Here is a 112,452-nt window from a genome sequence, read left to right on the forward strand (position 1 = left end):
CAAAAACCGCGGAACAAGTTGGAACGTTGGATGACATATTTTGCCGGGACAGGAGGATCGGAAATGGAACAAATAGCCCAACAAGAACCAAGAATATCTGACGCGCTGGCAGCGGAAAGGTTTTTTTCGATGGATAAGGAAAAACGATACGCTTATTTTCTCGAATGGAAACAAATCATCGACGAAGAATCACGTGAAGCTATAGCGGAAGCTAGAGGCAAAGCCAAAAGTAAATTTCAAATCGCGAAGAATATGTTAGATGATGGCGCGAGCGTAGAGTTCGCAGTCCGGTATACAGGTCTTTCTCTCGAAGAAGTACAAAATCTACAAAACAAAACCGTCCCACGCGTGTAAGAAGCGTGGGTTTTAGGATCGAGTAGCGGAGGTCTCGAAGTAGCCGATTACATCCTTTGCCGCAATCAATCGCTTCCCGGCGAGGATGTTCTCAATTCGGGTATGACCGTGATCCACAAAGTGATGGAGCAGGCCAGTCCGCTCAGAATATTGGAAACGGGTTCAGCCCAAAAAACCCCATCGATCCCAAGGTCCCACAGTTTCGGTAAGATGAGGGTCAAGGGAACCACGACGATGACTTTGCGGAACAAAGAAAAGAAAATCGCCTGCCTGGACCGCCCCAAGGCCACGAAGGTGTTTTGCCCCGCGACGTGCAGCGACATCAAGAGAAAACCCCAAAAGTAAATGCGCAAAGCCGGGATTCCGGCGGCGATTAGAGCGGGATCCTCCGAAAAAAGGCGTATGAAAATCCTGGGGAAACAAAAAATAGTCAACCACGCCAACAACGTGTAGCTGATGCCCGCGAGGAAAACAAAAGCGATGGCCTTTCTTACCCTCTCGAGCGCCTTCCCTCCATAATTGAAACTTATAATGGGGATCGCGCCATTCGTCAAACCACTGATGGGCAATTGAAAAATCTCCCGTACTGAGTTGACGACAGTCATCACCCCCACGTATAGGTCGCCGCCGTAGCTTTGGGCCGTTACGTTACAAATCATTTGAACCAGGCTGGTGGTCATACCCATGATGAAATTGGAGAGTCCTAACGCCAATATTTTCTTCAGGCGGAACCAGCGAACTTTCATGTTCTTGAATCGGAGCTTGAGAGTCGCTTGGCTCCCCGTGAGAAACCCCAGCACCCATACGGTGGACAAGAACTGAGAAAGGACCGTGGCGATGGCCGCTCCGCGAATATTCATATGGAAGGTGAAAATAAAAATGGGGTCGAGGATGATGTTGGCGACAGCCCCGAAGAGCACCGTCATCATTCCGGTTTGCCCAAATCCCTGGCTATTGATGAAAGGATTCATGCCCAGCGCGATCATGACGAAGAGATTTCCCCACAGGTAAATTCGGATGTACTCACCCGCGAAAGGGAAGGTTTCGTCGCTGGCTCCCAACAGGTAAAGGACAGGCTTGTAAAAAAGTAAGCCTAGCACCGTGAGAAGAATACCCGTGTAGCACAACATGCTGAAGGATGTGCCCATGATTTTCTCCGCTTCCTCGTTGTCACCTCTACCGCGCGCCATAGCGCATAAGGGCGCGCCGCCGACGCCGAAGAAGTTGGAGAAGGAGTTCACGAATGAAATGATCGGGAAGCACAACCCTACGCCTGTAAGCGCCAATGCTCCGGTGCCTGGAATGCGCCCGATATAAATTCTGTCGACGATGTTGTAAAGCAGATGCAAGATCTGCGCGATTGTCATAGGCAATGCTACTTCTAAAATACCGCGAGAAACGCTACCCGTTGAAAAATCCGTTTGATGTGTGTTCATCACGCGATGCTCAACTTCTTACCCGCTTGGTTGATGGCTGTTTTTTTCATGATGTGAAGTTTCCGGGTTGTTGCCAAAATTATTTTTTTGTGCCTTTCAGTCTGGCAATGACGTCTTCCGTGATGTCTGTACCACCGAGATACACGGAGTCGGCTTCCAAAATAACCGTCATTTTCTTCTGAGTCATGATGGACCGAAGGGCTTTGTTGCAATCTTCCAGGATGGGAGCCATTCGCCGCTGTCTTTCTTCGCTCAACCGGGCCTGTCTTGCGATCACTGCCCGCTGTTTTCCCCCCGTGTCTTTTTCCGTGGTTAGGTTACGGTCCAGTTCCGCGAATTCCTTGATCAGATTAAGGGATTGTGTCAGCAAGCGTTTCATCTCCGGGTCTTTTTCGTCGCTCACGATACGGGCAGGGTCATCTGTAATAGGTCTGCTCAAAAACAGAAGCAACCGCGTCGTCTGATCGAATTGTGGATGCTGGAATAGAATTTTTTGTGAATTGACAATCCCCACAGTATCCGCCGCTCCAGCGGAGGTTTCCGCGAAAATCACCAGAACGGCCGCCACAAGAAACCAAATGCAATATTTTTTAAGCTTCGAATATATGTCGGGGTCCAGTTTTAAATACAATGTCACTGCGATAACCTCCTTTAAAACTTACGCTACGTGGGAGATTTTAACACAAAAGACGCTGAATACGACACAAAAATCCCCTGCCTTGTGGCAGGGGAAACGGTGAGCCTGTGATGTTTCTTTTCCTGAAATTTCTTTACCCACCTTTACCTCGTCGAAATTTTCATTTCTTGGATAGCTTGGGCAAGGCGGGCCACACCTTCTTCGATAACGTCGGGCTGACTGTAAGTATAGTTGATCCTGGCGGCATGGATGCCGGCCTTGGAGTTCACGCAGAAAGACGCTCCCGGAAGAATGGCGACCTTTTTGTCGAGAGCGCGTTTGGCTAGATCGTTGCTATTGATAGCGCCTGTATTCAGCCAGTAAAAAAATCCGCCTTCTGGTTTCACCCAAGAAACTCCCAGAGGCGCCAGATGCTTCTGAAAACTTTTCTCCATGGCGTCTCGTTTGACGCGATAATTGGAGATGATGTTGGGCAGGTGTGAGTCCAGATATCCTTTACGGCAATACTCGTGGGTAAGCACCTGAGTGATGGGACTCGAACAAAGATCTGTAGTCTGTTTGAAGATGACCATCTGGCGGATGATCTCTTTAGCACCGCTGACCCAGCCAATGCGAACTCCCGGAGATAGGATTTTGGAGAAGGATCCGGCGTAGATCGTGTTTCCCGCCTTGTCGAAGGAGAAGATTGAGGGCAGGTGCTCTCCGTCAAACCGGACGTATCCATAGGGGTCGTCCTCGAAAATGGTCAGGCCATAACGCTCCGCTATGGAGGTCAGTTCTTTGCGACGTTCCGTGGATAAGGTGGAGCCAGCAGGGTTCTGAAAGTTCACGATGGTGTAGATAAATTTGAGTTTTCTGCCCTGCTTCCTCAGTTCTTCGATCAAGGGAGGCAGTTCCGAGACCCTCATGCCCTCCTGGTCTACCCGAACGGACGCGAACTCCGCGCCGTGATTGGAGAAAGTGTTGAGAGCAGCCATGTAGGTGGGATCTTCCGTGATCACCACGTCTCCCGGATCGAGCATAGCCCAGGCAAAGAGGTCCAGCGCCTGTTGCGATCCGGTGGTCAGGAAAATTTCGTCCAGCTCCGGCTCCCGGCCCAAACGAGGGGCCGTCCACTTGGCCAGGAACTCACGCAGGGGATTGTACCCTTCTGTTGTACCGTACTGCAGCAGAAATGTTCCGTTGTTCCTGAGCTGTTCCGCTCCCTCGGCGAACTGCTCGATGGGGAAGACCTCAGGGGCGGGCATACCTCCGGCGAAAGAAATCATTCCGGGCTGGCCGATCACCTTGAGCAGCTCACGTACCGGAGACGGTCTCGATTTGCGGGCGGTTGCGCTGAAATTTTCTTTCCAGTTATTACTCACGTTGCACTCCGATCCTTTCAGCGTACTAATACCTAATCATAGCTAATAGATACGTTTCGCATAATATTTCTTCGACTATAGAGCCAAAGAAAAAGCTGAATCTCGCAAAGCCCGAAAAAATGTTCCACTATTCCACGAGCGCCGTTGTAGTCCCGATCTACAACAATACTTCTATCTTTACTTCTACCTTTACTTTTATCTTTACTTCTATCCTTACTTTTATCTTTGATAAACTTCGAGCTTCCAAACCTTCTTAATTATTCTTCTTTTCGATAGAAATATACCGCGAAATATACCATAAATATATCTCTGCATTTCGCGCAATTTTTGTATCCGTTATTTGGGACGGGATGTGTTCGGAGCTATTCTCTGGGCGCGTTCCTGGAGGTGTTGGAGGCGGCGGTCCGTGGGCGGGTGAGAGTTGAAACCGCTGGGCTCTGTCTTAAAACCGTTATCTTTGAAGCTCTTCATAGCATAATAAAGGCCCCAAGGACTGTATCCAGCTTTGACAGCCAAGTCCATGCCATAGTCGTCGGCTTCCACCTCTTGCTCACGGCTGAAGCCGCTCTCTGCCAAGTTCATGCCCACAGCTCCCGCAACTTCAGCGACGCCACCCGCCTGACCCAGGAGCGACCCCAAAATACTCCAACCCACGTTGCGCTGCACGCTTTTGTTGTAGTGACCTCTCTGAACGTGGCCTACCTCGTGGCCCAAAACTCCCGCGATTTCGTCGGCTGACTTCAAGATCTGCATCAACCCCTGGGTTACGTGAACAGAAAAATTATCCGAGGACTGGAAATTGACCCACGCGTTAGGCGCCTTGTCTTCTTCATAGGTGATCGAAATAACCTTCATGCCTGCCGCGGTGGCGACGCGGGTCCAAGCGCTTTGCACGATGTTCTTGCCGATCTCGGCGTAAAGCGATGTCGCCGAAAAAACGACGACCAGCAAAACGGCCAACGCCGGAACCGCGAACTTTTTTCTTATTTTTCTCATTGCCTTCGCCCCCTTTTACTTATATTTTTAGTACAAAGATTATTATACCGCCTATCGGTCTCGCGCCACACCGGCGTCATCGCGCCTTGTTACCTGAAGAAAAACGGGAGTTACTCGTATTGTATTGTGCTATACTTCCTTGAAATCCGCCATTTTATTTCGACAAGACGGATTTTTTTGAGAAGAGGTTGTCGTATAGGATCGGCAAGAAAGCAAGGGAATTTTATGGACATCACCAGGATTAAAAACAGAGCGTACTCACTGGCCGGGGAAATGACAAGCCTACGGCGCTATTTTCACGAAAACCCGGAGCTTTCGTGGCAGGAGTTTGAAACGAGCCGCACTATCGCCTCCAAACTTCAAGAACTAGGGTTTGAAAAACCGATAGTGGGAACCGGCGATCAGCCTGTAGGAGTCGTGGCAGACCTGGCGGGGAGTTCGGCGGGGCCCTGCGTAGCCTTGAGGGCGGAGATCGATGCCATCGCGATTATGGAGGACACGGGAGTCTCTTATAAATCTAGCAACCCAGGGGTCATGCACGCTTGCGCTCACGATGCCCACATCGCTATTTTACTTACCGTCGCGAAAATGCTTCTGGAGATGCGAGAGGAGCTTGCTGGAAAGGTGAGGTTCATTTTTCAGCCCGCGGAGGAACACGGTTACCGATCCGGGGCTCAGGCCATGATTAACGACGGCGTTCTGGAGGGAGTCTCCGCCATCGCGGGAATGCACCTATGGCCCGACGTTCCCATCGGAAAGACGCAGTGGAGGACGGGACCCGTAATGGCCTCCGTAGACGGATGGAAAGTTGTCTTCAGGGGAAAGGGTGGGCATGGGGCTGTACCTCAGGGTTCCGTCGACCCGACTCTCGCCGCGGCGGCTTTCATCTCCGCGCTCCAGACCATTGTGAGCCGGGAGATTGACCCTCTGGAAACGGCCGTCGTTAGCGTGGGAAAGCTGGCGTCCGGTTCCGCGTTCAACGTTATTCCAGACTTTGCGGAACTGGCCGGTAACGTGCGGACCTTTAACCGGACGGTACGCGACGGCGTCGAAGAACGGCTTCGACGCATCGCTGAGGGAGTCGGAATGACCTATCGCTGTAAAGCGGAAACCCGCTACGAGGACCTCTACCCCAACCCTGTAGTCAACGACGATATTTTGACACTTCTGTTTCGCGACACCGCGATGCAAGTCGTAGGGGCTGAGAACGTGGAAAGAACATCGCCGAAGATGACTTCCGAGGATTTCAGCTTTTATCAGGCAGAGATTCCGGGATGTCTCTTTTTCGTGGGTTCCGGTGGTGAGACTAAAAGAAGCACGGCGGCGCACCACTCACCTCACTTTGATGTGGACGACAACGCGTTGCCCATAGGAGCCGCTCTCACAACCTCGTTCGTCTGCGCCATGCTCGAACGCGCTTAAAAAAGAAATAAAAAAGAAATAAAGAGATTAAAAAAGAAATAAAAAGATTAAGGAGGAAATCCCGTCCATGTACAGTTTCAAAAATGACTACTCCGAAACGGCACACCCGCAGATACTGAAAGCGATTCTCGACACGAACATGGAACAAGACGAGGGGTACGGGCTGGACCGCCACTCGGAAAACGCGAGAAGTAGCATCGCGAAACGGCTGGGAAAGTTCGCCGATAAGGTGGAGATTCATTTCATCTGCGGGGGAACCCAAGCGAATTTGACGGCGATTTCCGCGTTTCTGCGGCCTCACGAGGCCGTAGTAGCCCCCGAAACCGCTCATATTTGTATCCACGAGGCGGGCGCGATTGAGGCAACCGGCCACAAAATTCTCACGACCCTGGCAGCGGACGGCAAGCTCTTGCCGGAGCGGGTGGAGGAGATTTTGGAACTACACTCGGACGAGCACATGGTCAAGCCGCGTTTGGTGAAGATCTCCAACTCCACAGAGGTGGGGCCGGTCTATAGACTAAAGGAACTGGAGAGGATCAGTGATCTGTGCCGGAAAAAAGATCTTTTACTTTACATGGACGGCGCGCGCGTGGGATCGGCTTTGGTTTCGGAGGGAAACGACGTGACGCTGGAGGATCTCTGCCGCCTGACGGACGCGTTTTACATTGGAGGAACCAAAAACGGGGCCATGATCGGCGAGGCGATAGTGCTTTCTAACGAGGAACTTAAGCGGGATTTTCGCTATAACATCAAACAAAAGGGCGGACTTTTGGCCAAGGGAAAGATCATAGGCGTTCAATTTGAGGAATTGTTCCGAGACGAGCTTTTCTTTGATCTAGCGAGACACGCCAACGTCATGGCGCAAACCATCGCGACCGCTCTGAAAAAGAAGGGTTACGAGTTTTTGACGGACTCTCCCTCCAATCAGATTTTCCCGATCCTGCCCAATGCTTTGATCGAGAAATTGCAAAAAAACTGGGCTTTTTACGTGTGGCAAAAGATGGATGGGGATCGCTCCTCCATCCGAATTGTCACGTCCTGGGCGACGACGGAGAACGCCGTGGAGAATTTCATAAAAGCGTTCTGAGATGCCCAAATTAGCAAGATGAATTAGGATATAATAAATTATTGAGATTTTGTAAACGTTTAAACTCAAGGGGTGGTGTTTTTTGGGGAGCGGTATGCAGTTTTCTACCTTGTTCCAACAAATCATCAACGGCCTTTCGTTGGGGTCGGTTTACGCGCTTATCGCGGTGGGATATTCTCTGGTCTACTCCATTCTCTCGTTTTCGAATTTCGCCCACGGCGGGTTTCTGGTGATAGGGGGCTATATTTGTTACGGCCTATTGAGCGGTTTCGAAGTGGTAACCTCCACACAACAACACATTTTCACCATGCCAGCCTTTAACATCTGGATCGCCAGCCTCAGTGCACTGGTGGGCGCGGGAGTCGTCGCCATCCTGACGGAGCGTTTCGCCTACAAGCCCATACGCGAACGCACCTCCATGACCCTTTATCTGCTGATCGCGTCTATGGGGGTAAGCATTGTCATCGAAAACATCTTCGTCATCGCGGTAGGAGGTCGCTTCCGAGCTTTGCCACCAGACAGTTTTCAGGACATTTTCGCCGTGTTGGAGAAAGTTTTGGGCTATTTGGGCATGAATCGCGTTCCGGGAAGTTCCAGCCAGCTCTTCGATCTGGGCGGAGGTGTCACGGTCAGCATGTTCGATATCCTGTCCTTGATCGTTGCTGTTTTTTTTCTTGGAGGACTACAACTCTTCTTGACACGGACGCGCTGGGGACTCTCGATTCGCGCCGCGGCCTACGACTTACGGACTGCGGGTTTGATGGGGGTCAACGTGGCCTTCCTGATCGGCATCGTCTTTTTCGTCGCGGGGATGCTTGCCGCTATCGGGGGCATTTTCCTTTCGTTCCGCTACACGCTCTATCCTCAACTAGGAGGCATCACCACCAAGGCCTTCGTCGCCGCGGTTATCGGGGGACTGGGAAGCCTGCCCGGCGCCGTGGTGGGCAGCCTGATCTTGGGACTGGCGGAGATGCTCACCGCCGGCTTTATCAGTAGCCAGATGCGGGACTTGGTCGTGTTTTCGATGCTGGTCGTCATGCTTCTGGTGAAACCTGCCGGCTTTTTTGGCAAACAGATCAACGACAAGATCTAGAAGGGGCGGGAAAACATGAAAAAAAGCCTTTTGGGCAACGCTACCTTCGTCGTTTTGGGGCTGATTTTGGCTTTCCTTCCTATTTCGGGTTACCAGGAGGGAATCGTGGTTCTACTGTGCATCAACTGCGTCGCCGCCATGGGCGTTTCGCTCTTGACCGGCTTCACGGGTATCTTCACTCTGGGGCACGCGGCCTACATGGCCCTTGGAGCCTACACCACCGCCATCATGACCGTGCGTTATCACGTTCATTGGCTACCTGCCATTGTCGCGGGGGGTGTGGTGGCCGTTTTGGTCGCCTGGTTGATCGGTATCCCGACTCTGCGCCTGACGGGAGACTACTACGCCATTGCCTCCATCGGATTGGGTGAGGCCATTCGCCTGATTCTCGAAAACTGGCAATCCTTTACGAGGGGCGCGCGCGGATTTCCTGGTATCGGTTCCTACGCCAGCCGCGGAGTGGCGGTCACCTTTTTCACCGTTTTGGGCATTCTCATGTTCAACTTGCTTTCTAGCCGCCTGGGGCGCGAGCTCAAGGCCTCCCGAGATGACCGCGTCGCGGCATCCCTGATGGGTTTCAACACACCGGCGTCCCGCATGAAGGCGCTCCTCATCTCCGCGTTCTACTGCGGCATAGCGGGCGCGCTCTTGGGCGGATACATGAACTTTATCCAGCCCTCCATGTTCGACATGATGAAGTCCACGGAGTTGACGGCAGTGGTGGTCTTTGGAGGTCTGGGTTCCATGAGTGGAACGCTTTTGGGATCCGCTATCGTGACTTTGGTGATGGAAGTTTTCCGGAACATTTCTCAATATAGAATGTTGATTTACGGTGGACTACTGGTGGTCATCATGGTGTTACGCCCGGAGGGCTTGCTAGGCAACCGGGAGATTTGGTCTTTCTTATCCTTTTTACCTGGCTTCGGGCCCAAAAGGAGAGGATGAAAGTGGATAACACGCGCGTTCTTCTCGAACTCGACGGCATCGATATGTTTTTCGGTGGCGTGCAGGCCGTGCAGAACATGAGCTTCACTATCATGGACAACGAATTGGCAGGAATCATCGGCCCCAACGGCGCGGGCAAAACCACGGTGTTCAACATTATCTCAGGCGTTTATAGTCCCACGACAGGCAGCATCTGGTTTCGGGAGCAGGACATCACCCCGCTCCGAGTCTACCAGGTCAACCGGCTGGGTATCGCTCGCACATTCCAGAACCTACGTCTTTTCGACCGGTCCTCCGCCCTCGAAAACGTTATGACGGCCACTCAGAACCGCTATCGCTACTCCTTTCGCAAAAACCTGCAAGGGCATCTATCCCCGGCTTATCGCCCAGATCCGAGCTATTACTACAGTTTTGCCGAATCTCTGTTGCATTTAGGGCGATGGGTGAAGATGGAAAAACGTATTCGCGACAAAAGCATGGAGCTACTGGACCGAGTGGGGTTGGCCGACCGGGCCCATCAAGCGGCTGGAACTCTGCCTTATGGTATGCAGAGGCGGTTGGAAATCGCCCGCGCCCTGGCGCTGGACCCCAAGCTCCTGTTGTTGGATGAGCCGGCAGCGGGAATGAACCCTGAAGAAGTCTTCGCGTTGAACGACCTCATCACCGGCATACACCGCGAGTTCAAGTTGACGACCCTGGTCATCGAGCACCACATGGACGTCATCATGGAAATCTGCCCTCATATCATCTGTATGAACTTCGGGGCCAAGATCGCGGAGGGAACGCCCGAAGAAATCCAGAACAATCCTGGGGTTTTGAGCGCGTATCTGGGCGATGAGATAGAGACGCCTGAAGAAAAGGCGGTGGACGCATGAGTGTGTTGCTGGAAGCAAAAGATTTTTATGTCAACTATGGCGCTATCAAGGCACTTCAAGGTTTTTCCCTTTCGTTGAATGACCAGGAGATCGTCTCTGTCATTGGCTCCAACGGGGCAGGCAAGTCTACGTTCATGAACGCGATCATGGGCATGGTGAAGCGGGATCGGGGCGAGGTTTTTCTGAACGGAAACAAACTACCGAACAAAAGTTTCCAGGTCGTCAGGAACGGGTTGGCTTTTGTGCCAGAGGGACGCAAGATTTTCGCGCCTTTGACCGTGCTTGAAAACCTCCAGATCGGGGCCTTCTCCAGAGCTGGGAAGGGCAACGTCAAAAAAGATATGGAGTGGGTTTTCTCCCTTTTTCCTCGTTTGGAGGAACGCGTTCAGCAACACGCGGGAACCTTGTCCGGGGGAGAACAGCAGATGTTGGCCATCGCTCGGGCGCTCATGGCCCGTCCTCGCGTATTGCTCCTGGATGAGCCCTCCCTGGGGCTTGCTCCGATCATTATCCGCGATATTTTCAATGAGCTGCGGCGCATTAACGAAGAGGGAGTCAGTATCCTCCTTGTTGAGCAGAACGCCAGGCAGGCGTTATTACTTTCTCACAGGGCTTACGTTCTACAAACGGGGCGCCTGTTGAAAGAGGGCATGTCTAAAGAACTCCTGAATGATTCGGAGATCACGGCGGCGTACCTGGGCACGAAAGGACGATAACGCAGAGGAAATTCATATCGAGGAATTAATATCGATGGAAGGAATGAAAATGGGAACGGAAACAGAAATGTCACTGGTGGAGATGACGGTGAGAGACTTTACGGGAAAATTGGAATCGGCCGCTCCCGCGCCGGGAGGCGGAAGCGCGGCGGCTCTGTCCGGGGCGTTGGGTGCCGCGTTGGTTTCAATGGTATGTAAATTGACGATGGGCAAATCGAAATACGCGGAGTACGAAATCTTCGTTCAGGGGGTTCTGGCGCGGTCGGAAAAGCTAACGAAAAAACTTTTGGACACGATTCAAACGGACTCGGATGCATTCGATTCCGTTATAACCGCTTTCGCTATGCCTAAAGAGACGGAGGAGCAGAAAATCGCTCGTAGCGTTGCCGTCCAATCTGCCTACAAGACGGCGGTCGCCTCGCCGGAAATGATGGCGGAAGATTGCTTGGCCGTTGTCGAGTTGGCTGAGTCCCTATTTGGAAAAAGCAACGCCAATGCCGTCAGCGACCTCGCTGTAGGGGCGATGCAGGCCCATGCGGGTCTCAAGGGCGCTTTGGCTAACGTGCAGATCAACCTTCCGCTCATCAAGGACACCGTTTACGTAGCCGAGAAAAGGGCTTGGATGGAGCGGGTGGCAAAAGAGTCCGCCCGACGCCTTCAAATTCTAGAAGCCGAGATAGCCCGGCAACTGGGTTTATGATCCTTGGTTTAGGCGTGGACCTATGTAGTATTCCACGCATGGAAAAAGCCGCTCGGTCTAGCTATTTCGTGAAACGCCTTTTTCGCCCCGCGGAAATTGCCTATGCCGACGGAAAAGGAAAGGATCGGGTGGCCAGTTTTGCCGCGGCTTTCGCGGCCCGTGAGGCTTTTGCCAAAGCTAGCGGCATTTCCCTGTTTACGTTGACCCTTTCTTCCCACTTCTGCTTGGAACGAAGGTCAGGCGTCCCTCATCTTGTGATTCCGTCCGACCTGGACGCCGACTTCTCCGCGGGGAAAAAGCGGGCATGGGTCTCCCTCAGCCATGAAGGAGACTATGTAGTGGCTGTTGTGGCAATCGAGGCTATGCTGTGAGTTATAGAAAAAGGCGGCGTGTCGATTGGGACGAGGAGTTGCGCAAAACTGAACATATACGTCGAAAGGGGCTTTTCACTTCCGCCCTGGGGTTCGGGGTCGCGATGATCTTTATCATGGGCGCGCACTATATGAGTCCTGGCGGAGTGGAGATCAGCCGCAAGATCATTTTCACGTTCTGTTTTGTGATCGCCATGTTTCTTCTGCGAGGGATTTTGGGACGCCGGGAACGCCTGCGTCAAGAGCGGGAGGAAAGAGAGTACGTGCTGGCGCTGAATCATCTGAGGCAGGGTCAGGACGCCGATAAAGTAAATAAAGTAGATAAAGTAGACAAAGTGAACAAAAAAGCGCTATGAACTGTTATTTTCGCACTTTTTCCGAAGAAGGCACTTTATCCTTGGGACGGGCGTTGGGACGGGCGTTGACGCCAGGAATGACGATTTTACTCTCAGGGGACTTAGGCACGGGCAAAACTGTTCTTGCTCGCGGAATAGGAGATACATTAGGGGTGAGCCGGGTGCGCAGCCCTTCTTTTACGTTGGTGAATGAGTACGTCACTCGGAAGTGTACCGTCGTACACGCCGATCTTTATCGACTAGAGCCCGGCGAGACTGCGGAATTGGGGCTCGAAGATTACCTCGACGAGGGTGGAAGTGGCAAAAAATGTTTATTATTGGTAGAGTGGCCGGAGCGGTGGGCGACACCACCGGAAGAGGATGTTTTGAGGGTCGCCATCGAGGCGGAGGACGAGACGAAACGGGGCTTTCTATTCTCCTCCCAAGGAGAAAGAGCTGACGCGGCTCTTCGTGCTTTGCGCGTCTCATTGGCGGATGACCCGATGACGGAGAAGCCACTATGATTTTGGCGGTGGATTGTAGTTTACGCTGGACAAACGTAGCTCTTTTCTCGGAGGGCAGAGTGTCCGCGTCAGAGCGTCTGAACATCGGGCGTCGCCAGGCGACGGAGCTTCCGCTGATGGTGGAGCGTCTTCTCGTCAACGCGAACTATTCTTTCGACGATATCGCTCTAGTGGCTGTAACAAACGGTCCCGGCTATTTTACGGGGATACGAGTAGGAGCCGCTTACGCGACGGGTCTGGCTTACGGTTTAGGAGTGAAAATCGTTCCGGTTTCTACGCTTTATATGTTGGCCTACCCCTTTCTAGCTTCCCGAACGGTTCTCGTCGTTGTCTATGCGGGACGGGAACGCCTCTATGCCGCTTCCTTTGGACACAGACAAAAAAACGCCCAAGAAAACGCGCTTCCAACGGGAGAATACGGAAGCGAAATTTTGGAGGCTTGGTTGTCACGTCAAGAAAAGGGATTCTCTTCCCAAGATGTTCTCATTGTGTCCGACGATCCCGAAAAAGTGTCATCGGCTTTTAGACTGCCCCAAGAAGCCCAAAAAGAAATGCGCCGCGTTCCTCCCGACGCGGCTATTGTGGCTCGAATCGCCGCTCAGGCCGCAAACCGTGGAGAATCAATTTCCCCTATGGACCTAAGAATATCCTACCACCGATCTCCCAAAACTGGCGGCGTTCTTCACTGAATCATCAATACTGAATCATCAATATCAATTTGACACACTCCCACGACTAAAGCTGTGGGAGTGTAAGATCGACAAAGACAGCCGACTGAAACCGGTCTTACGTCTTCTCCTTTAAGAGTGGTTAAGAGTGGATGCCCCCACTCTGAGAATATTTACAGCCGCCTTGATATCCCGATTGATATCCCGGTCGTGTTCCGCCCCGCACCCGCATCTCACACCCGTATCTCACATTGATAAGCCATAAAAGGAGTTTAACATGAAAGTAGACATATGGCAATAAACTAAATACAAAACAAACGCCGCCAGTGGCGGCGTTACGATTCTTGTCCAACGGCTGAAGCCGTTGACTTTCTCATCGCTTTATCGTAAGGCCATACACCCATTTTCAGCTTATAGTTTTTGCGCATATGCAAGCAATTCTTTGTCACCCGGCAATAATTCGAGTAATTCATCGATCTTTGACTTCGCTTCGGTGGTACGCGCGTTGTCAATCAAATACTTGACCAAGAGCTTTTTGTAGAACAGCCAGCCCTCCACATTCTCGCTGACGGCGCACAGATATTCGACGAGCTTGCAGTAGTTTTCAGCCTGCTCGTCCGAGATTTCTTTGAGTGACAGCAGCCATTGCGCCGCTGTCGCGTATAGTTCCTTGCGCCGTGCCGTTTGTGTCGCGACGTCGCCAAGGTGCGCACCGAGGTTCTCACGCGCCGCAAGTCTCTTTGCGTGGCCACACAGGAACATCTCGCACAGACCGTCGATTTTCTCCGATTGTGACAGTTGTGCGTTCAACAGTACGCGCAGCGTGTCGTGCAGCGCTTCCATATACACAAGCAACAGAAATTCGTCGTTGCGGGGGGAAACGGCGCCGGTCTTGGAGATGAGAAAGTCACAGGCTTGTTCGTAGAGTATATGATCAGAATGTATACGCTTTTCGTCCCAAACGTATGATACTGATTTCTCGCTTACATAATACTTGTAGAGAGATTCTTTGACAATTCCTACTTTTGAAGCAAGGCTCAAAGTATAAAACACACAGTAGGTATCGCTTCCGTATGTCAGGTTATCATTACGAACATAACCCTTTAGCGTGGTTGCTTTATATAATTTCCCCCACATGGGACGCATAAGAGCGTGATAGTTAACAAAATACTTATCATAATCCGATTGAGAGTACAGCACTAAATCGCGATTTAATGTTCTGATACCCATTGTTTCATTTGTTACGGCATTGATGAAATCACTACCCGCAGCCACAACGTCAAGATCGTTTTCAACACAGAAGCTGTGCAGTTTCTCAATATATTCAGGTTTATACTCGTCATCGCTGTCTAATGTGCAGTAGTAATCCTCATCTGTGAGGTCTAAATTGATTCTTCGGACAAATTGATTCCACAGTTTGTTTTCCTCGATGGTATGTGGCTTGCGGTTTTCATCAATGTGAAATATGCTGATAAACTTATACTGATCGGCATACTGATTTAGCAATCGTAATGTATCGTCTGTGCTGCCGTTATCTAATATGTGCCATTCAAGCTCGCCTTTATAAGTTTGGTTTACAACACTATCCACACAACGACGAATAGTTTTCGATGCATTGTAAGCCAATGTTTGAATCAGAACCTTACTCATGATAAGCCTCCTATTTAGTATTGAAACATTACTTGGTTTGTTGCACTTTTAATATAATGCGGCATTACTCGCACAAGCTGTTGTTTAATATTGTCCTCATTTTGAATTAGGGTGCGGAATCTATTCGCTATATCGTAATCATCAACCAAATCCATAACAGGCAGTACATAGTCCAAAACACCGAGGTCTTGTGCTATCCCCTGCGATTTTGAAGAATACCCAACAACCAGAGTTGGAACGCAGGACGAGTAAGCCGCGATTGATGCGTGAGTTCTCAATGTCACGCAAAAACGTGCATTACCAATAATGTGTTTGAGTTGGGACGCTGAGTAACGCTCTGTGATTATTCTCACACGGCTCTTGTCAGCGATGATCAACTGCGACATCGTTTCAATGTCGTTATCAGTCGGACAAATAACGTGTGGAACGAGCGCGATATTCATATTCGTTTCGGATAGGATAACATCCACTAATTTCTGAAAGTTCCGTATTGCAATTCCGTCAACACGTTCTTTTCGTGAAGCAAGCGGTCCAAATGTAATGCTGACATAGTTGTTAAAATCAAACGCAACAGGTACTGGCTTTAATAGGAACGCAACATCAGAAACCTTAATGACATTCTTAATTCCGAGTTTCGTAAGCGCGGCATAAGTTAGACACTCTCGCGCGGCAATAAGGTGTTTTGTGTTTAGTGCATCAAACATCTCCTTGTCAATTGTGTTCGGATCGACGGAACAACTCCAAAGTATACTTTTTGCCCCTTTTTCCAAAGCGCGATAGTGAATGTTGGCGTATCTTTTCCAATTATTATAGCAATAATTGTCACCACCGAGATGTATGCACACCGTTTCCGGTGTTATTCTATCAATAGTCGAGCGATATATATTGTCATTATTCTCGATTGAAAAATTTGTGTCTCCCTCGTATTGTATAAATGATTCATCGCGTCCGATAATTTCGTCTGCATCTATTCCAAATTCTCTGTCTTGCTCTGGATTATGCGAAGATAAGATGATATAGCAATCGTCATATCTTTCGCGCAAAACTTCGATGCCACACCGCACCAGCGCCTCGCCGCCGTGATTGTAGCAACCACCGTGACCATAAATCAAAAAGTGTTTGCTCATTTTATTGATGCCTCCTAGTGGGCGAGTATTCTCTGGTATAGTTCCCCAGCGTGGTCGTCAAGCAAATCCGATTCAAATGCGAAATCGTCACGCAACGTACAATTATTGCATTCTGAATTTAGCCCATCGGTTTTCTCTTTCAATACTCCGAGCAGCATTTCTCTTCGTTCATCGCTATTCCATATTTTAGGAAGCGTATTATTTTGTATCTTGAAACTCTTATGTGTTAATCCATTGTACAGTCTGCAAGCAGATACGGTACCGTCGGCTTTTACCGCAAATCGAAAGAATGGAGACGCGCAAATGTGAACCCGATTTTTACGGATATCATACCTGCTAAGAACTTCTTTATCTGCTTCGATAATTCCGTCATACGCAACCTCGTGAAACACGCGGACAGTTTTTTCAACGCTAATTGCGTCACATTTATCACCGAACATACTGAAAAAAGTATCTTCCGCATCGCCTACGCAACTGTCCATAATTTTGCAGGCGACAACAGCACTACCTTTGTTTTTATAAAGATAGTCTATCTGTTCTAAATATTTATCGAAATCAATGGTTGCACCGCAATTTCTCATAAAATCCTCTGACGAAAGTCCGTTGACTGAGATTTTGATGTGGCATAATCCTGAGGATAGCAAAGAGTCGGTTAGTTGATGAGTGAGAGCAATGCCGTTTGTCGTAATAGTTACGCGTTCAATCCCTGCTCTGTCTTTGAACTGCTCAATCATATATGGAAGTCGTTTATGCAGAAGCGGCTCGCCCATACCTGCAAAGCCGATTTGCTTTACTTTACCTGGAAAAGCTATCGTCTGTTTCAATAACAGATCAAACACATCGTCGTTCATATGAAGGAACTTATGACCGCTATCCGAAATCTTCTGTTTTGGCAACGAATGCAGACAATATTTGCATTGCAAATTGCAAAAGCTTGTGGGTTCAATCTCAATCACAAACGGCGTATCTAATGGTATTACCTCCCATAGCGGAACCCTGTCGCTGTTGAAAATTCGAGCAATTTGCGCCATCATTGAATACTCCTTTATGGGATTATGTTAGCTGTTCAGCAGGTTTATAACGTATGCTGTCATCACACATACCATTGCAGTATTTACAGGTTTTAAGCGGATTGCCTTTGAAAAGCAGTTCATATAGCTGATTCCGCTTATATTCTATATTCAGAGTTTCATCGGCCAGATTAACATAATCTGTGCCAAATCCTCTCTCATACAAGATCCTTGCTCTACCGCAAGGGAACAATTTGCCGTCACATATACTTGTGAAAAATCCTTGCCGAGGAACAGAACACTTCTCAAACATCCGTTTCCCGCCGAGGTCATCGTACTTCAAAGTCAAGTCACCGAAGTCTACCCACCCGCCGCAATGTAAATCGTCCGTGTAATCACGGACTTCGCTGTTTACACCGTATTGGTGCAAATAATCGGCGACTGCTTCGCTTTTGTTGGCATCAACCGGATATTTGTCAATGATTATATTAAAATCATCGTTCCATATTATTGCTGCTTGAACGAAAGAATCTCTATCTGCGGAACCCTTTAACGGCATCAGTGTACCATTCGTGATTATCCGAAGATGTCCAATTTGTTCTCTGTAAGTTTGATAAAGAAAATTCATTATATCGGGCAAATCAATCCGTAAAAAAGGTTCCCCCCCTCCTATATCGAACTTGTCGATAAAACCTACAACATCAAACAGCGCGTCGATTTGCCGTTTAATTGAGTTGAGAGTCGGGTGATACGGATTTTTGTAGTAAGGTGAATGCGCTCCGCATAGTTTGTATTTCAAATTACACCTGAGCGTAATCGGAAGGCAAAATACTTTGAGCCGGATAGCATCGTTTTTCGCTTCTGTATAATTCATGTTCAGCCCTCAATTTTAATGCTATGATTTTAAAATTGCTCAAAAAGCAAATCGGGATTAGTAAAACAGTCACGGTTCTGTTCCATTGTTTGCTCGTCCCAGTTCCACCACTGAACTCTTTCCAATATTTCGATTTGCGCTGGGGTAAAACGGTACTTTTTCACCTTGCCCGGAACTTCAACAACGACTGCATAGGAGGGAACATTTTCAAGCACAACCGCGCCACTTCCGATTATTGCGCCATTGCCGATTTCAGATACTTTCGCGGCGTTGATGACCACATTCGCGCCAATCCAAACATCGTGCCCGATAGTCAGTCGATTGCGCTGTAATGTAGGGGCATAGCGCATCTCTGCTGTGGTGATGTTGGATATATTATGATTCCAACAACAAATTGCCGACCGATTGACAGAAGAATACCGGCCGATTGAAGAAACATATTCACGCATATTGATTAGTACATCAAATGAACTCGCACCCTTGCCGATGATTAAGTCTTTATACTGCAAGTCCCTATTTGCTATGCGCGGGAGCGTTTCATAGTCAAATTCGCCGAATCCTCTGTTTTGCAAATCCTCGACAATTGAATCAATCACCTTGTAATTATGTTGAAACACAAACGGGAAGTGTTGGTCTTTGTTAATACTGTCATACGGTAAAACTTTGAACCCGGTTTGAAATTCGAAGTATTTACGATTGATATAGTCAGAGTCGACAAAAAACGCAATGTCGGGACAACACTCTGTCAAAAAACGCATATTCAAAGTGAGAAAAGTCCCAACACCGATGACGACTATTTGCTTGTGCTTTGCTCTGTTTTTGATTTCGCTACTTAATCGGAACATATTTCACCATCCATTCCTTTTCAAAATCCAGCGACCATCTGCAATCAATGAACTCTTCCTGGTGCCCGTTTAACTCGTGTCGCATTTCCGCGAGGTGCGTTTCGCAGTCCGGCAGATTGTATTTGATAATTTTTTCGACCATAGAAATTAGAAACGACCAGTCAAAATACCACCAATAAGCAGAGTTCTCCGGAAATCGCTCACACAGCCAAATTGTGCGTTCACGATAAACAGCGCGATAAGCGTCAAGGTACGCCGCCGTCACCATTCCGTGCTTCGTAGTCGCCGCCGAGTTATTGTTTTCGTGCCTGGCGACATTGTATTTCGGCAATCCGAATGACACGACTTTATTCGCGTTCGAGAGCATTTTGTACATTAGGTAGATATCATCATAAATGCCCGTTTCGGGGAACATAAGGTCCGCGAACACCGATCGCTTGAATAGCTTTGTTGGGAATCCGTTGTTATAGCGTTTGCGCCACAAAAGCTCGACAATCGCGGTTTCGGCGTTCATAACAATCGGTTCGTCCGCTACTCCGACGAGAGTACTTTGGCCGTTCTCCAACTTAGCTGCGCCACAAACCGCGACATCCGCGTCATATGTCTCTGCGAGATTCAGCAAAAACTCTAAAAAATCCGGTTCGCAGGTATCGTCGTCGTCAACGAACGTGACCCACTCGCCTCGCACCGCGTCCAGCCCCGTGTTGCGACCACTGCCGATGTTACCGCGCGCTCGGTGGATAACGCGGACGCGCTCGTCTTTTGCCGCGTACTCGTCCGCAATCGCTCCACTGCGGTCGGTGCTGCCGTTGTCCACGATGATGAACTCAAAATCGCGGAATGTCTGCGCGGATACGCTCTCAATTGCCCGCGCCACAAACGTTTCGCGGTTGTATGTGAGCATTATCACGGAAATCATATATCCCACACACTTCCCTCTGCACCGTGTACAGCACGGCGTCCCAATATTGCTGGCATATTCAATTCTTCCAGATTCACTCACCTAAACCTTTATCGTCTGTGAACTCATCCAATCGCGGCTATCAAAATGTGTACTTTTTGATAAAATCCCAGAATTGAAATTTGGACTCAAAATTTTGGAATAATTATGGTATAATACTTAGAAAAAATTTAGCTATTTTGCTGTTGCGAGCCAGTGATAGGGAGACTGTCAAAAAGTACACCTTTTGATAGTCGCGATTGGGGAAATTCACAGACGATAGATGAGTGAACATGGTGGTGTCTTATCTAAAAAAACGTATCTGAACTTACAGTGTGCGCCAATGATGATGGGTATGAATAAGGTCTGTTTTTTCAAAATGGCTTAGAGCAGATTTGAATGATTGTGGAAGAAAAAAAAGAGGGAATTTTATTATGGTAGGGCAACAGCATTTACTTTTGCTTGATGAAGAGTCAGAATTAGGTAATGAATATACAAAAATTGAATTGAAAGGAACGCTAGCGTTAGTTGGCGATCCTTACCGAGCATACGGGAATCTTCGTCACAAGCTTGAGGGCATAATCATCCATAATCATCATAGGTTTGCTGTCAATAATTGTGCCAGAACTTCTGGACATGATTGATGCAGAGGGAAGCATAATCACAGCGGACGCTATGAGCTGTTAAAAAGCAATTACGATAAAAACAACGGAGAGCAAGGCGGATTACGTGATTGGGCTGAAGGGGAATCAGAACAGCCTTCTTGAAGATGTCAAGCTCTATCGCGAGGATTCCGCGAGAGCGCGTAAGGACAATTCACCAAAGACAATTCACCGCTGAACATGAATGTTTTACGGAAAATCGCGCTGTTTTTGACTAGGAAGGCCTGCTTCAGACGCAAACAACTCGGGGCCAGAAAAAAGACGCTCAAAGCCGCTCTCAACCAGGATGTATTGTCGAAGATTCTTTCTACTCAAAAGTAAATGCTGTTACCCTGTATCTTATAGTCATTCCACTCAAAATTAGCAATAATGGTATATACAATTACGCATTGTCCCGCATTGTCCAATGTAATCAAGCGGCAAAATCAAAGCGAGGAGAGGTTTTTCCCTCTAAAATATTCCCCCCTGAAGCGGGCTCGAATCCACGTCCCCAAGCCCAAAGGCCATAAGGAGAGGCATAGCGCGCGTAGGCACCCTTCAAAAGGTTGAGGAGATCCTGAGAGACAAGAGCCCCTTCATCCACTTCACCTTCTGAACCGCTCTCCTCGAAACGCGGTTTTGCCTCTGCGGCGGTGGCTTGTGGTTCGATTTTTTGTGGTTCGGGTTGTGGTTCGGGTTGAGGTTCGGGGCTTTTGATGTTGGCTTTCTCGGTTTCCTGGGATGTGGCCTTCTCGCTTTCCGCGGCCGACAATTCCTGTCTCGCCTGGGCTGCCGTTGCGGCTGCCTGAGCCGCAACACTTAGATCTTGGCCCGATGGGTTGGCGGGCGCCAACGCGGCCCGTTGTACTTGCTCCATGTCGCGAATCGCCTGTTCGGGGTCATCGCTGGGCGGAACGTGAATAGGAACCTCTCCGCCGGTCACATAGCTCTTGCCATCGGGGCCTCGGGTATAAGAGTAACTCACGGCTCCAGCAAAACGTCCTCCCGCCGCTTGGTGAGCCGCCTCATGAGTGACAACCTCTTGCTCGATTTGTTGGAGTTCACGCACGGCTTCCTTTTCGGGGTCATCGAACGACGTTTCTTTTGTGTTGTTTGCGTTTTTCCCCGTCTCCTCGTCGAGCGGTTTGGGGTCGCCTCTCGTCTCTCCCGTTTTATCGCCAATCTTCTCGTGCTTGACACCGCCTCCAACGCGATCGACATCCCGCTCGTCGCCCTGAATCGTGACATCCGCCCCCGTAATGTAGCGGCGCCCGTCCGGCCCTATGGAATAATGGTAGGTCGTAGTGACCTTCGCGTCGGCCGCGGCCGCCTTCAAAGCCCTTTCCTGGGCGAGAACCTGCTGTTCCTGCATAGGCAAAGTATTGGACTCGACTTCTCTTTCAACGTTCAGGGCTTGTCGCGCAGGCTGAAGATAACCGCTCGACAACATGGAGGCCACATTCATGTTCAATTCTCCCCTTTCCGTAGTCTTGATCGTTTTGGAGCTGGAGCATTTTAAGCTATGCCGTGTAACTTGAGAAAATTATATCTCAACTGACCATGAATTGGCCGTGAATTGATTGCGTATCACCCTATTCACGCAATAGCGCATTTTTCGATCTGGAGGAAGCCGCGGAAAGCCCCGCGTTTTGAGACGTATGGCGAATATCCCATGGGGCCACCTCTACCATGTGGCTCTACCATGTGGCAACGCTTCCGTCCGTTCGATGTTCCGTTCCTCCGGCTAAAGAACCGTGGGGGGTTTTGACGATGATCTCGCCCCTCCCGAAAGATGTCGCGTCGGGTAACATTTGGATATCATGCCCTCTCGCCGCGAGAGAAAGAGCGATGGCGTTAGGAACACCCTGTTCCAACAGGATAGTTTTACCTTTCGTCCACTGCCAGCGGGGAGCGTCCAAGGCTTCTTGAGGGTTCATTCCGAAATCCACCATATTGGTGATCACTTGGACATGACCTTGGGGCTGCATAAACCCCCCCATCACTCCGAAAGGTCCGACGGCTTTTCCGTTCTTGCTCAGAAAACCCGGAATAATGGTGTGATAGGGCTTCTTAGAGGGTGCCAATATGTTGGAGGAAGCGGGATCCAGGCTGAAGTTGTTGCCCCGGTTATGCAGCGCGATGCCCGTGCCGGGCACGACCAACCCTGAACCAAACCCCATGTAGTTGCTCTGGATCATGGAGATCATGTTACCCTCCCCGTCCGCTGCGGCCAGGTAAACGGTGCCTCCTTTGGGAGGTGTTCCCGGCGCGGGGTCGATGGCCTCGTTCCCCATCAGCTTGCGCCGCTCGTCGGCGTAGGCTTTGGACAGAAGTTCCTCCGCCGTGTGTTTCATGAACCGAGGATCGGCCACATGATGTTGGGCGTCCACAAAGGCCAGCTTCAATGCCTCGATCATCCGGTGATACGTTTCCTCTCGTTCCCTGGAGCCTGAAAAATCATAGGCCTCCAGGATATTTAAAGCCATAAGCGCCGTGATGCCGTGCCCATTGGGAGGAATTTCCCACACGTCATAGCCCCTGTAGTTCACGCCGATGGGCTCTACCCACTGAGGCCAATATTCTGCCAAGTCACTCGCTCGCAACCATCCGTCGTATTGTTTGGAATAAGCGTCGATTTTTTCAGCTAAGAGTCCACGATAAAAGGCCTCGGCGTTTGTGTTGGCGATCAGCGCCAGGGTCTCGGCGTGTCCTTTGGAGGACCATGTTTCCCCGACCTCGGGCGCTTTGCCGTCGGGGCAGAACGTCTCGAACCAAGATCGGTATTCCTCCCCTTTGAGCTCTTTCGCGTAATCGGCCAGGGCCTTTTTCCACAATTTGCTTACGGTGGGAGAGACGGGGTATCCGTCGGCGGCGTAAGTGATCGCCGGTCTCAAGGCTTCCGTCAAAGACAGCCGCCCGAATTTTTGGGAAAGCGCCGCCCAACCGGAAGGCGCCCCCGGAACAGTAACGGAGTGCCATCCGTGCTTCGGCATCTCCTTCAACCCCGCACTGGTAAGAACCGAGGGAGTCACCGCCTTCGGGGAAAATCCGCTGGCATTCAATCCATAGAGCCGGTCTTTCACCCACACCAGAGAAAAGGAGTCTCCGCCGATACCGTTGGCCGTCGGCTCCACCACCGTCAGGCAGGCCGCGGTCGCCACCGCCGCGTCAATAGCATTGCCGCCTTTTTTGAGCATTTCCAAGCCAGCCTGAGCCGCCAGAGGTTGTCCCGTGGCCACCATCCCTCGCGAGCCGTAAACCACGGTCCGTCTCGAAGGATACAGATAACGTCCTCCATCGAAAGCCAATCCCTCGCTCATTGAGCAACACTGCTACTGAAAACCTACACAAATGTGTATGTGTAATAGTCCAGATTTTTCCTTCTTCATCCTTCCCTCTTTCGTCAAAGCTACTCAAGTTTGTACGGAAGTCCAAAGGCTTAAATTCCCGTGAATATTAAGGTCCTCGACGTGATATAGGCTGGCTTGGTCATCACCAGCGCACAGACTATTTTGTTGATATAGTCTTTTCTTACACAATCAAGTCTGTAGTAGGCTTTCTGGACTTTAATACGCTGTTTATCTAGGTTTGCAAATTTTACAGTAGCAGCTTTCACCTTCTTTCTATAATTAATTTTTCGAGAAAATTTACGTGCTCTCGTTTAAGCCCGCGTTTTAATTCCTAAATCAACACCTATTCCATCAGATAGATCAACAGGTATATACCCATACTCTTTCAGCTTTACCCAGCCTAGGGTGGGGATCTTGATTTGATGCCGCCGCGCTTCCGTGTCCTGAGTTCGGTGTATCTTCTAAATCCGCTCAGGCGCTGGATCTATTTTTGTCTTGTAAGCTAGAATCATGTTCCAGCGCCTCTCTCAAAGATTTTTTGTAGTTTCGTAACCCATATAACCTTGAGCCAAAACAATGAACTATCATCATTAAATCCTGGATCATTTCTTGCTCTGGACTCAATTCCTTGCTATCCAAAATTTTTAGCTCACAAAAATGATCTTTAATAAAGCGCTCAAACCACTCGAAACCGACTCGAAACCGAAACGTACTAGCCTATCTTTGTGAGCGATAATCAGCAGGCGTATTTGCTGTTTTTCTACAATCTCTCCCAGGCGACTCTCCCAGGCGAAATGGTGCTTATCAGTCCTTTAAAGCGAAGGGATCGTTTTCTTTGTCCTCGTTCCACACGTACTCCATTTGACGCGCCGCTTCGGCGGCCGTCGCTTTGCCGCGCAGGTCGGCGATAAACCCCAACGTCATGTCAATTCCGGCGGAAACGCCTGAAGAAGTGTAGTATTTTCCATCCGCGACCCACCGGGCGCTTTTCAGCCATCGAGTGTTTTTGCCTTGGGACGAGGCCCACTCGAAAGCGATTTTGTTCGTGGTCGCCTGGCGTCCGTCGAGCAGGCCGGTCTTTGCCAGCAACATGGAGCCGGTGCATACCGTCAAAACATACAGGGCATCTTCGCACAATTTTTTCAAAGCGGCGATGTACCTCACGTCCTCCACTAAAGACCTCGTTCCCATGCCTCCCGGAATCAACAAGACATTTTCCGCGCCCGCGGCGGGATCGGGCACGGAACCATTGGAGGCGCCACCAGAGACACTACCAGAGACACTATCAAAGACACTATCAAAGAAAGAAGCCGTGACGAAACCGATTTTTTGACTGCTGGTCACGACTCCGCCAGCGAGAGACCGGCACGATATCCGATAAAGTTCCGGAAACCTGCTGAAAACCTCGGCGGGTCCCATCGCGTCCAAGGTCTCGAAATTTTCGAAAAGCAAAATGTCGATGTTCAATGTTCGAAACCCCTTTCCACCCTATGTTTACGCTTGAATAAGCAGTTTTCGGTAGAGTTTCGCATGTTCGGACAAAAGATGATCAATACTCCAGAGAGGATCCGGCGTGGGTTTCGTCTCACAGGGCTCCTCCACCGCCAGAATCATGGCCGCGGCCAAAGCGGCCGGACGCCCCACAGAAAAAAGGGCCCCTCGCTCCGGCGTCGTCACCAAGTCCCGGATACCTCGGACGTCGGCCCCCAAGACGGGAATACCGAGACAGATCGACTCCATAACGCTACGGTTCAGCCCCTCCCGTTCGGAGGGGAGAATCGTGGATCGGGAGGAAAGCATCAAAAGAGGCACGTCCGTCCTTTGGCCCAAAAAATGCACGCGGGAACTCAACCCCAGCTTGGAGGCTAGCCTCCTCATCGCGTTTTCCAGAGGGCCTGTTCCGGCGAAAGCCAAGTGAAAATTTCCCCTGCCTGTTCCCACCAAGGCGTGAAGCGCGTCCCGATGGCGTTTTGCCGCGTTAAACTCCGCCGCCATGAGGAACAGTTCGTCACCTTTCGCGAGGTTCAAGCTCTCGTGCAATTGTTTGATGGCGGAGATCTGAATCGCGTTAGGGGAATAGGCGTTGAAATCCAAACCGACTCCGGGCAAAAGCGACAAATGTTCCGCGTCGGCGATTTTATAGCACAAAGCCGCGTTGTAGTCCTCGCGGTTGATTGTGATCGTGTGGTCGGTCCACTTGCCCGCCACTTGCTCCAGCGCGACGAACAGCGCATTCCCTGCGGGATTCCCGCCTTTATGAAAGTGGAAGCCATGGGCGGTGTAAACGACTTTCGGGCGCGGCGTGGCCGAAGGGAGCTTGTGCAACGCCAGGCGTGTTACAAAGGACGCGACCGGAGTGTGGACGTGGACAATGTCGTATTTGCCTTCCGCGACAATTTCATGTATCGTGGAGCTGGTTCCCTTGAAGTTTTTGAGACTCAAAGGGTTACGGCTGAAGGGTATTTCATGGCAATGGCTGAAAACTTTTTCACATTCTTTACACGTCGAAACATTCTTCGCCATAGCGTCCACCGTCCAGCCCATTTTCCTGAAGTGCCGCGCATAGGGCAACAAGAAGGCGCGAAGTGTCGATTCTACCGTCGTAACGATCAAGAGTTTAGGCATATCTGTGTCCTCCTTTCAGGAAACGGAGAACGCAAAACCCAAACATGTGAGGCGTCCTCCGCAAGAACGCCTTCTTTTGGCGCTTCCCGCATATAACCCATTTTATCCCAAAAGTCCCGAACTGGCTCATTTTTGGCCGTAGTCCGATACTCGCCCCGCACCATTGCCACACCCTCATCGGCCAGTGCCCGCTCCACGCCCCACAACACGGCCTCCTCCACGCCTCGTCCTATCACTCGGCAGCTCATCAGAAAAGTATCGATGATCGCGGTGGTCACGGCCTGAGAGGCATTTACGCGAGCGATCACGAGACAAATTCTGCCATAATCTCCAAAACGGTCTCGCAACCCGGCCATCCAGACGCGGACGCGATCATCGTTCAGCATGGCGGTCATGTCCGCCTCAGTGTAGCGCCGGGTCGTCAGATTGAACTGGTTTGTTTTCTGGGTCAATTGGGCGGCGCGGGAAATCTCGTTTTCCCGAAGGCGATGCAGGTCCAGCTCCATATCGAGGGACACTAGGTAGTCGTCCAGGGACAGACGCGTTTTTCGTTCTTCTTCTCTTCTGGAGTCCGCCCGGTACATCTCCGTTTTCTCTCGGTCCTCGTCACCGACGCGCAGAGCCGTGAAGTACGTTCGGGCGACCTTGGCCATGAACGTGGGCAGTTGTGACGTATCCTTCGGAAACTCTGGAACCATCACCTCTGGCAAGACCGCTTTGACGGCTTCCCGTTCCATGGGGTTGTCGTCGATGAAAACAAGAGAGTCCAAACCTAAGTTCAATTCTCGCGCAATCGCCGCGATATTGTCGGACTTGGGGCTCCAATCGACTTTGATCTTGACGAAATCCTTTTCCCTCAAAAGCATGTGGGGATGTTCTCTGAGTGGGAGCAGCGCGTCCTCCGCGTCGTTTTTGGAGGCGATGGCCAGAAGAATGCCTTGTTCGGAGAGTTCTTTGGCGATACGTTGCAGATCTCTATGCGGGGCCCCCACGCCGAAGGGAGAGAGGGAGATTCCTTCCAAGCCATCCTCGCTGATGACTCCGCCCCATAAGGTATTGTCCAGATCCAGAACGAGGCATTTTTTGCGACTCCTCCGCAGCGCGTTCTCGAAGCGCAGGATCTCCCGGACAAGAAGAAGCTCTCCTTGCCTGGAAAACGGGAGAGAAGCGAAATACCACGTTTTGGCGCTATAAAAACGTTCCCTTCCTGTTTCCGTCACGAGTTCCGAGAGATCGAGAATCGGAATGTCCATTTTTTCCAGCTCGTTTCTCCAATAGGCGGCCGCCTGGGTGGGGAAATTTTTCCCCGTCAGGAGAAGGGTGGGAGAAGAAGGGAGGTCCAGTGTGGAAACGACAAAAATTTTGTCTTTGTGCTGGTTCCGTGTTTGACAAAGGATATTCAGCGGTTCCGCAAGGGTTTCGGCGAAACGAGCGTCCACTCCGCTGGGGAAAAGCGCGGGGCCGTGCAGGAGAACGTAGATCGTTGTCACGTCATTCCCCAAAACCACGGAGGACGAGTTTAGCAACTCGGTCCGCCAGGCGTCGAAGCCGGAAGGAGTCAAGACCTTCGAGTCCTCGGCTTCTTTTTCGATCCGCAGGGCAAGACTTTCAATGGTTACGTTGGATAAAAGGGCGATAGTTTTGTTCATATTGTTATCCCTACTCTTGAGACATTAGTGTTTAGTCGCGTAAGTGAATGTTATTTGCCGTTTTTTCGCTGTGGCTAAAAGTTAATCTCTATATGAGAGATAATACGGTACACACGCCCATGGATATGTTTGCCGCACTCTTTCGCACTTTGATATATTTTTTCTTGATGTAAGGACAAAGCTGTTCTGAAGCAATTTGCTTCTAGTCAATGTCATTTCGCTTGGCATACTGACCAAAGAACTCCTTGACCTTGCTCATTTGTTCCAATCCTTTCTTTCGCGTAGTCAAGGTACGATTGCGAAATGTCTATACCGATTGATTTTCGACCATTTTCGCAAGCTACAATCATGGTAGTCCCTGTTCCGCAGAAAGGATCTAATACAATGCCCTCCGATGGGCAGGTGGTCAAAATAGGGATTCTACATAGATCTGCCGGGTAAGGAGCAAAGTGCAATTTTCTTCCTTATGTATCTTCGGGAATAATATCCCAAACATCACTGAGTTTCGCTCCGTCAGGATGATATTTGAGAAAATAAAAGCCCTTTGTTTCCAATTCTTTTGCTCGACCAGAGATTTTTGTTGAATCTGAATGAGTAGTACGCTGCTGTCCTTTTATAATCATACGAAAATCGGCGATTTCTCCATTTTTTATCTGCTCCAATATCCCATTCAACTCGGCGAACGCGGATTCTTTTTGCTCATCAGTCAAGACTGTAGATAATTCTATCTGTCGTTTGTATCTAACTCCAGTAATGCCAGTTGCTGAAATCACAGCTCCATTCCGAACCTTAGCCTTTAAGGGCGCTTTCCTTGCCATGGCAACATCGTAGTAATACTTCTTCGATTTCACGAAATGGAACAAGTTCTCATGGACATTGCGGAGCTTATCCAAAGAATTGTCGGGCGCGCCTTTGACTTTATTCCAGATTATGCTATTTCTAAGAATCCACCCTTGTTTATCGCACATCCGAATCGCTACTCTCCAAGGCAAACCTAAAAGGCTTTTACACACATAAGAATCTCCAATATTGAGCCAAAAACTACCCGTAGGCTTTAAAACTCTGTGCAATTCGCAAAAGATTGACATTAGATTGGCAATATACTCATGTGGGTCTTTTTCCAAGCCAATGCTCTCCACGTTTTCGTACTCCCGCTTACCCCAATAAGGAGGACTCGTCATAACCATATCAATACAACCATCAGGTAGTGTCTTGAGAATTTTACAGGAATCGCCACATAGAAAAAGAGGCTCTAATATATCAGAGTTGAGGTATTGCTCAAGCACTAAAATCACCTCGGTGACCATCTTATTTATAATATATAATATCCGAAATTCTGTTAAATTACCTCTATCCGCGTTTTCTTAAGAGCGTCAAAAAAATGATGAATGTCATTAAACGTTTCCCGCACAGAATCCATTTTATCCCAAAAACCTCGAATCGGTCCGTTTTTGCGCATAGGCCGATACTCGTCCCACATCGCCGCCATCCCTTCATCATTCCCCGGTCTGCCGTTTCCAGCTATAATGTCATCTAGCTCAAATGACTATCGTAAAGGGAGTGGACGAGCTGTTGAACTCGACAAGTCGAGAGGATGGCGTGAGGTGGTGGGCCTCAGGCCTACGTTTTGAGTGCGTGGGATGTGGTCGGTGTTGTCGGGGGGAACCGGGTGCCATTTTTTTCACCCCGGAGGAGGGCGAACAGATCAGAGCGAGCCTGGGGCTTCGAGAGGACGAGTTCCTGAAGACCTACGTCACGGGCAAATGGGGTAGACCCAGCTTCGTCGAGCGTCGGAATGGAGATTGTGTTTTTTACAACGCGGAGAGATCCCGCTGCGCTATCTACTCTATACGTCCCGCCCAATGCGCGCTTTTTCCTTTCTGGCCCTCCGTGTTGGAGTCCGGGGCGGAATGGCATTGGCACACGAAGAACTGCCCCGGCATGGATAGAGGACACCTCTACAACTCCGAGGAGGTTCGGGAACTTCTAAAACGCAGTCCTTTCCAGGACCTATAAATCTGCGGTACAAGCTTGACCGCAATTGAACAATTAAACAATTGAACAGTGGTAAATCCGGAATCGGGTCTTTAGGATGGACACGCGGAGAACATCGAATCCCATGTGGGTTGCATGTGGGTTGTTTGAATGTTTATGTCCATTTTTCCTGTGTCCATTCCTAAAGTTCAATTACAATGATGGCTTGAAGAGGAAGCTTTATAACGATCAAGCGGATTCGGAATTTACTGATCTAGGGAGTCTGTCGCCCTCAAGTCCATCGGTTTGCCTCAGGTCCGCCGCCACGTTCACGATCATCTGATCGTAAAGTACCTTCCAGAGCCCGGCCCCCCCGCTTTTGGCGATCTCCTCCGAGGCCATTTCGATAGAGAGATCCTCCAACTGTTTCCAGGGCTTCGCTTTCTCGGCGCCGCCGAACTTGCGGGCGTTATCCTTCGATTCCTTCCAGATCTGGGCCCACAAAATAGACTCGAACTGTTGACAGGACTCTTTGAGCTTGCGGGCCTCCGCCGTGTCGTGAACTTCCGCCGGAACATCGAAGCTTTTAGCCCTCACGTTGTATATTTGTAGTGAGTTCATGATCACATGTTGATGAGCTGGCCGTGGAGGGCGCCAGCCTCATTAATGGCCTGCAAGATCTCGATGATGTCCCGAGGAGACGCCCCGATGGAGTTGATGGCCCTCACCAAATCGCGCACCGTGGTTGTGGCCGGCAGGGCGACCAGACTCGCGCCGCTTTCGTTGGCCGCGATATTCGTCTGGTTCTCAACCGCCGTTTGCCCACCTCCCAGGGGGTTAGGCTGAACCACGTTGGGGTTTTCCGCTACGGAGACGGTAAGGTTCCCATGAGCCACGGCCACGGAGCTGATCTTAACATCCCCCCCCATGACAACGGTTCCGGTACGCTCGTTTACCGCTACCCGAGCCCCTACATCGGGCTGAACCTCCAGCTTTTCCATCTTGGCCAAAAACGCCGCAGGAGCCCCCAGGTACTGTCCCGGTAAGTCCACCGTCACCCGACCCGCGTCCGTGGGATAGGACACAGCCCCAAAGATCGAATTGATCGCGTCTGAAATCCTTTGAGCCGTGGTGAAATCAGGAACGCGCAAAAGAAGCGCCATTTGCCCACCTCCCACGTAGTCCGACGGAACATCACGCTCAACGATAGCCCCGTTGGGAATACGAGCTACCGTCGGAACGTTTTTCGTAGCCGTGGCAGCCGCACCCGATGCCGTGTACCCCCCTACCAGTAATGGACCTTGGGCTACGGCGTAAACGTTGCCGTCCGCGGCCCTCAAAGGAGCTTGGAGCAACATTCCACCTTGAAGGCTTTTGGCGTCGCCCATAGTGCTGACATTCAGGTCGATGGTCTGACCAGGGCGCACGTAGGGCGGAAGTTCCGCAGTCAGCGAGACCACGGCAACGTTTTTGCTGCGAACCGACCGTTCATCTACAGTTACCCCGTACTGTTGCAGCATATTCTTCATCATCTGCATGGCCATAGGGGACTTGTCGCCCGTCCCGGCCAGCCCCATCACGATGCCGATGCCCGAAAGTTGGTTGGAACGCACGCCCTCGATATCCACCACATCTTTGATGCGCACCTGGGGATGCACCCGGCTGAAGTCCATATCGTCAAGGTTATCAGCTCCCCACGCCGCCAAAGTCCCTAAAACGCAGGTAAAAGCCCAAAGGGAAAGAGAGAGAGAAAGTTTCGAGAAGAATGTTTTTATATTCATGTTCGTTTTTCCGTGTCTAGAAAATAGCCTGAAGAACCTGGGTGAGAACTCCCGGGTTCTGGGTCCGGCTCAAAGCGCCCTTGCCCTTGATGGCCAGCTCCGCGTTGGCGATCAAATTGCTGGGGATCTGGTTGTTGTTGTTTACGTCCTGGGGTCGGATCACACCCACCAATTGCAACTGCAACGTTTCCTCGCTCGTCCGCACGTCCCGCGTCCCTTCGATAACCAAATTCCCGTTAGGCAACATGTCCGTCACCAGGCAGGCAATCGTCGTCCTACCGTAGTGGTTGCGCTCCACAGAGCTATCCCCCTTGGCGTCGTTGGTGGAGGTAAGCCCCAACTGCCGGATGAAACCCAAAATCCCCGTTCCGTTGCTAACCGCGTTGCTGGAGCTTTTCTTGAGATCCATGACCGCTTGGTCTTTCGTGCTCGTTCGCTCGTCCACCGTAACCGTCACAATATCCCCAATCCGACTGGGGCGCTGATCCGCCACCCAGTTGACTCTGTCGTTCCAAAGCGAAACAGCCTCGGCCGGATTTACCCCCAATGCCAAAAATTCCCCAAGGGTCACCACGACTCCTACAACAACGAGACTTCTCAGGATCTTTCTGGCCCCCGACATTACCTTCAATTTTACTTGCAATGATTTCACGGTACTGTCACCGATCCTTTCAGCGTACTAATATCTACTTATAACTAGCAAACACATTTCGCATAGTATTTCTTTGACTATAAAGTCAAAGAAAAAGCTAAATCTCGCCAAGCTCATAGAAAGATTCCACGAGCACCGTTGTAGTCCCAATCTACAACAATACTTCCCTCTTTGATAAACTTTAATAAACTTTGATAAACTTCGATAAACTTCGCGCTTCCAATCTTATCGTTTGGTTGTAAACATACCTCGACGCTCCCATCCATTGCCTCAGCGTCTGTTGCGATGTCTCGATTATTTTCTGTGGGTTTCGGTAGCGGGTACTCGGATACATCAACTCGCCCGTGACCTCCTTTTGTCCGAACACTTCCGAACACTATAGATCCTGCCTTCATCCGCCCACCTCCTAAGAGTTCCAATACTCAAACCTGTTTCCTCAGTGGCTATATTATAGTATATATAGGAATGAATATTTTAATTATCTACTATATACAACCTCCACCATATCCTCCGCCACAACCACCGCGCTCACGACAATCTTGCTGGCGATGTTACGCACCCGGATAGAGTCGCCCAAAACCCCGTTTTCGAGGGCTTCTCCCTTGGCCTCCACCCTTAAACCCGCGTCGTTTGCCATAATAGTGACGGTTTTTCCTTTATTTATTATCGACACGTCGGCAACAGAGTTGAGGGGAATCGTCTCTCCCTGAGAAAGATTTTTCTTGAGAGAACGACCTAACACCTCCGACGCCCGTGAGGCGTATACCCCGGCCCGGCTCACCCGTATCTGTCGGACAACGAAATCCGACTCCCTCAAAATTTCACCCCTTTTAACGGAACGGGACAATATCAAAGCGGGTTGGGTCCAGATAAGGCGCACCGCCAGAGATCGCTCCCGCCCCGCCGCGTCTTTGAACCTTAATGTCGCGGCTGAAGCTCCGGGAACCAAAGACCCAGGAGACACCAGGCGCCCCTTAGGAAGCGAGCCTCGGTATTCCACCTGAACGTCTCCCTTCCAACCCGCCAAAGATTTGACCAGCTCTTTCAGGTCCTCCTGTCTCCGTTCCGATCCCTGTTCCTCCTGTTCTCGTTCCGAAGAGGAAGAGGAAGAGGAGGAAGAGGAAGAAGTTCCGACCTGAGGAAATTCCACCGTAATCATCGAGGGCATCTTCAACTCGATGCGCACGCCCTCCAACCCGCTAACCCTCAGAGCGTTGACCACCTGCTCCCTGGAAATAACTCCATCCTCCACCAACAAAAGCAACATTCCTATCCGCTCCGTCAGATCCTTGGGTCCTTCGAGGGTGGCGATGTCGGAAAGCACACAAGCCTGCTCCGACAACTGAAGGACGGACGGAATGGAAATCCGCAAGGTCTCCGCCGCCTGAAGAGGATCGGCGTTCCCAAAACACAAATAGAAAAACACCCATGCGAAAAAACGGCGGAAAAACTTCCGCCGTTCGATTCGCCTGCCCATCTCTATCGCTTCAAGCCGTTGGCTATTCGAAGAAGGTCGTCCGCCGTCTGGACGCCTTTGGAGTTGGCTTCGTAGGCCCTTTGGGCGACGATCATACCTACCATCTCGTCCACCACCTGAACGTTGGACATCTCCAATAAGCCTTGGCGTACCTCGGACATGCCATCCACACCTGGCGCCGCCAACACGGGAGCTCCGCTAGCGTCCGTCTCTAAGAAGAGATTACTGCCCACAGACAAGAGCCCCGCTGGGTTGATGAAGCGCGCCAACTCCAGTTGTCCCACTTCTTGGGTCGCCGTCTGCCCCGCCAGCTTCACGGAAATCATGCCGTCATTGCTGAGCATAACTTCGACCGCGTCCTCCGGAATGATAATAGCGGGCTCCAACAACAGCCCCTCATGACTCACGACCTGCCCCTCACCGTCTACCTGCCAGGCTCCAGCGCGAGTGTAACCGATGTTGCCATCCTGCATAATGACCTGAAAATACCCTTGGCTTCCCGCGACGGTCCAATCCAGTGGGTTGTCCGTTACTTGTAGGTTCCCCTCCGTCATGAAGGTGGGAGTCCCGACCACCCGGGTTCCCAAACCCACCTGAACCCCCGTGGGAATCGTGGAGTTCGGGTCCACCGGCGTACCCGGCTGACGGTCTATTTGATAAAGCAGATCTTCAAAATCCGCGCGCTTTTTCTTGTATCCCGTGGTATTGACGTTAGCCAAGTTGTGGGCTACAACATCGAGGTTCGTCTGCTGCGCGATCATACCCGACGCGCTGGACCAAAGCGATCTCAACATAATTATCAAAAACCTCCCGAAGTTCTCAAAATGGGGTCAAGGGACAAATCCCCTGCGAGTTTTTTTAGTTAAGGGACGGTGCTTCAAGACTTTTACTTGCATTGACATACTCCCACGACTAAAGTCATGGGATTGTAAAATTATTCAATTTGAATAATTTTACTGCCTGCCGTATGAGGTAATCAGCTTGCCATTTTGCTCGTCGTGGGTCATCAGGGCTTTCGAAGCGCCCTCGTAAGCGCGCTGGGCCTCGATCATCCGCACCATTTCCTCCACCACACTGACGTTGGACATCTCAACAGCCCCTGTCATGAGCCTCACGTTCTCCACACCCACTGGCCCCCCAGAGTTGTCGTTGACCGCCAGGGTATTCCGGCCCACCTGCTGAAGGTATGTGGGATTTTCAAAGGTGAATAGGGCCAACTGCCCTACTATTTCTCCATCAGCGAGAACTTGGCCATCGCTCAGAATCTGAGCTGCGGCGGCGTCTCCGATTGCAATAGGGCCTCCGTCACCCTGAACACTCATCCCATCTAAAGTGACTAGCGTCCCATCCTGCCCCACCAGAAAATTACCCTGCCGCGTGTAATAGGTGTTGCCTTGGTTGTCCTGGACGGAAAAAAAACCGGGTCCGTCGATAGCCACGTCAAAAGGCGCGTCCGTGGTGCGGACCACGCCGGGACGGATATCCATGTTGCTCTCGGAGTAAATATTGGCCAGGGCCATTCCCCCGATGCCCTGCTTGCCCTTCCAGTTCATCGTGAAAGGCGGAGCAGTCATGAGCTTAATTTCCCCGTCCTCCGAGACTTTCTCGACACGATCCATCAAAGCGCTGAACTCCGCGTTGACTGGAACTCGTCGGCGGAACCCCACCGTATCAACGTTAGCAAGGTTATTCGTCACTACGTCCAAATGTGTTTCCTGTATCAACATGGCCGAACAGGCCGAATAAAGTCCTCGATTCACGACGCGCCCCCAGTGTTTCTTAATTTAAACATTTCAATATCTCATAATTTCATATTTAAACATTTCAATATTTCATATTTAAACATTTCAATACCTGCGCTTTCGACCTCGCTTCACGTTCACCAACAGCCCGCTGCGCCCTGTGTGTTTGAGCCGGTCAATTTCGGCCATCGCTTTACCCGTTCCCAAAGCAACACATTCCATCGGGTTCTCCGCGACAAAACAGTTGATACCCGTCTGCTGGGTGATAAGTTCGGTCAACCCCTTTAGCAGGGAGCCTCCGCCCGTAAGCACGATCCCTCTATCGATAATATCGGCCGAAAGTTCGGGGGGCGTTAATTCTAAAACGTTACGAACTCCATCCACCAATGTCTGAACCATCTCCCCGATGGCCATGTTCACCGCGGAGCTGGAGACCTCAATCTGACGAGGTAGCCCCTGAACCAGGTCGCGCCCTTTGATGATCATGCGAAGGTCCTCTTCCAGGGGGATGCAGGTTCCGATCATGATCTTCAGATTTTCCGCTGTTTGCTCGCCGATGGCCAAGTTGTACTGGCGGCGCAGGTAGCGCATAATGCCCTCGTCGAACTTGTCGCCGCCGATCCGCAGGGATTTAGAGACCACCACCCCCCCTAGGGAGATGACGGCGATGTCGGTGGTTCCTCCGCCGATGTCCACCAGCATCTTGCCCCGGGCCTCCTCCACGTTGAGGTTGGCTCCAATGGCGGCAGCCATAGGCTCCTCGATCAAATAAGCCTCTTTGGCCCCTACCTCCAGGGCCGCTTCCAGCACAGCGCGTCGTTCCACGTCCGTAGCCCCCGACGGCACGCAGATCATCGCCCGGTTTTTGAAAAAGCGATCCCATCCCTTGGTCACACGCCTCATGAAGTGCTGAAGCATGGCCTCCGTCATGGAGTAGTCAGCAATGACTCCGTCCCGCAGGGGGCGCACCGAAACGATGCTTCCCGGCGTTCTGCCCACCATGTTTTTGGCCTCGTAGCCCACGGCCAGGATGTTGCCGTTGTCGAGATCCACGGCGACTACTGATGGTTCCCGCAGGACTACACCGCGTCGTTTTTCGTAAATGAGGATCGTAGCCGTACCGAGGTCTATCCCAATATCCGTTCCGAACATCCGCTACTCCTCCTAAGGGAACGCGTTCCCCGATCGGCCGACAAAAGTAAATTCATCATAGGCGGCGCGCCAGAAATAAAGCCCGCTCGCCGGAGCCGTCATCGCCGAAGCGTCACGCCCGCTCCCGCTCAAAAGCCCTTCGAGCCAGGTCGGCGGCTTCTCTCCACGTCCGACTTTATCGATATTTCCCACCATGATACGCACCATATTCATCAAAAAAGACGGCGCGCGTACCAGAATCAAAGACAGATCGCCCCTTTTTTTATAACGAACGCGGGACAATGTGCGCACGCTATTCTCCGGACACTCCCCTGTCTTGCAGAAGGCTCGGAAATCATGATCCCCCTCTAGGATCCGGCAGGCTTCCCTCACCTTTTCCGAGTCCCAACAATATTTCCGCCACCAGACCAAATTTCGGAGGTGGGGCCAACAACTCTCGTCGTGCCAGACAAAATAACGATATTCCCTCCAAAGGGCACTGTGTCTGGCGTGAAAATCCTGAGACACTTCCCGAACTCGCATTAAAGACACGTCGGATGGCAGGTAAAAATTCGCGGCCTTCATCAGCCTACAAGGATCCCAGACTTTACCTAGGTCGAAAGACACCACCTGCCCCACTGCGTGAACTCCGCTGTCCGTACGCCCCGCCCCCGTCACCTTCACCGGCTCGGAGGAAAGGTGCCCAAGGGCCTCCTCTATCACCTGCTGAACCCCCAGGGCCTTGGGCTGACGCTGCCATCCCGCGTAATTCGTTCCCACGTAAGCCACCTGCGCCGCATACCTCAAAAAAGCGCTCCTTGGATCCCCGCGGCGTGGAGAAAAGCAAAAAACGCCGCCAGAAGCACGACAAAAATTGTAGCGCCAGTGTCTGTTTTTTTCCAGATCAAGGGACGCCTTCGCGTGCGCCCCTCTCCTCCTCGGTAGCCCCGAGCCTCCATAGCCAGAGCCAGTTCCTCCGCGCGCTTGAAGATGATGACGAAGAGAGGAATGATCACGGGAAAGAAGGCTATCATTCGCCGCGCCGCGTTGCCTTGGTCCAGCTGAGCACCCCGAGAAAGCTGCGCCTTTACAATGCGGTCGGTCTCCTCCATCAAAAGAGGAATGAAACGCAGGGCGACGTTCATCATCATTGCGAACTCGTGGGCGGGAAAGCCGAATCTCTGGAAAGGCGACAGAAGGGACTCCATACCGTCTGCCAGTTCCATTGGCGCCGTGGTCAGAGGCAGCAAAACAGTGAAGATAACCAGGAGCAAAAGACGCGCGGCCGCGATAAAACCCGTCTGGAGCGCGCCCAAGACGTCGGAGGTTTCCCATAGCCCTAAGTCCCATAAACCAGCCGCCAAGTTGAAAACAAAGGAAAAAAACACCAGAAAAAAGACGGGACGGCACGACCTAAGGACCATCTTCAGTGATAACCTGGCCAACCTCGCTGCGCCCCAAAAGGCCAGCCCCCAGAAGAAAAGCGAGGGAAGGTCATCGGCGGGAAATGTAGCCGCGAGTACCACCACCAGCAACAGCAACTTTGCCCTGGGGTCGAGAGAATGCACGAAAGACTTCACAGGAACATATTGTCCCATGACAATGGACGCGAAAGCCAAGAGATCGGAACTCCTTTTATGTGCGAATGCCAAAAACTTCAAAAAAGCTTCTGACTATTTTTTACTTTTTCTTACTTTTTCTTACTCTTTATATTCGTAGCTCAAAATCTCCGCATCGCCCCAGAGTTTCTCCAGTTTGTAAAAATCGCGGCCCTTTCGGCTGAAGACATGGACAGCCACGTTGCCCGCGTCTAAAAGACACCAGTTGGAGCTGCCCACTCCCTCGACTCTCACCGCGTGTCCATCCCGCTCCAGAGCCTCCTGTGCCGCCTCAATCAAGGTCTTCATGTGCACCTCGGAGTTTCCCGTCACCAAAATAAACACGTCCGCGAGAGTTCCTATTTCTCCCAGGTCGAGGCCGACAATTTCCTGTCCCTTTTTGTCGGCCAAGGCATCACAAACATAGCCATACTCCGCAAGCGTACTCATAGGCGGTCCATTCTCCCTTTTTTCTTTTTCTCTTTTTAAATTCAAATTCAAAAACGAACACCTTCTAGACGCTTGAAGATGGTCTCCTTATCGTGTCCCAAAATGACCGAGACCATCGACGCCGTTCGATTTTTTTGCACCAGCGATTTGTTGGAGATGCCGCAGAGCCGCGCCAATGCTTCCGCCGCCTGACGATCACTTTCCGTGGCACCTTCAGGATAGACGATGTTCGAGGTGTAATAGTCAAAGTGCCGGGCGTTACCCGTGTAGACCACGTCAACCCCCAGCTTTTGGAAAATCTGGGAGGCCCGTTTGCCCAGCCCGTTCGCGCCGTCGCCGTTCAGAATGCCGATCTTGCCGATCTGCCCCACCAGGTCCAAGAACGTTTCTTCGCTCAGACCGGGAGGCGTCACCGTCGTTTCATCGACAAACTGTCCTCTTACAAGCCCACCAGGGGCAATGCCATTAGAGCCAAGGCCGCTGGGGCTTTCCTCGTTGGGGTCGGCGACCAGCAAAGGTGTCAATTGGGTGATGTCCAGAATCCAATAGCTCACATCCCCGATGTAGGATGCCTTTCCTGGAGCCATAGCAACCTTGATCCGATCACCGGGTAACGAGTTGGCAAATTGCATAAGTTTGATGGCGTCTCTGGGGCTTAGATCCGTGTTGACCGCGGCCACCGCCTCAGAGACCACAGACGCAATATTGGTGAGCGACCGAGACTTCAATTTCTCCAGGAGAAGGGAGATGACTCGCTGCTGGCGCTGAACGCGCCCGATGTCGCCCAGAGGGTCATGGCGAAAACGCACGTATTCCAACACTGTTTTGCCAGGCATGTGCTGCTGGCCCTTGGGGATGTTGATGAAGAGCTTGGCGGAGTAATCCGTGTAAGCCAATTTCTTTTCGACATAGATGTCAATGCCTCCCATAAGATTGATGATGCGTGGAAAGCTGTCGTAATTGATGATGGCGTAATAGTTGATGCCCACATTCAGAAGGTTCATCACCGTTTCTTTCAGAAGGTTGATGCCCCCGTAGACGTAGGCGTGGTTGATTTTGTCCCAGTGCCTCCCCGGAATGAAAACCCGCGAGTCCCTAGGGATGGAGATCATACGAATAGACTGGTTGTCCAGATCGAAGCAGGCCAGGGCAATGGCGTCTGAGCGGCGAACTCCGTCCACGTCGTCCAAGCCCACGACCAGAAGATTCACCGTTCCCAAGGTAGAATCAATCTTGAGAGAGGACCTTGGAGTGGCGTCGTCCGACTCTAAAGCGCCCCGCTCTGTCTCAGCCGACGGAACGATCAGCAACCGCTTGTATTCTTCCGCGATACGCCACGTGGCGCCTCCCACCGTCGCTGTCAAAACGAAGAATACGATGACGAATATCTTGAGAAAATTCAAACCCGCGGCACCTCCGATCCTTTATAAAGTCCGCAGCTCTCGATGTAATTTTCGACCAAATGGGGAACGAGGAAACGGATGCTCCTCCCCTCACGGACGCGGGAACGAATTTCGGTGCTGGAAATGGCGAACTGTGGGATCTCCACCACCTTCAAGCCCCGGCGAATGACGTCAGGCAAAGCGCCCACCCCCGCCACGGAGTACCCCGGTCGAGTTGCCGTCACCAGCGTACAGAGAGACGGCAAACGCATGTAATCCTTCCACGTGTCGATGCTCAAAAGCGCGTCCAATCCCGTGATGAAAAAAAGTTCGAGAGGTTGAATGCTCCTTTCTAGGAACTCCTTCAACGTGTCTACCGTGTGGGACGCCAGCGCGTGAGATGAACGGTCACGATCAATTTCCGTGCGGGAAACGAAAAACTCCCGCACCCCGGCTGTGGCCAGAAGTGTCATAGCGTAACGGTCCTCCGAGGGCGTGATAGGCCGGCTCCTTTTGTGAGGGGGCGTCCCTGTGGGAACGAACACAATCCGGTCCAGCGCCAACTCCCGCCGGCACTCCTCCGCCGCCAACAAATGGCCATAGTGAACGGGGTCGAAAGTTCCTCCCATAATTCCGATCTTCTCAGCCAAAAGCCCCTGTCCTCCCTCTACGGGGTCCATTACGAGGCCGAAACACTTTCACCCGGCACATCAGCTCTACTGCGCGCCGATTTTTAGATCGCCAGCCCCTAACCCGTCCCCATCATGTCACTATTCTATCAGGCAGAAAGTCGAACTCGACATCTCCAATATAAACTTTATCTCCCTCCATCGCCCCCGCCTTTTCCAGGGCTTCTTCAACTTTCAGACGCTTCAGAACCCGGGCGAATTTCATTAAAGCGTCCTCCTGGTCGAAGTCAATGCGGCTTATAGTCTTTGCCAAGTTAGCGTGCTCGACCCGGAAACTTCTCCCGTTTCCCTCTGTTAGGCGAATCACCTGAACCGGCAGGGGAACCGTACCTCGCAAGCGGAGTGAAGTCACCACCTCCCCTCTCGCTAGCGCCTCTGATGGAAGATCACCTGATGGAAGATCATAGGAGGGACGCTGGTGGAGCCGGACCATTTCCACGATTTCCCTGATCAGCTCTGGAATGCCCTCTCCGTTTTTCGCGCTGGTCAAAAGACACCTCTGACCCAGCCGCTCCATTTCACGTTCCAAGGCCTGACCGTTGTCCTCCGTACCAGGAAGATCACTCTTGTTTCCCACCACCAAGCAGGGTCGCGTCAGCAGGCTCCCGCCGTAGGCCTCGAACTCCCGGAGCACCACCTCCCGATCTTTCAGGGGATCCCTCTCCGAGAGATCAATCACGTGAACCAGAAGGCGCGTGCGCTCCACGTGCCTCAAAAAATGATGCCCCAGTCCTTTGTTATCGTGAGCCCCTTCGATAAGACCTGGAACATCGGCAATGATAATCTGTTGGTCGTCCACCGCCAAGACCCCTAGGTTTGGGGAAAGGGTTGTGAAGGGGTAGCCCGCGATCTTGGGCTTTGCTCCGCTGATGGCCGACAGGATGCTGGATTTTCCCGCATTGGGGAAGCCCACGAGCCCCACGTCAGCGATGAGTTTCAGCTCTAGAAGTAGTGTCTTTTCCTCTCCGGCGTCGCCCTTTTCCGCAAAGCGCGGCGCGCGGCGAACGGAGGACGTGAAATGCGCGTTACCCCGGCCTCCGCGCCCTCCTTTAGCAGCCACAAAACGTTGTCCCGGCTCCAGCAGGTCCGCCATCAGCTCCTCTGTCTCCGCGTCGCGCACCAGAGTGCCCTGGGGCAATTGAATGATCAGATCCTCCCCGTTGTGGCCCATCTGCATGGCACCCTTACCGTGACCGGCGTGACCGGCCTGAAACCTTTTGTTGTACTCGAAATCGGCGAGGGTAACGACTCCCCCAACGGCCTCCAAGACCACATCTCCGCCCTTGCCCCCGTCCGCGCCGTCGGGCCCCCCCTTGGGGAGATATTTTTCACGGCGGAAGCTCAGGCTTCCGTTGCCGCCTCTACCCGCTTTTATCGCGATTCTCGCCAGATCCACAAACCTCAAACGCATCACCACCAAATGGTTGAAAACTTCAGAAAGAACCCCAAAGTACAAAAAAGAAGGCCCCCACTTTCCGGAGCCCTCCGTCGCCATCTATAACTCCTCGGCAGAAAAAAGCGGGAAAAGAAAAGCGAAAAAAGAGAAAACTACACCAGTTCAGCCGGTTCGATAGAGACAAACTTACGGTCGCCTCGCGTCGCGAAAGCCACCTTACCGGGCGTCAAAGCAAAAAGCGTAAAATCGCGCCCCAATCCCACGTTTTTGCCCGGGTGAACTTTCGTCCCGCACTGCCGGACCAAAATATTGCCCGCCTTGACGAGAGTCCCCGCGTAGGTTTTAATGCCCCGGTACTTGGGGTTGCTATCGCGGCCGTTGGTAGAGCTACCCTGCCCTTTTTTGTGGGCAAAAAACTGTATATCGAACTTGAAATTCACGATCTATGCACCTCCGAAACACTCACATGTCCGGCATAGCCAGACGCTATTTCCTTCAGGGACAACGCAATAGTCCTCGTCAAAAGATCCAGTTCCCGCGCTCGGCTCTTCGCCCACTCTACACGAATAAGAGGTATGGAGTCGTTCATCTCGCAGACCACATCTCCCGACGCCTTCGCCACGTCCCGGAGCCCCACGAGAAGCGCCTGAACCAGGGTCGAAACCGCCGCGCAGACCACGTCCTCCCCTTTGGGCTTTTGCCCGGAGTGACCTCGGGATTCCAAACCCACGAGCCCCTGGTTCTCCCAAAACAAAGTAACGTGCGTCACTCTAATCGGCACCGAAAAGGTTCTAGACGTCGATGCCCTTGACACGGATTTCGGTGAAATACTGGCGATGTCCGCGTAGACGCCGTTCGTTCTTTTTGCTCTTAAACTTGAACACCAACACCTTGTCGGCGCGGGCTTGGGAAAGAATCTCTGCCTTCACACTGGCTCCCTCCACTAGAGGCGTTCCGAACTTTGTGGAGTTTTCCTCCCCCACCATGTGGACCTTGTCAAGAACTATCTCTTGCCCAACTTCGCCCTCCACGCGCTCCACGCGAAAGACATCGCCTACCTGCACACGATATTGTTTACCGCCTGTTTCTACAACGGCATACACTTTCTTTTCCTCCCTCCGCTGGTCCGAGGCTCCCTCTGATTAACCCTGACTCTGAGGATATTATGCCTCACCCATGCGATACACGATGCACATATCTCTGCCATCACTTTACGGCTCATAAATTTTAAGCGCAGAAGCCCCTTCCGTCAACCGCACATTTCGGACAGGATGTAATTGTACGCTATATTTTTTCAGGCTTGAGCATTTCAATCCTCCCATTTATCCTCCCATTTGCTTAAGTCCAGTTTCCATCCCTCAATTGAAATGCTCAAGCCTGAAAAGGAATCTTAAAAAGAGAAAAATGTCTGGAAAAGACGATATTCAATCGTACCTGTCTATCCCCTGTCCATCCATCAAAGAGATTTCTCGCGCCAGTAGCGCGAGTTTCCCATTATTCCAAGATCAAGATATTATTCCAAGATATTATTTTATTCCGAGATATCTCGCGGATATCTCGCGAAATTGGCGCATACGCCAGATGATCGAAATAGTTTTCCGCGTCGTCGCTCGACTCAACGCCGCCAGGTGGCAGAATCATCGCTCAACGCCGCCAGGTGGAGGGGAAGAACAGCAGAATCACCGCGTAAAGTTCCAACCGTCCGGCAAGCATACAAAAGCTAAAAATCCACTTGACGCTGTCCGGAAGCCACGCGTAATTTTCGGTCGGCCCCAGGGAGCCCAGGCTCGGTCCTACGTTGCTCAGAGAGGCCAATACCCCGGAAAGCGTCGTCAAGACATCCAACCGCTCGCCTCCCAAGGCGGTCACGACCAGACAGGCCGCAAACAAAACCCACACGTAAAGCATAAAAAAAGCGGTCATAGAGTTGAGCGAAACCTGAGAAATCACCTTGCCATTCAACTTCGTGCGCAAAATAGCGCGCGGGTGCAGGAGATTCCAAATCTCCCCGCGAACGGTCCGCACCAACGCCAAAAGCCGAACCATCTTCAATCCTCCGCTTGTGGAGCCCGCGCACCCCCCGACAAACATGAGGAGCAAGATCAAAAACTGGGCAAAATAAGGCCATAAAGCGTAATCCTCCGACGCGAAACCGGTGGTTGTCACCAGGCTCACGACTTGAAACGCCGCGGCCCGCGTCGCGTGTCCCAGACCCGAATAGCTCCCCAAAAAAACAAGAGCTATGACGATCAGAACAATCGAACCCAAAACAAAAGCTAGGTAAAAGCGAAACTCATCATCCCACCCTATTTTACGCCAGTTATGATGGCTTACCCGTAAAAACCCCGTCAAAAAAAGAAAGTGCAGCGAAAAATTGACCCCTCCCAAAAACATGAAAAACGTAACAACCCACTCGATGTAAGGAGACCGATAATAGGCGATGGAGGCGCCGCGAGGCGAAAATCCACCTGTGGCAATGGTGGTGAAGGAGTGACTGAGGGCGTCGAAGAAACTCATACCTCCAAACATCAAAAATACCGTTTCCACCGCCGTTAACAGAACGTAGATTCCCCACAGAAACAAGGCCGTCTGCTGCATACGCGGTGTCAGCTTTTCCGGCATGGGGCCGGGAGCTTCGAGCTTGTAGAGTTCCACTCCCCCCACACCCAGAAAAGGCAAAATGGCGAGGCTCAAAACGATGATCCCCATACCTCCCAACCATTGGGTCATGCCGCGCCAAAACAGAAGCCCCCGGGGCGCGCTCTCAATGTCGATCATGACCGTGGCACCCGTCGTCGTAAAGCCGGACATCGTTTCAAAAAAAGCGTCCGTGTAGGTGGGGAGAACGTCGGTGAGCACGTAGGGCAAAGCTCCTACCGCTGTGGCGATCACCCAGGACAACCCCACCACGGCAAGGGCCTCCCGAACTCCAAGTTCCTCGTAATCCGCTTCCCTGGCGCCCGCGTGAAAAAGCGCGAAACTGAACGCTATTCCACAAACCAACGACAGGGCGAAGGCTTGAAAATCCTCGGTATGGTCGATTACGGCCCAAATCATGGGAAAAATCATCGATAACGAGACAATCAAAGAAATCAGCGAAAGAACCCGCGCCACAAGTTTAAATCTCAAAGAAACTCTCCTCTATCCAAAAAATTCCGCTGCGACGCCCATTTGAGCAGTCGAAGCGAAAAGGATCACGTGGTCGCCACCTTTGAGCTGCGTACCGCCGTCGGGAACGAAGACGTTCTTGCCCCTTCCTACCAGGGCCACCAACACACCCTTGGGAACCCCCATCTGAGCCAAAGAAATACCCGCAAGTTTGTGCTTTTCCGACAGCACAACCTCCAACATCTCCGCGTCGATCTTCTCAAGGATTGACAAAGCCTTGGAACTTCCAGGATAGCGGATATAGCGCAGAATCACCGCCGCCAGGGCCTCGTTAGGATCCACCACCGCGTCGATGGGCATGATTTCAGGCATATTGAGATAGAGCCGCCTCCGGATCACCGCGATGCTCTTGTGAACCCCCAATGACTTCGCCAGGGCGCCGTAGATCAGGTTGGTCTCGTCGGATTCTGTGGCACAAACGTAGCCATCCGCGCCGTTAATCCCCTCCTCCGTCAATAACACCTCGTCCGCGCCGTCGGCGTTCAAGACCAACGTTCTCCTTAACTCTGACGCTAATTTGTCGCAATGCCCGCTGTCATGGTCGATGAGACGAATCTCTACGCCTCGGTAGTTCGTCTCCAGTCTTTGAGCCACCTGAAAACCCAGTTTTCCTCCCCCTACAACGAAAACACGCTTCAAAGAACGAGAGGAGTGAAGCTGAAACAGCTTTTCCAACCTCCAAACCTGTTCACGATCAGACACCACGTAACAAAGGTCGTTCTCCTTCAGCACCGTGTCGCCGTTGGGGACGAGATGCTCCTCGTCAGGTCGTTCCACGTAGACGACAATAGCGATGAGATCGGAGTTTTTCATGCGCATTTCTTTCAGGGAAAGCCCCACGAGAGGAGACTCGGCCGCGACGTGAAAGGCGTAAATGGCCGCCTGCCCCCCTAGCAGTTCTGCCGTGTGGACGGCGGTGTTGACGGACAACAACTCCAAAATCTCCCTGGCCACGGACCGTTCAGGGGAGATCATCATGTCGATGCTCAGGTCATTGGCCCAGGCCGATGAGTCGGTAAACTCAAGCCCTCGGGCCCGGGCGATCACCCGCTTGACTCCCGCGTGCTTGGCGATCCAACAAGAGAGAATATTGGCCTCGTCGCGGTCGGTGCAAGCTACCAGAAAGTCCACGTCACAACCCTCCCGAACCCCTGCCTCGTAGAGCACCTGGGGCCTCGCGCCGTTGCCGTGCACCACCCGCACGTTTAGCTCGCTTTCCGCTTTCGCGGCCCGTTCTTGGTTTTGTTCCACCATATTCACGTCATGTCCTTCTCCGGCAAGAGTGGCAGCAACGCTGAATCCCACCTCGCCCGCACCGACGATTACAATTTTCACGCAGACTCACCCATTCTCTTTATAGCGAATCAAAATCTAAAGGCGCCCAAACAGCGTAAAAGCGGGCCATAGAACGCTCCCGCTGGTCTTCCGCCTCCACCATGTCGTACACGAAAGAACGGCAACCCAGCCCCTTCTCCTCTTTGAGCTCTTTTACCCTCACCCAAACCGTTTCACCGAACTTGACGCTGGCTCGAAACTCCCCATGGATTTCTCGAAGGCTCCAGCTCAAAAGATCCAGAGGTGTGGCCTCGTAGACCCACTCGAAGTATACGGCGTTGTTCACGTGTCCGTTAGCGTCCAGATCGTGAAACCGCACCGGAAAAGAAGTCTCGCGCAGAATTGGCTCGTTCTTCAGCTTTGAGCCCGATATCTTCGGAATTACGACAAAATTCGGGTCGATGGGCAGGGCGTCCGCCACGTCAGAAAAAATTTCCGGCAAGTGCTGCCCCGCTCGCACCGGCCGCCCCACGGCCAAATCAATCAACACCCAAGAGGTCTTGGCCAGTACCAAAGTCTCCACCTCATTGGCCTCATTATTAGCCTTATTATTGGCCTCATTGAAAACACGAAAGACGCGCAACGTGTGAAAACCGTCGCCCGGCGTGTGCCGCGTTTCGATCACAACAGACTCGTCCATACCCGGCAGGCGCTTCATCACTTCCAGGTCGTACTTTAAAAGCACCCAGGCGTAACCTCGTCGCATCAACTCGCCGGGGGAACCTTCCAGAGCCTCCACAGCAAGCCCAGCCGTGTCTTGAAGCCTGTTGAACAGAGCGCGTATTTTGATCTCGTTTGTGCACGCCGTCTCGGACGGCATGACGGTCAGTTTTTGCCTATACAACTCCTCATGGCCTCCCAAAGAGCGTCTATCTCCTCCGGTTTATTCCCATATCCTGGCGAAATCCTCAGACTGCCATGAGGAAAAGTTCCCAGGGTCCTATGGGCAAGAGGCGAGCAATGAAGACCCGGACGGGTTTCAAAACTCTTGTAAAATTCCGTTCCGTTCCCCTCCAGTCCCAAAAGCCGGTCTGCCAAAAGTCCGTTGTCCAGAAAACCTCCAAAGGGATCTAAAAAATTCACGGAAAACACCGGCAAACGACCCTCCATCGTTGGTCGGCCATAGAGCAAAGCTCCTTCTGTTTCCCTTAATTCCTTCAAAAAACGCCCTCCCAGTTCGTTTTCCCGCTCCGCTATCGCGTGAATTCCTTGCTTATCCAGCCACTCCAGCGCGGCGCAGAGTCCCGCTATACCCGGAAGATTCGGGGTTCCGGCCTCGAACTTGTCCGGCATATCCAAGGGCTGGGTCTCCACATGAGAATAACTTCCCGTTCCCCCCTCCACAAGTGGAGCCACCCGAGAGGCAAATTCGGGGTTCCAGACGATGCCCCCTATGCCTTGAGGACCCATCAATCCCTTGTGTCCTGTGAAGCAAAGGGCCCCGACGCCCAGCTCCGTGGCCGATAGGGGAAGAAGCCCTGCCGTCTGGGCTGTATCCACCACCAAAGGTAATTTAGCCCCTCGGCACAGCCTCGCGATTTTCTCTAGGGGTTGCACCGTTCCACAGACGTTGCTGGCGTGACTCAAAACCATGAGGTCAAAGTCTCCATTTTCTCCCTTCAAGGTCTTTTCCAAAAGCTCCGAGTCCAAGGCTCCCTCCAGCCCGCACTCTAGAAAGACCACCGATACCCCTTCCCTTTCTAAAGCCCTCAGGGGGCGAACGACGGCGTTGTGTTCCATGGAGGTGGAGAGGACCCTGGGGATTCTTCCCCTTTTCCTTCTTGCTTCGTCGGCCAACAGGGGGCGCAGAAAACCCTTCAACGTCACGTTTAAAGCCTCTGTGACGCCGGAGCAAAATGTCACATACTGGGGATTCCCGTCGTCGTAACCCCCCAGGAGCTTAGAAATTGCGATTCGGCAATCCAGGACCATATTCAGAGTGGCCAGATCCCTCCGTGAGGAACTTCCACGGCCTAAATTCGCCCCCGACCGCGTCAGAAAATCCGCCATCGCAACCGCTACGCCAGGAGGTTTAGGCCACGTCGTCGCGGCGTTGTTTAAATACACATCCATGCTCCCAGCTATGATTTCCATGATTTTCCACTCCCACGTCAATCTCTGTGTATAATATCACCCGAACTGGGGTATTACCCCGCATTCTTTTCAAAGGTTTTGACCAGTTATTTTAGTAGAAACTCGTAAAAAAATCCACTTATCCACAATAAAAACGTTCTTTGGATGTGGATAAGTGTATAATCATAACGAAAAGAGCCAACGGCGGCTTTCTGATTGTGGATAACTGATGCGGATATCTTTCTTTTGAACTGCAATACTGAACTGCAATACAGGAGTGAACGACATTGCAAAAAAATTTGCAAGGATTGTGGCAAGATATCATCGACAAGGCCGTTCCCCAACTTCCGGAAGGAAGCGCGGATTTATGGTTTACGACTTGTACGCCCGTGAAGATCGATAATGACGAACTCGTTGTGGACGTGGCGAATATCTTTGTCAAGGAACAACTGGCCAGCCGTTTTCTGAACGAGCTGAATAAGGCCGCAAAGAGCACGGGAGAGGTATCCAGTATACGCCTCCTGGCCAGAGAGGAGTCTGGCGAAGAAAAAAAAACGGAATGGATGGAGCGCGCCGAAAGAGCGGCTAAACAAAGCCCCAAAAATACCTTGAATCTGAACCCCAACTACAAGTTCTCCTCTTTCGTGGTGGGAAAATCGAATCGCTTGGCCCTAGCGGCCAGCCTGGCCGTGGCGGAAACCCCTGGCGAGGCCTACAACCCCCTTTTCATCTGGGGCGGCGTCGGTCTTGGTAAGACGCACTTGATGCACGCCATTTGTCACTATGTCCTCGAAAAAAAAAGCAACATGAACGCCGTATACGTCAGCTCGGAGAAGTTCATCAACGAGTTCATCCAGTCCATCCAAAGCCCTAAACAAGGCCACGAGTTCAAGAACAAGTATCGCAACGTGGATCTTCTTCTCATTGACGATATTCAGTTCTTAGGGGACAAGCATTCGAGTCAAGAGGAATTTTTCCACACCTTCGACAGCCTCCGCATCGCCAATAAGCAGGTCGTCATTTGTTCCGACCGCCCTCCCGCAGAACTACGGAACATCGAGGACCGCCTAGTGAGTCGTTTCGCCTGGGGTTTGGTAACCGACATCCAGCCACCGGACATCGAGACCCGCATCGCCATTTTGCAAAAAAAGGCCCAGCTTCGTAACTACAATATGCCCGAAGAGGTAGTCAATTTCCTGGCTCTGCGAATCCCCAGTAACATCCGGGAACTGGAGGGCGCTTTGAACCGTGTTATAGCCTACTCAGAACTTACGGGCGAAACAGCGAGCATCGAGACCACCTCCGTCTGGTTGAAAGACATCTTGATAACGGACTTCAAGGGCCCCGCCAGCATTAGCAGCATACAAAGCCTGGTGGCAGAGAGCTTCGAGATGAGCCTGGAGGACCTCACCAGTGCCAAGCGCACGGCCGAGATCGCCTTGGCCCGCCAGGTGGGAATGTATCTGTGCCGGGAAATGACAGAATCCAGTCTTCAGCGCATCGGAGAGGCTTTTAAACGGAAGGACCACACCACGGTCATCCATGCCCATAAAAAAATCAGCGCGATGCTCAAAAGCGACGGGGAAATCCAAAAAATTGTGGATAACATTATGCATAAGTTGTGAAAAAGGTGTGGATAACCGAGAATAATCGTGGATAAATTGTGAATTCAAAGTGGATAACTAGGGCTAAAAAGAATGGTTTTCCACAATGGCTGTCGAGGGGTGTGAAAGTTATCCAGACTATCCACAAACTATCCACAGACTATCCACAAGGAATTCACACCTTATCCACATAGAAAAAACCTTTTGTACGAGGGGTTTTGGGTACTTATCCACAGAGTTTTTCTTCCCTATTACTATTACTACTCTTTTAAATAATAACTTAGAAGTAATAAAAGAAGTGGAAAACAAAATGAAGGACAAAATGAAGGACGACGGACTATGAGATTGAAGGGAGCAGAGAGATGAAAATCGATATCGTTCGATCAGAATTCCTCAAGACTTGGCAGATGGCCGAGAGATGCAGCAGTTCAAAGAGCACGATCAGCTCCCTAGGGGGGGTTCTACTGACGGCGGAGGATAATAAGGTGTCGCTCTCAGCGACGGACTTGAAGACATCAATCTGCTGCGCGGCCGAGGGAGTCTATATTTCCCGGGACGGGGCAGCCATATTGCCGGTAAAACTTTTGGGAGAGCTTTTCAAGAAGGTCTCGGAGGACAGGTTTACCGTGGAGGTCAAGGATGAAAAGGGTCTTCTCGTTGCGGGCCGAAACAAAACCCGATTCTCCACCTGGCCCATTGACGAATTTCCAAAGCTGGCCCAGAGCGATGGCGCGGAGATCATGTGCGACGTTCTCGCCGGGGATTTTTCGCGAATTCTGGCGGAGGGCTCCATCGCCAGTTCCCCCACAGACGATTTTCCGAAATACCTGGGGGCGTGTCAGATCCAACTCAAGGGTGGGGCCCTTCATGTGATCTCCACAGATAGCCGCCGGTTGTCTTTGTCTAAGCACCTCTGCGAAGGGGAAAACAACGCGGAGTTGCTGCTTCCTATCCTGCCCCTCCGTGAGCTTCAACGTCTTCTGACCAGCGTTACTCCAGAGACTCCCGTCCGTATTTTGTACGATGGGTCTTTGGCCTGGTTCCAGATAGGGCAAATCGAGTTTTCTATCCGGAGGGTAGAGTCCACTTTTCCCAGTTACGAGAGGATTTTAAACCCGAACCGGACCAATATCATGACTGTGAAGCGGGACGAGCTTATTTCGGCTCTGGAGCGCATTGATATCATTGTTCGGTCCCACACCCGAGTAGTGGTGATGCATTTTTCCCCAAGGGGACAGTTGAAATTGACGGGCAAGGCGCCGGAGTTCGGAACTGTGGTGGAGGTTTTGGATGCCGATATCAACGGAGATCCGTTGAAGGCAGGGTTCAATGTGGGCTTTTTACAGGACGGCTTGAAGGCCGTCGGCAGCGAGAAGGTTCTGATGAACCTGAACGGCGAGGCGGGGCAAATGACTCTATGCCGGGATGGATCTGACGATTTTCTCTACATGTTGATGCCGGTGCGGATCACCGAACAGGACATGATCGACCCCGAGGAGGAAGAAGAAAGCCTTGGGGTTGAGGAACCAGTAAGGCTCTTGAGCGACGTTCCCGCCGGTAGCGCGTCCGCCGTAGCTGCCGTTATGGAGGAAAGCAGAGTTTTGGAGAGCCTAAAGGCGTTAGAGGAGATATCGAGGGCGGAAGAGGAAAAATAGGAATTTTAGAAAGCTGGAAATTGACCTGTGGAATTTCTGGAGACAGCCTGGAAGAGTTTCAGAAATTTAAAGCCCCGCCGCCAGCAGTGGCGTTCGGGGCTCAATGTTCTTTTGGGGCCGAACGGGTCCGGCAAGACCAACCTCTTGGAGTCCTTCAACGTGCTTGCTGGATGGGGCGTTTTTGCTGTGGCGGGCAACCGAACCTCCTCCCTGGTAACGTGGGGAGAGGAGCGGGCTTTTCTCATGGGCTGCACGGCGGGCGAGCGGGAACTGGAAGTGGAAGCCCAGATGGGAACCCGTATGAGCCTCAGAGTGGCAAAGGAACGAGCCACCTACTCGGAGCTGCGCTCGCTTCTTCCCTCTCTTTCTTTTTTACCGCGGGATATCGACCTTTTAGACGGCTCTCCCTCAGTTCGCCGGTTATTTCTGGACAAACTCTGCGCACTTTGTTCCCCGCTTTATGCTCGCCGTTTGTCGGAGTACAAGCAATTGGTGAGGCACAGAACCACCCTTTTAAGGCAGAACCGGGTAAAAACCGACGTTTTTCGTGCTACGGTTTTTCCCATGAGCCGTTTGGGAGGGTGGATACGAGAAACTCGCCGAGGTGCCGTGAGACTTTTATCGGAAGCCCTGAAAAATGGGACTACTTCCGAAATTGCCGGACTTCTTCCCTTCCAGGTGGAGATGGCTCTGGAGCTTCGAGGCACGACGGAGGGCAATGGGTCAGGATTGGAGAGCGCCGTGGCGGACATGGCAGCGGCTCTGGAGGCGAACTCAGAACGTGAGCAGCATGCGGGGATGGTGCTAGTGGGGCCTCACCGGGATGACTTGAATTTCTTCTGCCTTGAACGTCCCGCTGCTTTGGTTTTGAGCCGAGGACAGAAACGCAGGGTGGTGGTGGGTCTTATCTTGGCAGCCGGCCGCCTGGTGGAGTCGCGGCTAAGACTGAAGCCGATTCTACTTTTAGACGATGTGGCCGCGGAACTGGACGCGGAGGGGCGAGCGCTGATGGGTTGCGCCTTCGCCGGCACTGGCTGGCAGGTTTTCGCCACGGGGGTAGAGGATCATTTTCAAGTACCCGGCAGCGCTCTATGGCGTGTCCAGGAGGGTGTTATTTTAGAACCTTAACGAGGCTAAGGACCTAAGAACAAATCCCTACGGATTTTTAGATTAGGGGAAGGAGTTCTATGGTTTTGCAATAGAATGAAAATTCATATTTCGAGGTGAATCATGTTTCATGATCGTTACGATATCGTCGTCATTGGCGGCGGACACGCGGGATGCGAGGCGGCCTTAGCGGCCTCCCGGATGGGTTGCCACACCCTTTTGCTAAACCTCAACCTGGATAATACGGCGTTGATGCCGTGCAACCCGGCCATCGGTGGGCCCGCCAAAGGTCACCTAGTACGGGAAATCAGCGCTCTGGGGGGCGAACAAGCCCGAGCTACCGACGCTTCCACGTTGATGGTCCGATGGCTGAACACGTCGAAGGGTGTGGCGGTCCGCGCTTTGAGGGCTCAATGTGACCTTAAGGCTTACGCCGCCTATTACTTAAGACTCCTGCAAACTCAAGAGAACTTGGATATTCACCAGGACGAGGCGACGGAACTGCTACTGACCGATTTTCGAGTGGCAGGGGTGAGAACTCGCCACGGATCCACTTATGAGGCCAAGGCGGTGATTCTCTGTTCGGGAACCTACGCCTGTGGCCACGTTCATGTTGGAGACGTGTCGTTTCCCTCGGGACCTATGGGGCAGACGCCGGCCAACGCCTTTTTCGAGTCCTTGCCGAGCCTGGGAATACGGACAGACCGCATGAGGACGGACACTACTCCTCGCTTGAACTTCGATACTATCGACCTTTCCCAGACGCGGCGACAGCGATCAGAGGAAATACCCTTAGCTTTTGACCTTTGGGGAGAGAAGCGCCTTTACGACACTGCCGATTTCGCTTGCTATTTTTCCCACACCACGCCTGAGACCCACGCCATCGTCGCGGCCAATATTCACCGGTCACCCTTGGTCACGGGAGAAATAGAGACTCTTGGACCGCGTTACTGCCCCTCTGTGGAGGACAAGTTTTTGAAGTTTCCTGACCGAGATGTTCACCCCATCGTCTTCGAGCCTCTTGGAGGCCCGGGCGGCACGAAAGAGGTCTACATCCAAAACTTCTCCACAGGTTTGCCCTATGATGTGCAGGAAGCCATGATTCGATCCCTTCCTGGGTGTCGGAACGTCAAAATTCTCAAGCCTGGTTATGCTATTGAATATGTGTATCTTAATCCTGATCAACTTTCACCTACGCTAGAGAATAAAACAATAAAGGGTTTTTTTTGCGCCGGCCAGGTTAATGGAACTTCGGGCTATGAGGAAGCCGCAGGTCAAGGGCTATTGGCCGGGATCAACGCCGCCCTTGGAATCAAGGAAGAAGAACCGGTGGTTTTGAGTCGAAGTGATGGTTATTTAGGGGTTTTGGTGGATGACCTGACCACAAAGAGCACAAACGAGCCTTACCGTATGTTGACCAGTCGTTGTGAGCATCGGCTTTTGTTGCGATGGGATAACGCAGATCGTCGTTTGTCCCCTATCGGGCGACGCGTGGGGCTTATCGACGATGTCCAATGGGAAGAGCTGGTACGCCGCTGGGAGAGAGCGGACAGTGAGATTGAGCGTCTGAAATCCATGCGCCTGGCTCCTACAAAGGAAATAAACCGGGAATTGGAGAAGGCCGAAATCGAACCTCTGGTTGAACACACAACCCTCGCCGCTTTACTCCGCAGAGGCAACGTCAGCTACAGTCTGATCGAATCCCTATCCCCGCCTGAGATTCTTCTCGAAGAAGAGGAAGCCTTCCACGTGGATACTGAACTGCGTTATGCCGGCTACATCGAAAAGCAGGAGCGTATGGCCTCTCGTATGAAAGACATGGACAAGGTTTTAATTCCTGATGGGTTTGACTATGATGAAATCAAGGGAATGTTGGCGGAGAGCCGCCAAAAGCTGTCGCGCTTTCGCCCGCGCTCCTTGGGCCAGGCGTTGCGCATTTCGGGTGTGACGCCCTCGGACGTGCAACTGTTGGCTGTCTCGATTAAAACCAGGCACCGCGGGTAACGTGGGTAAAATGAGGGCGAAATGAGGGCGAAATAAGGGCGATGGGAGGAAATAGCGATGCGCGAGGAACGTAACGGGAAAACACGGTTAGTAGCGGATGTGTTGAGCCAAGTGATGCCGCCTCAGTATCCCCTTCGGGAGACGTTGAGGAAAGTTGTTATGGAATGGTGCAGTGTCGTTGGAGAGGTTCTGGGCAATCACTCCGTTCCGTTGGATATCATTGGAGAAGAGCTTCTTGTGGCGACGGAAACGCCTTTGATAGCCAGCCGTTTATCCATGATGGGAGGCAATGTAACCCGTGTCCTGGCGGAAAAATGGGGTTTAAAAGTGAAAAAGATAAAGGTCACCGTCGGGCGGCTTCCTTTAAAAAACTTGAGGACGCTTGGGAGCCGCTCCTCGCGCCCCTTTCTTGTCGAAGTTAGCGAGGATGAGGTGGCGGAGCTTGAGCGAGATTATCTACAAAGATTTCCTGATCTTCCCGAAGATGTCGCTCTATCTTTGGCGCGTCTTCAGGCCTTTTTTACGAAACGCTTCAGTAAAGGGCGTCAATAAGGAAAGATTGGTATGGGGAAAAAAAACGGATTTAAAAAGAATACCCATCGAAGTGGTTTTAAAAACATAACCGATAGTGATAGGAATATCATAACGATAAATGACGCTTTATTTGATTATTTCGATATGGAATCTGATATGGAATCTGATTTAGAACCGGTTAAGAAAACAGAACTATATTTTAAGGAAAATCCTTCGTCTCAAAAGCAGAAACTCGGAAAGCCGAAAAAAAATCTAAACCCGGTAGCGAAAACAATACCAATTGAGAGAGATTTTTTTGGGGGGAGCTTCTCAGAAGGGCTTTTAGGGAAGGAATTCATCGCTTCCAAGGAATCCGAGGAATCCATTACGGAGGGTTTTGCCTTGGAGGATTTTATTAAAGAAACCCCTGTTCTGGAAAATTTTTTATTGGTACTGGATAAAAAGAAAATGGATAAAAAGAAATTGGATGAAAAGAAATTGGATGAAGAACATTTTGGAGAAAGCGGACCAAAATCTGAAGAAGAAAAAGGAGAAGAAGAATCTATCGCGCTTGCGGGGGAAAAACTTGTTAGATCGGAAAAATTAAAAGAAGGGCCTTTAGATGAACTTTCAGGAAAACCCTTAGGTATTTCCGTCCTGGAGGAGATTTTCGAGAAAGGGCCTCTCTCTAACGAAGCGTCAGCACCCAGCACGGAACATGTAGAAGAACCTTCGGATACTCTCGACTTGATTGACGCTCCTGCTGAAGAGTCCGAGAGTCGTCAGGTTTTCGACACTCCACAATCGGAGAACGCGCACGCCTCCAAAGAGCTTTTTGCGGATGGGATTTACGACCCTACTGAGTTTACCTCTATAGAAGCGATGGGATCGCTAAAGGGTTTCGCGCCTCTGGGGATGCTTTTTATTCTAATGGACATCTTTAGCGGAAAAGAGGAGGGATTGATCCGTGTCAATCGCCTCGCGAGTGCCATCAAGATTGGTAAGCCCGCGATGCTCACCCAGCTGGACCATCTGGAACAGGCAGGGCTGATTCGCACTGTGTCCAGCTCTCAAAGAGGGCGGCATGTGGAACTTTTGGTCCCAAATCCCATAACCGGCGGACAACCTGAAGAAGTTCCTCAAGAAACGGACCCGACCCAGATTTTGAATACTCTCCCCTCGGACGCGCCCAAAAATTTCAGCCTCGAAAAGCTGAAAATGCTGCAAAAATATTTGATGGTACGCGGCATCCGGCTGCTTTCCCTGCCAGACGAGTCGGCTTTGGACCCGCGCTTGTCCCAAATCGCCGCCTTTCTGGGCAGGTACTTGACTTATGTTCAGCTCTTTTATTCCCGCCTCAAAGGAACGCTGCACACCGCTGAGGAAATCCATTTCTCCCTGCAGGGCTTTCAGGGGCGCGACGTTACCTATACCCTGACCTTCTGCAAAATGTTGAAGGAAGTCGGCTTTTTGGCGCATTTCACCTACCGACGGTCGCCTCATTACAAAATCGTCGCTCGGCTCAAGCGCACTTCGCCAGCGATTAACTTCTTGTCCGGCGGCTGGTTGGAGCATCATATCCGCGACAGAGTGGTGGCAATCCTAACTACGCACCCCTCTACCTTGGAGACGCCCTATGCTTTCATGAAAAATCCCAAGATCATCCTGCCAGGAAATGAAAATTTCGAGTTTGATTTTCTGCTGATGGTCGCCGACAAGGTCTTTTGGATCGAGGCAAAGACGGGGGAGTACATGGATTACATCGCCAAGTACGCCCGCGTCTCCAAACTGCTGGGGCTCACTCGGAACAGCTCCCTTTTGGTTCTCGTGAATACTCCAAAACCGGACGTCAATATATCGGCGCGCTATGGACTTTCCTGTTGCAGCGTGGATGAGTTTCCAGAGGTCTTTCGCCTCGCTCTGATTCGCGAACTAGGTCGTTCAAAGCGGTAATTGAACACTGGGCGGCGATCCGTCTGAATTTTGCAGCGTAAACCAATAGGTTAGTATTTATCAGTAACTATATACATATTCTGACCATTGCAAGATATTTTCCCCAATTGAAATATTTGATTTTTATCAATAATGCTGTATCCTTCAATTTCAATGATGTTATAAAAATATGATGTTATAAAAATATGTGGATGGAGAGTGAAATGGGTGAAAAATGTAGCCCTCATTGGATATGGAGTTGTTGGACATGGAGTGGCGGAGCTTCTATCGCAAAACGCGGATATTATCGCGAAACGCGCGGGAGATTCTATACAGTTGAAGCATATCCTGACGGCTCGCCCGCGTGTTGATGACCCGAGACAAAAATTGATCACGCAAAATGAGAACGACATCTTCGGCGATTACGGTGTGTCCGTTGTCGTGGAGTGCGTCAATGATCTGGAAAGCGCCTACCGTTATTGTAGGCGATCTCTTCTGGCGGGGAAACATTATGTCACATCCAACAAAAATCTGATCGCGACCTATGGCATGGAACTCACGGAACTCGCTGACCGCTGCAATGTCGCTCTGATGTTCGAGGCCAGTGTAGCCGCGGGTATTCCCGTGTTGCGTCCACTTTATAAATGCCTCAGTTCCAATTACGTCAACGAAGTGATTGGGATCGTCAATGGAACGACCAATTACATCCTGACGCAAATGAAACGCGAGGGACGTTCCTTTGCCGAGGCATTGAAGAAAGCTCAGGAGCTGGGGTACGCGGAAACCGATCCCTCAGCGGACGTCCTTGGGTTCGATGCCTGCCGAAAACTCGCGATTATGCTCTCCATCGCCTTTGGCCGCTATATCCGTTATGGAGATATTCCAACGGAGGGCATCACATCGGTCACAGCTTCCGACATCGCGTTGGCCGAACGGCTTGGCTATTCCATAAAGCTCATCGCTCTGGGCAGGCTGACGCCCTCCGATCAAGTTTACGCGCGGGTTGCTCCGCTGCTGATTTCGCACAGTCACTTGCTGGCGTCGGTAGAGGACGTTTTCAATGCCGTGTCTCTCTCTGCCGACATGGCGGGTGACGTGTTTTTCTACGGGCGCGGCGCCGGGGCCTATCCCTCGGCAAGCTCCATTGTCGGAGATATCATCGATATTGTGACCAACGGACGCTACAACGATCCCATATGGCGTGAGGATTATCGCCCACTATTGCCCGTCGAGGCAAATACCGGGTCGCTTTTCGTGAGGGCGCCTTTGTCGGAACACGAAAAACTTCTGAAGATCTTTCCGGATGGAATTTCGGCGAACGAGGGCGAAGAATTTGGATTCATCACGCCGTCTGGGACAGAGTCGGATCTCCGCGAAACGCTGCAAACGGCTGGGGTGAAAATGAACGCGATTTGGCGCGTCTTTTCCCGTTCTTCCAATATTTCCAACTAGCCGATTCTTTAAGCGTACTAATATCTATTCATAGCTAGTCGATACATTTCGCATAGTATTCCGAAGATCATATGATCTAAGGAAAAGCTGAACCTCGCAAAGTTTACCAAACGGATAAACGCTTTTTAAAAAATTGATTATCGATATAACCTTGGTTTTCGATTTCAATATCGATGTTTTCGTTGAATATTTTACGTTTGGAACTTCTCCAAACAACCTCTTATATTCAGTTTTCAAGGTACGAAAGGAGCATAAGAAGCTACTATCGTGATGTCAACGTGATGTCAATAAGAAGGAACCTGATATAAATTAATATAAATTTAATTTACGAATAGATACTTATCTCTATACTATACGATGATACTATACGATGACCTTCTGGTTCCTTGCTTCAGAAGCTCCTCGTTTCGTTGTAGTTATCGGGGAGGTAACGGTACATCAATATGTAAAGGGCGCTACTGAGGCGATTCAACACTTTGACAATGTCCGGGCGTTCGAGGCCGTTGTCCGTCTCGAACGCTCTGCAGGCAGCGAGTTCCGCTTCTCGTGATCGGGTTCTCAGCTCGTTGATTCCTGCGGCCAAGATGCCCATCGTGTAATGAAAACGAATATGCCCAAGCCCAAAGTATTTCACCGGGTTGTGGGAGCGTTCGTGGATTTCGTTGGAGTTCCATCCCCAGAGAGACAATTCTTCGCAGGGTTTTCCCGTCACATCGCAGGTGAAAATATCGTAGATTTTCGCCCCCACCTCCTCCAACTCTTCCGCCAACGAAGGGTGGCCTTCCTTTTGCCCCAGGATCTGAAGACTTACGATAGCGGCGTTTAGACTGTCGAGTTGTCCCCTGAACTCGATACGAGGGTCCGTCTTTGCCACAACAGCCTCGGACGAGAGATGCGTCGTGTGTTCTTGTTTCCGAGTTGCCTGCTTTTCCATAACTATTTTTCTCCTTTCATCGCGCACTTTGAGAAAGCATTGACTGAGACTACGATTGAGACTGCGATAGTGAAAATTTTTCTTTAGCAATAGCTTAACACTGTTTTGGCAAACGGCCACTTCGAGATGTTCTTTTTTGTTTGCTATTTTTTTGTCTGCTATTTTGAGTGCTATTTTGAGAGTCATCTGCAATTTCGGCACCAAAAGCTCCAGAAATATGGTCAGGCTTGAACAAGCCTACCATATGTTTGTAAGTCGCTGTGTTTATAAGTCGCTTCTATTTCTAGCAAAGTTATTGTGTGGGGTATCCCAAAGAATTTAAAAGATCCCTGGACATGTCGCGTTACCTTCCTTCGTTACCTTCCTTCGTTACCTTCCTTCGTCAGCTTCCTTCATTACCTTCCTTCATTACCCTCCTTCATTACCCTCCTTCATTACTCGGCGTTTCGATGATATTATGATGATATTATACGAAAGACGAGATACTTTATCGCGAGGAGGAGATCGCTTATGCCCGTGCAAGTGAGAGCGGAGCTTCTGGTTACGGGGATCGTGCAGGGGGTGGGGTTTCGTCCTTTTTGTGTCAGGGTGGCGCGGGAATTGGAACTTCGCGGAACGGTGCGCAACACGTCGGAGGGAGTGGAAGTGGTTCTGGAAGGTACAAGCGACGCCGTGGACGATTACGTACACGCCCTGTGGGAGGAGCATCCCGACGCCGCGGTGGTTACCGACATTCGGATTCGGCAAAAGCCTTTGTCGCGCCCCGTTTTCACGGATTTCTCTGTCATAGAGAGCGCTCGGTCGAAGAGCGAGGGGCGTGTTCTGATCCCGGCCGACCTGGCCGTCTGCGAGGACTGTCTGACCGAGATGAGAGATCTCCAGAATAGGCGTTACCGTTATCCTTTTATCAACTGTACAAACTGCGGGCCCCGCTACACCATCATCCGGGCGCTCCCTTATGATCGTCCCCAAACGACTATGACCGCCTTTCCCATGTGCCCGGAGTGCCAGAGGGAGTATAACGACCCCACCGACCGGCGCTATCACGCCCAACCCAACGCTTGTCCCATTTGCGGTCCAAAGGTCCGTCTATGCGACCCCGCGGGACGAGTTCTTTTGAAGGAAGACGCGGCCATTGAGGGCCTGATTGTCGAGATCGCGGCAGGGAAGCTGGTGGCCCTTAAAGGGATCGGCGGTTTTCACATCGCGTGTCTACCTGAGGACGCACCCCTTCGGGAGCTGCGGCTTCGGAAACGCCGACCAGATAAACCCTTCGCTCTGATGCTTCGGGACCTAGACGCGGCGCGCAGGCTGGTGGACGTCTCTCCAGAGGCGGAGCGTTTGCTTACGGGGGTCCAACGTCCCATCGTGCTCTGTCCCGTGAAAAGCGTCGGCGCCAATATAAATAAGATTTCACCCCTCGTGGCGCCTGGTCAGAGACGGCTGGGAATCCTATTGCCCTACACACCCCTCCATCACCTGATTATGGAAAAATTCGAAGTTCTCGTCATGACCAGCGCGAACATCAGCGACGCGCCCATTGTCTCCTCCGATCAGGAGGCGTTTTCCGAGCTTTCCAATATCGTGGACGTCGTTTTGAGTCACAATCGGGAGATACACACGGCCATTGACGACTCCGTTCTCCTGCCGGAGACCGCTATCGGTCCGCGAGCGATCTTTCTGCGCCGGGCGCGGGGGTACGTGCCTAACCCGATAACCCTGCCCCTGGACGCGCCAAACATCTTGGCGGCCGGCGCTCAGTTGAAATCCACCTATACATTGACACGGGGAAGGACTCTCTTTCCGGGCCAATATTTGGGTGACCTGGATCGGTTGGAAACGGCAACCTACTATAAAAACTCCCTGGAACACTTCTCCAGGCTCTACGACATCGCGCCAGAAATCCTGGCCTTTGACAAGCACCCTGGCTACGCGGCGACAGAACTGGCAAAGGATTTCGTCGAGGCGCAAGGCGGTTCCGGATCCGTTCTCCTTTGTCCTGTTCAACATCACCATGCTCATCTGGCCTCGGTGCTGCTCGACAATGCCTATTTCGAGCCCGTCATCGGGGTTCTGTTCGACGGAACAGGCTATGGCGACGACGGCACGCTCTGGGGCGGAGAATTTCTGGTGGGGGACGTCCACGGTTTCACCCGCATGGGGTCCCTCCGTCCCTCTCGGTTGCCGGGGGGAGAAAAGGCCATTCATGAGCCCTGGCGTTATGCCCTGGCTCTTCTATGGGACGCCTTGGGAGCGGAAAAAACAAAGGAGATCGTCGTAACCCAAAAACTTTGGCCGGAATTTCAGACGTTGATCGACCCCGTTCTAGCCCTTGTCGGAACGCCTGGGGCCGCGCCCGTTACGACATCCTGCGGCAGGCTTTTCGACGGGTTTTCCGCGCTTTTGGGCCTCTGCTCGGCGGTGACCTATGACGGACAAGCGGCGATGGCCCTGGAAAACGCCGCGGAAGACGAGAAGAAAGACGAGAAGAAAGAAGAAAACTTGGAGTTCGTCCTGGAGGACGAAGGTAGCGTACTTGTTCAAGCTCAGGGAGGCGGAGCTCGTTCGGCCAAAAACCACCGCGCTGATCCCTCTGAAATTCCCAATGGAAACCCTTGCCAGACGAAGATCCAGACGAAAATCGAGTGGGAGGGGTTTGAACGGTTACAAAGCGGCTTCATCCAGTTGGATTGGCGTGACGCGGTGCGGTCGGTCGTGGCGCGGAAAAAAGAAGGACGAGAAAACAGTTGGGCTTTCTCCTTTCACCGAGAGTTGGCGCGCGCCGTTTCAAAGACCTGTGTTCTCCTACGAGAGAAAACGGGAATCGACCAAGTAGCGCTCTCGGGCGGCGTCTGGCAGAACCGGACACTGCTCCGCTTAACCTGCGAAGAACTTCAGAGTCGCGGACTCGTCCCGCTAATCCACAAAAATATTTCTCCCAATGACGAGGGGGTTTCCGTAGGACAGGCACTCATAGCGGCCTATCGGTTTCAGAAGTCTTAAGTAGTGCTAATATTTTTTAGTAGTAATGTCTTTAAAGTTTTGATTTTGTCTCCTCAATATTCGTATACGTTAAGCCTACCATTCGGAAGGTGGGGTGCCTATACTGGATATGAGCTGAAACAATTCTAAAGAAAGAACCTCAATCTCTCCAAAATTTAAAGTTGTCTAAAGTCGAGACACTAGACTAAAGCACAGAAAGATGGTATCATCTGAATCAGTAAAATTATGGAGTAAGGGTGGGGCAAATGTCATGTTTTTTACGGATGTTTTTTTATCCAATATATCGTACAATAAGCCAGAAGCCAGAAGCCAGAAGCCAGAAGCCAGAAGCCAGAAGCCAGAAGCCAGAATAATAATATAGTATCGTTTAAATTTTCTTTTTGCCTGTGGCAAAGAGATATTTTTATCTTTTCCACCCACTGTCTCAGATTAAACATAGCCCACATAATGCAAAAAACATGGAAATGGTATTTTAAACGTTCACGCTTAATGGAGCAGATCCCGTTGGTGAAGGAACTAATCGATCAATACGATCAATACGATTTGTGGGATCAGGGTCAATTGGTGTGCGTTGTCGCAGGAATCAGGAATATGTGTTCTTATGAAATGTGATTTTAGTAATGATTCATGCCTATAACCAAGGGCGTAGGGAGAATCCGCTATGGAATCTGAAATCGCTTTAAGGGATATCATCAATATTCTTGCCAAAAGAAAACGCTCAATTATGCTTTTTGGCATGGTTTTTGGAGCTATCGCGTTATTTTACGCGTTATTGACGCCTCCAATTTACAAGGCTAGTACTAGCGTTCTATTGCCAACTTCGAAAAATAACGCCGCGCTTGAGATATTTTCCTCGGGAATGGAAGGGCTGCGTGGTCTTGGCGGCGTAAGTAAAGGTCAGCTTGTAGTAGGTATTTTGCGTAACCAGACAATTATCGATAAGATTATTGACCAATTTGATTTGATGAATGTCTACGAAGAAAAATATCGCGTGAAAATGCGCGAGGTTGTCATATCTCGTATATTAGAAGCCGCAGTAGACGCGGAAAGCGGTATTATTACAGTGTCAGTTTTGGATGAAGATCCCGAAAAAGCCACGCGCATGGCCAACTCATTTATCGAAGAACTCCAAAATGAGATGCGATCTTTAGCTATCGACGAAGCCGCTCAAAGGCGGATGTTTTTTGAGGAGCAAGCCCGTCAAGCTTATGAACTTTTGAGCAACGCCGAAGACGAGCTACAAAAATATCAGGAAACAAGCGGATTGGTGGCTATGGAGCCGCAAATGGAGGTCTTGCTGTCTTCTATTGCGTCTATGCGCGCTCAAATCGCGGCTAAAGAAGTGGAGATATCATCACTGCGTACTTACGCTAAGAGTAGCAACCCTCAATTAAAACGAACAGGATCGGAGCTTGCCGCGTTGAAAAATGAACTGACCAAACTTGAAGAACAGGAACAGGAAAAAAATTCCAAGGGAAGTACGGTTCCAACAAATTCTCTGCGCGAAGCTCCGCAAAAGGGACTGGAATATCAACGAAAATTACGAGATGTGAAATATGCGATGTCGATGTATGAGCTTATAATGAAACAACTGGAAAGCGCGAAAATGGACGAATCTAGCGATTTACTGTTCGTTCAAGTTCTTAATTTCGCCGTACCCCCTGATTACAAATTCAAACCCAAAAGAGCTTTTATCGTTATCCAAGGAATCGTGTCAGGCCTTTCTTTAGGAATGTTGTGGGCTTTAGGGAAAATTTATAGTGCAAACGTCAAGCGCTATGTCAACCCTACGTAAAAGTTTACAGAAGGTCATAATAAAAACTCTAATGGAAAATGTGGTTTTTCTGGATATGCGCAAGTTTTTTGGGAGAGGATTAATAATATGAAGATGCTAGCGCAGCGATATTCGTCTCCAAATCAATGCTTTAGAGGTGTGTTTTGAACAAGCGAAAGATACTGTTTATTACAACGCGGCTCTTTGATCCTCCCGATAGTGGCCGGAAGGTTTCTTTGTATCATTATTGCAGAGGACTACACGATGTCTATGATTACGAGATTTATCAGTACAGCTTTTTAGAATCGGGGCAAAAAAAAGCAGACGCCGAAAAACGTCCTTCATTTATCGAAGAGATCGTAACGGCGAGCGGTGTCAATTTTATTGGGAAATTGAAAAATTTTATTGCTCTGTCGTTGTTCGGCAAAAAGTTTCCATTTCAATGTTCTTTATACTATAGTCAAGAAAATGCAAAACGTATCGTGGAATATATCGAAAAAGTAAAACCCGATGTCATCATTGTTGATATGATCAGGCTCGCGCAATACATATACGCATTTGAAAATTATAATGCGCTGAAAATATTTGATTGCGATGATCTACTCTCGAAAAGATATGAGCGTCAAATTCAAAATACGTCAAATCAGGCGCATTTTGCAGGGATGTATAGTAACGCTATGTTGTCCAGCATCAAAAATTTTATGAATCTTCCATTTGTCAGGAACGCGATACTGAGAGCCGAGATTAAGCGGCTAAAGATTTGGGAGCGTAAGTTTGCCGAGGTTTATGACAAAACAATTCTTGTTTCCGACACCGAAACGGAATACTTGAACGAGGTGTTGGGCGAACAAAAAGTTCACGCTATACCGACAGGTGTGGATGTGGAATTGTTTTCTCGCTTAACGGTAGCCAACAGAGACTGCGAAATGCTTTCTTTCGTTGGAAATTTCAATGTCGCCGCTAACATAGATAGCCTTGATATGATACTCAATAAAATATTTCCGCTAATCAAACATAAGGTTACATTAAAGGTCATAGGCCATTGCCCAAAGAATATTGCCGAGAAATATTCCGGCAATGTAAACGTAAAATTCACGGGGTTTGTAGACGACTTGCAGAGCGAGGTAACGAGTACAACAGTTTTTCTCTCCCCCATTGCTTATGGAAGCGGTATCAAAACGAAAATTCTCGAAGCGATGGCAATGAAGATGCCGGTCGTTACAAACAGCATCGGCGCTGAAAGTATATCTGCCGAAAACGGCAAATACTTTTTCGCTTATGACGATTATGCTGAGATTGCAAGGTGTGTTGACGATTTGTTGGACAACCCTGAAAACGCAATTGACGTAACCGAAAACGGATGTCGACTGGTTGCAGAGAAATACAACTGGCAATCGATTTGGGAAAATTTCAAGAAAATGGAATTATAGATAAATATGATTATCACGAAAACCCCGTTTCGTATGTCGTTTTTCGGAGGTGGAACGGATATGCAGGAGTTTTTCAGTCGGCATAACGGTGCGGTCATATCGACCACCTTTGATAAATACTGCTACGTAACGGTCAGGCATTTGCCGCCATTCTTCGATTACGCCTCTGAGCTTGTTTACTCGCATATAGAGCGCGTTTCAACGCAATCGGATATTGAGCATCCAGCGATTCGCGAGGCGATGAAACTACTTGATATGCACGATATTCGGCTGACATATGAGGCTGATTTGCCGGCGCGCACCGGGCTTGGAACAAGCAGTTCGTTCGCATTGGGAATGTTGAACGCGTTTCATACTTTGAAAGGGCAATATATTGACAAGCGGAAACTTGCCGATGAGGCGATTTATTTGGAGCGCACTTTATGCAAGGAAACTGGAGGTTGGCAGGACCAAATTGCGGCGGCGTTTGGCGGATTGAATCGCATAGAGTTTTCGAACGGCGGATACAGCGTGACGCCGATTATCATAAGCAAAGAGCGAAAGCAGTTGCTCAACGATAATCTACTGTTGTTCTTTACCGGGTTCGCGAGGTGCTCATCGGATATTCAAAGGACTGTTGTCTCGAAGATTAGCGACAATACAGATAATCTCTTGGCTGCATACGAACTCGTAAACGAGGCAGAGCACGTGCTGCAAGATCATAAAAGAGATTTGGACGAATTTGGCGGATTGCTTGACAAAGCGTGGCAGTTAAAGCGCCAGCAGAGCGACAATATTTCTACGAGCCATATTGACACGTTGTATAAGACCGCGGTATCGGCAGGCGCGTTAGGCGGCAAGTTGCTCGGTGCGGGTGGTGGCGGATTTTTGCTGTTTTATGTAGTGAACGGCAAACGTCAGAATGTGCTCAATGCGCTTGGTAATTTGATGAATGTACCGTTTCGATTCGAAAACACGGGAACGCAGGTGCTGTATTATGCGCCGGAGGAATATACCTTTTGAACGAGCTATTTGCGCGTTATCCTGTATTGTCGGTTTGCAAAAGCGAAATTGCTAAAGCGATCGCAATATTGAAAACGGCGTTTCGCAGCGGGAATAAACTCTTGGTTGCGGGAAACGGCGGCAGTGCGGCCGATGCTCTGCATATAGTCGGCGAGTTGATGAAAGGGTTCATAATGCCACGTAAGTTCACAGGGGCACAAAAAGCGAGATTCGCGCGATTGCCCGATTCCGAATACTTGGTCTCCAATTTGCAATCGGCGTTACCGGCAATATCGCTTATCAATGAGTCCGCGTTATCTACCGCGTTTGCTAACGACAATGCATCGGATCTGGTGTTTGCGCAACAAGTGTACGGGTTAGGCAATGGGGGTGATGTGTTTTGGGGAATCAGCACATCTGGTAATTCGAAAAATATCATCTTTGCAGCACAAACAGCGGCGGCAAAAGGCATGAAATTAATCGGCTTAACCGGTGAATCCGGCGGCAGCTTAAAATCTTTGTGTGATGTGTGTATTCAGGTACCTGAGAAGAAGACTTACAAAATTCAAGAGTTGCATCTGCCGGTGTACCATGCGATTTGCCTTGAGCTTGAGAAGGAGTTTTTCGATTGACGGCGATTGTGTTAGCAGGTGGGTTCGGAACGCGACTTCGGCACATTGTTCCCGATTTGCCCAAACCAATAGCGCCGGTTGCTGGGAAGCCGTTCCTGAGTTTCGTCCTCGACTGGTTATCGCGTAATGGCGTGACGCACACAATACTTGCGACCGGGTATTTGGCGGATAAGATCTCCGATTATTTCGGCGGCAGCTATTCCAATATGCGACTGTCGTACTCCGTCGAAACAACTCCGCTGCTTACTGGCGGAGCGGTCAAGAAAGCGTTGGGATTGTGCGATGACGACTCGGTGTTTGTGATAAACGGCGATACATATTTCGATGTGCCGTTGCCTGAAATGAAACGCCAGTTTGAGCTAACGAACGCGGACGCGATGCTTGCAGTCAAGGAAATGCGCGACTTTAAACGATACGGTACGCTGACGATCGACAATTGGCGTATCACTGAGTTTCGCGAAAAGGGACCTTGCGAGCGCGGTTTCATCAACGGTGGTGTTTGCATTTTGAAGCGTAGGCTGTTTGATGGGTTTCCCGCGGCGTTTTCTCTTGAGACTGATTTGTTCCTCAAGCACACGTATGACTTGGAACTTCGCGCCTATCCGTGCGAGGGGTACTTTATCGATATCGGCGTTCAGGAAGATTATGAACGGGCGCAAGCCGAATTTGCAACGGAGGTTTTGTTGTGAATATTTTATGGAGAATTGCAAACAAGCTGTATAAATTAGGCTTTGCCGGGGGGGGGCATTTCTTCAAGTTGATTCAATGTGTACTGTACGCAAATTCTGTATCTGCCAAATGTACTATTGGTGCAGGTACGATATTTTATCATCGCGGACTAGGATGCGTCGTTCATGGTTCAGTAGTCATTGGTAATAATTGTACCGTATTTCAAAATGTGACCATGGGCAGTAAATGGTCGAATGGGATTTGCAAGGGCGGGGCGCCTATTATCGGAAATAATGTGCTGATTGGCGCCGGCGCGGTTATACTGGGGAATATACGAGTTGGGAATAATGTAATAATTGGCGCAAACGCGGTGATATTACAAGACATTCCCGATGATTCAATAGCTATTGGTGTACCCGCAAAGATTAAAAAGCGTGGATTATGAGCAATGGCTAAAAATAAAGCGGCATTTTTCGATCGAGATGGAACAATTAACGTGGATACCGTGCATACGTATAAGACGGAGGAACTGCGATTTATCGTTGGCGTTCCGGAACTGATACGCAGATACAACGATAAGGGTTTTCTCGTTATTGTGATAACAAATCAGTCGGGTATTGCGCGCGGATTGTTTACAGAGACTGATATGCGCAAATTTCACGAGTATATGAATTGGAGATTGAATAACGAGTATGGCGCACACATCGACGCTTTTTATTTCTGTCCGCATCATCCAGATTTCACCGGAGATTGCGAATGTCGTAAACCAAAACCCGGTTTGATACAGCAAGCGATTCGGGATTTCAATATCTGTGTCGAGCAAAGCGTTATGTTTGGAGATAGTGACAGTGATGTAAAAGCCGCGACGGCAACGGGAGTACGTGCTGTTTTAATCAATAGTTTGCACGTCGGAGGCGTAGATGAAAAAACACTTAACTAGCATACTCGGTGGCTTTTTATACGTATTCATCAACTATTTTGTCGCGTACATCCCTATCTGGTTCATTCGCAAAATGTTTTATAGAATGCTCGGTATGAAGATTGGGAAGCATTCGCGAATTATGATGGGCACAACGGTGACGATTCCGTGGAATATTAAAATCGGCGAGAATACTTACATAAACGAGTTTTCGTACATAGATGGGCGGGGAGGGGTATATATTGGCAATAATTGTACACTCGCTCTGTACTCGATGGTTATAACCGCTGCGCACAGTACAACCGCTCCGGATTTCGCGCTCGTTCGGGAACCGGTGGTAATAAACGACAATGTCTGGATATCGGCACGAGCAATTGTGCTAAATGGTTGTATTCTGGGAAAAGGTTGCATACTTGCAGCAAACAGCACAGTTAAACCGCATACAGTGTTAAAAGAAAACACCATCTACTCAGGCGTTCCGGCGAAAGAAGTGAAAACGATAGAACGTCCCGATATTACACCGGCTGTTTGGAAGCCGTGGTTTAGATGAGGAGAATATGAGGAAATTAGCGATAAACGGAAAGTTTTTATTTCGTAGGCATACAGGTGTAGAGCGATATTGTCTTGAAATTGTAAAATCGCTTGACACATTTGTGAAACCTGGAGCGGCGGAGTTAATTATTCCGAAAGGAATGAAGCACGACTTAATTCTAGAAAATATAGAAATAGTAGAATATGGCAAATCGCGAAGTTTGGTATTTTGGGAGCACATTATCTTTGGAATGTATTTAGTCGCGCATAATCGTTTAGGTCTTTCACTTGGGAATACTATGCCACTTTTTTCTCGCAATTGCATTGTGGCACTCCATGATGTAAACAGCAAAGTAAACCCGCAATTTTTCCCTATAATAACGCGGATTTGGACACAACTGAAATCTTGGTACGCGTGCAAATCTGCAAAGTATTTGATCACAGTGTCGCAGTTTTCCAAGATGGAAATAATGCGAAACTACGACGTAAAAGCGGAACGTGTCAGCGTCATTTACTCCGCGTGGCAGCATTATCAACAAATAGGTACTGATCTGGTCATTCTTGATAAACTGAACTTGACCGCAGGTGCATATTTTCTCACAGTTGGGTCAGTTTCTAGAAATAAGAACTTCTTATGGGTTGAAATGGTCGCTAAAAATAACCCTGATAAGTTGTTCGTTATTGCCGGCAGGCGTGATAAGCGTTTTGGCAGTGAGCAGTTTACATCCGCAAACTTGCTTTACGTCGGTTTTTTGACGGATTCCGAGATTAAAGCTCTTATGGCAAATTGTAAAGCGTTTTTGTTTCCGTCACTTTACGAGGGGTTTGGGCTTCCACCTCTGGAGGCTCTGTCTGTTGGCGCAAACGTAATCTGCTCCAACGCTTCTTGTTTGCCCGAAATCTATGCTGATTCAGTTCGTTATATCGACCCTAATCGCTATGACTACGATTTAGACGAAGTGTTAAACAGTGTCGTCTCCGCACCTAACGATACGTTAGAGAAATATTCTTTTGAGAAATCGGCAAAAGCAGTTTATGAACTGGTAAAGCAGATGAAGGGATAGTTGATATGCCACAACAGGAAGCACACGACATTGGCATAATACAACAGAGTATCTTACCTATGACACGTATAAGCATGTCATACGCGACATTTTGGTTAGGATGCTTTTTGTTGCCGTATGACGCCTTTAGATGGGCTATGCCGTCTGTCTACAGGCCGGTATGCATCTATTCCTTTGCAATGTCCATATTACTGGCGGTTCTAGAACAGAAAAAACTTAACGTCAACAAAGGAATTGTCTACTTGTTTCTTTTTTCAGAATTTGCGCTATTGAGTTCTCCAATTATATCCAAGATATACGGTTATCCAGACGATTCGTCGTACATTGAGCTATTTACAACATTGTCATGTATGTTAGTCACGTTCATCGCGCTTCACATAAATTTTGCTCAAATAGCGAAAAGAAACTCGGCGCAGAGCTACTGCGATATTATAATGCGAATTATCGGGGTAGCGTACTCTTTACCGATAATTATCGCCATAATTGACGCTTTATCAATTTATAAACTGTTACCAATGACAGTACATGCCATTATTCAGCAAGTGTTCGGTGGTTGGCAGTTAGGACGCCCAGTTGGTACAACGGCAGAGGCGTCATGGTTAGCGAGTCACATGCTCTTTGCGTTTTGTTGCTATTTGTACCTTGCGATGCGTCATAATGGAAAATATCGAGTACGATGTATCGCTTCGGCAGCATTGTTTTTGCTCACGCAATCACTGCAGGGGGTAGGGTTATTTGCGATAGGTTGCCTGATATTTGTCTTTTTATATGCGCGAACAATCAAAAATGGCGCAAAAGTAATAAGAGCTATAATAAAAGTTCTTGTTTTGGTGGCCTTTGTTTGTTACATTTTTTACAAGTTGCTCATGCTGAATCCGGAGACTTATTTTGCTAGCAGAGTACTCAACTTTAGTAATCTAAATCGACTGCTCAGCAACGAGGGGTCTTCTTTTGTTCGGATTATCGGTGCTTTAATAAATGTACCGATATTTGCGGAAAACCAACTATTTGGCATCGGTGGTTTTGGGCATTATTACCTTGTGGAGGATTATATCAGGAAATACTTTCCTACGGCAATTAGATTTGCAAGCATGACCCGAAACTCCTCAATTACACTTTATTTAAGAATACTGGCCGAGCACGGTTTATTAGGTGGACTGTTATACTACAATTTCTTTTTTTACTGCTTGAAACGAACACGGCATATTGTCCAATTCAAATATTCCGCACTTGTTCTCTTCTGGATTTCTATTAGTTTAGCGTTAAATTTCCAGTTTGCTTCCTATGCCTATACATTACCCTTAGTAGCGTTAGCTTTTGTTATGGATATTCCGCAGATGACGGAAAATGTGTAGCGATGGAACGCGAATGAGACAGATTTTGGCATAAAGAACGGTAAAACGGGATGGTTGTTGGTACTGGCAACGGAACAAGCGATATTGATATCCCCAATGGAAACATTACCTGTGCTGGGCGCATTGAGTGAGGGATTTCAAGGCGATGAGCAAGAGCGGAGCCACTGGAGAAGCGATAAGAATTATTGCATTATATATAGTGGATTCTTGCAGATGATACGGAGGTAAACGATTTGAAAATCAAAAAATATGTGTACGACGGCTTCTTTCTCAGTAAAAAGGTAACGGGGGCTGAACGTTATGCCACTGAAATATTAAGGCACATAGATGAGTTGTTGACAGACGGGAAAATAAAGATTATCCTTTTTACGAATACCGATCCAGACTTTCCTTTAATGAACATAGAAATTGTAAAATGCCGTTATATAGCGAAGAAAAGGTTTAAGTTGGCATGCCAGTTTTATGCGATAAAGAATCGCGCCTCCATCATAAGCTTAGTGCCTGAAGTATATCCACTTCAATGCACAGTCATCGTGGCGGTTCACGATATTCATGACATCGTGACACATTTTGACAATTTGCGCAATTCGTTTTATGTAAAACTTAAGCGATGGGTGAAATTGTTTCTTCTATGCAAAATATCGAAACACGTAATTGTCGTCAGCGAAACAGAGAAACAGAATGTGATTAAGCACTACAAACTACCGCCGGACAAGGTTACCGTCATGTATTCGGCATGGAACCACGTTTTAGAGATAAAAGACGATGAGTGCGTTTTCGATAGGCACCCATTCCTTAAACGCGGCGAATATTTTCTTGCTACATCAACACTGGCTAAATCAAAGAATTTTGCATGGATAATAGAAGCCGCAAAACACAACCCACAAAGCCAATTTATTATTACCGGCTGGACTGACTCGTTCAAATTCTTCGGGATAAAGTCGTTTGATAACGGTGGCCTTAACAACGTGAACCATTTGGGGTACGTCAGCGATGGGGAGCTTGTGTCGCTTATGAAGCATTGCCGCGCGTTTTTGTTTCCAAGCCTTTATGAGGGATTCGGCTTGCCGCCGCTCGAGGCGTTGGGCTTGGGGGCAAAGGACGTGGTCGTTTCTAACGCGACGTGTCTACCGGAAATATACGGTGGCAACCCACCCTCCGTACATTTTATTGACCCTAAAGATTTTAACGTGGATTTGGAAAAGCTACTGGCGGAACCCGTTGCGCCGCCGGAAAACCTGCTTAGTAAATACGACTGGGATAAATCAGCAAAAAAGCTATATGAGCTACTGGAGAGATTGTAACACAGTTCTGGCAAGCAATCAAAAAACGCACAGACTATCTAGGCCAAAATCGCAGACGCAGAACTCTATCTGGTCTGCTTAAGTTTCTAAAGCGTATCATCAAGCAGCTGCTCTCGGCGATAGTACAAAAAGCGACTGCAGAAATTGCGGCGAACAAGGTACGGATACAAGCATTGTCTCAGACGGATATCGACTTGGTTATCTTATTTCGCAGACAATAAAATCAAACTCTCGTATGCCGCAAGTATTGAAGGTTGGAATAATAAGGTTGGAATAATGTGGAAACTTTTCGCAGCAATGACGTGAATTTCTTCAAAAAAGACTTTATACATCATCTGGGAGGTATATCAATGAACTCGCAAATTAAGCGTTTGTTGTACAATTTGCTGCCGCCTAAACTCATTTTATGGAACTGGGAGTATCGGCGACAACGCTACTTAACTGAAGAACGTCTCACTATGGTCCCTTGCAAAACCGCATCTCTGTCCCTCGGCTACGACACTCGGCATGGCCTCAATTATGCCTTTTATTCTGATGGCGAATTCGCCGGGACGCGGCTGTATTACCCAAATACCGACATATCCAAGCTCAATAAGTATGAGCGGTACATAATAGAGACAGGAGCGGATTTCCGCATTAAGGCTCAGGAAATGGACATAAACAGTCCTCATCGGTATGTGACAGCAGAAAATCCGATTATCGGCACTATATACCCCCCCCCCCAGCAACACCCAACTGCTCAACCAACACCATTCTTCGTCTCTGAGGGGGAAATTGTCGCCGATGTGGGCTGCGAAGCCGCCAACTTTGCCTTATCGGTCGCGGGCGTCGCTAAGACGCTTTATCTTTTCGAAGGCGACTCAAAATGGACAAGTTGTCTCAAGGCTACTTTTGAACCGTATTCTGACAAGACTAACGTCATTAGCAAGTATATTTCTGATGTTTCAAGCGATAGTACGATCACGCTTGACGACTACTTCCAAAATAAAGAGGTTAACTTTATCAAAATGGATGTCGAGGGATTCGAGCGGAGGTGTCTTGCGGGTGCGAAGAAATTGCTGAAGCGCGACAATGTTCGTTGGAGCGTTTGCGTTTATCATCGCTTAGACGATGCGGAAGTTATCGGCAAGATTTTCGCTGACGCCGGATACGAAACGGAATTCACGCCAGGGTGGATGTTACGGCGGCCGCAGTGTGAGGTTGTAGACGGTGAACCTCACATATTGAGAAGTCAACGCCCGACGCCTCGCAGAGTCGTTATTAGAGCATGGAAATAATTTGTAACGTTGTTCTGGCAATCAAATAAAGAGAGGGTTGTCCAGATAATGATTTTTTCAAAGAAAAACCTTGCAGCACAATGATTTCCAAGAATGATGGTACATGCAATGAAAATCAAGGTGATACATGGGTTTGTTACGAGATGATCATTATTTGGGCAACACTCTCCAAATAAATATATGGGTGGATGGTGTTTATGAATAAAATACATTTTGTATCGGCTTTCGACAGACGAAATACGGGTGATTGGGTCACTTCACCGCTGAACTATTATTACGGCTTTTTCAAACAATATAGCGTGATAGCGCATGATATCTTAACAGTGCATTGGGCGGAAATATATAAGGACGACATCGTGATAATCGGCGGCGGCGGTATGTTAGACCTATGCGACGAATGGAACATGGCGATAAATAAACTGACCGAGGTTTGCGAAAATGTCGTGGTATGGAGTGCGGGATTTAACAGACACTATAATGAGAAGCTATCTATTTCGCTCAAAACAGAACGCTTCAAACTATGTGGTGTCCGCGATTTCAATTTGCCAGGATTTGAATGGCTGCCCTGCGTTACATGTAAGCTGCCAGAATTAGATAAAAAGCTGGCTACCAAAAGATATATCGGTGTTATCAGTCATCACGGAAACCTACTGCCCGGCTTTACGCAATATGAAAGAATAACGAACGGGCAGAACATCTATGCGATCATAGATTTTATATCATCGTCTGATATTATTGTATCAAACAGTTATCACGCATTATATTTTACAATGCTCATGCAGAAAAAAGCGGTTTGCTCAAACAAATTTTCGACAAAATTTGAGAATTTTAAATATAAGCCCGCATATTATTCAGGAGATATCGAAGCTGATGCTGAAAAAGCGCAGGTTTATGACCGTGAGGAGGCAAGAAAACTGAACGACAAATTCTTCGAGAGTGTAAAAGCCTTTGTCGAAGCCAAAATCCAGGAGCCCGACAACAGCTATACGCAAATCTATATGTTGAAGCGTCAATCAGTTAATCAGTCAAAAGATTGCTTACTTAAAAGATTGCTTATCTGGCTGCAACGAATGATAATCAAAAAGGTCAAGTCATTAGTCACTCTAAGACAGGGTAAAAGGTAGTTATAGTGACACTTTACGAAAATAATAACCACAACGTGGGTATTTTAATGAACTGGTATGCCGGACAAGGCTAGGTTCGTTGCTTTCGCTGACGGGATTGCTTGATAGATGTTTTGACATTGAGCAATTCCCTGACGACGATGTTATTACAAACTCGATTGATTATACCGCTGTTGAGAGCATTCTGTCTGAACAGCGCATTTATTCAATGAGATTTCTCAGAGATGGGCTTTTAGGAGGGTGTGCTCTATGAGCGTAATTAATTCGTTATTTAACGCAAAGCGAAAAACTATGGGGTTTGTGTGGAATTGTTTTCCGAGGTTGCATATTTGGCGTGCTCGTTTGAATGGTTCGGTTATTTTGAAGGAGCATATGCAGATAAGGCTATTTGTGCATTTGGCAAATGTCACAATCGGTAAGTATTCCAGTGTAAATATCTTTACGCGGATCTTCGATACGGATATCGGAAGCTTCAGTGGAATAGGGTCAAACTGTATCATCAACCCCGGTCAGCACCGTTACAGATATATTTCAAATAGGATGGGCGCAATGCGTAATTTGCTCTACAATACCACTATTGACTACAACGACATCAATCGTACCACTATCGGCAACGACGTGTGGCTTGGAGCGAATGTAATAATCCCCCGAGGGGGAATCAATATTGGTAATGGAGCGGTTGTTGCGGCTGGCGCGGTTGTTACAAAGGATGTGCCACCTTACGCTGTTGTAGGTGGCGTCCCTGCTAAAATTATTAAATATCGGTTTACCGATGAGCAGATAGACTTTCTTCAACAGCTGAAATGGTGGGAATGGAGTGACGAGAAAATCAAGCAACACGCCGATCTGTTCCTTTCCCTTGAAAAGTGGTGGGATTATGCAAAGGCACATAAAGAAACATTATTGAACCTTAAAGAGTAATTCGGCTTAGAGTATAACTACATTGACACACTCCCACGACTTTAGTCGTGGGAGTGTAAGATCGACAAAGACAGCCCTGTTCCATTCGAGAAAATCTCCTCAATTTTGAGGAGTCGTCAGTACCCATCAAATTGGCGGATGTTCACTCAATCCAAAACTTAGGTATATACCCATACTCTTTCAGCTTTACCCAGCCTAGGGTGGGTATCTTGATTCGATGCCGTTGCGCTTCCGTGTCCTTTTCATTGTTACGAGGAACGTAAAAGCAGGTGTCGCTATCATGTTTCCTCTTAAATTTTGGTAATCCCTTCTTCATCTTGAAATACTGTTTATAAGCTAAGTCAACATTGATAATAGTCTGCTTTACAGCTTTTGAGGATACTTCTCGAATCTATGAGTTTTCAGGATGAAGTTCGCTATAATCATTGTTCAGCCACTTAGAAAAGGTATAAGCGTTAAGATATTGCTTACCCTCTTTATAGCTTTATAGCTTTGCTGATTCGTGGCTATAAATAGGTTATACACGAAACGACAAACACCGATAGTCCGGTGTATCTTCTCAATTTACTCAGACACTAGCTGTTCAGGCACTGGATCTATTTCTGTCTTGTAAGCTAGAACCATGTTCCAGCGCCTCCTTCAAAGATTTTTTGTAGTTTCGTAACCCATATAATCTTGAACTAAAACAATGAACTATCGTCATGAAATCCTGGATCATTTCTTGCTCTGGACTCAATTCCTTGCTCTCCAAAATTTTTAGCTCACAAAAATGATCTTTAATAAAGTGCTCAAACCACTCGAAACCAAAACGTACTGGCCTATCCTTGTGAGCGATAATCAGCAGGCGGATTTGCTGTTTTTCTACGTCTTCCATCACTTGAAGAAATTTTGGACGCTTAAAAATTAGTCCATCACCAACTTCGCAAATAAACTCAACATCTCGTAGCCTTAATTCGCTGCAATATTATTCAATAACTGTTTGCTGGTTTCTTAAGTCGGGCTTCTGAGCTTGGCTAGAAACCCGGCAACACGCAACGTTTCTGACATGAGAATCTTCCGACTTCAAGCACAGAAAATCTTTTTATTGGTTCTCGGTATAAATCCTCCGATTTGTTTTACTTTGTGAAGTGGGTTTTAATTTATCCTCCCTGTCCCACTTCCCTGTCCCACTTCTGTAGAGTTTTTACTTTGACGCTAAGAAATTCTGCTGCTTGCCTCGAACTATATATCTTATTCATAACATTATCTTGCATCTTATATCCTAATTAGTAAAGCTAGAAGCGATCTCCTTTAAGTTTTCGTCGCTCTCGACGCGGTAACAACATTTGCAGCAGCTTATGACCAGGCACGGCGTCACCCTGTTGCTTTTCTTTCGCCGCCTGAGCTTGAATTTTTACTAAAGCGTTTTCGTATCCGGCAATTTCATCCACTCTCCGAATATTTCATTGTATGAGTTGGGGTAAAATACAATGTAACCACTTGCGGGATAGAATGTCAGCTCGCCAATATAAATTCTATCAAGAATATTGTATAAATCCACACGCAAAAATGACATACCCTGGGACAGGATTTCGGCGATTTTTATCATCTCGCTCAAAACTTCGGGTCGGGGAATGATATGATTCGGGTCATTGGGGTATCCCATCTGTAACGGAATAAAATTCCAGTCCGATGTGTAGAAATTATGCTTATGCTCAATCAATCTATCAAAATCAACCTCTATGGCGCGAATCTGTCCATCGAAGCAGAAAAATTTATAATCATTGATGTTATAACCCAAGTATTCTTCAGCGAAAACACAAGGCTTTATCTCTCTGTATACATACTCCCTCCCCCATGTGTAATAATTCTTCGCCAAACTTTTTGTGAGCTTCTTTCTGGCGGCTTTGGCGTCGAATTTCGATTTATCGGGAACAAGTACGACTGTTCCGCTGTCGTGATTGGTCTTGAGTACAAAAGAATCGGGCAAATTCGAAAAATCAATTGCGTCGAAACAGTCCCATTTACCGTACACCGCAGGTAAAAAACTGTCGGGATATTCGTAACCTCTCTCACTCAATTCGCGACAAATCCACTTCCTCGCGGCGTATTTGTCTGCCATTTGCGTATATTCGGGCTTACGGTTGTACAGCTTCAGCCATTGAATTTTCGCGTTGAAAGTTTTTGGATGTTTCAGATCAAGTTTTTTCCCCATTGCTAATTTGTAAAACAGCCGCAAATATAGATCATCTGGAAGCCATGGGAGATAGCTCAAAATTTTTAAGAAAATTTTTCTGGGGTTTTTAATGGCTTTAAGAAGCAACTTCCTCATTTTACTTTTGCCTCACTCCTTGTCAAAACGTAATGTTTGCTCAAACCTCTAACTGAGCTTGGCGCATGGGTTTTGGATAGATGCCGAAAATACTCCACGACAATATAAATGCGCATAACCACTTGAGCATATAGATTAAGCATATAAATTAAGCATACAGAGAAAAGCCTTAACCTGAACTTCCTCTATCGTCTGTGAATTTCCCCAATCGCGACTATCAAAAGGTGTACTTTTTGATAAAATCCCAGAATTGAAATTTGGGCTCAAAATTTTGGAATAATTATGGTATAATACTTAGAAAAAATTTAGCTATTTTGCTGTTGCGAGCCAGTGATAGGGTGACTAGCAAAAAGTACACATTTTGATAGCCGCTTTTTAGTTTTCCGACAGCCGGAGTTTCCTCAAGCGCCTGTAGAACGTGGCTTCTTTTCAAGTCCGTTTGTTCTAGGTTTGTTCTAGCGGAAATTTTTAGAGAACTTTTGATAGGATGACCAAAATGGACGTCACACGCTTTTGCTGCCGCTATACCTTCGCTCTGCCGTTTCCTGATGTACTCACGCTCGTTTTGTGCTACAAACGATAGAATCTGAAGCATGATATCGGTGAGGAATGTTCCAACTAAATCTTTACCAGTTTGGTTTATTTCCTGCTATACTTGTTCTAAGGACCGCTCACTCATTTCGCAAATCGCAAATGTTTGAGATTTAAGATTAGATTGAGAGCAGAAAGGAGAAATGATTGTTATGCCGATGATTCAGGTCAATTTGATAGCGGGACACTCCATGGAGGAAAAACGTAAGTTCGCGGCGAACGTAACACGAATTGCCTGCGAGGACTTGAACGTCCAACCAGAGCAGGTGTGGGTACAAATTATCGACATGCCAACCGACAGCTTTGCCGTGGCCGGCACTTTAATCGCTGATAGGGCAACAGCATTTACTTTTGACTCAAATAAGGCAGGTCTTCCTAATTAAAAACAGCGCGGTTTTCCGTAAAACATTCATGTTTAGCGGTGAATTGCCCTTATGCGCTCTCGTGGAATCCTCGCGGAAAATTCACGTCCAGACACCTGAGAGAGTCTCGAACGCTTTCGTGCGGTTTATCAGTCGTCCCGCGCCGTATGGCACGGAATGGTTCTAGTCGGGATTGCCCTTGCCGATACAGACGAGACTGCCGTCGCGCATGTTGATAGGGATCAGCAATTTTTCTCCAGCTTTTGAGGATTTATTTTATTTGATGATTTATTTTATATGAAAGAGCCGCGAACCCGATTTATGAGTCCGCAGCTCTTCGTCAATATCGATGTCGCTTTACGCCGTGATTTTAGCGTAACGCTCCGAACCCAAAATTTCCATCATATACATATATGGTGATAAAACACCACTTTTCAGCATCGAAAACACCCTGGGCGTGCTTCCCGATACCAACACGACACCCTGTTCGTTCATCGTCACTGGCTGCTGCAAGTCGCGGCTTGCCACATTCCAGAAAACGACTCTCGGCAGCGAATAATCGTTGCGGGCGAACAATTCTTTCGCGTATTCAAAGTTCGTCATTTTCGAATCCTGTGTGCAGGAGTCGAACTCCATATCGGAGATGAAGTAAAGCGTCTTCGGCAATTCGTTCTGCGGCACGCTGTTTTTCACCGCCATTTTCAACACGAGTTCGAATACCTTCTGGATGTTGGTGTTGGCCGCCTCGTTGAAACTTTCGCAATAACGCACCTTCTCCAAAATATCCGCGCCCTTGATCTCCACGAGCCGCGGCATTTCAGAGAACGTCACGAAGTGATTGCGGAACGTCCCCGTGTTCCGTTCGGCGAAATAGATGCCGAGCGACAGCGCGATAGCTGCGGGCATGGGTTTCATACGATCGTACATAGAACCCAAACCGTCCACGACAACGAGGGCGTTTTCGCCGTTCGTAAAATCCTCCTGCGCCTTCCACGTCACGTCAATAGCCGCGCGCTCTTCGTCCGACATTGCTGCCCAAAAGACGGGCGCTATGATGTCGTTATGATGTCGTATGGCGTCAGCGATCCTGTGTGGAGAACCGTTTCCCCCGCCGAAACGCGGCTCATGAAAGCTCTGTAACGTTCGCCGTCGTTGCGCAAAAACGCCTTACGATATTTGAACATCGCCTTCGAAGGCTGTTTCTCGTAAGCGAAGGTGTAGTCGCGTGTACGCAGGTTGTTTTCGATGATTTTTATATACGAGCGCAGACAGGATAGTTTTTTCAGAGAACAGCATCGTCCGTCACCCCGTACATTTGCTCCATTGTTTTCAGGTCGTCGCGAAATGTTTTTTCCGCATGTTCGTTGTTGGTGCGAAAATCGACGATACGCCCGATGAAAGTCCGAATCCACGGAAGCAGTTCGGTAGCGTCGCGTACCTCGGCGGTGAAACGGTACGTGTCCTCGTTTACCGTTTCGACTTTCCCATTGCGTTTTTCCCGCTCCAATCTCCCTAGTATGTATTCTTCTCCTTTTTCGACGCGAATATCCATTTCGATGTGATCGCGAGCATCCTTTTTCGATGTCGCGACTCCCCAAAGCGTTTTTCTAAAACTCTCGGCATTCGATTGATATTTCTCGAAATCAGGCTCGTATTCTTTCGTCGTGACATTCCGGATACTATCCAGCCGGTAAAAAGTGATCATATTGAAGCGATAATTATATGCCAAAAGATATCGCCTGGCGTTTTGTACGCTGATGTAGATTTTGAGCGGGAAAACGGTATGAACAAAAGGTTTTCCGTATCTGAGGTTGAAGGTGCGCAGTTCTACCCGCGAGTGTTCTCCGAGCGCGTCGAGCAAATCGCGCAAGACTTCACTTTCCAGCGCGTGAAGGATGTAGTGATGCTTGAACCCGAAATAGTCAGGAGAAGATTCGAATTTATCCAGTACAAAGGAGCCAATCACCCCGACCGGGTCAATTTCGGAGAAAAAAGCCACGGCGTCACGCCAGCCGTTTAAATCGACCGAATCGTCGGCACGACGGTATAACACGGTTTTCCTTGATTTCATGGAACAAAGAAGTCCGATTTTTACGTACTCCGCGAGCTTTTTTCGTATTGTCGATTCGTCGAACTCAAGGCGGGTATCGATGGCGGATAAATATTCCGCGTCGATCTTTGTCGATCTTTTCGAGTATTTCTCTCATAGATAGGCTGTTCCCGTCCGCGAGGATATCCAAAATAATAAAGTGCAACGTAACGTCATTCACCGTGAAAGTTTTCGCCTTGAAAGCGTTGTATAACGGATTGTGACGAATCAAACGACTGTCGATGGATATGAACACGCTCTTTCTTGACGCTTCGCGATGGAAAGACATATAATCACCGAGCCAGCTCTCGATACGGCGACGTTCGTTATCGTAGCTGCGCGTGCTTTGCACGTCATACTCTCCGCGATTCTTAAAACCGTAAACGAAAAAATCGCGCAAGTAGTCACGAATGCGGTCAAAATTCTTTATGAGTTCGCTATACGCCATTTTTCATTCTCCAAAATCCAGCTCCAACTCCAAAATCCAGCTCCAATTGGCGATACATCACGTTTCCTTTGTTCCAGTCCTTTGGTCCAGGCGTTGCTCACGCTCAAAAACATCAAGCAGATCCTATCAGTTTCATTGTATCCATGAGCGAACGCTAACATTTTATTTGCCGATCAGGAAAAATCGGTCTAGAGAGTATTTTAAATAGTATAAGGGAGAAAGTCTGGATAATCTTCTTACGGGAGTCCTTATCATCCGCGTGGCCAATGGCCCGGGATAATTAAATTATATTTAACTTATTATCCTGCGTCGGAAGGCTGGCGTCGGCGAATCGGTACTTGTAGAAAATCGAGAGAATGTGAGGCCAATGCTGGAAAGCGTGTACGGAGTCCGGAGGAATGGGACGCGTAGCTGGCGGTCAGCGAGAGGGGCGAGAAAAGCAGGAAAAAGAAAAAGGAGACCCCGACATTAATTCTGAACAGTAGAAACGCGCGGCCTTGCGTCGCTTTGCGTCTCTACGCGAAAGGAGATTTCCTATGTTAATTGTGGAGCCCATCAAAAGTATGGCGGAAATCGACCGGATGAAGAGAATCCTCCAAAGCCAGAGCTAAAGGAATCTGCTTCTTTTCGTCATGGGCATCAACATTCCTTAAGCAGGACTCCGCTTCCCAGCTTATCCATTACATCGGCCTAACCCCGGAGAACCATGAGTAAGTACATGGACGAGGCCATAACAAGGGCCTACCTGGATTTGAATTTATAAAAGCAGGATATCTAAAAACAGCGACGAAAGTCTACACCATGACCGAGACAGCCGTAAACTCAGATCTCAGCGGTGGTAGACTTCCTCGTTGTTTATATATGTTGCGTCTCAACTCTGAGAGACGCGTAATTTTGCCCCCACTCCATAGCTGAGAGGGCGTTCTCTCTTATCGGAAGGTGAGTTGTAGACATTATTGCCTATCATCATCTGGGTTGACCCGCCTCCGTCCAAGTTGAGGGCGTAGGTCATATCGTTTCCCTTGAGGATAGACGCCACCTCCTGGAGTGTGAAACCGGCGCTGTGCATTCCGTCCCGCCCGTCGCCCACGAAAAAGACCCACTGGCCCTGCCTCGTCAGACCGATGACGGAACGGGGATGGCGCAAATTGAGAAACGCAGCGCTGAATCCCTCGGACTCGACTTTGATTTTTCCGTCGCGGATAAGGGACGGGCCAGCTTGAATGATGTAGTCCATATTGTGCCATTGGGGGTCTCCCGCGTTGAGAATCCCCTCGACCCGCACTTTATCTCCCGGATTCAGATACTCCGCCAGAACCGCCGCGTTCGCGCCGTAGCCGGCCAAAACGTAGTGTCCAGGCTTCAGAGGAGTCCCTCCGGAGAAGTTGACTGAGAGACATTTGCCATCCTCCACCAGAACCTCCACCACCTGATCGTTGTGGGGAGTTGATCTGCCGTAATGCTGGGTATAGAGCACGAGCGTGTTCCCCTTGACGTAGTGATTCACGGAATTGACAGCCAACCACCCTGCCTCCAACTGGACCCTGCCCTCCCAAGAGACTTTTCCGAAAGCCGCGTGGTTGTCCTTGGACCAACCTAGGGAAGTTCGTCCCTGATAGGGTTTATTGACAAGGGTTTTGTCAATTTTGAGGGTTCCGATGGGCGCGCCTTGATTGCGGCCTGTTATGGCGAAGAACCCCGCGTTGATCGCCGCCTGGGCGCCGCTTATCCTCGTCATGAATGATAGGGGCGCCAATGACCTTATCCCCATCGGCGCGATGATAGGCTCCATAACGTAATAGGAAGGATCCAGCTTCAAAAGAGCCCAGTAAAAGGGTTGATTTTCCAGATTCAGGTTTTTGATGGACGAAAAAATACGGCTGGACTTGCCTCGGTCCTTGGCCAGCGCTGTTAATCGGCGTACACGGGCGTAGTCCTCCAACAGCTCGCTTCCAAGGCGCCACTCGTAGTTGGGGTTGCTGGCTGCCATTTTAAAGCCTTGGGAGGCGAAAAATCGCTGCAACTCGTCGACCTCCGATTTTTCATCGAAGCCATCCACGTAAACCCTCCACTTGGGTACGCCGCTAAAGGTCCCCTTTCGATAGATTTCAAGTTCCATTCCGGGTGCCGGGGCGAAGCGGATTTCCAGCTTCAAGTTCCGGCTGGCCTGCCTCACGTTGGCGATCAAAACTTTGGCTTCATCGGGCGCGAGCTTGTGAGTGGGGTCAAAAGTCTTTGCCTCTTTCTTGAAGAGAGGAGGCCTCATAAGGGTTGCCACAGCCAGACAACCTTTTTCCAATGGGGACAGGGATTTTTCGTCGCTGAAGCGAAGATTCAAGACGGAGTAATCGATGTCCGAGAGAATCTGGGCCTCCGTCGCGAGCCCCAGAGACTGGATCATCCAGCGCAAGGCTTCCCGCCGAGTCACAGAGTCCTCCAAATCGGAGACGGATTCCGGCACGATGCCGCTCTTGAGGATCGTCGCGGCGTTTTCCCTGGCGGTGTTTTTAGTCTCGAACCCCCGCGCCGCCAACAGCTGAGATAAGAAAGTGTCCTTGCGCACGACCTGGGGGGTAGCATATACGGCTCCTGCGGAAAAAAACAGAAAAACAAACAAAAAGAAAAACGCACTCGTTTTCAAGTTCAGTACATTTGGAAAACGCGACAAACCGCGCGACCTTGAAACAGCAATAAACTTCATAAACCTCGTCTCCTTCAAATCCGCAACTCCGATTGCCGGGCTTTTAGTCCTATTTCGGCCCATTTGTGATATGTCCGGTACAACTCGTCCACGTCGATGGGCTTCGTAACGTGGGCGTTCATTCCGGCGAGCATACTTTTTTCATAGTCCCCCTGCATGGCGTGAGCCGTCATTGCCACGATGGGCAAATGCTCCGAGGCGCAACCAGGAAGCTCCCGAATGCGCTTTGTCGCCTCTAGTCCATCCATGACGGGCATTTGAACGTCCATGAAGACCATGTCGTACCGCTTGATCTTAATAGCCTCGATGGCCTCCACGCCGTTGTTGGCCACGTCTACCCTGGCCCCTTTCTGCTTCAGAAGCTCGATGGCGATCTCCTGGTTGATCAGGTTGTCCTCTACCAAAAGGACATCCGCCTCCAGATCGGGGGTATCGTCGTAATGATGCCGCGCTTCCTCCAGATTCTCGGAAGTCTGGTGCTCGCGGCTCAAGATATCAATCAAGATATCGTAAAAATCTGACCGACTGATGGGTTTTGGAGCGAACCCGGCTAGCTTCAGCTTGCTGCACACCGCCCGGCACTCTCCGTCGTCATAGGCGGACACCATCACCACCAGGGGTTGATCTTCCTCTTCTATCTCCTCACGTATACGAAGCACCGTGCCCTCTCCGTCCAGCTCCGGCATTTGCCAATCTAAAATGAGAAAAGCATAGGAGTTTTTCTCGTCGATGGCCGCGCGGAGTTTGCGCAACGCCTCGTAGCCGGAGCTGGCGCTGTCGGTCTTCAGGTCTAAGGAGTGCAACGTCTCCTCCAGGATTTCTAGAGCATTTTCGTCATCGTCGACCACGAGAACCCGCAAGCCCTGAATGTCCACAATGGCGGAAGAGTTGCTCTTCACTTTGCCGGCTTCCATCTTGACCGTGAAACGGAAAGTGCTTCCTTGGTTCTCCACGCTCTCCGCTTCGATATGGCCTTCCATGGACTCGACCAGATGCTTGCAGATGGAAAGCCCCAGACCGCTACCGCCGTACTTGCGGGTCGTCGAGCTGTCGGCCTGGGTGAAAGGGACGAAAATACGCGCCAACTGCTCTTCGGACATGCCGATTCCCGTGTCCTCTACGGCGAAATGCAGGAGGATCGCCTTGTGTTCCTCCCATTTTTCCCCTAGAAGCTCTGAGGAGGCGTGAAGGATGATTTTGCCGCGTTCCGTAAACTTGACCGCGTTATTGCAGAGATTGAGCAAAATCTGATGTAACCGTAGGGAATCGCCCACCAGATACTCCTGAATGTTTTTATCCACGTCCAGGGAAAACAGGACACCTTTCTTTTCCGCGTTGAAGGCGACCAAGTCCCATAGATTCTTGAACATCTCCGACAATCGGAAAGAGGCTTTCTCCAAGGTCAGCTTCCCCGCCTCGATTTTCGAGAAGTCCAAGACGTCATTGATGATGGACAAAAGAGATGTGGCGGCAGAATGTATCTTGCTCAGGTAGTTACGTTGTTTTTCCGTCATCTGAGTTTGCAGGCAGAGGTGACTCATTCCCAGGATGGCGTTCATGGGTGTGCGGATCTCGTGGCTCATACTGGCCAAAAATTCGCTTTTCGTGCGCGCGGCCTGTTCCGCCGCCTTCCGGGCCCGCGTCAAGTCCGTCACGTTAACGATCCAGGCCAAAAAGACCTTCTTGCCGTCGTGGAAAAAAGGGATCAAGGACAACAGGGTCTCGTACTGGTTGCCCTCTTTATCCTTCAGTTTGACGGGCCAGTTGTCGATGGGTTCGTTCCGGCGGATGGCCTGAAGCACCAACTCTCTCTCCTCCTGGCTAGCGTAGAGGGAAGCCATGGAGTCGCCTGCGGTGACGCCCAGAAGCACGGTTCCGTTTTGGTTGACGATGGAAATCTCTTCATCGGCGATCAGAGCCAAAATGATGGGCGTGGAGTTCAACATGTTCTGGAGTTGCTCGCGCTGTTGGCTCAAAGCATCCTGAGCCTTACGCTGATCGCGTAGGTCGTGAACGCTGGCGACCACCAGGCGACGCTGGTTCACGTGAATTAAGGTCAAAGTCAGATCGCAGGGAATGAGGTCTCTCTTGGAATCGATGTAGACCCATTCCAAAGCGGCGGAACCTTCCCGCAGCGCTTTACGAAAGGCTTCTGAGTACCGTTCAAGGGAGATCGCCCCATCTGGTTGAAAAGAGGGGAAAAATTTCGAGTAGTTCTCCAGGATCTCGTGCTTGGTCTTCGCGTTCAGCATACGTACCATGGCGGGGTTGCAGTCGAGGACCTTCAGGTCTTCGGTAATGGTCAAATAGCCATTGTCGGTGGTCCTGTAGATGGCGTCCATCATCTCGTGAGTTTCGACCATATTCGTTAGGTCGAGGAAAGCGAGGACAAAACCCATCTGGTATCCCTCGCGCGGGAGCGGTCCCACGTAAAGATTGACGGGAGACCAGCTTCCGTCTTTTCTCATAAATCCCAGACCGGGAACGTGGGCTTTTCGTTTGCCCTTCAGAGCCCGGAACAGAGGGGAGTCGTCCCATTTGCAAATCGTGCCGTCCCGGTCCACCAAGGGGACCTTTTCAAAAAAATTGGCGGATAAAAGCTCTTCCTCCGTTTCTCCCAAAATGGAAAGAGCGGCGCTGTTGGCGAAAGCGATTCGGTACTGCATGTCCAGTTCGATAATCCCCTCGAATGTCGAGTCCAAAATTAACCGGGAGTGGTTTTTTGAATCCTCTAAAGCCTCGGTGCGCTGTTTGACTAGGTCCTCCAGTCTCGACCGATGGAGGGCTAACTTGGCGTCTAAGGCGCGTCGTTCACTGTCCTCAACCTCCAAAGCGTTGGCCATTTCGTCAAAGGCGCGAGCCAACATTCCTACCTCGCCCAGCTTATAGTCCACTCCGGAACGAGCCTCTAACTCACCTGAGGTAAAGCGCTTCGTAGCATCCAGAAGTTTTTCGAGGGGTAGAGCCAAATAGCGATTCCCCAGGTGGATGGCGAACACACTGCCGGCCACGATGACGCAGACAATCAAAAGAGTGCCGCTTGTGACGGCCGCGGAGGCGTCCTCAATGGCGGTCTTCTCGTCATAGGACGTGACGATCGTGATATAGGGCTGATCAGAGGAACTCACGACATGTTCGGCCCAAGCAACTCCACGCGCCACTTCCATAGTCGTGGCCGTCACCAAATTTAAAGCCTGCTTTTCGTTCCGGGCTTTCAGCCATCCAAATATCACTAGAGAAGGAACGGCCATACCCAAGATCATAACCACCAGCATGAAACAGACGTTGGATATTTTGGCCTTCCGCAAAACGGGAATCATTTTACTCCACCTTTTCGGACGCGACTTCGGATGCATTATGCTTTTTGTTATTTTCTAAATTGTAGCATATGGCGTCCCGCCCCAAAACGCCTGAGTGGCGGCTATCGCGCGAGAGTAAACGGCGCGCGCTTTTTGTTTTTTGTCTCTCATATTCTGGGGAAGGGAAGGGAAAATGCCCAGGTTGACGTTCATGGGTTGAAATGTTTTTTTCCCCGTCTCCGCGTTTTGCAGGTAGGTGAGAAGAGACCCGATGGCGGTCTCGCGGGGCCAATGAAGCAAAGGCCCGCCTGCCAGAAGCCGCGCGGCGTTCACCCCGGCCACCAGTCCCATAGCGGTGCTTTCCATGTAGCCTTCGACTCCTGCTAGTTGTCCGGCCAGGAAAATGTCGCGATTTTCCAATGCCTTATTTGCCTTATTTTCCGATTCTTTTCCCAGTTTTTTCAACCGTAAGTGGCAGTCCAACACGACGGGGGCGTTGACGTAAATGTTTCGATGCATGACTCCGAAGCGCGCGATTTCCGCGTTTTCCAGGCCAGGGATTAGGTGGATCAGGTGCGACTGCTCGCCCCATTTTAGGCCGGTCTGGAAACCTACCAGGTTGTAAAGGGTCCCCTCTCGGTTGTCTCGGCGTAGTTGCGCCACCGCGTAGGGTTCGCGTCCGGTCCGGGGGTCTGGAAGCCCCACCGGCTTCATCGGCCCGAATCGCAAAGTGTCCATACCCCGGGAAGCCAGAACTTCCACGGGCATACACCCCTCGAAGTACGCGTCCTTTTCAAAACGCATCCCTCTTTCAAAGGAATGGGGAACCACCCGCTCCGCTTTCACCAGAGCTTCGTAAAAAAGGCCGTATTCCTCTCGGTTCATGGGACAGTTGATGTAGTCGTCGTCTTGCCCGTACCGTCCCGCCGCGTAGGCCTTTTCCATGTCAATGGATTCCCAGGTCACGATGGGCGCCGCGGCGTCGAAAAAAGAAAGGTAATTTCCCCCCACGAAGGCCTGTAAGCTCTCGGCCATAGCAAAAGAGGTCAAGGGCCCCGTGGCGATTACTAGCGGGGTTTTAGAGTCGGAGTCGGGTAAACGAGTCATTTCCTCGCGCAGGACTTCGATGCGGGGGTGGGATTCCACGTGGGCGCTCACCAGTTCGGAAAATCGTTCACGGTCCACGGCCAAAGCCCTTCCGGCGGGAACGCGGGAGACATGAGCACATTGAAGGATGAGGGAGCCTCCCAGTTCTAGCTCCGCCTTCAGGATGCCTGGAGCGCCCGTCTCTCCCTCGCCACCAAAGGAGTTGCTGCATACGATCTCCGCCAACTGGGCGGTGCTGTGCGCCGGGGTTTGAATAAAAGGGCGCATCTCGAAAAGCCGGACGCGAAAACCGCGATGGGCTAATTGCCAGGCGGCCTCGCATCCCGCAAGGCCGCCTCCCACAACGACGATATCGGGAGCGCAATCAGGCTTCATCAGACTTCATCAGGCTTCAAGGGACTCTTCCTGCGTTTTATAGCCGCAGGTGGGGCAGAGGATCGTCTTACCCCTCTTCTGGAGGTCGCCGCTACAGTCGGGGCATTTTTTGCCCGTAGGCTGGTTCCAGGCGATGTAGTCACAATCCGGGTAACGGGAGCAACCGAAGAAGGTTTTACCCTTTTTACTGCGCCGCTTGACGATTTCGCCGCCTGCCGTCTCGCCGCACTGAGGGCATTTGACTCCGATGGTCGTTAGAATGGCGCGGGTGTAACGACACTCTGGGTAGCCACTGCAAGCGATGAACTCCCCGAAACGACCGCGCTTCTTCACCAAGGGGCTGCCACACTGGGGGCAGTCTTCGCCCACGGGTTCCGGATCCGGCAACTCCACCTTCGCCGCGTCTTTCGCCACCTCGACGGTCTGAGAAAAGTCCTGCCAAAATCTCTTCACTACATCCAGCCATTTGCGCTTGTCTTCTTCTACTTCGTCCAGCTCTTTTTCCATCTGGGCGGTGAAACCCGCGTTCACAATAGACGCTAGGCTTTCTCGGTCGAAGTACTTCTTCAGAAATTCGTCCACGATCATTCCCAAGGAGGTGGGGGCCAGCCGCTTGTCCTCGTTCTTTTCTACGTAGTCCCGGTTGTAGAGGGTCTCCACGATGGTAGCGTAAGTAGAGGGGCGACCGACGCCGTCCTCTTCGAGAGCTTTTATGAGGGTCGCCTCGGAGTACCGGGCGGGAGGGCGGGTGAAACGCTGCTCTTTTTCGGCGGAGACGAAGGTCAAATGTTCTCCCTCTTTGGCTGGTTCCAGAGTGTCACCCTTCAGTTCCAGAGGCCAAATCACGCTCCATCCCTCAAAAATCAAACTTTCCCCCAACTGTCTCATACCGACCAGCCCCGCGCTTGCCAAAAGGGTGGAATTCGCCACCACCGCATTGGTCATTTGGGAGGCCACGAACCGCCGCCAAATCATATCATAGAGCTTGAACTGCTCCTGGGAGAGCGCGTATTGCACCGAATCGGGAGTGATGTTCACGTCCGTAGGACGTATAGCCTCATGGGCATCCTGGCTGCGTCCGGTGGCCGTGTAGAGGTTGGGTTTCCCCGGTAAATAGCGGGGGTCGTACTTGGAGGTGATGTAATCGCGGCAGGCCCCAATCGCCTCCTCCGAGATTCTGAGGCTGTCGGTTCTCATGTAAGTGATCATGCCCGTATGCCCCCGACCATGCAAATCCAGGCCCTCGTATAAGTCTTGGGCAATGCGCATGGTACGACGAGGGGATAACCCTAGACGGCGCGCGGCCTCTTGTTGAAGGCTGCTGGTCTTGAAGGGGGGTTGGGGTTTGCGTTGGCTTTCCCGCAGACGAAATTCCGAGACGACAATTTCGTTCCCGCGGATCTCCTGAATGATCGTTTCGGCAAACTCGCCGTCCTTGATCAGGAGGGGCATACTGTTTTTCCACAGGGTTTTGCCCTCCCAACGGTCCACTTTCAGCTCATAGCTGCGCCCTTCAGATTTCAGCTCATAGCTGCGCCCTTCAGAGGAGCTGGCTCCCGACGCGTCGGCTTTTACCGTGACGCTCCAGTATTCTTCAGGCATGAACTTTTTGATTTCCCGCTCCCGCTCGCAGATGAGATCCAGCGCTACCGATTGGACCCGACCCGCTGAAAGCCCATAGCGAACCTTGTTCCACAAAAGTGGAGATAGGGTATAACCCACCAACCGGTCCAGAATGCGGCGCGCCTGCTGCGCGTCCACTTTGCGTAGATCGATAACGTCCGGGTGCGCGACGGCCTCCCGCACCGCGTTGGCGGTGATCTCATAAAAACGGACCCGGCATTTTTCGTCCAGCGGTACGGACAAAAGTTCCGCCAGATGCCAAGCGATGGCCTCCCCCTCTCGGTCGGGGTCGGAAGCCAACAGGACGCCTGCGGCGTTTTGGGAGAGAGCGGCTAGCTCGTTTTTGATAGGAGCTTTTCCCTTAACCAGAATGTACTCCGGCGCGAAATCGTTCTCGATATCGATGGCCATGCGGCTACGGGGCAGGTCACGGATGTGCCCCACGCTGGACTTGATGATATAACCCGACCCCAGAATCTTGGACAGGGTCTTTGCCTTGGAGGGGGACTCCACAATAATCAACGTTTTCCCGGTTTCTTTGGTTTTCGCGTTTTCTTTGTTTTTTGATTTTTTTGTCTCCAAGGTCTTCGAGACGCTTTTCTCGGTTTTCTTTTTGGCCGGATTTTTTTTCAACTTCAGCTCCGGTTCCGGCGTCGTCTTGCGTTTGACCATCATCAACAAATCCACGAGCCGAAAGGCGTTGGGTAAGAGGCGAAGGCAAAGGGAATACTGAAAGAAGGGTTCAACGCCACGGCGTGAAACAGGGCTTCGAAAGTCTGAAGATCCACGGCGGCACCGCTTATGCTTCCGAGAGCCACGGCCTGCTGAATCGCGTTTTCCGTGACTTTCAACGGCACGAACTGAGAGTCCAAAAGACAATAAGCCATCGACTGGGCCTCCCAGGAAAGGTATTGACGTTCCAGACGATGAAAAATTCTTCGAGCGCTAAAACCTGGTCGTTCCATCGCTGGAACCGTTATCGGAATCGAAGACGCGGCTTCGACACTATTTTTATTCAAAAGCCTTCTCCCTTTCAAGGAAAAACCTCTCGCGTGCGTTTTCCCTTCGAATTTCCTCCGTAGTTGTATCGGAGCCTGTGGACGTCACTATATATACCATATCCCCCTGCGTCAAGGCAATCGAGTCGCAAAAATCTACATTCCCGCACTGAATCGTCCTGGGCCGGAGGAATAAGCCAGGTTTGACGCGGTAAGCACAGCGAGACACATCTGGATTTCAACGAAACTCAACCCGCTTTCCGCCAGCAAATCGTCTAAAGTACGGCCTCCTTTGCGTCGCAACAACTCTAGCAGGAGCTTTTCCTTTTCAGAGAGTCGCGGTTCTGACGCTTCTTCTCCGAAGTTCAAGAGTAGTTGCCCGTACTTACCCGATATTTTGCCGATGAAATCCTCCACGTCGATGAAGACATTGGCTCCATCGCGGATCAAAGCGTTCGTTCCCTTAGAGGTCGTATCGGTGATGCGGCCCGGCACACACCAGATCTCACGCCCCACATCCAGCGCCAGACGCGCGGTGATCATCGCCCCCCCGTCCTCCGACGACTCCACGATCACCAAGCGATTGCACAGCCCCACAATGAGGCGGTTGCGTTCGGGAAAACGCCAAGGGTCGCCTCCTGTGCCCATAGGGTATTCGGAGATCAGCGCCCCCGTTTCCGCGATCTCGTGGAAAAGAGGCTTGTGCTCCACGGGGTAGACCCGGTCTACTCCCGTGCCCAGAAAGGCCACTGTCGTTCCTTTTTCCGCCAAACAGCTTTGGTGCCCCGTGCCGTCGATGCCCTTTGCTCCGCCGCTGATAATTTGATGTCCCGCGCGGGCCGCCGAGCGTCCAATGGCGTCGGCGACGACCCGCCCGTAATGAGTGCATCGCCGGGTCCCCACCAGGGCCAAGCTGGGTTTCACAGAGTCAAGTTTTCCCTTAATATAAAGACCGATGGGCGGAGAAGCAAGGTCCTTCAATCGCACGGGATAGCTCGGATCGTCTAGTGTAACGAAGTGCGCGCCAAAAGCTTCGACCCGATCCATTTCCCGTTCGGGCCAGTCGCGCTCGGCCAGCAGTTCCCCAAGCCTTGCAGAGGAGGATGGACGAAGCCCCAGTTGTCGCCAAAAGGGCTCTCCCTCTGTCCAAAGTCTTTCTGGAGCGTCGCTGCTCTTCAGCGTCTCCCAAGCGGTGAACGGCGCTTTACAAGCGTTCAAAAGCAATTTAGCTTTGAGAACGTCGTTCATTCAGGTTTCCACGCATTTATCGCCGTCATTTTCCTGTCATGTCATTCAGGTATTTGAAGAACCCTGTTTTGGGGTCGACCAAGAGGACGGTGCCGTCTTTCAGGCCCTTCTGAAAGAACTCCACGGCTTTCATTTGTTCGTAGAGCGTGTAAGCGTTGCCCATAGCCTCTGAGATGATGATTTGAGCTTCCTTATCCCCTTCGCCTCGCAGGGTCTGGCTCTTTTTCACGGCAGACGCAATGGTCTCCTGGGCCTTGCGGTCCGCCTCCGATGTAATGCGGTTGGCTTCCGCTGTGCCCGCGGACAGGATGCGCTGGGCGATGCGCACGCGTTCGGACTTCATGTTCGAGTAGATCGCCTGGAGGTTTTGCTCCGGCAGGGTAAAGTTACGAATGGCCGCCAAAATCACCTCTATGCCCATCTCTTGAGCCTGGGACCTCACTCGGTCCGTGGTTTGGGCAATGATCTCCTCGCGCTTACCGTTCAAAATATCGTCATAAGTGTAAAGACCGGCCACGACACGAATGGATCCAAAAATGATGTCGTCGATGCGGCGGCCTAGAGTTTCCTGAGAGCGGATCTTGGCGTGGAAAGCCGAGGGGTCGCTGATCTGATAAACCAGAAACGTATCGAACACGACGTTGCGCTTGTCCCCCAAAACTGTCTCCACCGGTGCGGAGTCATGCTCCTGGACCCACTTGGGGTAACTGTAGACAATGTCCAAAAAGGGGATCTTCGCGTGAATACCTGGAGTTCGGTGCTCGCGGACGATTTTGCCGAACTGGGTAACCACGGCGTACTCATTAGTGGGGACGATATAAAAGGCTCCGAAAAATGCGGCCAAGGCCACCAGACCCACCGCCATCGGAATCGCGATGTATTTTTTCATCTCAGTTTCCTCCCTCCGGGCGACCAGTTCGCGGATAAATGGTGTCGGTGGGCAAGGGCAAGATTTTCAGTGTGCCATCGGCATCGCTCAATCCCTCGACGAAGACAACTTTTAGCTTTTTCCAGACCTCCGTCATGCCCTCGGCCCACATGTTGAGGCGTGTCAGGTCGGGGTTGTGCTTGTAGGCCTCTTGGAGTAACAGCAGCCGCGCGGCCTCGCCTTCGGCCTCTGAGATGCGCCGGAACTTATAGGACTCTCCCTCGTTGACCAGCACTGAAGCCCTTCCCTCTGCCTCGGGAACTACCTTATTGGCGTGGGCTTCGGCCTGGTAGATCATGGTCTTAACCTGTTCCTCTGCCGTGGTGACGCTGTTGTATTCCTCTTTAATCGCCTCACTAACGTTCGTTTCCTGTAAAAGGATCTCGTCGATCTGAATCCCCATTTTCAATGCGTTAAAGGTGGACTGAAGGCTCTGAAACGCCTCCTCCTGGATCTTTTGTTTACCGCTGGTCAACCCTTCGTCGAACATCACGCTGGCGAAAATTCGACGCATCGTGGACATGCACAGATCTCGCAAGATTTTTTCCTTGACGGTCGGAGAACCTGGCAGGTTGAACACGTACTCCTCCGGAGCTCCGATGTGGAAGTGCATGACCCACTCTACCTCAATGAGTTTGTTGTCCTTCGTCAACATGAGCTTCTCGCCCGCAATGGGGGAATCGTTTCCTCGAAGATTGCCTCCCCGAAGTTCGCCCGTTCCACCGACCCGAAATCCGAACTCCAGGCTTTGTTTCCGCTCGGCTGGTACCACGTAAATCTCGTCGGCGAAGGGGAGCTTCACGTGCAACCCGGGGTCCACGACCCCGCTGATTGCCCCGAAGCGCAAAACGATTCCCTTGGAGCCCGACGGTATGGTGTAGATATTTCTTAGTACCGTAATCACGACTACGGCCAAGAGCACTATCCACAAGACGTGTTGAAAAACGAAACGCAAGAGCTTTCCCTGGAACCCCGGATCGTCTGGGTCCGGCATGATAATTACTTTTGCCATTGTATCCCCTCCCGAAAAATCATTATATCCTTTACCTTCCTTTTTCATAGCGCGTGGAAGTGTTATACTAAAATTGACATCGGATTCTAGGGCTGTGAGTGAGGAAAGAAAAGAACGGCAAGCTGGAAAATGAAAAGTGGAAAAGCAAAAGTGGAAAAGCGCGGAGGGATCAACATGGCCGAAAAAATCGGGTTCACACGATGGAGAGACGTTCCGGAAGTCGCCAAGGTCTCGGAGGAGGCCACGAAAATCATTGAGGAGTATTTGCGTTACGCCGCTTCAAATAAAAGCGAAGATAAAACCCGGTCCAGGAAGTCCTGGGAGCAGTTTGCGGACAAGTATTGGGAACTATTGTTCGCGATCCTGGACGCTCAGACAGAGTCTTTTCCGCCAGAGCTAACTTTCGACCGAGAAGAACGCCTCTTCATCGATTTCGGATTTTTGAATGACGCGATCACCCCGTGCAACAAAGCCTTTGACATGGACCAGGTATTGAGTTCCAAGTTCGTAGAGGGAGTTTTTTCTTACCGGGCTTTTTCGGATTTCATCGCGGGCTGCTGGGCCATGATCACGCGCGGGACTTCCCCTGTTTCTTCCTGCGGAAGAAGCACAGAAGACAAAATCGAGGAGTTGAACAAGCGCCTTTCGGCCCTGGAAAAAGAGCGTGACGCGGAGATCCTCAAAATCGTTTCCCGCTCCAAGAATATGACGGGGGGAGACTTGGAGTCTCTAGTCGCCGATATGAGAAAACATCTGATCGTCTCCACGAAAGTTTCCATGCGGGTAAAGGAGTATCGCGAGGCTCAAAACGACGTCAAACAGGCCATGTCCCAGGAGCGATTCCGTTACAACGAGGCGGAGCGCGCTATGGAGATTCAGCTTTCCATCGCCCAAAAAAACGATATGGATCCCTTGGGCCTGCCGGAACTGGAGATGTTCACCGCCCTGCACGAGTCCACGAAGATCCTAGCGAAAAAAATCATTTACAGCCTCCAGGAGGCCGACAAGACCCAGCGGCGAGCCGAGAGGATTTCCAACGCGTGTTCTCAGTTCTCTCAGCAAATGATGCGCAAAGAACTCAAAAACATGCTCGTTAAAAAGAAAGAATATCTGGCGGTCCCTGCCAAAGTGGCCCGGTGCGAAAGGTCACTCTTCTGCCTCCAAGACGCCGTGCCCATGCTCTACGAGACCGCCTCTCGAATGGTGGAGGAGATGAGCGACAACGATATTGACATGTTGGCCGTGCCCCGTATTCGCATGTATGGCGTTCCTCAAGTGATTTTCGTTCCCGGTCAAGGGTTTGGGACTTACGACTGGGAGGATCACACGATTTTGTTGCCGGCGTTTCCCAACACGTCCCCGGACAAGGCCGTCGCTTACGGACTGGGAACTTTTCGCTGGGACAGCGACGAGGACCGCGTTTTGAAAAACGCCTACGAAAATATCAAAGACAACAAGGGCAAATCCATTTTGGAAATGGCCGCCTCGTTTTACAAGGACTATTTTTTGTGGATCACCAAAGAGAAAAAAGGCTATCGTATTTTGCCTCGCGATACACACAAAACGTTTATTCAGATGTTTGCGCCGCGGAAACAGGAGGACTAATTGGGGAGGAAGGTTGCGACATGCCTTTGGTAGACCTGAACAGCACATTGGGTGAAAGTTTCGGTATTTGGCAAAGGGGAATGGACGACGCGATGCTCCGCATTGTGAGTTCTGGAGCGGTCGCCTGTGGGTTTCACGCGGGCGATCCTATTGTTATGCAGGCTGCTGTGGCCTCGGCTCGCCGCGCGGGCGTGAGCGTCGGCGCGACCATCGGTTACCCGGACCTCCAAGGCTACGGACAGCGCGATATCAACATGACACCTTACGAAATTTACGTTTATGCCCTTTACCAGATAGGTGCCCTGTCAGCGATTTGTCAGGCGAATAACGTGAAACTCGACTTCGTGAAACCTCACGGAGCGCTTTACCGAAGGGCGTCCGCGGAGTTGGCCGTGGCTAAGTCTATTGCCTGCGCCATCAGAGATACGGACAAGAGCATCGTCTTCCTAGGGCAAAACGGTACCTGTTTTGAGCGCGCTGCGGCCGATGTGGGACTGACTTTCGCGGGGGAAGTGTTCGCGGACCGAGGTTATCGTGAGGACGGCTCTCTGATCCCCAGTGGCGAACGGGGCGACGTGGTGACTGACCCTGTGGTTGCCGCCGACCGGATGCTGCGGTTGCTCAAAGAAGGCGTGCTTCTGACCTCTAGCGGGGCCACGGTGCCGATGAAAGTGTCTTCGATCGGCATTCATGGCAGTTACGCCGGCTCCACGAAGCTGGCTTTTGCGCTCAAGGAGGTATTGGAGGCTAACAGTTTCACCATCTCCGGTCTGCGGAAAATTCTGAAGTCCTGGCCCTCGGAGGCTCCTTCGACAGAATTTACCGTCTCGACGGGATCGTAACTTTTCGAGGGAAGTAAGGTGACGGGGGGATGAATCTGCCGGAGAGGAGTTTGACAAAGAAGGGTTTGGCAAGGAAAAGTGCCATAAGATGTCTGTTTTTTCTCGCGTGTTCTTTCTTTTTAATTTTCTTATCAATTTTTTTATCAATTTTCTTAATTACAGGAAGCGTCGAGGCGGCGTTTCTCAACCTCTCGAAATACGGCAATTCCTCATACGGCAATTCCTCCTCGAAACGACCACTTTATATAGAGGTGGTCTCCAGCGATAACATTTCCCGTTTTTCCCTGCCCGGCGACGTCGCCGTCAAGGGCGTGACCGCGTCGGGTGAAGTTTTACTGAAAGAAATGCCCGGTTCTGGACGACGTTCCGAATTGGCCTTGGCCCCGAAATCGTTGGACGTACTTGTCAAGATCGGACATAAACTGGGTAAGTTGTTTATCTACGTGTATGTCGATAACGGCGCGAAGACTTCGGCGCGCGTAAAGCTCTCTGGCTTGGCAAATCTGAGCTACAAAAGACCCCTAAACCTCGCTTTCAGCAAAAGCGTCCGATTCACGTTAGCCAACGAGGATGAGACCCCGGCGACCCTGAAGCAGTTGTCGATTTCTGTCACCTTTACTTAGAAAGCGCTTCGCGAGAAATTCGAGTAGACCATTCAAACTCAGGGGAGCGAATCGGCCAAACAGGCTCTGCCCCCCTGAGTTTAAATATGGACGAATGAGAACAAGGAGGACAAAGTAGGATGGCAAAAACGATAAAGTACGGAATCGTCGGAGCTTCTGGACGTATGGGGCAAGAGGTTGTGAGGCTTTTCGGACAAGAGGGCCACGAACTCACCTTGACCTCGGACTTGGCAGGAATAGAACGCAAGGGCACTCTGGACGTTTTGGTGGACTTTTCCTCTTACACGGCGTTGCCCGGAACGGTGGAGCTGTGCAAGACCCACGGGACGGCGCTGGTGATAGGGACTACAGCGCTGAAAGAAGAACATTTCGCCCTTTTGAGGGATCTGGGCAAAGAAGTAGCCGTAGTGCAAAGTTACAACTTTGCCATGGGGGTCAACGTTCTAAAGATGATCCTGCGGGACTACGCTCCCCTGTTGTCCGACTGGGACCTGGAAATTGAGGAAACACACCACAACAAGAAAAAAGACGCACCTTCTGGCACGGCAATCTTTCTGCGGGACGCCACGGGGCGAAACTGCCCCACTCATTCGCTGCGCTTAGGGGGCGTGCCAGGCGATCACAGCGTCCGTTTCGCAAACGACGGAGAAGTGCTAACCTTTACCCACAGGGCACTGGCCCGCAACGTTTTTGCCCTAGGAGCTCTGCGCGCCGCCCTCTTCGTCGCGGAGGCGGAAAAAGGCTTTTATACGTTCGAGGACGTCTTGAAAAAAACTAGAAAAACGGAGGAACGAACATGAATGAGAACATGAATGAGAATATGAATGAGAATATGAATGAAATAAGCACTGAGGAAGTCATCCGCCTGATCAAGGAATCCAAAAAACGAACCCTCGCCCGCGCCTTCGTGGCCGGAGACCTGAAAGGACTGGACTGGTGTGAGTTGAAATTTGTGGGTGGAGCGGATTTCGGAACAGTCTATGGGGATTACGAGCTGATCGTGGAGGCTTTGTCGAAATACAAGTCCCGTCTTATCACCTCGGACGTAGAGGTTCGCGCGCGTAACTCCGCCGTGCCCCTGGCGGACCTGACACGCTACGAAGCTCGGATCGAACCGGGCGCCATCATCCGGGACAAGGTGGTGATCGGCAAGAACGCCATCGTGATGATGGGTGCCGTGATCAACGTTGGCGCGGTCGTCGGCGAGGGAACCATGATCGACATGAATTGCGTCCTGGGCGGACGAGCCCGCGTCGGAGCTAAATGTCATATCGGAGCGGGCGCGGTGATCGCCGGCGTCGTGGAACCAGCCTCCGCCATCCCTGTGGTGATTGGTGACAACGTGTTGGTGGGAGCTAACGCCGTCATCCTCGAAGGGGTCCAGGTCGGGGAGGGTTCCGTTGTGGCGGCGGGTTCGGTGGTGACTCGGGATGTGCCGGCGGGATCCGTCGTAGCGGGATCCCCCGCCCAAATCGTCAAGAGCGTCGATGAGCAAACTGTCTCTAAGACCAAAATCGTTGAGGATCTGAGGAAACTGTAATGGCAGAGACGCTACAAAACAGTAGACTAAACGAAGAACTGAATAAAAAATTGAATAAAGAACTGAACAAAAAACTGAACAAAGAGGAGAGCCCCATGAACACGAACCTTGAGAATGGGGACCTTTCTTTGCTGGTGGTACAGAAGTATGGCGGGTCCTCCGTGGCTACGCCGGAAAAGATCAAAAATGTGGCGTTGCGCATCAAAAACCGTATCCAGATATCCGAGCAGACATCTGAACAAGGCGAATTTAAAATGGCCGTGGTGGTTTCCGCTATGGGTAAAACTACGGACGAATTGATTGCCTTGGCAAAGGAGGTATCCTCCGCTCCGTCTCCGCGGGAAATGGACATGCTATTGGCGACAGGGGAGCAGGTTTCGGCTGCGCTCTTGGCTATGGCGCTCCAGGACTTGGGGGTTGCGGCCACGTCCCGCAACGCCTTTCAATTGGGCATCGAGACCACGGGACACCATAGCAACGCGCGTATTAGGGACATTGATCTGTCTCTTCTGCGGCGAAGTTTCGAAGAGAACAGTGTTGTGGTCATTACAGGCTTCCAGGGCGTGACCCCTAATGGCGACTTAACGACTTTGGGGCGAGGGGGATCGGACACCTCGGCCGTGGCCATCGCGGCGAAGGCCGTCTCGTCGGGCCTGGAGGCGGTTTGTGAAATCTACAGCGACGTGCCCGGTATCTTCACCTGCGACCCTAACAAGGTGCCGGGCGCGCGCAAACTGGACTACATTACCTACGCGGAGATGCTGGAGCTAGCCTCGCTGGGGGCAAAGGTGCTACACATGCGGTCCGTAGAACTGGCGCGCAAGTATGGCGTGACACTCTATTGCGCGTCCACTTTTTCCGAAGAAAGGGGTACTTACGTGGTCAAAGAACTTCCTGAGTGGATGGAAAATCCCGTAGTGACGGGCGTGACCGTTGCGCGTGGTCAAATGAAGTTTCTCATTAAACGGATTCGTGGAAACGGAGACATGCTGTCAGAAATTTTCCAAGCCCTGGCCTCCGCAGGAGCGAATCTTGACATGATTTCCACCGCCGGCGACGACGAACTGTCGTTTTTGACTTTATCCGTGATGGGCAGCGACGCAAACGCGGTGATTCAGGCCGTGAGCGGCTACATGAAGAAAAATGGGGAGGAAGGATGGTCCATCGGGCCAGGAGTGCCCGTAGCAAAAGTCTCGGTCGTGGGCGATGGAATGAACGCCGTCACCGGAGTCGCGGGTCGTGTTCTCTTGGCTCTTCGGGCCAAAGACATCGCCATACTGGGTATTTCTACCTCCGACATCAACATTTCCGTCCTGGTGGAGGAGTCTCAGGCGGACGCGGCCGTCGCTCTTTTGGCTGAGGCGTTCGCCTTAACGGATATATTGTAACAGTTGCGTGTAGTACGACAAAAGCCGGAAGACGTTGAGACGATGGGGAGATATACTACGGTAAATTGTAACCGTTCAAGCCCATTGTTGCTGGCTCTCGTCTGGCAAGGATTGGCGTTGGGGGGTTTAAGGGGGCTAGTGAGGTCGATTTTGATCGCTAAACAGGCGACTGATGAGCGAAGCGAACTGTGTCCGATCGCTTAGTTTCTTCACTGTTTCTTCACTGTTTCTTCACTAACGGGTTTTGTCCCCCTGAGCTTGAACAATTACGCGAAAGGAAGTCGAGAATGAAAACAGTCCTTATGGCAAAATTGAAGGAGTCATTGCAGGCGGCGTTACCGATTGGAGTCATTATTTTGTTGATCCACCTTATTATCGTTCCCATGCCTATGGGAACTTTGATGCTGATGGCCTTTGGAATGATGATTCTCATCTTTGGATTGACGCTTTTTTCGCTGGGCACCGATATGGCAATGATGCCGATGGGAGAACACATTGGCATGGCGCTGCTGCGATCAAGAAATTTAAAACTCTTGATTTTCGGTTGTTTCTTGTTCGGGTTCGTGGTAACAGTGGCTGAACCGGATCTGCAGGTAATGACGCGACAGGTTCCCTCGGTGCCGAATTTGACATTGCTCGGCAGCGTCGCGGCGGGAGTGGGCATTTTCTTGGTGCTGGCCATGTTGCGCATTTTATTTCGTTTTACGTTGTCTCACGCGCTCATTGCCATGTACGCTTTGACTTTTGGTATAGCTGTTTTCTCGTCCGATTATCTGGCCGTCGCCTTCGACGCGTCGGCTGTGACCACGGGACCCATTACCGTACCCTTTCTTTTGGCTCTGGGGGCCGGATTCTCGGCGGTCAACAGCAGCAAGGGCTCGGAAAACGATGACTTCGGGATCTGCGCTATTTGTTCTATAGGGCCCATTCTAGCGGTGTTGGTCACGGGGTTGTTTTTTGATTCCCAGTCTACCGGACATGAATTCGCGACTCCCTCCACGGTGGAGAGTTTCGGAGAAATGCTGCTGCTTTTTGGCGACGGCCTGATCCATTCCTTTTGGGAGGTGGGGATGGTGGTCATTCCTATTGTGGGCATTTTCGCGATTTTCCAGGTCACACACCTTAAGCTCTCTAAAACGGAACTGATCAAAATTGGCGTAGGGCTCCTGTATCTCTTGTTCGGACTCACTATTTTCCTGGCGGGGGTCAACAGAGGCTTTATGCCGGCTGGTAAATTCTTGGGTGAAAGCATGGGGGCTCTAGAAAACAACTGGATTCTGGTGCCTATCTGTCTTGTGGTGGGTGCTTGTGTGGTGGTCGCTGAACCGGCCGTCCATGTTTTGACAAAACAGGTCGAGGAAATCACCAACGGTGCCATTTCCCGGCGTACCCTCCTCTTCGCTATGGCTATCGGCGTGGGCATTGCTCTGGCGTTGGCTATGGTGCGGATGTTACTGGGTCTTTCGATCTGGTGGTTCATGTTGCCGGGTTATTTTTTGGCCTTGATTCTGACGTTTTTCGTTCCGAGTTTTTTCGTAGGGATCGGTTTCGACTCGGGAGGCGTCGCCGCCGGGGCGATGAGCGCGGCCTTCGTGTTGCCCTTCACGATTGGGGTATGCGAGAGCCTGGGCGGCAACGTTATGATCGACGCCTTCGGCGTGGTCGGTATGATTGCTATGATGCCTCCCATTACGCTCCAATTGATTGGTGTGTTATATAATATGAGGCTTAAAAGGGCAATGCGCGCGGCGGCGCTTGAATTTGAGGCGGAGGAGCCCACCGCGGACGCGAGGAAATTCGTGCGCTAAAGCTGGCAGAAAGGAAAAAACAGAATGGAGTACGAAAGTAGTACACAAAGTGGTTCGCTTTCTTCTGATTCACTTTCTTCTTTGTCCCTGTTGATCACGATTTGCGACAGGGGGCAAGGCAAAAAAGTAACAGACTTTTTTAAGGACCGGAACGCCTCGTTCAACCTGATGGTCTTGGGCAAGGGGACCGCCAGCTCCAAAATGCTGGATTATTTAGGGTTGGGGCAAACGGAGAAAATGGTTTTGTTGAGTGTCATGCCCACCGCCGAGGCACGAGACGTCCTTTCAAAATTTGACGAGACCCTAGAGCTGAAACGGCCGGGACACGGCATCGCGTTCACCCTTCCTCTGAATGGGGCTTGTGTGCGCAAGTCCGTGGAAACCGTTCCCGACGGAGAAATAGAGGAAAAAATGACGCGAGGAGGAGAAGAAGACGAAGTGGTACATTCATTTGAACATTCATTGATCATTGCCGTTGTCAACCGTGGTTACAACCAGGAGGTAATGGAAGCGGCGCGCACCGCCAAGGCCACGGGAGGCACCATTATCCATGCCAGAGGGTTCGCCTTGTCCGGGGTGGAAAAATTTTTTGGCGTGAGTATCCATCCCGAAAAAGAAGTGATTATAATTTTGGCCGAAAACGATCGAAAGCGCGATATCATGCGAGCCATCTCCGAAAAGGCCGGCATAGAAACCCCTGCCGGCGCCGTCACGTTCTCTCTGCCCGTCAGCGGAGTGGAGGGATTGCAACCCTATCTGGAACAGGCGGAAGAATCCGAATCCTGACATCATCCTGACATCCAGCCGTTAAATATGTCGAATAAAGGGGGGCTTGAGGCCCCCCAGTTTTTGTTGTTTCTTAATTTTGTTGCTTTGTTACTTCCTATAGGAAACGCTTGATGGGTCTCTCGCACTTTTCGATGACGGGAACGTATTTGTGGGGTTTGCGGCCGAAACAGATGTCCATCTGCTCGTGGTACGTCACCTTGTTTTCGTCCACAAATCGTTGTTCTATGGCTTCTTTCGTGGAAATATAGCGTATTGTCCCGTTATCGGCATCGACCACCGTCACGCCGCTGAAGCCCTCGTCCAACAAGATCACGGCAGCCGCGCCGATCTGTTTGCCGAAGTTGACGTCGTAGGCCGATGTGGAGCCGCTACGCACCATATGCCCGGGCAGCACCTCGCGGACTTCTGGAATCTCGAAGACGCCAGGCACGAACATTCCTGACTTCTGCATAAAATCATGAATATCGGGGTCTTTTTTCATCATATCTTCAAGGCGTTGGCGGACGAAACGAGCGGCACCCGCCAGTTTTTTGTGCCCAAAGGAATCCGTTCCGTCGCCGCTGTCCGAAAAAACCTTCCCATCCTCGCCACGAATGCCCTCAGCTATCACCATGACGTAGGTTCCCGCGTTTACGTCAGAGTTCATGATGCGCCGCATGTAATGGTGCTTCATGTGTCCGTAGACCACGTCGAAGTCCACGGCCACCTCCGGTATCAGGATGCAATCCGCGTCCGCCGCCACTCCGCCGAGGAAAGCCGTATGCCCGGCGTAACGGCCGAACACCTCCACAATCATGATACGGTTGTGGGTTTTCCCCGTGGTCTTGATATCCTCCACGATCCGGGCGATTTTGTTGACGGCCGAATCTCCCCCCACAGAATAGGTTTGCAAATCCAGGTCCATGGTTTTTGGGGCGTGGACACAGGGGATGCCATTTTGCACCAGGTCCACCACCACTCCGCCCGTGTCGTCTCCGCCCGAAATCACCAGACCGTCGATCTCGAACTTACGCAGCCCCCGAAGGATGCGGTCATACTTGCCGGGATCGTTGATCTTCGAGATCTTGACGCGGCTATGGCCCGCGTCGCTCCCGGCGAAGGCGGAATTCACATGATCGGTGCGTTCTTCGTCCAGAAGCACCAGGCTGTTGAAATCCACTAGGTTATAAAGCCCCGCATAGCCACTAGGGATGATGTAGGCCCCGATCCCCCTCGACGAGGCTACTTTCGCCGCTCCGCGCACCACGGCGTTAAGTCCTCCGCAGTCTCCCCCCGACGTGATGATGCCGATGTTCCTCAGCTTACCCATACGCTTCTCCGTCCCTTCCTAGGATGTTATTTTACAGACTATTGTTTGACACGATTATAATCAATTTTAAGAGAATTTCCTCCAGCCGAAGCACAAAGCCCTCGTCTTTTCATGATTTTATGTTTAAGGAGGCAAGAGTTCCTGAGACCCAGTGCGTTTTTTCGCACAACGTACAAAATACGAGTATAATGCAAATATTTTATGAAGGGGAGAGAAAATTGGAATATTGTTCTTTGAATAGTGATGTTTTTATATTTTATTTCTTTCGCGCTCTCTCGTGTTCTCTTGCGGTGAAAAAAACTAAGCGATTGGACCGAAGCTTAGCATAACTATACGGCTCGTTCTTTACTAGTTGTCTGTTTAAGGAGTGTGAATAATGCGCAAAAGATCGAACGTAGCGAAGGTTGTTATTGTCTTTTTGTTGGCGGGGGCTTCTGGATTGATGGGTTGGCGTATCTTCAATCGCCCCACGCCCTCCGAGGCCGTGAGCATCTCCGCTATTCGCGAACGCAACGGAATGCCGGTCACGAGCTGGCTCGCTTCTCAAAGCCAGTGGGAGTATTGGTTGCCTCTTTATGGCACTGTGCGCACATCGGGTTTGTCGGAAATTTACGCCTCCCAGGCGGAATACGTCACCTCACTTTCCGCGGAGGTGGGCGACACGGTCAAGCGAGGTCAGGTTCTGGCGACCTTAGACTCCCGCAGAGCCGCCGAAAGAGCTCAAGCCGCGGAAGCGCGTTACAACGAATTATCCTTGAGGTATGAGCGCACTCAAGAGCTTCAAAAGGCTGGAGGCTCCAGTCAACAGGATGTGGAAAACGTCTTCTCGCAGTACAAGGAGGCGGGTGCCTCTTTACAACAGCTTCAGAGCGAGCTGGCGCGTCACAAAGTGACTTCACCTATTAATGGAGTCGTCATGCAGAGGAACGCGGAGATTGGCCTTCTAGCCAGCGCGGGCAGACCTCTTTTTGTCATCGGCGATCCTCAACAATTTGAAATCGCTATTGACCTCTCTCCACGTTACATCACTACGGTCAAAAACGGGGAGAGGGCCCGTTATCTGACACCCTCGGGCTTGTGGAAGACGGCGACGGTGAAGCGGGTGGATCCGATGGCCAATGCGGTCACGGGACTTTACAGCGTGGTGCTCGACGTGAAAAACAAGGCGGGCGCGAACCCGAAGGAGATCGAGCTTCGTGTGGGCGCCTCCGTGGAGGCCGAGATTCTCATCGAGGAGAGTGATACCGTGGTAGTCGTCCCCTACGAGAGTGTTCGGGCAATAGGAGGGGAGGCCAAGGTCTATATCTGCTCTGGAGACGTGGCTATCGAGCGTGTCGTCCAGAAAGGACGCACCAACGAGCAGGGTCAGACCCACATCCTGAGCGGGGTGGAAAGCGGGGAAAAAGTGGTTTTGAAAGGCGCGGACCGCATGTATGACGGCGCTAAAATCTGGATCCAGGAAAGCTAAGTTCTGAACCATGTGGCTGATACGCAGTTCTGTTCGACGGCCGGTTTTGACGACCGTTATTACACTTGTGCTGATTCTTTTAGGAAGCTACGCCTACTTGAACATGGGAGTGGCTCTTTTGCCTAAAATGGATATTCCGGTGGTCATGGTCCGGGCTGAATACGAAGGGGCCGGTCCCGCGGAGACGGAATCCACTCTGGTAAAACCCTTCGAGGACGCCATCGCCCGGGTAGAGGGCATCAAAACCATTCGCGGCTTCGCCCGCAACGGCAACGGTATTGTGGTGGTGGAGCTGGAAAACGACGTGGACAACACCCAGGCCGCTATGGACATCGCCACTCAGGTGCGCGCTTTGAGCCTGCCCGACGGGGCCAAAGATCCCTCCATCACCAAGTTCGACATCAACGCGCGGGCGTTTATGTCGATGGTCGCAATTTCCGACCTGCCCACCTCACAGGTACGCGACATCGTGGAGGAGCAGGTGGCTAAACGGTTGACTCAGCTCTTTGGTATGGCTACGGCGGAGGTCATCGGCGGACTCGACCGGCAAATTCATGTGGAAGTCGATCCTCTTTCTCTGAAGGCCCACGACCTGAGTATCACCCGTCTGGCCGAGCTGATCAAAAGATCCAATCGCAACGAGCCCGCGGGCCAGATCGCTTTGGGAGCCAAGGAAATTTCCCTGCGTTTCACGGGAGAAGTGGAAGATCCTTCTCTGTTGGGCTACATCTCCTTGACCCTGGCGAACGGATCCAGCATCACCCTGGGGGACTTGGGCGAGATCAAAGACACGGTGGAGGAAGAGCGCCGACTGTCGCGCTTCAATGGGATCCCCGCGGTGACGCTAGATTTGGTGGCTCGCCCCAACGCCAACGTGGTGGCTCTGGCGGAGCAGGTTTATCGGGAATTGGAACAGGTCCAGCCCTCTTTGCCGGAGGGAATGCGCCTGGAGGTCATTTTCGATAATAGCGTTTATATCAACAACTCCATCAAAAACGTCATCTCAGACATGTTGATGGCCACACTTTTGACCTCTGTGGTGCTTTATTTGTCTTTACAACGTTTTGGAGCTACTCTGGCCGCGGTTCTAACCCTTCCCACTTCTTTGGTGGCCACTTTCATCGTCCAATTTCTCTATGGCTTTACTATTAACATGATGAGCAGCATTGGCTTGGCCATTTCAGTAGGGGTGCTGGTGGACAATGCCATTTTGGTTTTGGAGAACATCTACCGCTATCGGGAGATGGGTTATGACGCTTTGGAGGCTTCGGAGCGGGGAGCGGGAGAAATCTCCGTGGCTGTTTTAGCCAGCGTGGGCACAAATCTGGGGGTCTTCATCCCCATCGCCTTCATGGGGGGCATGTTGGGGCAGATGTTCAACGAATTCGCCCTGACTGTGGTCTTTACCACCCTGGTGTCCCTATACTCCGCCTTTTCCCTGACCCCTATGGTGACAGCCTATTTAGGCGGCGAGCCAAAAGCCCGGTTGTCGCTTTTCGCACGGATTACGACAAGCTGGTGGCAGGTCTTTTTCGACGAACTTCGGCGGTTGCACGTAGGTCTGAGCAAGAGTTGCATGCGTCATCCGATCGTCTCGTTTCTGGTGGTGGCGGCGCTCTGTTTCGCGGCCTATCGGGGAACGTCCTTCATCGGTTTCGATTACATGCCCCGAGAGGATGAAGGGCGCATCAACATTGACGTAGAACTCTCCAGCACAGCGTCCCTGAAGAACACTGACGAAGTTCTCAGGGAGATCGAGAACTATGTGAGCGAATTTCCCTATGTTCGTTTTTACCGTTCCCGAGTGGGAGGTGGGCGTATGAGCGGCACTAACGCTGGCACTGTCTACGTCTACTTGATCGAAGACAAAACCGCGCGGCCCTCTGTTTTTGAAATCGTGGCAGACTGGCGCGCACACTTCGCGCCTCTACCCGACGCGGACGTAGCCATCTCCGGGGCCAGCAGCATGGGAGGTGGTGGAGGCGGCAAACCCATTTCCGTCTCCATCATCGGAGCAGATACCGGCGAGCTGAATCGCGTTGCCGAGGAAGTTATGGCCGCCATGTACGGCACTCGAGGAGTGATGGACGTCCAATCCGACTGGAAGATGGGGCGCGAGGAGGTCCGTTTTTATCCAAACTACCGCCGATTGGGGAGGCTGGGACTTTCCTTCGGCGAGGTGGCCACGGAGGTCAACGGTTACTTGACGGGCTACGAGGCTGGGAAGTACCGCGAGGCCGGAGAGGAATACGACATTCTGGTGAAGCTGCCGCGCAAATGGACCAAGAGCGTGGATAAAATGACGGGGGTTCCTGTGCGGACCCCGGTGGGGTTTTTGCCTCTGGACGACCTAATGGAGGTTCGCCCCGGAACAGGTCCTACCGCTATCAACCGGGAGGACCGGCAGCGCAAGGTTACGGTGGACGCCAACATGGGTCGGGGAATTTCCGTGGGGGAGATCATGATGGAGTTGCAGCCTAAACTGAGCGCCATTGACTTGCCTTCGGGATACCGTCTGAATTACGGCGGAGACATCCGCAACATCAACGAGAACTATGCTAGCATGGTGACGGTGTTGGTCCTGGCGGTCAGCATCACGTTTTTGATGGTGGCGGGGCTTTTGGAATCTTGGGTGTTCGCGATTATTGTGATGGCGACGCTGCCTTTGGCAGCAGTGGGCATTATCCCCATGATGCTGGTTACCAACAGTAATCTTACAGTTTTCGCCCTCTTGGGCATCGTCATGATGGTGGGTATTACGGTAAACAATGCCATTGTTATTTTGGACTACGCGGAGATGCGCCGTCGAGAGGGCATACACTATCGCCGCGCCATCTTGGAAGCCAGCATCACACGCTTTCGACCTATTTTCATGGCTACACTTACCACCCTGGTGGCCCTGGTGCCCATGATCGTGTCCACTGGCGAGGGCGCGCAGCTCAAAGCCCCCATGGCCGTGGTTATGACAGGCGGCCTTGTGGGCGGAGGAATTTTGGCCCTCTACATCATCCCCATGATCTACAACATTGTGTGGAGATTGCGACTCGGAAAATAGTTATAAAAGTCCAATTTTATGGTGGGATTTGGGCGGGGCTGGTTCTCCATCCTTGTATATCCATCCTGATCGAGAAACTCCTTATACCTTGACAAAACTAGCCTCCTTGATATAATTATTTGTGTTCTATGGATTTATAAAGTTATTTGTGATATTGGGCAATTAGTTCAGAGGTAGAACGCTTCCTTGACACGGAAGAGGTCAGAAGTTCGATTCTTCTATTGCCCACCATGAAAATAAGTGTAAAAGTGCCGGGATGGCGGAATGGTAGACGCAGTGGACTCAAAATCCACCGAGAGCAATCTCATGGGAGTTCGAGTCTCCCCCCCGGCATTAAAATGGTATTTCATATTATTCTGAGTTTATTTAAAACCCTGCCAAAAGCAGGGTTTTCCATTTTAAGTATCCTCTACGTATCTCTATAAATCCCCATCGACTCAAGGCAACACAGTATAATAAAATGTATAAAAATATTCCTTATACGGTGGTGGAAAACATGGCGCTAATTAAACTCATGATCAAGCAAGCAAAACCGGAAGAAAAACTTATCTTCTCTCCGACGGCAAGGGGCTCTCTCTGGAAGTCCGATCCAATGGCAAGAAGTACTGGATCATTCGCTATTGGGTGAACAAGAAAGAGCGCCGCACATCTACCGGTCCGTATCCCGGCGTCACGCTGAAGGAAGCGCGTGAAAAGAACGCCGCTCTCCGTAAATTCCTTGATACAGGTAAACCCATTGGCATCGATATGGATTCCATCGTCTATATACTTCGCGTGTAAGACGTTCAATCTCTCGTCCTCTCGTCTAGGTTCCCGTAGCAGTCATGCTTTCCAGAACGTCGTCGGGGAGCGCGGACTCGTGGGGTAGGAAGGGCTCGGCCTCGGTCAAGGCCACTGCCTTCGTTGCCTGCTCAGAGGTGAGTTGTACATTTTTGAAACTGTGATTGGTGAGAATGTTGAAAAGGTTACAGACCGCGTCGATCGCCACGCCGTACAGAGCCGGCTCGATGAGGTCCTCCAGCCACTCTGGGACGTAGGGTAAGTCAATGAGTTCGCTCATCTTCGCCACGGCAGCTTTTTTCTTCTCCGCGCCGGTTTTCCCGGATAGTTCCTTATTACCTTCGTACATGCGTTCACCTCCAATGAAAAAGGTCCCTTGCGGGGCCGCGAATAGTGCGCTGCTATAATGTATCCAGAAGGGTAACCCGATGCCAAGCAGGCGGCGTCAAGGGGAAAACTTGCCTGAGGAATCTGGTGATGTGAGATGCGAAAGCAGATACGTCGCTGGAAAAGCCACAGAGGCAATAAGTACCCGACCAAGGTTCTTCTTATTGCCTCTGCTGTCTGCTGGATCGTAGTGCTGATTTTCTGGTGTTACATCCAGTAGCCGGTGACGGTTAGATTTACTGCTTCAAGGAGCCCGCAGGCCCTTCTCTGCGGCTCTTATTATATCATCTTCCCTTTTTCATTTTACAGGTATCCCGACCATATTCTTGGCTGCCTTTACCCCGTCGCCTTCCTCGCTTTCGCCCCCCCTCCACAAACTTAACGAACGACGAGCTCGCTTCAATCCCGTCATAGGTAAAGGGATAACGCTCAGTGAGAGAGCCTCCAAAACATACTCAGTTGCTTTTGCCATTTCCTCGTCCTCGATTTCGTCTTTATC

General features: G+C 50.6%; 103 protein-coding genes, 2 tRNA genes and 3 pseudogenes. 50 read left to right on the plus strand and 58 right to left on the minus strand.

The features are described 5' to 3' along the window. The first annotated feature begins 18 nt into the window (after positions 1-18). Complete coding sequence (locus LBJ36_02115; protein ID MDR1377833.1) at positions 19-354, plus strand: Rpn family recombination-promoting nuclease/putative transposase; 336 nt, start codon at positions 19-21, stop codon at positions 352-354. Positions 355-419: 65 nt separating this feature from the next. On the opposite strand, the gene LBJ36_02120 is transcribed toward LBJ36_02115, so the two are convergent. From LBJ36_02120 to LBJ36_02135, 4 genes are all read right to left on the minus strand, one after another. Beyond that, the gene (locus LBJ36_02120) at positions 420-1,721 is read right to left on the minus strand and encodes an MATE family efflux transporter (GenBank protein ID MDR1377834.1); all 1,302 of its coding nucleotides are present in this window, start codon (positions 1,719-1,721) and stop codon (positions 420-422) included. Positions 1,722-1,869: 148 nt separating this feature from the next. Further along, a complete protein-coding gene (locus LBJ36_02125) occupies positions 1,870-2,427 on the minus strand; it encodes an OmpH family outer membrane protein (GenBank protein ID MDR1377835.1) in 558 nt (185 codons plus the stop codon). Positions 2,428-2,570: 143 nt separating this feature from the next. Continuing rightward, positions 2,571-3,791 carry a PLP-dependent aminotransferase family protein gene (locus tag LBJ36_02130; GenBank protein MDR1377836.1) on the minus strand — a complete coding sequence of 407 codons (1,221 nt, stop codon included), beginning with the start codon at positions 3,789-3,791 and terminating at the stop codon, positions 2,571-2,573. A 336-nt stretch (positions 3,792-4,127) separates the two neighbouring features. Beyond that, on the minus strand, positions 4,128-4,787 hold the full coding sequence (locus LBJ36_02135; protein ID MDR1377837.1) for a M48 family metalloprotease: 660 nt from the start codon (positions 4,785-4,787) through the stop codon (positions 4,128-4,130). A 225-nt stretch (positions 4,788-5,012) separates the two neighbouring features. On the opposite strand from LBJ36_02135, the gene LBJ36_02140 reads away from it, so the two are divergent. The 11 genes from LBJ36_02140 (at position 5,013) to tsaB (ending at position 13,544) form a co-directional block, all read left to right on the plus strand. Beyond that, on the plus strand, positions 5,013-6,209 hold the full coding sequence (locus LBJ36_02140; GenBank protein MDR1377838.1) for an amidohydrolase: 1,197 nt from the start codon (positions 5,013-5,015) through the stop codon (positions 6,207-6,209). A gap of 67 nt (positions 6,210-6,276) precedes the next feature. Further along, positions 6,277-7,296, plus strand: a complete 1,020-nt coding sequence (locus tag LBJ36_02145; GenBank protein ID MDR1377839.1) for a low specificity L-threonine aldolase — start codon at positions 6,277-6,279, stop codon at positions 7,294-7,296. A 94-nt stretch (positions 7,297-7,390) separates the two neighbouring features. Beyond that, positions 7,391-8,389 carry a branched-chain amino acid ABC transporter permease gene (locus tag LBJ36_02150; GenBank protein ID MDR1377840.1) on the plus strand — a complete coding sequence of 333 codons (999 nt, stop codon included), beginning with the start codon at positions 7,391-7,393 and terminating at the stop codon, positions 8,387-8,389. A gap of 81 nt (positions 8,390-8,470) precedes the next feature. Further along, positions 8,471-9,334, plus strand: a complete 864-nt coding sequence (locus LBJ36_02155; GenBank protein ID MDR1377841.1) for a branched-chain amino acid ABC transporter permease — start codon at positions 8,471-8,473, stop codon at positions 9,332-9,334. A 44-nt stretch (positions 9,335-9,378) separates the two neighbouring features. Beyond that, positions 9,379-10,209 (plus strand): ABC transporter ATP-binding protein, encoded by an 831-nt coding sequence (locus LBJ36_02160; protein MDR1377842.1) that lies wholly within the window; start codon positions 9,379-9,381, stop codon positions 10,207-10,209. Further along, positions 10,206-10,925: an ABC transporter ATP-binding protein gene (locus LBJ36_02165; GenBank protein ID MDR1377843.1), complete on the plus strand. Its 720-nt coding sequence runs from the start codon at positions 10,206-10,208 to the stop codon at positions 10,923-10,925. The genes LBJ36_02160 and LBJ36_02165 overlap by 4 nt, the downstream gene beginning before the upstream one ends. A gap of 49 nt (positions 10,926-10,974) precedes the next feature. Further along, a complete protein-coding gene (locus tag LBJ36_02170) occupies positions 10,975-11,625 on the plus strand; it encodes a cyclodeaminase/cyclohydrolase family protein (protein MDR1377844.1) in 651 nt (216 codons plus the stop codon). After that, positions 11,622-11,996 (plus strand): 4'-phosphopantetheinyl transferase superfamily protein, encoded by a 375-nt coding sequence (locus LBJ36_02175; protein MDR1377845.1) that lies wholly within the window; start codon positions 11,622-11,624, stop codon positions 11,994-11,996. Before LBJ36_02170 ends, LBJ36_02175 begins: the two co-directional genes overlap by 4 nt. After that, a complete protein-coding gene (locus LBJ36_02180; GenBank protein ID MDR1377846.1) occupies positions 11,993-12,352 on the plus strand; it encodes a hypothetical protein in 360 nt (119 codons plus the stop codon). Before LBJ36_02175 ends, LBJ36_02180 begins: the two co-directional genes overlap by 4 nt. Continuing rightward, on the plus strand, positions 12,349-12,855 hold the full coding sequence (gene tsaE, locus LBJ36_02185) for a tRNA (adenosine(37)-N6)-threonylcarbamoyltransferase complex ATPase subunit type 1 TsaE (GenBank protein ID MDR1377847.1): 507 nt from the start codon (positions 12,349-12,351) through the stop codon (positions 12,853-12,855). Before LBJ36_02180 ends, tsaE begins: the two co-directional genes overlap by 4 nt. Further along, complete coding sequence (tsaB, locus tag LBJ36_02190; protein MDR1377848.1) at positions 12,852-13,544, plus strand: tRNA (adenosine(37)-N6)-threonylcarbamoyltransferase complex dimerization subunit type 1 TsaB; 693 nt, start codon at positions 12,852-12,854, stop codon at positions 13,542-13,544. The genes tsaE and tsaB overlap by 4 nt, the downstream gene beginning before the upstream one ends. 390 nt (positions 13,545-13,934) lie before the next feature. Here tsaB and LBJ36_02195 read toward each other — a convergent pair whose 3' ends face one another. The 6 genes and pseudogenes from LBJ36_02195 to LBJ36_02220 form a co-directional block, all read right to left on the minus strand. Then, positions 13,935-15,173 carry a glycosyltransferase family 2 protein gene (locus LBJ36_02195; protein MDR1377849.1) on the minus strand — a complete coding sequence of 413 codons (1,239 nt, stop codon included), beginning with the start codon at positions 15,171-15,173 and terminating at the stop codon, positions 13,935-13,937. 14 nt (positions 15,174-15,187) lie between these two features. Then, positions 15,188-16,300 carry a polysaccharide pyruvyl transferase family protein gene (locus LBJ36_02200; protein MDR1377850.1) on the minus strand — a complete coding sequence of 371 codons (1,113 nt, stop codon included), beginning with the start codon at positions 16,298-16,300 and terminating at the stop codon, positions 15,188-15,190. Between the two features lie 14 nt (positions 16,301-16,314). Beyond that, the gene (locus LBJ36_02205) at positions 16,315-17,334 is read right to left on the minus strand and encodes a radical SAM protein (protein MDR1377851.1); all 1,020 of its coding nucleotides are present in this window, start codon (positions 17,332-17,334) and stop codon (positions 16,315-16,317) included. A gap of 19 nt (positions 17,335-17,353) precedes the next feature. Beyond that, positions 17,354-18,184: a hypothetical protein gene (locus LBJ36_02210; GenBank protein MDR1377852.1), complete on the minus strand. Its 831-nt coding sequence runs from the start codon at positions 18,182-18,184 to the stop codon at positions 17,354-17,356. Between the two features lie 155 nt (positions 18,185-18,339). Beyond that, positions 18,340-18,534 (minus strand): annotated as a pseudogene (locus tag LBJ36_02215) (chloramphenicol acetyltransferase). A gap of 478 nt (positions 18,535-19,012) precedes the next feature. Then, complete coding sequence (locus LBJ36_02220; protein MDR1377853.1) at positions 19,013-19,948, minus strand: glycosyltransferase; 936 nt, start codon at positions 19,946-19,948, stop codon at positions 19,013-19,015. Between the two features lie 416 nt (positions 19,949-20,364). On the opposite strand from LBJ36_02220, the gene LBJ36_02225 reads away from it, so the two are divergent. After that, positions 20,365-20,613 (plus strand): hypothetical protein, encoded by a 249-nt coding sequence (locus tag LBJ36_02225; protein MDR1377854.1) that lies wholly within the window; start codon positions 20,365-20,367, stop codon positions 20,611-20,613. A gap of 430 nt (positions 20,614-21,043) precedes the next feature. On the opposite strand, the gene LBJ36_02230 is transcribed toward LBJ36_02225, so the two are convergent. The 8 genes from LBJ36_02230 to LBJ36_02265 form a co-directional block, all read right to left on the minus strand. Beyond that, positions 21,044-22,075, minus strand: coding sequence for a hypothetical protein (locus LBJ36_02230; GenBank protein ID MDR1377855.1), 1,032 nt, complete (start codon positions 22,073-22,075; stop codon positions 21,044-21,046). Positions 22,076-22,307: 232 nt separating this feature from the next. Continuing rightward, positions 22,308-23,930: a gamma-glutamyltransferase family protein gene (locus LBJ36_02235; protein MDR1377856.1), complete on the minus strand. Its 1,623-nt coding sequence runs from the start codon at positions 23,928-23,930 to the stop codon at positions 22,308-22,310. A gap of 834 nt (positions 23,931-24,764) precedes the next feature. Next, on the minus strand, positions 24,765-25,427 hold the full coding sequence (locus tag LBJ36_02240; GenBank protein ID MDR1377857.1) for a DJ-1/PfpI family protein: 663 nt from the start codon (positions 25,425-25,427) through the stop codon (positions 24,765-24,767). A gap of 27 nt (positions 25,428-25,454) precedes the next feature. Continuing rightward, positions 25,455-26,585 (minus strand): glycosyltransferase, encoded by a 1,131-nt coding sequence (locus LBJ36_02245; protein MDR1377858.1) that lies wholly within the window; start codon positions 26,583-26,585, stop codon positions 25,455-25,457. Further along, entirely contained in the window at positions 26,570-28,234 is a 1,665-nt protein-coding gene (locus LBJ36_02250) for an HAD-IIIC family phosphatase (protein ID MDR1377859.1), read from the minus strand. Before LBJ36_02250 ends, LBJ36_02245 begins: the two co-directional genes overlap by 16 nt. An 88-nt stretch (positions 28,235-28,322) precedes the next feature. Next, positions 28,323-28,430, minus strand: coding sequence for a hypothetical protein (locus LBJ36_02255; protein ID MDR1377860.1), 108 nt, complete (start codon positions 28,428-28,430; stop codon positions 28,323-28,325). A gap of 16 nt (positions 28,431-28,446) precedes the next feature. Further along, positions 28,447-28,689 (minus strand): site-specific DNA-methyltransferase, encoded by a 243-nt coding sequence (locus LBJ36_02260; protein ID MDR1377861.1) that lies wholly within the window; start codon positions 28,687-28,689, stop codon positions 28,447-28,449. A gap of 9 nt (positions 28,690-28,698) precedes the next feature. Beyond that, positions 28,699-29,529, minus strand: a complete 831-nt coding sequence (locus tag LBJ36_02265) for a site-specific DNA-methyltransferase (GenBank protein MDR1377862.1) — start codon at positions 29,527-29,529, stop codon at positions 28,699-28,701. 247 nt (positions 29,530-29,776) lie between these two features. Between LBJ36_02265 and LBJ36_02270 the strand changes: the two genes are divergently transcribed. Further along, positions 29,777-30,250 carry a YkgJ family cysteine cluster protein gene (locus LBJ36_02270; GenBank protein MDR1377863.1) on the plus strand — a complete coding sequence of 158 codons (474 nt, stop codon included), beginning with the start codon at positions 29,777-29,779 and terminating at the stop codon, positions 30,248-30,250. A 207-nt stretch (positions 30,251-30,457) separates the two neighbouring features. On the opposite strand, the gene LBJ36_02275 is transcribed toward LBJ36_02270, so the two are convergent. The 21 genes from LBJ36_02275 to LBJ36_02375 all read right to left on the minus strand — a co-directional run bounded on the left by LBJ36_02275 (position 30,458) and on the right by LBJ36_02375 (position 49,082). Further along, on the minus strand, positions 30,458-30,829 hold the full coding sequence (locus LBJ36_02275; protein ID MDR1377864.1) for a hypothetical protein: 372 nt from the start codon (positions 30,827-30,829) through the stop codon (positions 30,458-30,460). A gap of 2 nt (positions 30,830-30,831) precedes the next feature. Next, positions 30,832-31,989: a flagellar basal body P-ring protein FlgI gene (locus LBJ36_02280; protein MDR1377865.1), complete on the minus strand. Its 1,158-nt coding sequence runs from the start codon at positions 31,987-31,989 to the stop codon at positions 30,832-30,834. 16 nt (positions 31,990-32,005) lie between these two features. Further along, positions 32,006-32,641, minus strand: a complete 636-nt coding sequence (locus LBJ36_02285) for a flagellar basal body L-ring protein FlgH (protein MDR1377866.1) — start codon at positions 32,639-32,641, stop codon at positions 32,006-32,008. A 181-nt stretch (positions 32,642-32,822) separates the two neighbouring features. Further along, entirely contained in the window at positions 32,823-32,975 is a 153-nt protein-coding gene (locus LBJ36_02290) for a helix-turn-helix domain-containing protein (GenBank protein MDR1377867.1), read from the minus strand. Positions 32,976-33,119: 144 nt separating this feature from the next. Continuing rightward, positions 33,120-34,067 carry a flagellar basal body P-ring formation chaperone FlgA gene (flgA, locus tag LBJ36_02295; GenBank protein ID MDR1377868.1) on the minus strand — a complete coding sequence of 316 codons (948 nt, stop codon included), beginning with the start codon at positions 34,065-34,067 and terminating at the stop codon, positions 33,120-33,122. Between the two features lie 53 nt (positions 34,068-34,120). Next, a complete protein-coding gene (gene flgG / locus LBJ36_02300; protein MDR1377869.1) occupies positions 34,121-34,912 on the minus strand; it encodes a flagellar basal-body rod protein FlgG in 792 nt (263 codons plus the stop codon). A 159-nt stretch (positions 34,913-35,071) separates the two neighbouring features. After that, positions 35,072-35,878 carry a flagellar hook-basal body protein gene (locus tag LBJ36_02305; protein MDR1377870.1) on the minus strand — a complete coding sequence of 269 codons (807 nt, stop codon included), beginning with the start codon at positions 35,876-35,878 and terminating at the stop codon, positions 35,072-35,074. An 87-nt stretch (positions 35,879-35,965) separates the two neighbouring features. Beyond that, positions 35,966-37,012, minus strand: a complete 1,047-nt coding sequence (locus LBJ36_02310) for a rod shape-determining protein (protein MDR1377871.1) — start codon at positions 37,010-37,012, stop codon at positions 35,966-35,968. A gap of 12 nt (positions 37,013-37,024) precedes the next feature. Further along, positions 37,025-37,798: a tRNA pseudouridine(38-40) synthase TruA gene (gene truA, locus LBJ36_02315; protein ID MDR1377872.1), complete on the minus strand. Its 774-nt coding sequence runs from the start codon at positions 37,796-37,798 to the stop codon at positions 37,025-37,027. Further along, entirely contained in the window at positions 37,795-38,610 is an 816-nt protein-coding gene (locus LBJ36_02320; protein MDR1377873.1) for an energy-coupling factor transporter transmembrane protein EcfT, read from the minus strand. The genes truA and LBJ36_02320 overlap by 4 nt, the downstream gene beginning before the upstream one ends. An 81-nt stretch (positions 38,611-38,691) precedes the next feature. Then, positions 38,692-39,039 (minus strand): ribosome silencing factor, encoded by a 348-nt coding sequence (gene rsfS / locus LBJ36_02325; protein ID MDR1377874.1) that lies wholly within the window; start codon positions 39,037-39,039, stop codon positions 38,692-38,694. Positions 39,040-39,086: 47 nt separating this feature from the next. After that, positions 39,087-40,442, minus strand: a complete 1,356-nt coding sequence (locus LBJ36_02330; GenBank protein ID MDR1377875.1) for an LCP family protein — start codon at positions 40,440-40,442, stop codon at positions 39,087-39,089. Continuing rightward, positions 40,439-41,101: a nicotinate-nucleotide adenylyltransferase gene (gene nadD / locus LBJ36_02335; protein MDR1377876.1), complete on the minus strand. Its 663-nt coding sequence runs from the start codon at positions 41,099-41,101 to the stop codon at positions 40,439-40,441. Before nadD ends, LBJ36_02330 begins: the two co-directional genes overlap by 4 nt. Positions 41,102-41,183: 82 nt before the next feature. Next, a complete protein-coding gene (gene obgE, locus LBJ36_02340; protein ID MDR1377877.1) occupies positions 41,184-42,605 on the minus strand; it encodes a GTPase ObgE in 1,422 nt (473 codons plus the stop codon). 53 nt (positions 42,606-42,658) lie between these two features. Continuing rightward, positions 42,659-42,946, minus strand: coding sequence for a 50S ribosomal protein L27 (gene rpmA, locus LBJ36_02345; GenBank protein MDR1377878.1), 288 nt, complete (start codon positions 42,944-42,946; stop codon positions 42,659-42,661). Beyond that, a complete protein-coding gene (locus LBJ36_02350) occupies positions 42,943-43,275 on the minus strand; it encodes a ribosomal-processing cysteine protease Prp (protein MDR1377879.1) in 333 nt (110 codons plus the stop codon). The genes rpmA and LBJ36_02350 overlap by 4 nt, the downstream gene beginning before the upstream one ends. 22 nt (positions 43,276-43,297) lie before the next feature. Beyond that, on the minus strand, positions 43,298-43,609 hold the full coding sequence (gene rplU, locus LBJ36_02355) for a 50S ribosomal protein L21 (protein MDR1377880.1): 312 nt from the start codon (positions 43,607-43,609) through the stop codon (positions 43,298-43,300). A 541-nt stretch (positions 43,610-44,150) separates the two neighbouring features. Then, complete coding sequence (locus tag LBJ36_02360) at positions 44,151-45,635, minus strand: TrkH family potassium uptake protein (protein ID MDR1377881.1); 1,485 nt, start codon at positions 45,633-45,635, stop codon at positions 44,151-44,153. A 12-nt stretch (positions 45,636-45,647) separates the two neighbouring features. After that, positions 45,648-47,009 carry a Trk system potassium transporter TrkA gene (gene trkA, locus LBJ36_02365; GenBank protein ID MDR1377882.1) on the minus strand — a complete coding sequence of 454 codons (1,362 nt, stop codon included), beginning with the start codon at positions 47,007-47,009 and terminating at the stop codon, positions 45,648-45,650. Positions 47,010-47,028: 19 nt separating this feature from the next. Continuing rightward, positions 47,029-47,871 carry a hypothetical protein gene (locus LBJ36_02370; protein MDR1377883.1) on the minus strand — a complete coding sequence of 281 codons (843 nt, stop codon included), beginning with the start codon at positions 47,869-47,871 and terminating at the stop codon, positions 47,029-47,031. Then, on the minus strand, positions 47,835-49,082 hold the full coding sequence (locus LBJ36_02375) for an aminotransferase class V-fold PLP-dependent enzyme (protein MDR1377884.1): 1,248 nt from the start codon (positions 49,080-49,082) through the stop codon (positions 47,835-47,837). The genes LBJ36_02370 and LBJ36_02375 overlap by 37 nt, the downstream gene beginning before the upstream one ends. A 287-nt stretch (positions 49,083-49,369) precedes the next feature. Here LBJ36_02375 and dnaA point away from each other — a divergent pair, with 287 nt between their 5' ends. The 7 genes from dnaA to LBJ36_02410 all read left to right on the plus strand — a co-directional run bounded on the left by dnaA (position 49,370) and on the right by LBJ36_02410 (position 59,349). Further along, a complete protein-coding gene (gene dnaA, locus LBJ36_02380; GenBank protein ID MDR1377885.1) occupies positions 49,370-50,707 on the plus strand; it encodes a chromosomal replication initiator protein DnaA in 1,338 nt (445 codons plus the stop codon). 341 nt (positions 50,708-51,048) lie between these two features. Continuing rightward, positions 51,049-52,341: a DNA polymerase III subunit beta gene (gene dnaN, locus LBJ36_02385; GenBank protein MDR1377886.1), complete on the plus strand. Its 1,293-nt coding sequence runs from the start codon at positions 51,049-51,051 to the stop codon at positions 52,339-52,341. Between the two features lie 27 nt (positions 52,342-52,368). Next, entirely contained in the window at positions 52,369-53,469 is a 1,101-nt protein-coding gene (gene recF / locus LBJ36_02390; GenBank protein ID MDR1377887.1) for a DNA replication and repair protein RecF, read from the plus strand. Positions 53,470-53,571: 102 nt separating this feature from the next. Beyond that, positions 53,572-55,452 carry a tRNA uridine-5-carboxymethylaminomethyl(34) synthesis enzyme MnmG gene (mnmG, locus tag LBJ36_02395; GenBank protein MDR1377888.1) on the plus strand — a complete coding sequence of 627 codons (1,881 nt, stop codon included), beginning with the start codon at positions 53,572-53,574 and terminating at the stop codon, positions 55,450-55,452. Between the two features lie 57 nt (positions 55,453-55,509). Further along, positions 55,510-56,004 carry a DUF721 domain-containing protein gene (locus tag LBJ36_02400; protein ID MDR1377889.1) on the plus strand — a complete coding sequence of 165 codons (495 nt, stop codon included), beginning with the start codon at positions 55,510-55,512 and terminating at the stop codon, positions 56,002-56,004. A 363-nt stretch (positions 56,005-56,367) separates the two neighbouring features. Next, the gene (locus tag LBJ36_02405) at positions 56,368-57,918 is read left to right on the plus strand and encodes a hypothetical protein (protein ID MDR1377890.1); all 1,551 of its coding nucleotides are present in this window, start codon (positions 56,368-56,370) and stop codon (positions 57,916-57,918) included. A 207-nt stretch (positions 57,919-58,125) separates the two neighbouring features. Next, positions 58,126-59,349: a homoserine dehydrogenase gene (locus LBJ36_02410; GenBank protein MDR1377891.1), complete on the plus strand. Its 1,224-nt coding sequence runs from the start codon at positions 58,126-58,128 to the stop codon at positions 59,347-59,349. Between the two features lie 391 nt (positions 59,350-59,740). Here the strand turns inward: LBJ36_02410 and LBJ36_02415 are convergent, their stop codons facing one another. Next, the gene (locus tag LBJ36_02415; GenBank protein ID MDR1377892.1) at positions 59,741-60,283 is read right to left on the minus strand and encodes a hypothetical protein; all 543 of its coding nucleotides are present in this window, start codon (positions 60,281-60,283) and stop codon (positions 59,741-59,743) included. A gap of 510 nt (positions 60,284-60,793) precedes the next feature. Here LBJ36_02415 and hypF point away from each other — a divergent pair. The 15 genes and pseudogenes from hypF to LBJ36_02490 all read left to right on the plus strand — a co-directional run bounded on the left by hypF (position 60,794) and on the right by LBJ36_02490 (position 77,105). Next, positions 60,794-63,286 carry a carbamoyltransferase HypF gene (hypF, locus tag LBJ36_02420; protein ID MDR1377893.1) on the plus strand — a complete coding sequence of 831 codons (2,493 nt, stop codon included), beginning with the start codon at positions 60,794-60,796 and terminating at the stop codon, positions 63,284-63,286. Positions 63,287-63,947: 661 nt separating this feature from the next. Beyond that, the gene (locus LBJ36_02425) at positions 63,948-65,081 is read left to right on the plus strand and encodes a hypothetical protein (protein ID MDR1377894.1); all 1,134 of its coding nucleotides are present in this window, start codon (positions 63,948-63,950) and stop codon (positions 65,079-65,081) included. Positions 65,082-65,224: 143 nt separating this feature from the next. Next, positions 65,225-66,490, plus strand: a complete 1,266-nt coding sequence (locus tag LBJ36_02430) for a glycosyltransferase family 4 protein (protein ID MDR1377895.1) — start codon at positions 65,225-65,227, stop codon at positions 66,488-66,490. A gap of 60 nt (positions 66,491-66,550) precedes the next feature. Next, positions 66,551-67,492 (plus strand): hypothetical protein, encoded by a 942-nt coding sequence (locus LBJ36_02435; protein ID MDR1377896.1) that lies wholly within the window; start codon positions 66,551-66,553, stop codon positions 67,490-67,492. Next, positions 67,489-68,103: an SIS domain-containing protein gene (locus LBJ36_02440; GenBank protein MDR1377897.1), complete on the plus strand. Its 615-nt coding sequence runs from the start codon at positions 67,489-67,491 to the stop codon at positions 68,101-68,103. Before LBJ36_02435 ends, LBJ36_02440 begins: the two co-directional genes overlap by 4 nt. Continuing rightward, on the plus strand, positions 68,100-68,792 hold the full coding sequence (locus LBJ36_02445) for a nucleotidyltransferase family protein (GenBank protein ID MDR1377898.1): 693 nt from the start codon (positions 68,100-68,102) through the stop codon (positions 68,790-68,792). Before LBJ36_02440 ends, LBJ36_02445 begins: the two co-directional genes overlap by 4 nt. Continuing rightward, a complete protein-coding gene (locus tag LBJ36_02450; GenBank protein MDR1377899.1) occupies positions 68,789-69,217 on the plus strand; it encodes a hypothetical protein in 429 nt (142 codons plus the stop codon). The genes LBJ36_02445 and LBJ36_02450 overlap by 4 nt, the downstream gene beginning before the upstream one ends. 3 nt (positions 69,218-69,220) lie before the next feature. Continuing rightward, positions 69,221-69,712, plus strand: coding sequence for an HAD family hydrolase (locus tag LBJ36_02455; protein ID MDR1377900.1), 492 nt, complete (start codon positions 69,221-69,223; stop codon positions 69,710-69,712). Next, the gene (locus tag LBJ36_02460) at positions 69,693-70,241 is read left to right on the plus strand and encodes an acyltransferase (GenBank protein MDR1377901.1); all 549 of its coding nucleotides are present in this window, start codon (positions 69,693-69,695) and stop codon (positions 70,239-70,241) included. The genes LBJ36_02455 and LBJ36_02460 overlap by 20 nt, the downstream gene beginning before the upstream one ends. A 7-nt stretch (positions 70,242-70,248) precedes the next feature. After that, positions 70,249-71,286 (plus strand): glycosyltransferase family 4 protein, encoded by a 1,038-nt coding sequence (locus tag LBJ36_02465; GenBank protein ID MDR1377902.1) that lies wholly within the window; start codon positions 70,249-70,251, stop codon positions 71,284-71,286. A gap of 350 nt (positions 71,287-71,636) precedes the next feature. After that, positions 71,637-72,641, plus strand: coding sequence for a hypothetical protein (locus LBJ36_02470; GenBank protein MDR1377903.1), 1,005 nt, complete (start codon positions 71,637-71,639; stop codon positions 72,639-72,641). Between the two features lie 233 nt (positions 72,642-72,874). Continuing rightward, a complete protein-coding gene (locus LBJ36_02475; GenBank protein ID MDR1377904.1) occupies positions 72,875-73,945 on the plus strand; it encodes a glycosyltransferase family 4 protein in 1,071 nt (356 codons plus the stop codon). A gap of 350 nt (positions 73,946-74,295) precedes the next feature. Further along, positions 74,296-75,222 carry an FkbM family methyltransferase gene (locus tag LBJ36_02480; GenBank protein ID MDR1377905.1) on the plus strand — a complete coding sequence of 309 codons (927 nt, stop codon included), beginning with the start codon at positions 74,296-74,298 and terminating at the stop codon, positions 75,220-75,222. A gap of 197 nt (positions 75,223-75,419) precedes the next feature. Further along, on the plus strand, positions 75,420-76,346 hold the full coding sequence (locus LBJ36_02485) for a polysaccharide pyruvyl transferase family protein (GenBank protein ID MDR1377906.1): 927 nt from the start codon (positions 75,420-75,422) through the stop codon (positions 76,344-76,346). Between the two features lie 606 nt (positions 76,347-76,952). Next, positions 76,953-77,105 (plus strand): annotated as a pseudogene (locus tag LBJ36_02490) (hypothetical protein). 591 nt (positions 77,106-77,696) lie between these two features. Here LBJ36_02490 and LBJ36_02495 read toward each other — a convergent pair. The 4 genes from LBJ36_02495 to LBJ36_02510 form a co-directional block, all read right to left on the minus strand. Further along, on the minus strand, positions 77,697-77,831 hold the full coding sequence (locus LBJ36_02495) for a helix-turn-helix domain-containing protein (protein MDR1377907.1): 135 nt from the start codon (positions 77,829-77,831) through the stop codon (positions 77,697-77,699). A gap of 19 nt (positions 77,832-77,850) precedes the next feature. Continuing rightward, positions 77,851-78,195, minus strand: coding sequence for a hypothetical protein (locus LBJ36_02500; GenBank protein MDR1377908.1), 345 nt, complete (start codon positions 78,193-78,195; stop codon positions 77,851-77,853). Between the two features lie 468 nt (positions 78,196-78,663). Next, positions 78,664-79,461, minus strand: coding sequence for a hypothetical protein (locus LBJ36_02505; GenBank protein ID MDR1377909.1), 798 nt, complete (start codon positions 79,459-79,461; stop codon positions 78,664-78,666). Between the two features lie 397 nt (positions 79,462-79,858). Beyond that, positions 79,859-80,173 carry a recombinase family protein gene (locus tag LBJ36_02510; protein ID MDR1377910.1) on the minus strand — a complete coding sequence of 105 codons (315 nt, stop codon included), beginning with the start codon at positions 80,171-80,173 and terminating at the stop codon, positions 79,859-79,861. Between the two features lie 148 nt (positions 80,174-80,321). Between LBJ36_02510 and LBJ36_02515 the strand changes: the two genes are divergently transcribed. Further along, positions 80,322-80,552 carry a tautomerase family protein gene (locus LBJ36_02515; protein ID MDR1377911.1) on the plus strand — a complete coding sequence of 77 codons (231 nt, stop codon included), beginning with the start codon at positions 80,322-80,324 and terminating at the stop codon, positions 80,550-80,552. A 336-nt stretch (positions 80,553-80,888) separates the two neighbouring features. Here LBJ36_02515 and LBJ36_02520 read toward each other — a convergent pair. The 11 genes and pseudogenes from LBJ36_02520 to hflK all read right to left on the minus strand — a co-directional run bounded on the left by LBJ36_02520 (position 80,889) and on the right by hflK (position 96,359). Beyond that, positions 80,889-81,877: pseudogene (locus LBJ36_02520) on the minus strand (DUF2828 family protein). Next, positions 81,814-82,602 (minus strand): WYL domain-containing protein, encoded by a 789-nt coding sequence (locus tag LBJ36_02525; protein MDR1377912.1) that lies wholly within the window; start codon positions 82,600-82,602, stop codon positions 81,814-81,816. The pseudogene LBJ36_02520 and the gene LBJ36_02525 overlap by 64 nt, the downstream one beginning before the upstream one ends. A gap of 64 nt (positions 82,603-82,666) precedes the next feature. Beyond that, entirely contained in the window at positions 82,667-83,068 is a 402-nt protein-coding gene (locus LBJ36_02530; protein MDR1377913.1) for a hypothetical protein, read from the minus strand. An 871-nt stretch (positions 83,069-83,939) separates the two neighbouring features. After that, a complete protein-coding gene (locus tag LBJ36_02535; GenBank protein ID MDR1377914.1) occupies positions 83,940-85,769 on the minus strand; it encodes a phosphodiester glycosidase family protein in 1,830 nt (609 codons plus the stop codon). A 14-nt stretch (positions 85,770-85,783) separates the two neighbouring features. Further along, positions 85,784-89,089, minus strand: a complete 3,306-nt coding sequence (locus LBJ36_02540; protein MDR1377915.1) for a response regulator — start codon at positions 89,087-89,089, stop codon at positions 85,784-85,786. Positions 89,090-89,143: 54 nt separating this feature from the next. After that, a complete protein-coding gene (gene trmFO, locus LBJ36_02545) occupies positions 89,144-90,550 on the minus strand; it encodes a methylenetetrahydrofolate--tRNA-(uracil(54)-C(5))-methyltransferase (FADH(2)-oxidizing) TrmFO (protein MDR1377916.1) in 1,407 nt (468 codons plus the stop codon). 9 nt (positions 90,551-90,559) lie between these two features. After that, positions 90,560-92,848, minus strand: coding sequence for a type I DNA topoisomerase (topA, locus tag LBJ36_02550; protein MDR1377917.1), 2,289 nt, complete (start codon positions 92,846-92,848; stop codon positions 90,560-90,562). Continuing rightward, complete coding sequence (locus tag LBJ36_02555) at positions 92,848-93,192, minus strand: hypothetical protein (protein MDR1377918.1); 345 nt, start codon at positions 93,190-93,192, stop codon at positions 92,848-92,850. The genes topA and LBJ36_02555 overlap by 1 nt, the downstream gene beginning before the upstream one ends. Before the next feature lie 135 nt (positions 93,193-93,327). After that, the gene (gene dprA, locus LBJ36_02560; GenBank protein MDR1377919.1) at positions 93,328-94,419 is read right to left on the minus strand and encodes a DNA-processing protein DprA; all 1,092 of its coding nucleotides are present in this window, start codon (positions 94,417-94,419) and stop codon (positions 93,328-93,330) included. Between the two features lie 25 nt (positions 94,420-94,444). After that, the gene (locus tag LBJ36_02565; protein ID MDR1377920.1) at positions 94,445-95,308 is read right to left on the minus strand and encodes a protease modulator HflC; all 864 of its coding nucleotides are present in this window, start codon (positions 95,306-95,308) and stop codon (positions 94,445-94,447) included. Between the two features lies 1 nt (position 95,309). Beyond that, a complete protein-coding gene (gene hflK, locus LBJ36_02570) occupies positions 95,310-96,359 on the minus strand; it encodes an FtsH protease activity modulator HflK (GenBank protein MDR1377921.1) in 1,050 nt (349 codons plus the stop codon). 174 nt (positions 96,360-96,533) lie between these two features. On the opposite strand from hflK, the gene LBJ36_02575 reads away from it, so the two are divergent. The 8 genes from LBJ36_02575 (at position 96,534) to LBJ36_02610 (ending at position 104,951) form a co-directional block, all read left to right on the plus strand. After that, positions 96,534-97,964: a hypothetical protein gene (locus LBJ36_02575; protein MDR1377922.1), complete on the plus strand. Its 1,431-nt coding sequence runs from the start codon at positions 96,534-96,536 to the stop codon at positions 97,962-97,964. Between the two features lie 20 nt (positions 97,965-97,984). Beyond that, positions 97,985-98,806 carry a 5-oxoprolinase subunit PxpA gene (locus LBJ36_02580; protein ID MDR1377923.1) on the plus strand — a complete coding sequence of 274 codons (822 nt, stop codon included), beginning with the start codon at positions 97,985-97,987 and terminating at the stop codon, positions 98,804-98,806. A 251-nt stretch (positions 98,807-99,057) separates the two neighbouring features. Continuing rightward, positions 99,058-99,429 (plus strand): hypothetical protein, encoded by a 372-nt coding sequence (locus LBJ36_02585; GenBank protein MDR1377924.1) that lies wholly within the window; start codon positions 99,058-99,060, stop codon positions 99,427-99,429. 131 nt (positions 99,430-99,560) lie between these two features. Next, positions 99,561-100,229: a 4-hydroxy-tetrahydrodipicolinate reductase gene (locus tag LBJ36_02590; GenBank protein ID MDR1377925.1), complete on the plus strand. Its 669-nt coding sequence runs from the start codon at positions 99,561-99,563 to the stop codon at positions 100,227-100,229. 41 nt (positions 100,230-100,270) lie between these two features. Next, positions 100,271-100,969, plus strand: coding sequence for a 2,3,4,5-tetrahydropyridine-2,6-dicarboxylate N-acetyltransferase (dapD, locus tag LBJ36_02595; GenBank protein ID MDR1377926.1), 699 nt, complete (start codon positions 100,271-100,273; stop codon positions 100,967-100,969). After that, the gene (locus tag LBJ36_02600; GenBank protein ID MDR1377927.1) at positions 100,969-102,357 is read left to right on the plus strand and encodes an aspartate kinase; all 1,389 of its coding nucleotides are present in this window, start codon (positions 100,969-100,971) and stop codon (positions 102,355-102,357) included. Before dapD ends, LBJ36_02600 begins: the two co-directional genes overlap by 1 nt. Positions 102,358-102,644: 287 nt before the next feature. Beyond that, positions 102,645-104,165 (plus strand): DUF1538 domain-containing protein, encoded by a 1,521-nt coding sequence (locus LBJ36_02605; protein ID MDR1377928.1) that lies wholly within the window; start codon positions 102,645-102,647, stop codon positions 104,163-104,165. Positions 104,166-104,189: 24 nt separating this feature from the next. Continuing rightward, positions 104,190-104,951 carry a hypothetical protein gene (locus LBJ36_02610; protein MDR1377929.1) on the plus strand — a complete coding sequence of 254 codons (762 nt, stop codon included), beginning with the start codon at positions 104,190-104,192 and terminating at the stop codon, positions 104,949-104,951. 97 nt (positions 104,952-105,048) lie between these two features. Here LBJ36_02610 and LBJ36_02615 read toward each other — a convergent pair whose 3' ends face one another. After that, complete coding sequence (locus LBJ36_02615) at positions 105,049-106,263, minus strand: 6-phosphofructokinase (protein ID MDR1377930.1); 1,215 nt, start codon at positions 106,261-106,263, stop codon at positions 105,049-105,051. 376 nt (positions 106,264-106,639) lie between these two features. On the opposite strand from LBJ36_02615, the gene LBJ36_02620 reads away from it, so the two are divergent. The 5 genes from LBJ36_02620 to LBJ36_02640 all read left to right on the plus strand — a co-directional run bounded on the left by LBJ36_02620 (position 106,640) and on the right by LBJ36_02640 (position 111,566). Then, the gene (locus LBJ36_02620; GenBank protein MDR1377931.1) at positions 106,640-107,731 is read left to right on the plus strand and encodes an efflux RND transporter periplasmic adaptor subunit; all 1,092 of its coding nucleotides are present in this window, start codon (positions 106,640-106,642) and stop codon (positions 107,729-107,731) included. A 10-nt stretch (positions 107,732-107,741) separates the two neighbouring features. Beyond that, positions 107,742-110,786: an efflux RND transporter permease subunit gene (locus tag LBJ36_02625; GenBank protein MDR1377932.1), complete on the plus strand. Its 3,045-nt coding sequence runs from the start codon at positions 107,742-107,744 to the stop codon at positions 110,784-110,786. 156 nt (positions 110,787-110,942) lie between these two features. Continuing rightward, positions 110,943-111,017: transfer RNA gene (locus tag LBJ36_02630), tRNA-Val, on the plus strand. A 19-nt stretch (positions 111,018-111,036) separates the two neighbouring features. After that, positions 111,037-111,119: transfer RNA gene (locus LBJ36_02635), tRNA-Leu, on the plus strand. A 243-nt stretch (positions 111,120-111,362) separates the two neighbouring features. Further along, on the plus strand, positions 111,363-111,566 hold the full coding sequence (locus tag LBJ36_02640) for an Arm DNA-binding domain-containing protein (GenBank protein MDR1377933.1): 204 nt from the start codon (positions 111,363-111,365) through the stop codon (positions 111,564-111,566). A 25-nt stretch (positions 111,567-111,591) separates the two neighbouring features. Here LBJ36_02640 and LBJ36_02645 read toward each other — a convergent pair whose 3' ends face one another. Both LBJ36_02645 and LBJ36_02650 read right to left on the minus strand, forming a co-directional pair. Further along, on the minus strand, positions 111,592-111,915 hold the full coding sequence (locus LBJ36_02645) for a hypothetical protein (GenBank protein MDR1377934.1): 324 nt from the start codon (positions 111,913-111,915) through the stop codon (positions 111,592-111,594). Between the two features lie 336 nt (positions 111,916-112,251). After that, the coding region (locus LBJ36_02650) for a hypothetical protein (GenBank protein ID MDR1377935.1) at positions 112,252-112,452 on the minus strand (201 nt) is incomplete at its 5' end.

This window comes from Synergistaceae bacterium, assembly GCA_031267575.1.
Lineage (GTDB): Bacteria > Synergistota > Synergistia > Synergistales > Aminobacteriaceae > JAIRYN01.

What these genes read in the sequence shown, in the direction of transcription:
- LBJ36_02510 (MDR1377910.1), bottom strand. Translation starts at nt 80,173, where the DNA reads ATGCTTCAGATTCTATCGTTTGTAGCACAAAACGAGCGTGAGTACATC.
- flgG (MDR1377869.1), bottom strand. Translation starts at nt 34,912, where the DNA reads ATGTTGAGATCGCTTTGGTCCAGCGCGTCGGGTATGATCGCGCAGCAG.
- LBJ36_02220 (MDR1377853.1), bottom strand. Translation starts at nt 19,948, where the DNA reads ATGATTTCCGTGATAATGCTCACATACAACCGCGAAACGTTTGTGGCG.
- LBJ36_02195 (MDR1377849.1), bottom strand. Translation starts at nt 15,173, where the DNA reads ATGAGTAAGGTTCTGATTCAAACATTGGCTTACAATGCATCGAAAACT.
- LBJ36_02140 (MDR1377838.1), top strand. Translation starts at nt 5,013, where the DNA reads ATGGACATCACCAGGATTAAAAACAGAGCGTACTCACTGGCCGGGGAA.
- LBJ36_02170 (MDR1377844.1), top strand. Translation starts at nt 10,975, where the DNA reads ATGGGAACGGAAACAGAAATGTCACTGGTGGAGATGACGGTGAGAGAC.
- LBJ36_02460 (MDR1377901.1), top strand. Translation starts at nt 69,693, where the DNA reads ATGAAAAAACACTTAACTAGCATACTCGGTGGCTTTTTATACGTATTC.
- LBJ36_02210 (MDR1377852.1), bottom strand. Translation starts at nt 18,184, where the DNA reads ATGAATTATACAGAAGCGAAAAACGATGCTATCCGGCTCAAAGTATTT.
- LBJ36_02150 (MDR1377840.1), top strand. Translation starts at nt 7,391, where the DNA reads ATGCAGTTTTCTACCTTGTTCCAACAAATCATCAACGGCCTTTCGTTG.
- LBJ36_02435 (MDR1377896.1), top strand. Translation starts at nt 66,551, where the DNA reads ATGCAGGAGTTTTTCAGTCGGCATAACGGTGCGGTCATATCGACCACC.
- LBJ36_02505 (MDR1377909.1), bottom strand. Translation starts at nt 79,461, where the DNA reads ATGGGGAAAAAACTTGATCTGAAACATCCAAAAACTTTCAACGCGAAA.
- obgE (MDR1377877.1), bottom strand. Translation starts at nt 42,605, where the DNA reads ATGGCGACGGAGGGCTCCGGAAAGTGGGGGCCTTCTTTTTTGTACTTT.
- LBJ36_02620 (MDR1377931.1), top strand. Translation starts at nt 106,640, where the DNA reads ATGCGCAAAAGATCGAACGTAGCGAAGGTTGTTATTGTCTTTTTGTTG.
- nadD (MDR1377876.1), bottom strand. Translation starts at nt 41,101, where the DNA reads ATGGACCCCGTAGAGGGAGGACAGGGGCTTTTGGCTGAGAAGATCGGA.
- LBJ36_02610 (MDR1377929.1), top strand. Translation starts at nt 104,190, where the DNA reads ATGGAGTACGAAAGTAGTACACAAAGTGGTTCGCTTTCTTCTGATTCA.
- LBJ36_02235 (MDR1377856.1), bottom strand. Translation starts at nt 23,930, where the DNA reads ATGAGCGAGGGATTGGCTTTCGATGGAGGACGTTATCTGTATCCTTCG.
- LBJ36_02160 (MDR1377842.1), top strand. Translation starts at nt 9,379, where the DNA reads ATGTTTTTCGGTGGCGTGCAGGCCGTGCAGAACATGAGCTTCACTATC.
- LBJ36_02135 (MDR1377837.1), bottom strand. Translation starts at nt 4,787, where the DNA reads ATGAGAAAAATAAGAAAAAAGTTCGCGGTTCCGGCGTTGGCCGTTTTG.
- LBJ36_02625 (MDR1377932.1), top strand. Translation starts at nt 107,742, where the DNA reads ATGTGGCTGATACGCAGTTCTGTTCGACGGCCGGTTTTGACGACCGTT.
- LBJ36_02280 (MDR1377865.1), bottom strand. Translation starts at nt 31,989, where the DNA reads ATGAATATAAAAACATTCTTCTCGAAACTTTCTCTCTCTCTTTCCCTT.
- LBJ36_02525 (MDR1377912.1), bottom strand. Translation starts at nt 82,602, where the DNA reads ATGAAATCAAGGAAAACCGTGTTATACCGTCGTGCCGACGATTCGGTC.
- LBJ36_02615 (MDR1377930.1), bottom strand. Translation starts at nt 106,263, where the DNA reads ATGGGTAAGCTGAGGAACATCGGCATCATCACGTCGGGGGGAGACTGC.
- LBJ36_02245 (MDR1377858.1), bottom strand. Translation starts at nt 26,585, where the DNA reads ATGCCTAAACTCTTGATCGTTACGACGGTAGAATCGACACTTCGCGCC.
- LBJ36_02120 (MDR1377834.1), bottom strand. Translation starts at nt 1,721, where the DNA reads ATGACAATCGCGCAGATCTTGCATCTGCTTTACAACATCGTCGACAGA.
- LBJ36_02465 (MDR1377902.1), top strand. Translation starts at nt 70,249, where the DNA reads ATGAGGAAATTAGCGATAAACGGAAAGTTTTTATTTCGTAGGCATACA.
- LBJ36_02205 (MDR1377851.1), bottom strand. Translation starts at nt 17,334, where the DNA reads ATGATGGCGCAAATTGCTCGAATTTTCAACAGCGACAGGGTTCCGCTA.
- LBJ36_02515 (MDR1377911.1), top strand. Translation starts at nt 80,322, where the DNA reads ATGCCGATGATTCAGGTCAATTTGATAGCGGGACACTCCATGGAGGAA.
- hflK (MDR1377921.1), bottom strand. Translation starts at nt 96,359, where the DNA reads ATGGCAAAAGTAATTATCATGCCGGACCCAGACGATCCGGGGTTCCAG.
- LBJ36_02575 (MDR1377922.1), top strand. Translation starts at nt 96,534, where the DNA reads ATGGCCGAAAAAATCGGGTTCACACGATGGAGAGACGTTCCGGAAGTC.
- LBJ36_02425 (MDR1377894.1), top strand. Translation starts at nt 63,948, where the DNA reads ATGGAATCTGAAATCGCTTTAAGGGATATCATCAATATTCTTGCCAAA.
- LBJ36_02145 (MDR1377839.1), top strand. Translation starts at nt 6,277, where the DNA reads ATGTACAGTTTCAAAAATGACTACTCCGAAACGGCACACCCGCAGATA.
- LBJ36_02165 (MDR1377843.1), top strand. Translation starts at nt 10,206, where the DNA reads ATGAGTGTGTTGCTGGAAGCAAAAGATTTTTATGTCAACTATGGCGCT.
- LBJ36_02175 (MDR1377845.1), top strand. Translation starts at nt 11,622, where the DNA reads ATGATCCTTGGTTTAGGCGTGGACCTATGTAGTATTCCACGCATGGAA.
- tsaB (MDR1377848.1), top strand. Translation starts at nt 12,852, where the DNA reads ATGATTTTGGCGGTGGATTGTAGTTTACGCTGGACAAACGTAGCTCTT.
- LBJ36_02275 (MDR1377864.1), bottom strand. Translation starts at nt 30,829, where the DNA reads ATGAACTCACTACAAATATACAACGTGAGGGCTAAAAGCTTCGATGTT.
- LBJ36_02485 (MDR1377906.1), top strand. Translation starts at nt 75,420, where the DNA reads ATGAATAAAATACATTTTGTATCGGCTTTCGACAGACGAAATACGGGT.
- LBJ36_02605 (MDR1377928.1), top strand. Translation starts at nt 102,645, where the DNA reads ATGAAAACAGTCCTTATGGCAAAATTGAAGGAGTCATTGCAGGCGGCG.
- LBJ36_02455 (MDR1377900.1), top strand. Translation starts at nt 69,221, where the DNA reads ATGGCTAAAAATAAAGCGGCATTTTTCGATCGAGATGGAACAATTAAC.
- LBJ36_02530 (MDR1377913.1), bottom strand. Translation starts at nt 83,068, where the DNA reads ATGGCGTATAGCGAACTCATAAAGAATTTTGACCGCATTCGTGACTAC.
- LBJ36_02480 (MDR1377905.1), top strand. Translation starts at nt 74,296, where the DNA reads ATGAACTCGCAAATTAAGCGTTTGTTGTACAATTTGCTGCCGCCTAAA.
- LBJ36_02375 (MDR1377884.1), bottom strand. Translation starts at nt 49,082, where the DNA reads ATGGATGTGTATTTAAACAACGCCGCGACGACGTGGCCTAAACCTCCT.
- LBJ36_02600 (MDR1377927.1), top strand. Translation starts at nt 100,969, where the DNA reads ATGGCAGAGACGCTACAAAACAGTAGACTAAACGAAGAACTGAATAAA.
- LBJ36_02310 (MDR1377871.1), bottom strand. Translation starts at nt 37,012, where the DNA reads ATGTTCGGAACGGATATTGGGATAGACCTCGGTACGGCTACGATCCTC.
- trmFO (MDR1377916.1), bottom strand. Translation starts at nt 90,550, where the DNA reads ATGAAGCCTGATTGCGCTCCCGATATCGTCGTTGTGGGAGGCGGCCTT.
- LBJ36_02200 (MDR1377850.1), bottom strand. Translation starts at nt 16,300, where the DNA reads ATGAGCAAACACTTTTTGATTTATGGTCACGGTGGTTGCTACAATCAC.
- LBJ36_02565 (MDR1377920.1), bottom strand. Translation starts at nt 95,308, where the DNA reads ATGAAAAAATACATCGCGATTCCGATGGCGGTGGGTCTGGTGGCCTTG.
- topA (MDR1377917.1), bottom strand. Translation starts at nt 92,848, where the DNA reads ATGATGGTCAAACGCAAGACGACGCCGGAACCGGAGCTGAAGTTGAAA.
- hypF (MDR1377893.1), top strand. Translation starts at nt 60,794, where the DNA reads ATGCCCGTGCAAGTGAGAGCGGAGCTTCTGGTTACGGGGATCGTGCAG.
- LBJ36_02540 (MDR1377915.1), bottom strand. Translation starts at nt 89,089, where the DNA reads ATGATTCCCGTTTTGCGGAAGGCCAAAATATCCAACGTCTGTTTCATG.
- LBJ36_02230 (MDR1377855.1), bottom strand. Translation starts at nt 22,075, where the DNA reads ATGAATGTGGCCTCCATGTTGTCGAGCGGTTATCTTCAGCCTGCGCGA.
- LBJ36_02645 (MDR1377934.1), bottom strand. Translation starts at nt 111,915, where the DNA reads ATGTACGAAGGTAATAAGGAACTATCCGGGAAAACCGGCGCGGAGAAG.
- LBJ36_02535 (MDR1377914.1), bottom strand. Translation starts at nt 85,769, where the DNA reads ATGAAGTTTATTGCTGTTTCAAGGTCGCGCGGTTTGTCGCGTTTTCCA.
- tsaE (MDR1377847.1), top strand. Translation starts at nt 12,349, where the DNA reads ATGAACTGTTATTTTCGCACTTTTTCCGAAGAAGGCACTTTATCCTTG.
- dprA (MDR1377919.1), bottom strand. Translation starts at nt 94,419, where the DNA reads ATGAACGACGTTCTCAAAGCTAAATTGCTTTTGAACGCTTGTAAAGCG.
- dnaN (MDR1377886.1), top strand. Translation starts at nt 51,049, where the DNA reads ATGAAAATCGATATCGTTCGATCAGAATTCCTCAAGACTTGGCAGATG.
- LBJ36_02270 (MDR1377863.1), top strand. Translation starts at nt 29,777, where the DNA reads ATGACTATCGTAAAGGGAGTGGACGAGCTGTTGAACTCGACAAGTCGA.
- LBJ36_02400 (MDR1377889.1), top strand. Translation starts at nt 55,510, where the DNA reads ATGCGCGAGGAACGTAACGGGAAAACACGGTTAGTAGCGGATGTGTTG.
- mnmG (MDR1377888.1), top strand. Translation starts at nt 53,572, where the DNA reads ATGTTTCATGATCGTTACGATATCGTCGTCATTGGCGGCGGACACGCG.
- LBJ36_02470 (MDR1377903.1), top strand. Translation starts at nt 71,637, where the DNA reads ATGTTAGTCACGTTCATCGCGCTTCACATAAATTTTGCTCAAATAGCG.
- LBJ36_02580 (MDR1377923.1), top strand. Translation starts at nt 97,985, where the DNA reads ATGCCTTTGGTAGACCTGAACAGCACATTGGGTGAAAGTTTCGGTATT.
- LBJ36_02250 (MDR1377859.1), bottom strand. Translation starts at nt 28,234, where the DNA reads ATGAACAAAACTATCGCCCTTTTATCCAACGTAACCATTGAAAGTCTT.
- LBJ36_02415 (MDR1377892.1), bottom strand. Translation starts at nt 60,283, where the DNA reads ATGGAAAAGCAGGCAACTCGGAAACAAGAACACACGACGCATCTCTCG.
- LBJ36_02290 (MDR1377867.1), bottom strand. Translation starts at nt 32,975, where the DNA reads ATGTATCCGAGTACCCGCTACCGAAACCCACAGAAAATAATCGAGACA.
- rsfS (MDR1377874.1), bottom strand. Translation starts at nt 39,039, where the DNA reads ATGAGTACGCTTGCGGAGTATGGCTATGTTTGTGATGCCTTGGCCGAC.